The 115,343-nt window shown below is 41.4% G+C and carries 121 protein-coding genes (2 of these 121 cut by a window edge); 102 read left to right on the forward strand and 19 right to left on the reverse strand.

Annotation, left to right across the window (positions count from 1 at the left end; genetic code table 11):
• Positions 1-135, forward strand: partial view of a GNAT family N-acetyltransferase gene (locus tag PODO_RS13190; RefSeq protein ID WP_038570621.1) — the 3' end only. It extends 804 nt beyond the left edge of the window; only the last 135 of its 939 coding nucleotides appear in the window; its start codon lies off the left edge, out of view; the stop codon is at positions 133-135.
• 36 nt (positions 136-171) lie between these two features.
• On the opposite strand, the gene PODO_RS13195 is transcribed toward PODO_RS13190, so the two are convergent.
• Complete coding sequence (locus tag PODO_RS13195) at positions 172-1,062, reverse strand: GNAT family N-acetyltransferase (RefSeq protein ID WP_036686664.1); 891 nt, start codon at positions 1,060-1,062, stop codon at positions 172-174.
• A 158-nt stretch (positions 1,063-1,220) separates the two neighbouring features.
• Between PODO_RS13195 and PODO_RS13200 the strand changes: the two genes are divergently transcribed.
• The 11 genes from PODO_RS13200 to PODO_RS13250 all read left to right on the forward strand — a co-directional run bounded on the left by PODO_RS13200 (position 1,221) and on the right by PODO_RS13250 (position 10,848).
• Positions 1,221-1,790: a GNAT family N-acetyltransferase gene (locus PODO_RS13200; protein WP_036686665.1), complete on the forward strand. Its 570-nt coding sequence runs from the start codon at positions 1,221-1,223 to the stop codon at positions 1,788-1,790.
• A 1,000-nt stretch (positions 1,791-2,790) separates the two neighbouring features.
• Entirely contained in the window at positions 2,791-3,150 is a 360-nt protein-coding gene (locus PODO_RS13205; RefSeq protein ID WP_036686667.1) for a replication termination protein, read from the forward strand.
• 93 nt (positions 3,151-3,243) lie between these two features.
• Positions 3,244-3,627, forward strand: a complete 384-nt coding sequence (locus PODO_RS13210) for a DivIVA domain-containing protein (RefSeq protein WP_036686669.1) — start codon at positions 3,244-3,246, stop codon at positions 3,625-3,627.
• 213 nt (positions 3,628-3,840) lie between these two features.
• The gene (locus PODO_RS13215; RefSeq protein ID WP_036686671.1) at positions 3,841-4,713 is read left to right on the forward strand and encodes a PRD domain-containing protein; all 873 of its coding nucleotides are present in this window, start codon (positions 3,841-3,843) and stop codon (positions 4,711-4,713) included.
• 22 nt (positions 4,714-4,735) lie between these two features.
• Positions 4,736-5,242 carry a PTS sugar transporter subunit IIA gene (locus PODO_RS13220; RefSeq protein WP_036686673.1) on the forward strand — a complete coding sequence of 169 codons (507 nt, stop codon included), beginning with the start codon at positions 4,736-4,738 and terminating at the stop codon, positions 5,240-5,242.
• A 47-nt stretch (positions 5,243-5,289) separates the two neighbouring features.
• A complete protein-coding gene (nagE, locus tag PODO_RS13225; RefSeq protein ID WP_036686675.1) occupies positions 5,290-6,744 on the forward strand; it encodes an N-acetylglucosamine-specific PTS transporter subunit IIBC in 1,455 nt (484 codons plus the stop codon).
• 143 nt (positions 6,745-6,887) lie between these two features.
• Positions 6,888-7,205: a hypothetical protein gene (locus tag PODO_RS13230; RefSeq protein WP_036686678.1), complete on the forward strand. Its 318-nt coding sequence runs from the start codon at positions 6,888-6,890 to the stop codon at positions 7,203-7,205.
• Between the two features lie 119 nt (positions 7,206-7,324).
• Complete coding sequence (locus PODO_RS13235) at positions 7,325-7,843, forward strand: sigma-70 family RNA polymerase sigma factor (protein ID WP_038570626.1); 519 nt, start codon at positions 7,325-7,327, stop codon at positions 7,841-7,843.
• Positions 7,844-7,889: 46 nt separating this feature from the next.
• The gene (locus PODO_RS13240) at positions 7,890-8,975 is read left to right on the forward strand and encodes a hypothetical protein (RefSeq protein ID WP_038570629.1); all 1,086 of its coding nucleotides are present in this window, start codon (positions 7,890-7,892) and stop codon (positions 8,973-8,975) included.
• Positions 8,975-9,967: an ABC transporter ATP-binding protein gene (locus tag PODO_RS13245; RefSeq protein ID WP_038570632.1), complete on the forward strand. Its 993-nt coding sequence runs from the start codon at positions 8,975-8,977 to the stop codon at positions 9,965-9,967. Before PODO_RS13240 ends, PODO_RS13245 begins: the two co-directional genes overlap by 1 nt.
• Positions 9,964-10,848 (forward strand): ABC transporter permease subunit, encoded by an 885-nt coding sequence (locus PODO_RS13250; protein ID WP_038570635.1) that lies wholly within the window; start codon positions 9,964-9,966, stop codon positions 10,846-10,848. The genes PODO_RS13245 and PODO_RS13250 overlap by 4 nt, the downstream gene beginning before the upstream one ends.
• Positions 10,849-10,925: 77 nt before the next feature.
• Here PODO_RS13250 and PODO_RS13255 read toward each other — a convergent pair whose 3' ends face one another.
• Positions 10,926-11,252, reverse strand: coding sequence for a catDE operon transcriptional regulator CatR (locus tag PODO_RS13255; protein WP_036686688.1), 327 nt, complete (start codon positions 11,250-11,252; stop codon positions 10,926-10,928).
• A gap of 194 nt (positions 11,253-11,446) precedes the next feature.
• On the opposite strand from PODO_RS13255, the gene PODO_RS13260 reads away from it, so the two are divergent.
• From PODO_RS13260 to PODO_RS31890, 6 genes are all read left to right on the forward strand, one after another.
• On the forward strand, positions 11,447-12,229 hold the full coding sequence (locus tag PODO_RS13260) for a GTP cyclohydrolase II (protein ID WP_036686690.1): 783 nt from the start codon (positions 11,447-11,449) through the stop codon (positions 12,227-12,229).
• 78 nt (positions 12,230-12,307) lie between these two features.
• Positions 12,308-13,363, forward strand: coding sequence for an ABC transporter ATP-binding protein (locus PODO_RS13265; protein ID WP_038570639.1), 1,056 nt, complete (start codon positions 12,308-12,310; stop codon positions 13,361-13,363).
• Positions 13,364-13,490: 127 nt separating this feature from the next.
• Positions 13,491-14,240 (forward strand): ABC transporter permease, encoded by a 750-nt coding sequence (locus PODO_RS13270; RefSeq protein WP_051491475.1) that lies wholly within the window; start codon positions 13,491-13,493, stop codon positions 14,238-14,240.
• 6 nt (positions 14,241-14,246) lie between these two features.
• Positions 14,247-15,032: an ABC transporter permease gene (locus PODO_RS13275; protein ID WP_036686696.1), complete on the forward strand. Its 786-nt coding sequence runs from the start codon at positions 14,247-14,249 to the stop codon at positions 15,030-15,032.
• A gap of 113 nt (positions 15,033-15,145) precedes the next feature.
• Positions 15,146-15,775 carry a hypothetical protein gene (locus tag PODO_RS13280; protein WP_038570641.1) on the forward strand — a complete coding sequence of 210 codons (630 nt, stop codon included), beginning with the start codon at positions 15,146-15,148 and terminating at the stop codon, positions 15,773-15,775.
• Positions 15,776-15,811: 36 nt separating this feature from the next.
• Positions 15,812-16,942 (forward strand): GNAT family N-acetyltransferase, encoded by a 1,131-nt coding sequence (locus tag PODO_RS31890; protein WP_080742484.1) that lies wholly within the window; start codon positions 15,812-15,814, stop codon positions 16,940-16,942.
• A gap of 101 nt (positions 16,943-17,043) precedes the next feature.
• On the opposite strand, the gene PODO_RS13295 is transcribed toward PODO_RS31890, so the two are convergent.
• Together PODO_RS13295 and PODO_RS13300 are read right to left on the reverse strand one after the other, a co-directional pair.
• Complete coding sequence (locus tag PODO_RS13295) at positions 17,044-19,347, reverse strand: MMPL family transporter (RefSeq protein ID WP_038570643.1); 2,304 nt, start codon at positions 19,345-19,347, stop codon at positions 17,044-17,046.
• 47 nt (positions 19,348-19,394) lie between these two features.
• Entirely contained in the window at positions 19,395-20,015 is a 621-nt protein-coding gene (locus PODO_RS13300) for a TetR/AcrR family transcriptional regulator (protein WP_036686703.1), read from the reverse strand.
• A 296-nt stretch (positions 20,016-20,311) separates the two neighbouring features.
• Between PODO_RS13300 and mraY the strand changes: the two genes are divergently transcribed.
• The 14 genes from mraY (at position 20,312) to PODO_RS13370 (ending at position 31,494) form a co-directional block, all read left to right on the forward strand.
• Positions 20,312-21,265: a phospho-N-acetylmuramoyl-pentapeptide-transferase gene (gene mraY, locus PODO_RS13305; protein WP_038570646.1), complete on the forward strand. Its 954-nt coding sequence runs from the start codon at positions 20,312-20,314 to the stop codon at positions 21,263-21,265.
• A 106-nt stretch (positions 21,266-21,371) separates the two neighbouring features.
• Complete coding sequence (locus PODO_RS13310) at positions 21,372-21,683, forward strand: ArsR/SmtB family transcription factor (protein ID WP_051491476.1); 312 nt, start codon at positions 21,372-21,374, stop codon at positions 21,681-21,683.
• Between the two features lie 81 nt (positions 21,684-21,764).
• Positions 21,765-22,934, forward strand: a complete 1,170-nt coding sequence (locus PODO_RS13315; protein ID WP_036686708.1) for an MFS transporter — start codon at positions 21,765-21,767, stop codon at positions 22,932-22,934.
• Positions 22,935-23,086: 152 nt separating this feature from the next.
• Positions 23,087-23,707: a thermonuclease family protein gene (locus PODO_RS13320; protein ID WP_052097003.1), complete on the forward strand. Its 621-nt coding sequence runs from the start codon at positions 23,087-23,089 to the stop codon at positions 23,705-23,707.
• 67 nt (positions 23,708-23,774) lie between these two features.
• Entirely contained in the window at positions 23,775-24,218 is a 444-nt protein-coding gene (locus PODO_RS13325) for an NUDIX hydrolase (RefSeq protein ID WP_038574424.1), read from the forward strand.
• A 103-nt stretch (positions 24,219-24,321) separates the two neighbouring features.
• A complete protein-coding gene (locus PODO_RS13330; protein WP_036686710.1) occupies positions 24,322-25,425 on the forward strand; it encodes a PRK06851 family protein in 1,104 nt (367 codons plus the stop codon).
• A gap of 148 nt (positions 25,426-25,573) precedes the next feature.
• Entirely contained in the window at positions 25,574-26,290 is a 717-nt protein-coding gene (locus tag PODO_RS13335; RefSeq protein ID WP_038570649.1) for an AzlC family ABC transporter permease, read from the forward strand.
• The gene (locus PODO_RS13340; protein ID WP_038570653.1) at positions 26,287-26,598 is read left to right on the forward strand and encodes an AzlD domain-containing protein; all 312 of its coding nucleotides are present in this window, start codon (positions 26,287-26,289) and stop codon (positions 26,596-26,598) included. Before PODO_RS13335 ends, PODO_RS13340 begins: the two co-directional genes overlap by 4 nt.
• A 31-nt stretch (positions 26,599-26,629) precedes the next feature.
• Positions 26,630-28,129, forward strand: a complete 1,500-nt coding sequence (gene pdxR, locus PODO_RS13345; RefSeq protein WP_038570656.1) for a MocR-like pyridoxine biosynthesis transcription factor PdxR — start codon at positions 26,630-26,632, stop codon at positions 28,127-28,129.
• A gap of 36 nt (positions 28,130-28,165) precedes the next feature.
• Complete coding sequence (locus PODO_RS13350; RefSeq protein ID WP_038570659.1) at positions 28,166-29,155, forward strand: ROK family protein; 990 nt, start codon at positions 28,166-28,168, stop codon at positions 29,153-29,155.
• An 82-nt stretch (positions 29,156-29,237) separates the two neighbouring features.
• Entirely contained in the window at positions 29,238-29,507 is a 270-nt protein-coding gene (locus PODO_RS13355) for a PQ-loop domain-containing transporter (RefSeq protein ID WP_036686720.1), read from the forward strand.
• 46 nt (positions 29,508-29,553) lie between these two features.
• On the forward strand, positions 29,554-30,429 hold the full coding sequence (locus tag PODO_RS13360; protein WP_038570662.1) for a serine/threonine protein kinase: 876 nt from the start codon (positions 29,554-29,556) through the stop codon (positions 30,427-30,429).
• A gap of 26 nt (positions 30,430-30,455) precedes the next feature.
• The gene (locus PODO_RS13365; RefSeq protein ID WP_038570665.1) at positions 30,456-30,896 is read left to right on the forward strand and encodes an NUDIX hydrolase; all 441 of its coding nucleotides are present in this window, start codon (positions 30,456-30,458) and stop codon (positions 30,894-30,896) included.
• Between the two features lie 64 nt (positions 30,897-30,960).
• Positions 30,961-31,494, forward strand: coding sequence for a hypothetical protein (locus tag PODO_RS13370; RefSeq protein ID WP_038570668.1), 534 nt, complete (start codon positions 30,961-30,963; stop codon positions 31,492-31,494).
• Positions 31,495-31,506: 12 nt separating this feature from the next.
• Here the strand turns inward: PODO_RS13370 and PODO_RS13375 are convergent, their stop codons facing one another.
• Positions 31,507-31,941: a DUF4395 domain-containing protein gene (locus tag PODO_RS13375; protein WP_038570671.1), complete on the reverse strand. Its 435-nt coding sequence runs from the start codon at positions 31,939-31,941 to the stop codon at positions 31,507-31,509.
• A 46-nt stretch (positions 31,942-31,987) separates the two neighbouring features.
• Between PODO_RS13375 and PODO_RS31500 the strand changes: the two genes are divergently transcribed.
• The 3 genes from PODO_RS31500 to PODO_RS13385 all read left to right on the forward strand — a co-directional run bounded on the left by PODO_RS31500 (position 31,988) and on the right by PODO_RS13385 (position 35,212).
• Positions 31,988-32,194, forward strand: coding sequence for a hypothetical protein (locus PODO_RS31500; RefSeq protein ID WP_169744769.1), 207 nt, complete (start codon positions 31,988-31,990; stop codon positions 32,192-32,194).
• 943 nt (positions 32,195-33,137) lie between these two features.
• Positions 33,138-33,707: a TetR/AcrR family transcriptional regulator gene (locus PODO_RS13380; RefSeq protein WP_036684998.1), complete on the forward strand. Its 570-nt coding sequence runs from the start codon at positions 33,138-33,140 to the stop codon at positions 33,705-33,707.
• 50 nt (positions 33,708-33,757) lie between these two features.
• Complete coding sequence (locus PODO_RS13385; protein WP_036685000.1) at positions 33,758-35,212, forward strand: DHA2 family efflux MFS transporter permease subunit; 1,455 nt, start codon at positions 33,758-33,760, stop codon at positions 35,210-35,212.
• A gap of 119 nt (positions 35,213-35,331) precedes the next feature.
• Here the strand turns inward: PODO_RS13385 and PODO_RS13390 are convergent, their stop codons facing one another.
• The gene (locus PODO_RS13390; protein ID WP_141240383.1) at positions 35,332-35,691 is read right to left on the reverse strand and encodes a hypothetical protein; all 360 of its coding nucleotides are present in this window, start codon (positions 35,689-35,691) and stop codon (positions 35,332-35,334) included.
• Positions 35,692-35,899: 208 nt separating this feature from the next.
• The gene (locus PODO_RS13395; RefSeq protein WP_218918673.1) at positions 35,900-36,403 is read right to left on the reverse strand and encodes a hypothetical protein; all 504 of its coding nucleotides are present in this window, start codon (positions 36,401-36,403) and stop codon (positions 35,900-35,902) included.
• 157 nt (positions 36,404-36,560) lie between these two features.
• Between PODO_RS13395 and PODO_RS13400 the strand changes: the two genes are divergently transcribed.
• From PODO_RS13400 to PODO_RS13425, 6 genes are all read left to right on the forward strand, one after another.
• A complete protein-coding gene (locus tag PODO_RS13400) occupies positions 36,561-36,893 on the forward strand; it encodes a PadR family transcriptional regulator (RefSeq protein ID WP_036678319.1) in 333 nt (110 codons plus the stop codon).
• Positions 36,890-38,215, forward strand: a complete 1,326-nt coding sequence (locus PODO_RS13405) for an FtsW/RodA/SpoVE family cell cycle protein (RefSeq protein ID WP_036678316.1) — start codon at positions 36,890-36,892, stop codon at positions 38,213-38,215. The genes PODO_RS13400 and PODO_RS13405 overlap by 4 nt, the downstream gene beginning before the upstream one ends.
• 59 nt (positions 38,216-38,274) lie before the next feature.
• Positions 38,275-39,186, forward strand: a complete 912-nt coding sequence (locus PODO_RS30035; RefSeq protein WP_052097010.1) for a hypothetical protein — start codon at positions 38,275-38,277, stop codon at positions 39,184-39,186.
• On the forward strand, positions 39,183-39,965 hold the full coding sequence (locus PODO_RS13415; RefSeq protein WP_218918674.1) for a M15 family metallopeptidase: 783 nt from the start codon (positions 39,183-39,185) through the stop codon (positions 39,963-39,965). Before PODO_RS30035 ends, PODO_RS13415 begins: the two co-directional genes overlap by 4 nt.
• Before the next feature lie 132 nt (positions 39,966-40,097).
• Positions 40,098-40,838, forward strand: coding sequence for a stalk domain-containing protein (locus tag PODO_RS13420; protein WP_038570677.1), 741 nt, complete (start codon positions 40,098-40,100; stop codon positions 40,836-40,838).
• 268 nt (positions 40,839-41,106) lie between these two features.
• Positions 41,107-42,585, forward strand: coding sequence for an MDR family MFS transporter (locus PODO_RS13425; protein WP_094901399.1), 1,479 nt, complete (start codon positions 41,107-41,109; stop codon positions 42,583-42,585).
• A gap of 62 nt (positions 42,586-42,647) precedes the next feature.
• On the opposite strand, the gene PODO_RS13430 is transcribed toward PODO_RS13425, so the two are convergent.
• On the reverse strand, positions 42,648-43,541 hold the full coding sequence (locus PODO_RS13430) for a DMT family transporter (RefSeq protein WP_038570680.1): 894 nt from the start codon (positions 43,539-43,541) through the stop codon (positions 42,648-42,650).
• Positions 43,542-43,669: 128 nt separating this feature from the next.
• On the opposite strand from PODO_RS13430, the gene PODO_RS13435 reads away from it, so the two are divergent.
• From PODO_RS13435 to PODO_RS13465, 7 genes are all read left to right on the forward strand, one after another.
• On the forward strand, positions 43,670-44,545 hold the full coding sequence (locus PODO_RS13435; RefSeq protein ID WP_038570683.1) for a LysR family transcriptional regulator: 876 nt from the start codon (positions 43,670-43,672) through the stop codon (positions 44,543-44,545).
• A 355-nt stretch (positions 44,546-44,900) separates the two neighbouring features.
• On the forward strand, positions 44,901-45,650 hold the full coding sequence (locus PODO_RS13440; protein ID WP_038570686.1) for a sulfite exporter TauE/SafE family protein: 750 nt from the start codon (positions 44,901-44,903) through the stop codon (positions 45,648-45,650).
• 188 nt (positions 45,651-45,838) lie between these two features.
• Positions 45,839-46,882 carry a LacI family DNA-binding transcriptional regulator gene (locus tag PODO_RS13445; protein ID WP_038570689.1) on the forward strand — a complete coding sequence of 348 codons (1,044 nt, stop codon included), beginning with the start codon at positions 45,839-45,841 and terminating at the stop codon, positions 46,880-46,882.
• Between the two features lie 10 nt (positions 46,883-46,892).
• Positions 46,893-48,053, forward strand: a complete 1,161-nt coding sequence (locus PODO_RS13450) for a Gfo/Idh/MocA family protein (RefSeq protein ID WP_038570692.1) — start codon at positions 46,893-46,895, stop codon at positions 48,051-48,053.
• 25 nt (positions 48,054-48,078) lie between these two features.
• Positions 48,079-48,801, forward strand: coding sequence for a ThuA domain-containing protein (locus tag PODO_RS13455; protein ID WP_038570694.1), 723 nt, complete (start codon positions 48,079-48,081; stop codon positions 48,799-48,801).
• A gap of 20 nt (positions 48,802-48,821) precedes the next feature.
• Positions 48,822-49,925, forward strand: a complete 1,104-nt coding sequence (locus tag PODO_RS13460) for a Gfo/Idh/MocA family protein (protein ID WP_038570697.1) — start codon at positions 48,822-48,824, stop codon at positions 49,923-49,925.
• 75 nt (positions 49,926-50,000) lie between these two features.
• Positions 50,001-50,795: a hypothetical protein gene (locus PODO_RS13465; RefSeq protein WP_038570700.1), complete on the forward strand. Its 795-nt coding sequence runs from the start codon at positions 50,001-50,003 to the stop codon at positions 50,793-50,795.
• Positions 50,796-50,885: 90 nt separating this feature from the next.
• Here PODO_RS13465 and PODO_RS13470 read toward each other — a convergent pair whose 3' ends face one another.
• Positions 50,886-51,707 (reverse strand): DUF2785 domain-containing protein, encoded by an 822-nt coding sequence (locus PODO_RS13470; RefSeq protein ID WP_038570703.1) that lies wholly within the window; start codon positions 51,705-51,707, stop codon positions 50,886-50,888.
• Positions 51,708-51,735: 28 nt separating this feature from the next.
• Positions 51,736-52,620 carry a helix-turn-helix domain-containing protein gene (locus PODO_RS13475; protein WP_038570706.1) on the reverse strand — a complete coding sequence of 295 codons (885 nt, stop codon included), beginning with the start codon at positions 52,618-52,620 and terminating at the stop codon, positions 51,736-51,738.
• Between the two features lie 124 nt (positions 52,621-52,744).
• Here PODO_RS13475 and PODO_RS13480 point away from each other — a divergent pair, with 124 nt between their 5' ends.
• Genes PODO_RS13480 through PODO_RS13490 form a run of 3 tightly spaced genes read left to right on the forward strand, consistent with a single transcriptional unit; the run spans position 52,745 to position 55,197 of the window.
• A complete protein-coding gene (locus PODO_RS13480) occupies positions 52,745-53,632 on the forward strand; it encodes a sugar phosphate isomerase/epimerase family protein (RefSeq protein ID WP_038570709.1) in 888 nt (295 codons plus the stop codon).
• An 18-nt stretch (positions 53,633-53,650) separates the two neighbouring features.
• Positions 53,651-54,682 carry a Gfo/Idh/MocA family protein gene (locus PODO_RS13485; protein WP_036678288.1) on the forward strand — a complete coding sequence of 344 codons (1,032 nt, stop codon included), beginning with the start codon at positions 53,651-53,653 and terminating at the stop codon, positions 54,680-54,682.
• Between the two features lie 41 nt (positions 54,683-54,723).
• Positions 54,724-55,197, forward strand: coding sequence for a GNAT family N-acetyltransferase (locus PODO_RS13490; protein ID WP_036678422.1), 474 nt, complete (start codon positions 54,724-54,726; stop codon positions 55,195-55,197).
• Positions 55,198-55,259: 62 nt separating this feature from the next.
• Here the strand turns inward: PODO_RS13490 and PODO_RS13495 are convergent, their stop codons facing one another.
• Complete coding sequence (locus tag PODO_RS13495; protein ID WP_038570713.1) at positions 55,260-55,754, reverse strand: hypothetical protein; 495 nt, start codon at positions 55,752-55,754, stop codon at positions 55,260-55,262.
• Positions 55,755-55,924: 170 nt separating this feature from the next.
• On the opposite strand from PODO_RS13495, the gene PODO_RS13500 reads away from it, so the two are divergent.
• From PODO_RS13500 to PODO_RS13550, 11 genes are all read left to right on the forward strand, one after another.
• Complete coding sequence (locus tag PODO_RS13500; RefSeq protein ID WP_036678419.1) at positions 55,925-56,791, forward strand: S66 family peptidase; 867 nt, start codon at positions 55,925-55,927, stop codon at positions 56,789-56,791.
• 17 nt (positions 56,792-56,808) lie between these two features.
• Positions 56,809-57,381, forward strand: coding sequence for a DJ-1/PfpI family protein (locus PODO_RS13505; protein WP_036678282.1), 573 nt, complete (start codon positions 56,809-56,811; stop codon positions 57,379-57,381).
• Between the two features lie 31 nt (positions 57,382-57,412).
• The gene (locus tag PODO_RS13510; protein WP_036678279.1) at positions 57,413-57,919 is read left to right on the forward strand and encodes a DUF2569 domain-containing protein; all 507 of its coding nucleotides are present in this window, start codon (positions 57,413-57,415) and stop codon (positions 57,917-57,919) included.
• A 27-nt stretch (positions 57,920-57,946) separates the two neighbouring features.
• Positions 57,947-58,474 carry a ClbS/DfsB family four-helix bundle protein gene (locus PODO_RS13515; RefSeq protein WP_038570717.1) on the forward strand — a complete coding sequence of 176 codons (528 nt, stop codon included), beginning with the start codon at positions 57,947-57,949 and terminating at the stop codon, positions 58,472-58,474.
• Between the two features lie 136 nt (positions 58,475-58,610).
• Positions 58,611-59,126 carry a TlpA family protein disulfide reductase gene (locus tag PODO_RS30040; protein ID WP_052097012.1) on the forward strand — a complete coding sequence of 172 codons (516 nt, stop codon included), beginning with the start codon at positions 58,611-58,613 and terminating at the stop codon, positions 59,124-59,126.
• A 10-nt stretch (positions 59,127-59,136) separates the two neighbouring features.
• Positions 59,137-59,640: a GNAT family N-acetyltransferase gene (locus PODO_RS13525; protein ID WP_036678275.1), complete on the forward strand. Its 504-nt coding sequence runs from the start codon at positions 59,137-59,139 to the stop codon at positions 59,638-59,640.
• A gap of 148 nt (positions 59,641-59,788) precedes the next feature.
• Complete coding sequence (locus tag PODO_RS13530; protein WP_038570720.1) at positions 59,789-60,379, forward strand: hypothetical protein; 591 nt, start codon at positions 59,789-59,791, stop codon at positions 60,377-60,379.
• Positions 60,380-60,388: 9 nt separating this feature from the next.
• Positions 60,389-60,826, forward strand: coding sequence for a hypothetical protein (locus tag PODO_RS31600; protein ID WP_174890037.1), 438 nt, complete (start codon positions 60,389-60,391; stop codon positions 60,824-60,826).
• A gap of 3 nt (positions 60,827-60,829) precedes the next feature.
• Positions 60,830-61,873 (forward strand): serine hydrolase domain-containing protein, encoded by a 1,044-nt coding sequence (locus tag PODO_RS13540; RefSeq protein ID WP_036678270.1) that lies wholly within the window; start codon positions 60,830-60,832, stop codon positions 61,871-61,873.
• A gap of 94 nt (positions 61,874-61,967) precedes the next feature.
• Entirely contained in the window at positions 61,968-62,780 is an 813-nt protein-coding gene (locus tag PODO_RS13545) for a PhzF family phenazine biosynthesis protein (protein WP_038570722.1), read from the forward strand.
• A 134-nt stretch (positions 62,781-62,914) separates the two neighbouring features.
• Positions 62,915-63,130, forward strand: coding sequence for a sulfurtransferase TusA family protein (locus PODO_RS13550; RefSeq protein ID WP_036678264.1), 216 nt, complete (start codon positions 62,915-62,917; stop codon positions 63,128-63,130).
• A gap of 2 nt (positions 63,131-63,132) precedes the next feature.
• On the opposite strand, the gene PODO_RS13555 is transcribed toward PODO_RS13550, so the two are convergent.
• Entirely contained in the window at positions 63,133-64,017 is an 885-nt protein-coding gene (locus PODO_RS13555) for a LysR family transcriptional regulator (RefSeq protein ID WP_038570725.1), read from the reverse strand.
• Positions 64,018-64,190: 173 nt separating this feature from the next.
• Between PODO_RS13555 and PODO_RS13560 the strand changes: the two genes are divergently transcribed.
• The 9 genes from PODO_RS13560 (at position 64,191) to PODO_RS13600 (ending at position 74,521) form a co-directional block, all read left to right on the forward strand.
• Complete coding sequence (locus tag PODO_RS13560; RefSeq protein WP_036678259.1) at positions 64,191-64,880, forward strand: YeeE/YedE thiosulfate transporter family protein; 690 nt, start codon at positions 64,191-64,193, stop codon at positions 64,878-64,880.
• 65 nt (positions 64,881-64,945) lie between these two features.
• A complete protein-coding gene (locus PODO_RS13565; RefSeq protein WP_036678256.1) occupies positions 64,946-65,173 on the forward strand; it encodes a sulfurtransferase TusA family protein in 228 nt (75 codons plus the stop codon).
• A gap of 34 nt (positions 65,174-65,207) precedes the next feature.
• Positions 65,208-65,756 carry a YeeE/YedE thiosulfate transporter family protein gene (locus PODO_RS13570; protein WP_170914249.1) on the forward strand — a complete coding sequence of 183 codons (549 nt, stop codon included), beginning with the start codon at positions 65,208-65,210 and terminating at the stop codon, positions 65,754-65,756.
• Positions 65,757-65,840: 84 nt separating this feature from the next.
• Entirely contained in the window at positions 65,841-67,061 is a 1,221-nt protein-coding gene (locus PODO_RS13575) for an FAD-dependent oxidoreductase (RefSeq protein WP_038570727.1), read from the forward strand.
• A gap of 244 nt (positions 67,062-67,305) precedes the next feature.
• Positions 67,306-68,274, forward strand: coding sequence for an ABC transporter permease (locus tag PODO_RS13580; protein WP_036678250.1), 969 nt, complete (start codon positions 67,306-67,308; stop codon positions 68,272-68,274).
• A gap of 29 nt (positions 68,275-68,303) precedes the next feature.
• Positions 68,304-69,200 (forward strand): carbohydrate ABC transporter permease, encoded by an 897-nt coding sequence (locus PODO_RS13585; RefSeq protein ID WP_036678249.1) that lies wholly within the window; start codon positions 68,304-68,306, stop codon positions 69,198-69,200.
• Between the two features lie 72 nt (positions 69,201-69,272).
• Complete coding sequence (locus PODO_RS13590; protein ID WP_170914248.1) at positions 69,273-70,958, forward strand: extracellular solute-binding protein; 1,686 nt, start codon at positions 69,273-69,275, stop codon at positions 70,956-70,958.
• 172 nt (positions 70,959-71,130) lie between these two features.
• Entirely contained in the window at positions 71,131-72,711 is a 1,581-nt protein-coding gene (locus PODO_RS13595; RefSeq protein WP_036678246.1) for a response regulator, read from the forward strand.
• Between the two features lie 16 nt (positions 72,712-72,727).
• Positions 72,728-74,521: a sensor histidine kinase gene (locus tag PODO_RS13600; protein WP_038570732.1), complete on the forward strand. Its 1,794-nt coding sequence runs from the start codon at positions 72,728-72,730 to the stop codon at positions 74,519-74,521.
• Positions 74,522-74,558: 37 nt separating this feature from the next.
• On the opposite strand, the gene PODO_RS13605 is transcribed toward PODO_RS13600, so the two are convergent.
• On the reverse strand, positions 74,559-74,765 hold the full coding sequence (locus PODO_RS13605; RefSeq protein ID WP_036678243.1) for a DUF1657 domain-containing protein: 207 nt from the start codon (positions 74,763-74,765) through the stop codon (positions 74,559-74,561).
• Positions 74,766-74,973: 208 nt separating this feature from the next.
• Between PODO_RS13605 and PODO_RS13610 the strand changes: the two genes are divergently transcribed.
• The 12 genes from PODO_RS13610 (at position 74,974) to PODO_RS13665 (ending at position 91,302) form a co-directional block, all read left to right on the forward strand.
• Positions 74,974-75,834, forward strand: a complete 861-nt coding sequence (locus tag PODO_RS13610; RefSeq protein ID WP_036678238.1) for a DUF421 domain-containing protein — start codon at positions 74,974-74,976, stop codon at positions 75,832-75,834.
• 872 nt (positions 75,835-76,706) lie between these two features.
• Entirely contained in the window at positions 76,707-77,942 is a 1,236-nt protein-coding gene (locus PODO_RS13615) for a right-handed parallel beta-helix repeat-containing protein (RefSeq protein WP_038574432.1), read from the forward strand.
• A 142-nt stretch (positions 77,943-78,084) separates the two neighbouring features.
• Entirely contained in the window at positions 78,085-79,527 is a 1,443-nt protein-coding gene (locus PODO_RS13620; RefSeq protein ID WP_411830555.1) for a spore germination protein, read from the forward strand.
• Entirely contained in the window at positions 79,524-80,675 is a 1,152-nt protein-coding gene (locus PODO_RS13625) for a Ger(x)C family spore germination protein (RefSeq protein ID WP_038570735.1), read from the forward strand. Before PODO_RS13620 ends, PODO_RS13625 begins: the two co-directional genes overlap by 4 nt.
• A 21-nt stretch (positions 80,676-80,696) precedes the next feature.
• Positions 80,697-81,785, forward strand: coding sequence for a GerAB/ArcD/ProY family transporter (locus tag PODO_RS13630; protein ID WP_038570738.1), 1,089 nt, complete (start codon positions 80,697-80,699; stop codon positions 81,783-81,785).
• A gap of 133 nt (positions 81,786-81,918) precedes the next feature.
• Positions 81,919-82,896: an AAA family ATPase gene (locus PODO_RS13635; protein ID WP_038570741.1), complete on the forward strand. Its 978-nt coding sequence runs from the start codon at positions 81,919-81,921 to the stop codon at positions 82,894-82,896.
• 3 nt (positions 82,897-82,899) lie between these two features.
• Positions 82,900-83,988 (forward strand): DUF58 domain-containing protein, encoded by a 1,089-nt coding sequence (locus PODO_RS13640; protein ID WP_036678226.1) that lies wholly within the window; start codon positions 82,900-82,902, stop codon positions 83,986-83,988.
• Positions 83,985-85,316, forward strand: coding sequence for an FUSC family protein (locus PODO_RS13645; protein ID WP_038570744.1), 1,332 nt, complete (start codon positions 83,985-83,987; stop codon positions 85,314-85,316). The genes PODO_RS13640 and PODO_RS13645 overlap by 4 nt, the downstream gene beginning before the upstream one ends.
• Before the next feature lie 132 nt (positions 85,317-85,448).
• On the forward strand, positions 85,449-88,046 hold the full coding sequence (locus PODO_RS13650; RefSeq protein ID WP_051491010.1) for a hypothetical protein: 2,598 nt from the start codon (positions 85,449-85,451) through the stop codon (positions 88,044-88,046).
• Positions 88,047-88,085: 39 nt separating this feature from the next.
• A complete protein-coding gene (locus tag PODO_RS13655; RefSeq protein WP_038570747.1) occupies positions 88,086-88,805 on the forward strand; it encodes an ABC transporter ATP-binding protein in 720 nt (239 codons plus the stop codon).
• Positions 88,795-90,183 carry an ABC transporter permease gene (locus PODO_RS13660; RefSeq protein ID WP_170914247.1) on the forward strand — a complete coding sequence of 463 codons (1,389 nt, stop codon included), beginning with the start codon at positions 88,795-88,797 and terminating at the stop codon, positions 90,181-90,183. Before PODO_RS13655 ends, PODO_RS13660 begins: the two co-directional genes overlap by 11 nt.
• A gap of 30 nt (positions 90,184-90,213) precedes the next feature.
• A complete protein-coding gene (locus tag PODO_RS13665) occupies positions 90,214-91,302 on the forward strand; it encodes an efflux RND transporter periplasmic adaptor subunit (RefSeq protein ID WP_038570750.1) in 1,089 nt (362 codons plus the stop codon).
• A gap of 18 nt (positions 91,303-91,320) precedes the next feature.
• On the opposite strand, the gene nagZ is transcribed toward PODO_RS13665, so the two are convergent.
• A complete protein-coding gene (gene nagZ / locus PODO_RS13670; protein ID WP_052097014.1) occupies positions 91,321-92,619 on the reverse strand; it encodes a beta-N-acetylhexosaminidase in 1,299 nt (432 codons plus the stop codon).
• A gap of 127 nt (positions 92,620-92,746) precedes the next feature.
• Between nagZ and PODO_RS13675 the strand changes: the two genes are divergently transcribed.
• Positions 92,747-93,250, forward strand: coding sequence for a ferritin (locus tag PODO_RS13675; protein WP_036678216.1), 504 nt, complete (start codon positions 92,747-92,749; stop codon positions 93,248-93,250).
• A gap of 37 nt (positions 93,251-93,287) precedes the next feature.
• Here PODO_RS13675 and PODO_RS13680 read toward each other — a convergent pair whose 3' ends face one another.
• On the reverse strand, positions 93,288-94,673 hold the full coding sequence (locus PODO_RS13680) for a PQQ-binding-like beta-propeller repeat protein (protein WP_244886479.1): 1,386 nt from the start codon (positions 94,671-94,673) through the stop codon (positions 93,288-93,290).
• A gap of 222 nt (positions 94,674-94,895) precedes the next feature.
• On the opposite strand from PODO_RS13680, the gene PODO_RS13685 reads away from it, so the two are divergent.
• From PODO_RS13685 to PODO_RS13725, 9 genes are all read left to right on the forward strand, one after another.
• On the forward strand, positions 94,896-95,765 hold the full coding sequence (locus PODO_RS13685) for a cation diffusion facilitator family transporter (RefSeq protein ID WP_036678210.1): 870 nt from the start codon (positions 94,896-94,898) through the stop codon (positions 95,763-95,765).
• Between the two features lie 150 nt (positions 95,766-95,915).
• On the forward strand, positions 95,916-96,326 hold the full coding sequence (locus PODO_RS13690; protein WP_051491008.1) for a bacteriohemerythrin: 411 nt from the start codon (positions 95,916-95,918) through the stop codon (positions 96,324-96,326).
• A gap of 152 nt (positions 96,327-96,478) precedes the next feature.
• A complete protein-coding gene (locus PODO_RS13695; protein WP_038570755.1) occupies positions 96,479-97,672 on the forward strand; it encodes a metallophosphoesterase in 1,194 nt (397 codons plus the stop codon).
• A 143-nt stretch (positions 97,673-97,815) separates the two neighbouring features.
• Positions 97,816-98,265 carry a MarR family winged helix-turn-helix transcriptional regulator gene (locus PODO_RS13700; RefSeq protein ID WP_425311682.1) on the forward strand — a complete coding sequence of 150 codons (450 nt, stop codon included), beginning with the start codon at positions 97,816-97,818 and terminating at the stop codon, positions 98,263-98,265.
• A gap of 17 nt (positions 98,266-98,282) precedes the next feature.
• Positions 98,283-99,089, forward strand: a complete 807-nt coding sequence (locus PODO_RS13705; protein WP_038570761.1) for an NmrA family NAD(P)-binding protein — start codon at positions 98,283-98,285, stop codon at positions 99,087-99,089.
• 71 nt (positions 99,090-99,160) lie between these two features.
• A complete protein-coding gene (locus PODO_RS13710) occupies positions 99,161-99,838 on the forward strand; it encodes a response regulator transcription factor (RefSeq protein ID WP_036678199.1) in 678 nt (225 codons plus the stop codon).
• On the forward strand, positions 99,835-101,211 hold the full coding sequence (locus PODO_RS13715) for a sensor histidine kinase (protein WP_036678196.1): 1,377 nt from the start codon (positions 99,835-99,837) through the stop codon (positions 101,209-101,211). The genes PODO_RS13710 and PODO_RS13715 overlap by 4 nt, the downstream gene beginning before the upstream one ends.
• A 90-nt stretch (positions 101,212-101,301) precedes the next feature.
• Entirely contained in the window at positions 101,302-102,399 is a 1,098-nt protein-coding gene (locus tag PODO_RS13720) for an ABC transporter permease (RefSeq protein ID WP_244886480.1), read from the forward strand.
• Positions 102,396-103,079, forward strand: coding sequence for an ABC transporter ATP-binding protein (locus PODO_RS13725; protein ID WP_036678191.1), 684 nt, complete (start codon positions 102,396-102,398; stop codon positions 103,077-103,079). Before PODO_RS13720 ends, PODO_RS13725 begins: the two co-directional genes overlap by 4 nt.
• A 24-nt stretch (positions 103,080-103,103) precedes the next feature.
• On the opposite strand, the gene PODO_RS13730 is transcribed toward PODO_RS13725, so the two are convergent.
• From PODO_RS13730 to PODO_RS13740, 4 genes are read right to left on the reverse strand one after another with little or no spacing between them, the layout of a single operon-like run.
• On the reverse strand, positions 103,104-103,994 hold the full coding sequence (locus tag PODO_RS13730) for a LysR family transcriptional regulator (RefSeq protein WP_036678189.1): 891 nt from the start codon (positions 103,992-103,994) through the stop codon (positions 103,104-103,106).
• A gap of 22 nt (positions 103,995-104,016) precedes the next feature.
• Positions 104,017-104,871, reverse strand: a complete 855-nt coding sequence (locus PODO_RS13735) for an SDR family oxidoreductase (RefSeq protein ID WP_036678188.1) — start codon at positions 104,869-104,871, stop codon at positions 104,017-104,019.
• Between the two features lie 15 nt (positions 104,872-104,886).
• Positions 104,887-105,222 carry a GNAT family N-acetyltransferase gene (locus PODO_RS30555; RefSeq protein WP_080742489.1) on the reverse strand — a complete coding sequence of 112 codons (336 nt, stop codon included), beginning with the start codon at positions 105,220-105,222 and terminating at the stop codon, positions 104,887-104,889.
• Positions 105,197-106,033, reverse strand: a complete 837-nt coding sequence (locus PODO_RS13740; protein WP_305953517.1) for an AraC family transcriptional regulator — start codon at positions 106,031-106,033, stop codon at positions 105,197-105,199. The genes PODO_RS30555 and PODO_RS13740 overlap by 26 nt, the downstream gene beginning before the upstream one ends.
• 154 nt (positions 106,034-106,187) lie before the next feature.
• On the opposite strand from PODO_RS13740, the gene PODO_RS13745 reads away from it, so the two are divergent.
• From PODO_RS13745 to PODO_RS13785, 9 genes are all read left to right on the forward strand, one after another.
• Positions 106,188-107,351 (forward strand): Gfo/Idh/MocA family protein, encoded by a 1,164-nt coding sequence (locus PODO_RS13745; protein WP_036678183.1) that lies wholly within the window; start codon positions 106,188-106,190, stop codon positions 107,349-107,351.
• Between the two features lie 25 nt (positions 107,352-107,376).
• Positions 107,377-108,138 carry a sugar phosphate isomerase/epimerase family protein gene (locus PODO_RS13750; RefSeq protein ID WP_038570765.1) on the forward strand — a complete coding sequence of 254 codons (762 nt, stop codon included), beginning with the start codon at positions 107,377-107,379 and terminating at the stop codon, positions 108,136-108,138.
• 30 nt (positions 108,139-108,168) lie between these two features.
• Positions 108,169-109,257, forward strand: a complete 1,089-nt coding sequence (locus PODO_RS13755; protein ID WP_036678180.1) for a Gfo/Idh/MocA family protein — start codon at positions 108,169-108,171, stop codon at positions 109,255-109,257.
• 30 nt (positions 109,258-109,287) lie between these two features.
• On the forward strand, positions 109,288-110,289 hold the full coding sequence (locus PODO_RS13760; RefSeq protein ID WP_038570769.1) for a Gfo/Idh/MocA family protein: 1,002 nt from the start codon (positions 109,288-109,290) through the stop codon (positions 110,287-110,289).
• A 233-nt stretch (positions 110,290-110,522) separates the two neighbouring features.
• Positions 110,523-111,563: a hypothetical protein gene (locus PODO_RS13765; protein WP_038570772.1), complete on the forward strand. Its 1,041-nt coding sequence runs from the start codon at positions 110,523-110,525 to the stop codon at positions 111,561-111,563.
• Between the two features lie 215 nt (positions 111,564-111,778).
• Complete coding sequence (gene mqo / locus PODO_RS13770) at positions 111,779-113,287, forward strand: malate dehydrogenase (quinone) (RefSeq protein WP_038570775.1); 1,509 nt, start codon at positions 111,779-111,781, stop codon at positions 113,285-113,287.
• A gap of 139 nt (positions 113,288-113,426) precedes the next feature.
• The gene (locus PODO_RS13775; RefSeq protein WP_036678170.1) at positions 113,427-113,843 is read left to right on the forward strand and encodes a GntR family transcriptional regulator; all 417 of its coding nucleotides are present in this window, start codon (positions 113,427-113,429) and stop codon (positions 113,841-113,843) included.
• Positions 113,840-114,526 (forward strand): ATP-binding cassette domain-containing protein, encoded by a 687-nt coding sequence (locus tag PODO_RS13780; RefSeq protein WP_038570778.1) that lies wholly within the window; start codon positions 113,840-113,842, stop codon positions 114,524-114,526. The genes PODO_RS13775 and PODO_RS13780 overlap by 4 nt, the downstream gene beginning before the upstream one ends.
• Positions 114,523-115,343: the 5' portion of a hypothetical protein gene (locus PODO_RS13785; protein ID WP_038570781.1), read on the forward strand. Its footprint extends 25 nt past the window's final position; the window shows 821 of its 846 coding nt (coding positions 1-821); it begins with the start codon at positions 114,523-114,525; its stop codon lies beyond the right edge, outside the window. The genes PODO_RS13780 and PODO_RS13785 overlap by 4 nt, the downstream gene beginning before the upstream one ends.

Here is a 115,343-nt window from a genome sequence, read left to right on the forward strand (position 1 = left end):
CTCCTGAAAGATAAGTATCCGATCCTAAGGTTATATGTCATGGAAGGTAATGACGCGGAGTCTGTTTATTTAAATCTAGGATTTGTCCCTGGAGTACAAGAGATACAGAGTATGTATATTCCTATGCACGATTAAGAAAGGCTGCCATGTGGCAGCCTTTCTTTTCGTTAACTAGGCATGAGAGGTAATAGGAAACATGAAATGTTGAGGGAGTTCTTTTAATAGCGGACGTATAAATAAGGTATCTTCACTTTGGAAAATTAATTCTGCCTTAACTTGATCGATTGGATAATCTGGTGTGAAATAAAAATGTATAACCTCAGTTTCCGGAGAAATAATGCTTTTCAATACTGTGTTGATATCAAAACTTGTTGTACTGATAATATCAAAAATATGAAGCTGATGATCCTCATGTTTAAAGATCACAATAACGTCAGCCTCTTCAATATAATAAAAGGAATCATGAAAAGGAAGAATAAAATAAAACAGCAGCTGATGTTCATTATTTATCACACTTAGCGCGGAGGATACCGGTGTTCTTTTGACTGCGAAATTTTTGATCATGCTAAAATCAACGGGGTTACCTATAGATAAAGGCCGCACAGAGTAGGTTGTAGTTGGCTGATTGCTAAGATGAGCAACTTTAAGTGAAAAGCTGCTTTCTTGCATGCGTTCAAACCCGAATTTAGGATAAAAATCCAAAGCGCGCTCATTAGCAAATAAGTAGAGGAAGTCGTATTCATGTTCGTACTTAGCGATAATGTGGTCTATTAATTTTCTGGATAAACCTTGCATACGATAATCAGGATGTGTCATCACCGTCCCAATTTGGATGGCGTTGTATTCTTTTTTGTTGATGAGAATAGTCATTTTATTAATAGATGCATTCGCAATGACGTGATCTTCATCGATAAAGGAATAACAAATATATTTGTCATTCCAGCCCCCTTGTTCATACCAAGGTTTAAAATCAATACCAAAGATTGATTGGGCTAAAGAATTGAAGCTAAGCTTATATTTATCGATGTGTTTATAATCGCTAATCAATTGATATTCATTCATAGTATATACCTCTATTTCAGATGATTTCGGGAATCGCGTTTTATGAATATATAATACTATGCTTTTAAACCGTAAAGTTGATTTTAAAAATACTATACCAATATAATCCTGTAGATGTGTTATCATAATCTCTAAATTATTAAACTCGGAGGTACAAGATGAGAGAGGTAGATTACACTCATTATTTTTGGCAGGATGAGAAAATAAGACTAAGATCCGTTCAGGAAGAGGATTGGGAAGGTCATTACATCAACCGTTTCGATACACCAGCGCGGCGACTTTTAGAGTGTACTGTTGAACTACCACCTACCATAGCTGAATCCCAAAAATTTGTAGATACATTTGCAGAATTCTCATCACAGCGGCTGATGTTTACGATCGAGAATCTAAATGGCGAATATGTGGGTGGAGTAAATCTTAATAGCATAGACGAGAAAAATGGTACGTTCAGTATAGGCGTGCAAGTGGATAGAGATCATCGAGGTAAGGGGTATGGGACAAGAGCTATCAACATCCTGTTGAAGTATGCTTTTTTGGAGCTAAGACTCAACAAGTTTAACGAATGTGCGCTCGAAGGTAACGAACCCTCAGCAGCTATGCTCAGAAAAGTGGGCTGTGTCCAAGAAGGCGTGCGCCGGAAAGTAATTTATACAAATGGACAGTATTTAGACTTACTGTTGTTTGGATTGACGAAGGATGAATTTATGGAGAAAAACGCTATGAAATAGTGATTAGGAGAGGCTACTTGGAATGCGATTCTTCAATAACTGGAGGATCGCTTTTTTGCGTTTCGTTTTGTGGATCGATGTTCTATTGAAGCTTGCGGACTCAGAAGACGCTATTTGCAAATATTAAGCTTTTTCAGAGTAGTATCGGACACCAGTGCAGCTATTCCTCTAGTTTAGCTGTATATATGTTACTTTTTATGCCAATAGTGCCCATGGGGTCCGATAGGACAGCAAAAGTGGGTAAAAGCAGCGAATAGAGTCAATGGAGTCCGATAGTAGCTCGAACGAGCAAAACTGACCAAATCAAACATTGAATGGGAGGGGAGCGTGCTGAAGCATGTGGATTCAGATAGAGTTTGTTTCGTGCAGAAGTATGTGGGCTCAGATGGAGTTTATTTTGTGCTGAAGTTTGTGGTTCCAGATAGAGTTTGGTTTGCGCAGAAACATTCGGACTCAGAAGACGCTATTTGCAAATATTAAGCTTTTACAGAGTAGTTTCGGACTCCAGTGCAGCTATTCCCCAAGAATAGCTGTATTAATGTTACTTTTTATGCCAATAGCGCCCATGGGGTCCGATAGCACAGCAAAAGTGGGGAAAAGCAGCAAATAGGGTCAACTGGGTCCGAAAGTAGCTCCAACAAGCAAAAACAGTAGCTCGAACGAGCAAAACTGATCAAACCAAACAAAGAATGGGAGGGGGGGCGTGCTGAAGTATGCGGACCTACTTCTTCGAGGAATCATTCAACGCAATCAACGATGTACAGCCATTTATTCCGTACTTTCATCATATGAAAAATGCACAATAGAAGACCAGAAAAAACTACACTCTCCCTGTTCACATCCACATAAATCATCCTACATACCACCAAATCTCTATAAACAACGGAATAAGTGAACCCTCTATCAAATTTCAGGTTGTGAAAGTTGGAAAATAGTGCTTATACTAGAGTAATAGAAGGAAAGATTAGCCAACAACATTTACAACATGAGGAGGGTTTATATGGCGTTTATGATTGCTCAACGAGCGTTTATCAAGGTGTATCTTATAACAATGGTAGAACAACACCGCGGTTACGGATATCAAATGCTGGAGGATTTACGTCGGGATTTCAAAGCCCATGGTTATTCCCCTCCACAGAGTGAAATCTATCGCGCCCTGCATGAGCTGGTGCAGCAAGGGATTTTATATCGTACCAAGCAGCTGAAAGGCAATGACCCTAAAGTGGATTTTCAAGAAATCGTACTTTACCATTTCACTTCAGATGGAGAAGAGAAGGCAAAGTTATATAAAAAGCAGGTAAAGACAGATCTTGACCGCTGCTTAGGCATTTTGAATAAAGCTGTTGTGGACAACTATTAGAACTGCAACTATAGTAATATTTTCAGGATGCTCTCACCCTGTTATAATGGTTACTGCCGGATGATTGCAGTATATACTTGGAGGTAGCAAAAGATGGATGAACATATGAAACGTCGGTTAGACAAACAGCGGAAGCTGTTCAGTCAACTCGGCATCACATTAGACGCTCTAACCATACATGAAAAAGAATTCAGCATGAAGCTGCGTGGCTACGATGCGGAGGAAGTAGATACATTTCTGGACAGCGTAATCAAGGATTACGAACGTTTCTATGCGACGATCGCTGATCTGATGGATAAATGGCAAGAGCAGCAGCTGGAAATGCGGGAATTAAAGGCAGAAACCAAAACAGAGGTAATCCAGGTACCTGTTTCCCGAGGCATTGATCCAAAAGAATTGGAAGAGGTTATTCTGAGGCTTGAGACTAACGTCCGCCAGCTTAAAGATAAGCTTCCTCGCGTGGAAGAGTTTTTATAAGGAGTTGTTTGGTGTAAAGGGAGCTCCGCTTGACATTTCTAAATTTACCATTGACGAGTTAGCAGTTCATGAATTATGATATGTTCATAAATGATCATTTATATTTTAGTGGCGTGTTACCGTTAAGGGCATGAGCCAAGAATTGTCTTTATTTCCATTAGACAATTCTTGGCTTTTTTTGTTCCAATTTGACGATAATTAGGGAGAGGAGTGATGAGCTTGTCGCGAGAGATCGAGCAATTTCAAGTACAGCGTGTAATAGGGAATAACGTTGTAATGGTTCAGGGAAGCAAAAACGGGAAGGAATATGTCATCATTGGCAAAGGTATTGGATTTGCAGTGAAGGGTTCTGGTGTGATCGAAGGAAATGATGCTCGGATTGAGAAATTGTTTCGTCTAGAAGATCGCGAAGCCTGGAGCCAATATCAAGTTTTGCTGGAAGACATAGATCCCAAGGTTATGAAAATAACTGATGAGATAATTGCAGATATCCAAAGTCAATTTCCTGACAAGTTAAACGACAAGATTTATCTGGCACTCCCGAGCCACATACAGTTCACCATCTACCGTCTGCGCAACGGGATGGATATTATTAATCCGTTTTTGCAAGAAACCAAAATGTCATTTCCGAAGGAATTTGAGATCGCTTACAAGGCATCGGAGAAAATCAATGCTGAATTTCAAGTACAAATCCCCGAAGATGAGATTGGATTTCTTACTTATCATGTGTATTCGGCAGTTAATAATGTATCGGTTGGTCAGTTAGTCAAGGCCTCTAATATTGTCAATGAGCTTCTAGACATGATTCAGCAAGAACGAAAGATAACTTTTGAGCATGGCAGTATGAATCATATCCGATTAATGATCCACTTGCGTTTTTCGCTGGAACGTATTTTAAAAGGATCACTAATAGATAATCCCTTTGTGAAACATATTAAGAAAGAATACAAAGAGGAATACAAGCTGGCTCAAAAGCTCGGTAAAGTAATGCAAAGGTCGCTTGAAGTCGAAATCCCGGAAGAAGAACTATGTTTTCTAGCCATGCATTTGCACCGGTTATTTCAGACCTTAGTGAAATCAAATTAACATCTTAAGAGGAGTGGAGCATATGTTTTCCAAATGGAAATCAAAAAAAGAAGAGAAACATACTGAACATACCATCGAAATCATGGCACCAATCAGCGGGGAGTCAGTTCCACTAGCACAGGTTCCGGATGAAACCTTTGCTGGCGGTCATATGGGTAACGGAATTGCAATAAAACCATCTGAGGGAATTTTGAAAGCGCCTTTTGACGGTAAGGTTGCTCATATCGTGAAATCGAGTCATGCAGTCATTCTGGAACATTCCTCCGGTATGCAATTGCTATTACATATCGGAATCGATACTGTCAGCCTCAAGGGCAACGGTTTTGTCAGTCATATAACCTCTGGAGATCAAGTAAAAGCAGGTCAAACCCTAATCGAATTTGATCTGGACGTAATTCGCGCGGCAGGTTGTGACACAATTTCGCCTGTAATCGTGACCAGCACAGAGGAGAATCCACCTCAAGTAAGCGGACATTATGGTCAGGTTACAGCAGGACAGGATCTGATTCTTACCGTGGCTTCAAAGTAATTGGTTTATAGAGCACTACTACTATTGAACCGAAAGGATGATTTTAAATGTTGGCTTTTCTACAAAAACTAGGTAAGTCGTTAATGCTTCCTGTTGCAACCATGCCGGCGGCAGCTATTCTTCAAGGGTTTGGTTTGCTTAACTACGAAAAAGATATTCCGCTAGGAGCGACCATTGGTGGATTCCTGAATCAATACTTTGCGCCATTTCTAAACGCCGGAGCGAATGCGATCTTCGGTAACCTTGCCTTAATCTTCGCGGTAGGGGTTGCCATTGGATTTGCCGGTGACGCCGTAGCAGCTTTGTCAGCAGTAATTTCTTACATGGTACTGACCAAGATTCTGCTTATCGTACCGCTTCAGTTCTCTTTCATCAATGATGATGTTGTATTGAACATGGGTGTGCTTGGTGGTATTTTTGCCGGTGCTTGGGCAGCATTCTTATACAAGAGATATCACAATATAAAAATGCCTGATTGGCTCGGATTTTTTGCAGGTAAACGTTTTGTCCCAATCATTACGGCAGCTTCTATGATGGTTCTTGCTGTATTTGTGGGTATGATCTGGAGTCCGATACAAGATGTTATTAGTGACTTCGGGAACTGGGTTGTGTCACTGGGGGCTGTTGGAGCATTCATCTTCGGTACAGCTAACCGCTTGCTGATTCCGTTCGGTCTTCACCACGTGCTTAATACGATTGCTTGGTTCCAAATTGGTGATTTTACGAATGCAGCTGGTGAACTGGTGCATGGTGACTTGTACCGCTTCTTCGCTGGAGATAAAACTGCTGGGATGTTTATGACTGGATTCTTCCCAATTATGATGTTTGCGCTTCCAGGGGCAGCACTTGCATTTATTCATACAGCTAAACCGGAAAAACGTAAAATGGTTGCTTCCATCTTCATCGGTTCTGCCATTGCTTCTTTCTTAACAGGGATCACTGAACCACTTGAGTTCTCCTTTATGTTCGTAGCACCACTCTTGTACGGAGTTCATGCTTTATTAACAGGATTCTCCATGGCCTTGATGTACATTTTAGATGTTAAGCTTGGTTTTGGTTTCTCCGCAGGTTTGATCGATTATCTTGTAAACCTGAAACTGTCTACTAATGCATGGATACTTATTCCTGTGGGTCTTGGATTCTTCGTCTTGTATTATGTACTATTCCGCTTTATTATCTCATTGTTCAAGCTAAAAACACCTGGACGTGAAGATGATGATGAAGAAAGTCTGTTAGCACCACCTGGAGGTAATGGAACGCCTTCATCGTCTTCTAAAGCTGCTCAAATTCTTGAGAACATCGGCGGTCCATCGAACATCCGCAATATCGATGCATGTATCACACGCCTTCGTCTGATTGTTAATGACGAAAAAGCCGTTAAAGATTCCGCATTGAAACAGCTCGGAGCTTCTGGTGTTATGAGACTGGGTCAAGGGGCTGTGCAGATCGTATTTGGTCCAAAATCAGAGCAAATTAAAGATGATATTCAAAAGCTGTTATAACTAAATTGATCATGTTAAATTCATTAAACAGGGCTGGTTCTTATACCAGTCCTGTTTTTTTGCTGTGTCCAGAGATAAAGGGTTGCTTTATAGATAATGCCTAGTATAATACTTGGTATAAGTAGGCAAAGGAGTCGGTACACATGTCAGTCGATGATTATTTGGATCTTTTAAATTACGCCAAGGCGATTAAAGATGGACAGTGGCAGGCTGACATCATTGAGCGCTTAAAGAATCTTAGTGCAGCAGCGGAAAGTCCTCAGATTCAAGAAGAAAGTGTAATAGAATTATGGTCAAGATTTGATGCCATTAACATAATGATCATGAAGCTGTTTGAGAAGCTACGTGAGAATGAACATTCAGAGCAACAGTTTCAGTGGAAAGAGCAGCTCTGGGAGCTTAGGCTGGAACGAAGTATTTTATCAAAAAAGATTCTTAATCGTTACATTCGAATTAGGTAAACACTAAAAGACAGTTTCCTTATTAATTTAGGGGCTGTCTTTTTTTACGTAATCTTGATACAAAAATGCATTGATAGTCGTCTTACTTATAGCTGCAGCTGATAAGGAGGATTTACAAGATGGAAATTCCGGAATCTGAAATTTTTAAAGCAATATTCTATGAACATTATCCTATTGTCAGACGTAAGCTGACCGCTTTGGTTCGTGATGAGTCGGCAGCAGATGATTTGGCACAAGAAGTTTTTCTGAGATTGTATCGTAACCCCCCAGATGATCCAGCAGCGCTGGGTGCCTGGCTTCATAGAGTCCTTACTCGTATTGGATATGATTATCTAGACAAAAAAGCAAGGGAACGGCGGCTGCAAAATAAACAAGAACAGTTATACGAAGTGGGGGAATCACCTCCTTCAGGAGAGGAAGTCTTAATCAGTAAGCTGGATCAGGAGGATGTTCATGAATGGTTGAACGAACTGCCTGACAGAGATAGACAAGCGCTTCTGCTTAGATACTCTGGTTACAGTTATGCGGAAATAGCAGGCGAGCTTGGTCTAAGACCACCCGTAGTAGGGACATTACTGCACCGTGCGACCCAGAGGTTAAGACAAAATGCAGCAAAATCACTATCTCAGTCAGATTAACAAACCGAGATAAACGAAGCTCCAAATTATTTAGGAGGGTTTACTAATGACTAAACAACCGCTAAATCAAGATCATAATAAGCAATATACAGATGAAGCCTGGGCCAAATTGCAAAACAAGTTAGCGTCTGAGCCTGCAAGTCCTAAATGGGCTGTGTGGAGTCAGCAGTTGGCAGTGGATGTTATGAAAGATGATGATATACCACACCCAGAAATGGGCCAGCCTCAATCTACAGATGACAATCCGATAACTAATCGCCGATCCAAGCGACCTCGCATGAATCGTCGGCGTAAGTGGGGAGTAGCAGTGGCAGGTGCCGCGATCGTTGCGGTTATACTTGGAACTCCAGTAGGAAATACGGCTATGGCATCGCTGCTGAATCAGTTTCGGATGGAAGAAGTTACAGTTGTGAATGAAAATGATATTCGGGATATTTTTTATCAGGTAAATGAAAGTCAATCCATGAATGAAGCTATGAACAAATTTGGTGTGTTTACAAGTACTTTTGGTTCAAATAAAGGGATTATTCCGCTAAATCAGGTGGAAGAGACTCTAGGTTTTACACTTCCAAGCGGAACTTTGCTCAAGAATGTGAAGAGCGCATATATAACCAATTCACAAGAAATAACCTTGAAGCTTAATATTGAAGCGGTTAATAAAGCAATGAAAAGATTGGGTGCAAAACAGCTTCTTCCAGAGGCCATAGATGGGAAAGAAATTAAATTAGATCTTTCGGAGATCGTGAATTATGATCTTTCGATGGATAATGATAAATGGGCTAATCTTACACAGACGAAGACTCCTTTAATTACTGTAGATCCAACTATAAAGGTTGATGAAGCTTTGGAAGCTATAATCGATTTTCCATTGCTGCCAGATTATCTGAAATCCAGCTTAAAGCAGAGCCGCATTTTATCAGGTGAAATTCCTCTGCCACTGGTAAAAGGCCTGAATACCGATCAAATAAAGATTAAAGATACTACGGTTCTACTGAATCAGAATGAATATAGTCAAGGGATTGTATACTCGGCCATTTGGGTACAGAACGGGCAATTGTTCGATTTCAACGGGGGAAGCGTGTATACAGATAAAGCTGTATTCTTAGAGAAGCTAGAGGAGTTGATTGAATAATGACGGTTGCTGCAATAGAAGCGAAGTCTTTGACCAAAGAATATGATAACGGACGTGGTTGCCGTGATGTAACGATTACTGTTGGGAAAGGGGAAGCCTTTGGCTTCCTCGGCCCTAATGGTGCGGGGAAAAGTACCTTTGTCAAAATGTTGGTAGGTCTCATTCGTCCATCGAGTGGTAGTGCTACTCTATTAGGCCATAAGATCGGTTCACTTGAAGCCAAGTCTCAAATCGGATATTTACCGGAATTATATCGCTATCAAGAATGGCTTACCGGGGAAGAAGTAGTAAGACTGCATGCCAAGCTGTGCCGTGTAGAGCGATCTGTAGCCGATAAAAGAGTTCCAGAGCTTCTAGCGGAAGTTGGAATTGGAAACCGTGGACGGGATCGTGTGAAACATTATTCCAAAGGGATGCAGCAGAGATTAGGGCTTGCTTGTGCTCTTGTAAACAATCCGGCCATCGTTTTTCTGGATGAGCCCTCATCGGCGCTAGACCCGATTGGACGTCAGGAAGTTCGGAATATTTTGCAGAGGCTAAAAGAGAAGGGAGTTACGATATTTCTTAACTCTCATCTACTGGAGGATGTTGAACTCATCTGCGACCGTATGGCACTGCTGAATAACGGAGTTATACTGCGGCATGGGAAAGTATCTGAGATCTTAAATAAGCGAACAAGCTGGCATTTTAAAGTGGGCGGTTTTACGCCTATTTTGTTGTCTTGGCTACAGGATAGTACTGATCTTAAGATCAAAGTTTCAGCGGATATTGGATCTCAATCTGAAAAAGGAGCTTCAATCCCAGCTACATTGGAAAGTAGCACAGTTTGGCTGGAAGCGGAACTGGAGAATGAGGAGCAAGTAGGCTGGCTGAACACGTTAATTATTGAACAAGGAATGACCTTATATGAAGTCTCACGAAAGCAAGAACGTCTGGAAGACTGGTTTATGAGTGCTGTATCCGGCCTAAGTCACAGAGGTGAACACGAATGAGAATAATCATGGGAATGACCTGGAAGGAATTGCTGCGAAAACGAGTGATGATATTAACACTGCTTATGACCATTGTCTTTCTTATAGGATTTTGGTTTGTGGCAAATACGATTGGACAAAGTGGAATACCGAATAGAACAGATATTAGCAGTGGCGAGCATCTCTTAGCTAATTTTACAAATGGTGCTTTTATATTATCACTTGGATTCTTTTTTGGCGCTTTTGTAATCGCCTTTTTGGCGATCTTCAGTTCCTTCTCAGCTATTGCAGGTGAAGCGGAACAAGGGGTTATGCAGGCTTTACTGCCAAGACCGCTGCCGCGGTGGAAATGGTACATAGGTCGCTGGCTTGGATATGTGACGCTTGGGATTGGTTATGCCCTGATTTTATTTATTTCTATTTTATGGATTACTGAGATCCATGCAACCGTTCCTAGAGATGCCGTAGTCCTATTGAAATCATTTTTGTTATTCTCCTCTATAGTGCCTTTGCTAATTACGATTTCTATGCTGGGTTCTGGATTCTTCTCAGCAGTGGGGAATGGCGTCTTTATGACAATGTTATATGGAGCGGGCTGGTTAGGTGGGATGATTGATAAGATCGGAGGATCGCTTAGATTAGAACCCGATGTTCTTGACACATTAAATAATCTGTCAGGAATGATGGCACTGCTTATGCCAGTGGATGGTTTACAGCGGAAAATGACCGCCGTCCTGTTCAGCGCTAATGAAATGAGTGGAATGATGGGATTGTTCGGCAGCATGAATGGATTGCTGGATTTTAATACGGTTCCGTCAAATATGTTTATTTTTTATGCGCTAGGATATACCCTGTTAGCTTTTGTTATAGGTCTCCTTCGCTTCGAGCGAAAAGACTTATAAAGGGGATGTTAATCCAAAAAGAGCCCTCTTGTCTTATGATCGGGACAATTAGGGCTCTTTGTGTTGTGTAGCGGGAATCATTTCTTAATACCAAGCTCAATCCATTCGGTAGACCAGTTTCCAATTTCACCAAGTATAGGAGCAAGCGCTGTGCCTTTTGGAGTCAGAGAGTACTCAATACGTACTGGCATTTCAGGATATACAGTTCGCTCTATAATGCCTTCGGTTTCCATTTCCTTCAATCGGTCAGATAACACCTTGCCACTGAGATTGGACAGACAGCTCTCAATTTCACCAAAACGGCGTGGCCCTGGCATAAGCACGAAAACGATCAGCGCGACCCAACGTTTACTTAGCAAGTCTACCGCTTTTTCAAAGCGAGGACACATGTTGAAATCATTCATAATATCACCTCGACATTCATTATATCATAAACTTACATAAAGTAATTATAAATATTTAAATATATATTATAACTTGACGAAGTTATATTACAATGATAAACTTACTTACAAATAGTTACTTATAATTTAACTAATATTTTATCCTTATGCTTAGCTCTATCTAAGCATTGATGAACAATGAGGAAGGTGTAATTATGATTAAACCAGAAATCACTTCTATTTTACAGAATAAAATCACGCGAATTCCTTTAGCAAATTCCACAAATATATTGGTTGGACCCATCACGTTACCCGTGAATTTAGACGGCGAGACCGTTGTTTTTAAATGGTACAACTGGCTGAATACAACTGATGCAGAGCTTCTTCAAGAGGATAGCAGTAAAGCAACGGCAGCTTTAATTTCACGTTTGCCATCCATGAACTTAGCAGAAGGACAACAATCCAGTGTGTTGGTATATGGCGATTTCGAAGGGTCTGAGGATGCATTGATCCGGATGCATAGCATCTGCCATACTGGCGATATTTTTGGCAGTAAACGTTGCGATTGCGGATTCCAGCTGCATCAATCCATGAAAATGATTGTTGAGCATGGCTCTGGGGCATTATTTTATCTCGCGAATCATGAAGGAAGAGGCATTGGCCTGTTCAGCAAATCTTTAGCGTATCTTTTACAGGAAGAAGGATACGATACAGTTGAGGCTAATTTAGAGTTGGGATTTGCTGATGATTCAAGAAACTACGAAGAAGCAATCAGTGTTCTGCAAACTTTACGTCACAAACCAGTGACGCTGATCACGAATAATCCGAAGAAATTGGATGCGCTCAAGGCTGCAGGGATGAATGCCGTGAAAAGAGTAGCGTTATGGGGAGATGTATCTTCTTTTAACGAGAAATATTTGCGGACTAAAGTCGCTCGCTCAGGGCATTTAGAAGCTGTGAAGGACACCCATTCGCTAAATGAAAGACTGGCTAAGTAAAGATTGAAGTAGTGCTTTTGCGCTTCTTCTATTATAATGGGGTACTGGGAACCAACTCTAAGCTTAGTGAGGTACAATATGACTGCTATTCAAGTACAAGACTTACGCAAAACATTTAAAGTACAAAAAAACCGCGAGGGTCTCAAAGGGGCCTTCGCTGATTTGTTTAAAAGGGAATATACGGAAGTGACTGCAGTGAAGGACATTTCCTTTTCCATTCCTGAAGGGGAGATCTGTGGTTATATCGGCGAGAACGGTGCTGGGAAATCGACCACGATCAAAATGCTCACAGGTATTCTCGTGCCGACTTCCGGAAATCTGACAGTAGGTGGTTATGTTCCGTATTTGGAGCGCGAGAAATTCGTGAAAAATATCGGCGTGGTATTCGGGCAACGCAGTCAGCTATGGTGGGACATTGGGGTGATTGAGTCGTTCCAGCTCCTGCGCAAGGTTTACCGGGTGTCTGAACAAGATTTCAAGAAACGGCTGGATGAATTGGTCGAACGGCTGCAGCTGCAAGAACTGCTGAATCGTCCGGTTCGTAAGCTTAGTCTAGGTCAGCGGATGCGTTGTGAATTAGTAGCAGCATTGCTTCATAATCCGTCGATTGTATTTCTGGATGAACCGACCATTGGCTTAGATATTGTGGTGAAGTCAGAGATCCGTGAATTCCTAAAAGATATGAACCGCGAGCATGGGACAACCATACTGCTGACTACACATGACCTGCAAGATATTGAGGCGCTTTGCTCCCGAGTGATAATGCTTGATGATGGCCGTATCATTTATGACGGAGGACTGGAAGACCTGAAGCAGCGTTGGGGAACCGGACGTGAGGTTCAATTTCAATTTGGAAATGCAACGAAACGTCAGCAACTTGAGTTATGGACTGAGGGGTTGCCTGTTACTTGGTCTGCGGAGAACGATCTAGGGGCATCTGTCTGGATACCGCTAGATATAAATGTATCGGATGTATTAAGCAGAGTAGTGGGAAAAGCAGACATTACTGATATCAAAATCATAGAGACCAATACGGACGATATTGTTCGCAGTATTTATCAATCCGGGTCTGCAGACAAGCCTGATGAAATGGCTGCCGCTCTGAAGGATGAAAGAGAGGCTTTACATGTCTGATAAGCTTAATCCTGCAACGGCTATGTCCTCCTCCTCAGGAGGCGCGTCTTCTGGTGGTCCTCAGGAGAATAGCCGTAAATTACTATTCGGGGCTTACTTAGATTTTATACGCATCCGTTTCCTTACCATGCTTGCTTATCGAATTAACTACTACTCAGGTATTCTTATCTATTCACTGAATATTGGGGTTAACTATTTCACTTGGATGGCCATCTATGGTAATGGGGATTCATTGGGTGGATTTACTGCAACGCAAATGACATCATATGTTGCTGTGTCGTGGATGGCTAGAGCCTTTTATTTTAATAACCTAGACCGCGAGATCTCTACGGATATCCGTGATGGAAGTATCGCTATCCAGTTTATAAGGCCCTATAACTATGTCTTAGTCAAAATGATGCAAGGTCTTGGAGAGGGAATGTTCCGCTTCCTCTTATTTATGATTCCCGGCATGGCCATAGCGATGCTGCTGTTCCCAGTACAATTGCCAACAGCGCCATCTGCTTGGGCGGGGTTCCTGGTGATGCTCTTTTTCAGCTTTTTAATTAATTCACAGATCAATATCATTACAGGGCTCTCGGCTTTTTTCGTGGAAAATAATGAAGGCATGATGCGAATGAAGCGGGTAATTGTAGACTTATTCTCCGGCTTAATCGTACCGATCAGTCTGTTTCCTAACTGGTTATCTTCCGTACTTGAGGTGCTGCCGTTTCAGGCGATTACCTACTTGCCAGGTTCAGTGTTTACGGGACGGGTGCAAGGGGTTGGAATATGGAATGTATTAGGGATACAAATTATTTGGTTCCTGGTATTGCTGATTCCAATTGTCTGGTTATATCATGCGGCGCGGCAGCGTCTCTTCGTGCAGGGAGGTTGAGGAAACATGTATTACCTGGGATTATTAATTGAATATATCAAAAACTATATGAAGAGCCGGCTCACCTATCGCGCTGACTTTTGGGTAGAGGTCATTTCAGACTTGCTTTTTCAAGCTACCAACTTTATCTTTATTCTCGTAATTTTTATGCATACAGATAGCCTGGGCGGTTGGAATCAGAATGAAGTAGTGTTCGTTTATGGATTCTTTATGGTGCCTTTTGGGGTGTTTAGTTGTTTTGTGAATCTATGGGGATTTAGTGAACGTTACATCGTTAAAGGTGAGATGGACCGTATTTTGACACGCCCAGCTCATAATTTGTTCCAGATCTTTTTGGAAAATGTTGATCCACCAGCACTTATGGGCTCATTCATAGGTATTATTATTATGGCCATCAGTGGCAGCAATCTGGGTCTTCCCTTTGAATGGTGGACGATACCGGCTCTGATCATTCTGACGTTAAGTGCGGTCGCCATCTATACGGGGATTTATACAACGTTGACTTCATTGTCTTTCTATTCGGATGCTCCTACTGGGATTCTTCCGTTAATGTACAACATTCAGACTTATGGCCGTTACCCGGTAACGATTTACAATCGTGCTATACAGGTATTGCTTACTTGGATCATTCCATTTGCATTCGTCGGAGTGTATCCAGCCGCGCTTTTTCTGCAGCGGGAGGAGATGACCAGCCTTGCTCTGATGACACCTGTAGTAGGCGCTATATTCCTGGGGATTGGTTTGTTAGCCTGGAGTTATGGCGTACGAAGATATAAGGGTGCGGGGTCTTAAGTTAGGCTAGTGTTTTGTTAAGTTGGAAAGGCTACCTTCGGGTAGTCTTTTTTTTACCCGGAATTCATGAATATGCTAAAATCATTAATATCTACATTGGGGAGGAATCATAGATGAATGTGTTAGATATTTTACCAGCACCCGAAAACTTAAAAAAACTTATGAAAATACTTGCTTCTCTAAATATTGTCTTATGTCCAGAGGACTGGCTTCGCTATCATAGTTTTGATTCTATATTTGATAAGAATGTTTCTCTAGCATCGATCGATAATGGCTCAGGTGATAATTTGTTTATTATTTTTACACCTCAAGGAACGATAATTAAAGGTTTTGATCATGAGTCCGAAGTAAGTCCATATGCGCGTGACGAACATGAAGTTTGGCCAGGAATCTATGAAGAGGTCCCAACCTCGCTATTGTCTTTACTGGAAGATGAGGCGATAGCTAAGGATGATGTTACTTTTTGTTTTTGGCGTGAAAATAACGACATGGCGTGGCAGAAGGGAGAGGTAGAGATTCCAGCGGGGGCAGAAGATGGTTCGGACTTTTTGCTAGGGACTATTTTCCGCACAGCTGAGGATTTTGTGGAATTTGCCGAAGGTTATTTTGAACTCACACTCCCTTTAGAGGTCGTTGCACAAGTTTATGAGGGTGCAGTCATTACCAAAGAGATGATCAAAGCGTTAAATCCTGATGGTGATGTAGAGACAATTCTTCAGGAGTTAGCAAAGCTAGACTCTTAGGGACTTATCGATTTTGAAAACAAAGGGGGATGCGAAATGGAACTTTACGTGGAAAAGCTGAATGCTGATGCTGCTAGGGATATTTTAAGCTGGCAATATGATCCACCCTATGATTTTTACAATAATGAAACAACTCCTGAAGCTATAAGTGAAATGCTAGAGGAAGCATTTTTTTCTGTACTTGATGCAAATAAACAATTGATCGGATTCTTCTGTGTAGGAAGTCCGGCACAGGTTCCAAATGATAAATATACATATTCTCAGGATTTTATAGATGTGGGTTTAGGAATGAAGCCAGAGTTAACCGGACAGGGGAATGGGACTCTATTTTTCACAACAGTCCTTAACTATATTAATGAGAGATTCGAGGAAAAACCAAAGCGGCTGACAGTGGCGAAGTTCAACGATAGAGCGATACGCTTGTATGAAAAACTAGGATTTAGCCGGGAAGCTGAAATCGTTAAAGGAACTACAGAATTTATTATTATGATTTGTAATGAAAATGATAATCTTACTCCCATGTATGAGCGGGCAAAACCCGGCGAAATAATTACTTTTGGCTCTTATCCGCAAATGGCGGACGGAGCAGAAAAAATGCCGATAAAGTGGCGGGTGCTGCAAAATTCAGGTAGAGAGCTGTTCATTTTAAGCGAGTACATTTTGGACTGCAGGCGGTATCACAGTGAATATGTTGATGTTACATGGCATGACTCCGATTTGCGAAAGTGGTTGAACGATGATTTTTATAATGCCGCTTTTAATGACTCCGAGCACAGGCTCATCAAGACTACACAATGCACAGATAACGGAGAGGGAAGTATAAACACGGAAGATAAGATTTTTCTGCTCAGTGTTTCGGAGGCGAATGAATTGACCTTTAAACTTGGTGAAGATACTTTACGTGCGAAGCGTAGGGCGATAGGAACGGGATTCTCCAAAGTGAAAAAGAACGATGGATGTAAATTGTATGTGTATGATAAAAAAGTCAAAGCTGATTATATCCTTGAGAAGGATGAAGAGTTTGGCTGCTCATGGTGGTGGCTGAGAACTCAACCTGCGATTTCTTCACGTGCGTATTTTGTAGGTACCCGTAGCAGTATTCGCAGTTACGGACATGTAAACTTAGCTTGTTACGGTGTGCGCCCCGCTATAATCCTTAATTATTAAGCTCTTTCTCCAACATCGTTTCATGGGAAGCGAATCTTACCACAGAAACAAAACAGCCTGAACCCCTAGGAATACATGGCTCAGGCTGTTTATTATTGTTTCTATTTCATGGAATTAGATTTGTCTTTAGCATTGAGTGTAGCAATCAGTTTCTCGCCTTCGACATCCAGGTTTGGCAGAATACGGTCGAGCCATTTTGGAAGTGCCCAAGCTTTGTTGCCGAAAATAGACATTACAGCAGGAACTAATCCCATTCGAATAATGAAAGCATCGATTAAGATCCCTACGGCCAGTGTAAAGCCGATTTGTTTAATCATGACATCATCCGTAAAAATAAACCCTGCAAAAACGGAGATCATAATTATAGCAGCGCCTACTACGACACGACTCACCTGGTTGTATCCATGAACAACGGACTCTGATCCCTCATGACCATGAACGTACGATTCACGCATGGAACTGACAAGGAAAACCTGATAGTCCATCGCGAGCCCATATAGGATACCCGTAACGATGATTGGCATAAAGCTTAGCAATGGGCCACCGGTGTCGAAACCGAAGAGAGTATGGAGCCAGCCCCATTGGAACACGGCTGTGGTGATCCCGAAGGTAGCGAGAATGCTAAGCAGAAAACCGATCGTAGCTTTGATAGGAACGATAATCGAACGAAATACCAACAGAAGAATAATGAGCGATAGGAGAATGATGATTCCTACATAAATGGGAAATACATCTGCCAGTTTGGCCGACATATCGATGTTAACAGCGGTAAAGCCGGTAACCCCGAGTTTAACATCATTACTTTGAGCGATACTAGATTCCGTAGCCCGTAAATCATTCACCAGATTTTTGGTTGTTATATCGCTAGGACCCGTTTCTGGAATCAGACTGAAGATAGCTAAATCCTTAGTCATGCCCAGAGGAGTGACCTGCGCGACATTCTTTTGAGCTTGGAGCTCTTTTACAAGATTTCCTAGGAGTTCCGGGGTGACTGGAGTGGAAGAATTCTTTGGTTCTGCAACCAGAATAAGCGGTCCGTTAAATCCCTCTCCAAAACCCTCGGATATAGCATCATAACTTTGTCTTGCTACCGTGTCCAAATTCGCTGAGGCAGCTCCGGGAATGCCCATTTCCATTTTCGCTATGGGGGTTGCTGCTACGCCAAGTACCAGGACGATGGCAACAATAGTGACCCAACGATACTTGATGATAAATTTAACCCATCTATCAGCTATACCGCGGTTACCCGTTTTATGATGATCCTTGTTTTTCTTGCGAGCTTTAGGCGAACAGATGCGTTCACCCACCAATCCGAGCAATGCCGGCAATAGGGTTAAGGCAACAAATACGTTGATGAGGACGGTAGCTGCTGCTACTAACGCCATCGTAGATAAGAAAGTAAGCCCGATTACAAGCATACCGCAGAGAGCGATAATAACCGTCAAACCGGCGAAAAATACGGCGCTGCCGGATGTGCCAATTGCTCTAGCCGCAGCTTCTTGTGCGCTTAATCCTTGATCAATAATCATCCGGCGTTGGCGATTTACAATGAAAAGAGCATAATCGATTCCGACGGCTAATCCAATCATAAGCGCCAAGACGGAAGTGACACTAGGCATTTCAATGAATTTGGAAATAGAAAATGCTCCACCCACACCGATGCCGACTCCAAGCAGTGCAGTTATAAGGGGCAGCCCTGCTGCAACGACAGAGCCAAGCGTCACCAGCAAAACAATTGCAGCAATGACAAGTCCGACAATCTCAGCTGATCCTACACCGATAGATACTGATTTGAGTGTCTCACCCGGCAGTACAGTAATGTTGGTATCTTTCTCGACATTCATGACGGTATCAATTACAGAATCAAAAATATCTTGAGAGATAGCTGATTGCTCAATGGTAAACTGGAATTGGAACAATGCAATTCTACCGTCTGCGGAAAGAATAACACCAGGCACCGGAACACCATCTGCCATCAGAGGACCATAGGAAGGGGGTGCTGTGGCTGTTGCAGACTGATCCATACTGGCAGCCTGAGTTGCTTCAGTAGTTGAACTACTTGCTTCCGCTGCATAATCCGCAGGATTAATCACTTCGTTTATACCGTAAACCTCATTAATACCCTTAGTGATCGCTGCCAAACGTTCTGGCGTATCCAATCGCTCGCTTTGAGGTGCTTTGAACACGACACTTCCTTGTCCACCAGATGCAGCCGGAAGTTCTGTTGCTAATTGATCCAAAATCTTTTGCGATTCCGTGCCTTCAATCTTCATTTCCGAACTGATATGAATACCATTCATGCTGATCATAGAGATGACAATTCCTAAAATTAAAATCCAACCTAAAATGAAGTACCCAGGTTTACGATAAGCGGTTTTTCCCACTCTGTATAATAATGTTGACATGTATCTATTTTACACTCCCTCGATGATGAAAACTGATTGTTAGCCTATTAGAATCCGTTGCGTAAATATCCGTAAATAGTTTCCAAAAATTGATCGAACGTAAGAGTTTCAGGACTTGGATCGTCGCTCGTCGTTTGTCCCGGAAGCAGCACATTAAGTTTTCCGTCAATTAAGGGAAGTACAGTTCCGTAAACCGAATTTATAAGCAGATAAGTATAAACCTCGTCATACTTACCATTTGACAAGTGCAACAATGTTTTTTGTGCTCCAGTTTGCGTAAGGTGTATTGCTCTTAAATAATGGGGCTCGAGGGCTGGGAATTTTCGGGAAAGTAATGAAAGCTCACGCAACCTCCCTATAAGCTCAGCTGTAAGTTGCATCTTAATTAGTTGATATAAGGTATCCAGCAGGGAGGCATTTTCAGGGATTTTGGTGAGCAATTCTTCATACTCATTCGTGTTCCGTACGGTAACTGCTCCCATCGCAACTGCCTCTTCCTTGCATGTGAAATAGTTTGCGAAAGTTCTTCTGGAGTAGCCGGCTTTTTGCACGATATCTTCAACAACAAAACCGTCCAACCCATGTTCAAGTGCAAGTTCGAATGCCGCTTCAGCTAGCGCTTTTTCAGTGGCTTCTTTTTTGAAATCTCTCAAAGTTTGTTTAATCATAACTTTATGTATACACCTCCCATACGGCTGTTTTTGTGGTGAAGATTAGGATTACTGACTATATACTAATGTAAACTTGCCCAAAGTGCAAACTTTCTCATTGGGCAAGTTTATGCTTTGGGATCTGCTTATAGAAAACTCTCAGCTGTTACACAGCAGAAAACAGGAAATAAAAATAGAATAATTTCTCTTTATCAACAGATGAAAAGAGTACATAATTACAGACGACCTCATTAACTCTAGAAATATTTTGTGAGTATTATAAATGATCTTTTCCAAAGAGGGGAGTTCGTTGTATGTATGGAATTCTGGCTGTTTCCGGCCTGTCTTTTCTTCTGGTGGCGGTATTTACACCTCTATTAATCTGGACGCTGCATAGACTGAGGTTAACGCAGCCGATTCGTGCCGAGCTTCCAGCAGATCATCAGGCCAAACGGGGTACACCACTAATGGCAGGGTTGATCCTGCTTATCGGGATAGCGATTTCGCTGCAGTTTCAACCCGGGCCTCTAATGTTACTCTTATGCGTTACGTTTTTGTTGTTTAGTTCAGTCGGATTTTTGGATGATTTCAAAAAGGCTTTTTGGCAAAATCCTTCCGGCATCAGCGGCCGCTCAAAACTAGTGCTTCAATTTCTTTTTACTGGAATTATATTATATGTGTTGTTCCATTCGTTCGGCCTGACGAGTGATATCGAGTTATTTAAAGGGCAAAATCTGCAGTTGCCTGTGTACCTTTATGTGGCCATCATTTTGCTGTTTGTGGTCGGCTCCGCGAATGCCATCAATTTTACAGATGGTCTCGATGGGCTACTGATCAATGTTGCCATACCGTCGTATTTTTTCTTTTTTATGATTTCGGACAAACCTGAAGTGCAGACATTTTCACTTGTTATGATCGGTTGTCTGCTAGGGCTTTTGCTTTACAATATTTATCCTGCAAGAGCGTTTATGGGCGATACTGGATCACTGGCGATCGGGGGCTCCCTTTCCGTTCTGGCTGTCATTGAAAAGGTTGAGCTTTTGTTTCCAATTTTGTTTTTCGTTTATTTTGCGGAGCAGTTGTCGGTCATTTTACAAGTTTGGTACTACAAACGGACGAAGCTGCGGCTATTCCGGATGGCTCCGATCCATTACCACTTTAGCTTAAAATACGGATGGAGTGAGAACAAAATCGTGATGATTTTCGGTTTCATTTCGTGGGTATCCGTACTGCTTTGCTGGTTGATTTGGAAATATTTAATTCACTAAACGAACAATTCGATACGAAACATGAATCTACATAATGTTATTGCAACAACGAGACATCGGCATCTTTTGTATTTACAAATCTATAAAAATAGATATAATGGAACACATGGAACCTTTAATGATATTCAAAGCGTTGTCTAACGAGACTCGTAGTCAAATTATGATGTGGCTAAAAACTCCCGAGGAATTTTTTGATGAAAAGCCTTATTTACAACAAGGCCTAAATTTTCAAATCGGGATTTGCGTGGGCGATATTCAAGCTAAAGCGGGGCTTGCACAGTCGGTTATTTCGAGCTATCTATTGACCATGCAAAAAGCTGGTTTGCTGGAATCTGAGCGAATTGGGAAGTGGACGTATTATCGTCGAAACGAAAAGATAATTCAAGAATTTTCCGATTATATTAAAGAGAAACTATAGGAGAGAGGAGGAAGGGCTTTTTTTTGATAATACATATCTACAAATCTAAATATGTAAATATAAACGGAGGATTATTTTAAAATGAAAAAGGTTAACCCTTTACTTATTATTATTTTGGCTTTAGGCGTATTTGGCATTATTACAACGGAAATGGGGATTATAGGTGTTCTGCCACAGGTAACTCAAAAATTTAATATATCAACTTCTCAGTCTGGATGGCTTGTAAGTATATTTGCTTTAGTTGTTGCTATTTCAGGTCCATTTCTGACCTTATTGGCTTCTGGAATTAATCGTAAAGTAATTCTATTAACTGCTGTACTTATTTTTGCAATTTCAAATATTGTTTATGCGTATACGACCATGTTTGAAGTAATGCTGATTTTTCGTATTATCCCTGCTATTTTTCATCCCGTATTTTTTTCAGTTGCACTTGTTACCGCTGCCCAACTTGTCCCTCCGGAAAAGAGCACCAAAGCAGTTACAAAGGTTTTCGCCGGAATAACGGTCGGGTTTGCTTTTGGTGTGCCTTTGACTTCTTATCTCGCGGACAAAATTTCTTTAGAAGTCGCTTTTCTCTTTGGAGCTGTCGTAAGTATAATTGCCTTTTTAGGAATACTAGCTTGGCTTCCTTCCATGCCAGTTAAAGAAAAAATGTCTTATGGTAAACAACTTGGTATTTTACGCAAACCCCTATTGTGGTTAAATATTGTGGCAGTTATTTTTATCTTTGCAGCTATGTTTTCTGTGTACAGTTACTTTGCTGAATATCTTGGGCAGGTAACACATATGAACGGGTCATGGATTAGTATCATGTTGATGGCCTTTGGGATAATCATGATTTTTGGGAATTTTTTATTTGGAAGCCTTTTGCATAAAGGCATTACAAAGACCGTTATCATGTTTCCATTGTTATATGCGGTAACTTACTTATTCGTATATTATCTAGGTTCTTATTTCCTTCCGATGGTTGTTATCATAATCATTTGGGGGGCAGTGCATTCCGGCGGACTGATTGTCAGTCAAGCATGGTTAACGACCGAAGCGAAAGAAGCTCCCGAATTCGGTAACAGCTTGTTTATCTCATTTTCTAACCTTGGAATTACTATAGGGACTGCTATCGGTGGTTGGTTTATTTCTCATGCAGGAATACATCAACTCATCTGGATCGGAATTATGTTTTCCCTGCTTGCTTTCTTATCGATCATAATCAAAATAAAGATTTCCAAATTAAACGTGGTGGAAGTAGAGTAAAGGCGAAACAGCGATAGCCAAGTATCTTTTTTCTGGTACATGGCTGTCGCTGTTTTCTATGATTAGTATTACAGTCTTGTGTTTTTAAGTTTTTTAATTTATTTTTATTAGACCCCATGAAATTACATACGTGTATAAGAAAGAGGTTATCAATGAATAAGATTTATCTATTAAAAAGCTTTCTAGCTATCACACTCTTACTTGGAACAACAACTGCCTGCAACTTAGCCGAGCAGATTACTTTAGAACCAGTTCCAACGATTACGGCCGATTCCAGTTCTGGATTAGATTCTACGCCAGACAATACAACAGAGGACAACAAACGTTTAATAGATGCAAAGGTAACACGAGTAGTCGATGGTGACACCATGAAGCTGACTATAGGCGGCAAAAAGGAAACCATTCGTTTATTGCTGGTCGATACTCCAGAGTCAGTGAATCCGAATATCCCCGAACCACAGCCATTTTCGCTAGAAGCTTCTGATTTCGCCAAAAAGATGCTTACGGATAAAGATGTACAAATTGAACTAGATGTATCGGAGCGGGACAAATATGGCCGCCTACTTTGTTACCTCTATATAGATGGGAAAATGTTCAATGAGATTCTGCTAGAGCAGGGTTATGCACGTGTAGCCTATGTATTTGCACCTAACACAAAATATGTTGATCAATTTAGAGCGATTCAGGATAAGGCGCGAGAGCGGGAAATAGGTATTTGGAGCATTGAAAATTACGCGCAAGACAAAGGTTTTCATGTGCAGAAAAAGAAATGAACTTCTATTAACGTAGGGTATTTGAGCCTATTAGAAGACAGGGGATAGTTTATTGAGCGATTATATTATGGAGTTAAGAAAGCTGGTAGGTACCAGACCGCTTATAATGGCAGGAGCCTGTGTTTTATTGTGCAGCAATCATCAATTATTATTGCAACGTAGAACGGACAACGGGTGCTGGGGTTTGCCAGGTGGTTCAATGGAGCTTGGGGAGACTTTAGAAGAGGTCGCTAAGAGGGAGCTTTTTGAGGAAACAGGCTTAACAGCCAAAGTTCTTGATTTGTTCGACATGTTCTCTGGAAAAGATCTTTATTATAAATACCCGCACGGTGATGAAGTATATAATGTTGTAGCTGCGTATCTATGCACGGACTTTGATGGGGCGCTAAAAGTAGATGGAATTGAGGTGCAAGAATTGCGTTTTTTTAGTTATGAAGAATTGCCAAGCGAGCTGTCTCCTCCAGATGTTCCCGTCATTAAGAGGTTTATGGATCGTTTTGTTTGTAACTGAACCGGCTAACGAAACCACATCTCACTCAAAGCGTCACCTTTCCCTGGGTACATTAATAAGATGAACAATGAAACATGACATCAGCCCGGAAAGGTGTGCGATTATGGACGGAACAATCCTGAATTTCTTTGCTGGCGGCAACACAGCTCACGGCTTCTCTAACCTCTATGAGTCGTCATTGCAAGATTTAACGCGTTTGTTTGTTTTAAAAGGAGGCCCCGGTACGGGGAAAACTAGAATCATTCGAGAAATCGGAGATCTTCTGGCTCAACAAGGTTATGAGATCTGGTTAATTCACGCAGCGTCAGATAATGATTCACTCGACGGAGTGGTTATTCCTGAATTAAAAGTAGGAATTATAGATGGCACGGCTCCACGGGTCATTAAGCCAGAATTGCCTGAAGAGGCCATCGTACATGTGAATTTGGAGCAGGCCGTCGATACGCTCCAGTTAAGCCAGCGTTGTGTTGAGATCGACAGCTTAGTTGATCAGTACACGGAAGAGCATGAACTCGCTTATTCAGGCTTTGCTGAAGCACTCCGCATTCATGACGAGTGGGAAGCGATTTATATTGCGACAATGAATTTCCAAGCCGCTGATGAGCTGACTCAGGAGTATATTCAACTTCTGTATGGTGATCAGAACTTCGAAAAAGTAAGCCGGGTGGATCACCGTTTTTTAGGTGCAGCTACGCCTAAGGGTGCAGTGGATTTTGTACCTAATTTAACCGCAGGACTAAAAAGATATCTTGTAAAAGGTCGCGCGGGATCCGGTAAATCTACACTTTTAAAAAAATTGGCAGCTGAAGGAATAAAACGTGGTGTCAATGTTGAGATTTACCACTGTGGTTTCGATCCGAACAGTCTTGATATGATTATCGTACGCGAGCTTGGGTTTGCTATTTTTGACAGCACAGCTCCGCATGAGTATTTCCCTGACCGTGCCACCGACGAGATTGTTGATATGTATTCACGGTGCATACAGCCAGGTACGGATGAAGCTTTTGCCGAAGCCATCGCAGGTATTAAAGAGCGATATTCCAGCACCATGAAACAATCCATTCAACATCTGACAGATGCCAAATTATTTTTGGATGAGTTAAAGACAATCTATGCCGCAGCTACAGATTTTGACCATGTAGATCAGATTAAATCCCAAATTCAACAAGAAATCAGCGGGATTGTGGAAAGTCCTCAGGAGGTTTAACCTTCATTAAAGATCGCTCTCTTAGCGGGCGGTCTTTTTTCTATGTCAAGAAATTGGTATGGTACATACGCACCCATGCGGTTATTTCCACAAGAATTGTATCCAAGTATGCTCTCTCTAGGGACAACGATAAGGGAGAGAGAAACTTATGAGTGATCAGAAAGTGATGTTTAGAAAGGGTCTTAAGGATTCTGTAGCTATTGTTGCAGGATTTATTCCTGCTTGTTTTACGTTTGGATTGGTCGGTAAGGGATTAGGCCTAGGGAGTCTGGAAGTGTTCTTATTGTCAGCGCTCGTATTTGCGGGAGCCAGCCAATTTATTGGCGTGAAAATGCTTGCTGCTGGGGCCGCCGCTCCAATGATCCTGCTGCTTACGTTGATCATTAATTTAAGATATTTGTTTATCAGCCTATCTTTTGGGGGTCAGCTTGACCGTACAATCAATCCTCTGGCCAAAGTCTGGATTGGGTTTAGTTTAACAGAAGAAGTGTACGCTGTTAGTATGATCCCCCGCAATCATTCAAAAGAAAATATAACTCTTCCATATTTGCTGGGTCTACAAATTCCTCCGTATATAGCAAATTTACTGGCAACAGCTGCGGGAATATCGCTGGCATCCTACATTCCGGCTATATACTTACCTGCTTTGAACACCTCATTATATGCCTTACTGATAGCACTAATAGTGCCACAACTAAAGGGAAGCATTCGGAATTTGGCCATATGTTTAGCAGCGGCGGGTTCTTCATGGCTCCTACATCCCGTACTTGGAAACTCCTCGATACTTGCAGCTATGTTAATTGGTATGGCAGTAGGCTCCTTATTTCCAGAGCAAGCTGAAGTAGAAAAGGAGGTATCCGTATGACTATTTTGATCATTATCGGGATGGCAATCCTTACATTTTCATTTCGTTTTGTACCTTTGCTGCTGACAAAGCATACGAATGGCTCTTCCAAAGTCCAAGCTTTGTTGGAATATTTGCCTATCGCGGTTCTTAGTGCTCTAACGGTTCCTGGGATATTTCAGGTGGACGCAGATGACAATCTTGTAGGTATCGCTTCGGGTATAGTCGCTGTTATACTGGTATTAATTAGGAAAATCCCGCTGTTACTCGTGATCTTAGGTGCTGTTTCTGCAGCAATAATTGTAAAAATCCTTACTATGAACCATTAAGAAAACCCGGATTAGAAGGGTAGGAAATCTTATGAAGCATGAATTGCTGATTACTCTCGATAAACAAAGACCCATTCCATTAAGCCGTCAAATTTATGAGCAGGTTCGTAATGCTATCCATTCAGGAGCTTTAAGTGGGGGAGATTCGCTACCTCCATCAAGAACTTTGGCCAATCAACTGGAAGTATCCAGAAGTGTAATTCTTCAATCCTACGAGCTACTTCAAGCAGAGGGTTATCTGGAGATGAGAAAAGGGGCAGGTACCTATATAGCGGGGCTGCCGGTGGAGGAGAAAGACCCCCAGGATTCTGATAACCCTTACAATTTTATAACGAAGGGTCCTGATTTCCTTACACTCAATCCTTCTTCTATTATAGAAAACGACTTGAACACAGTATTATGTAATTTTCGGCACGGTGTACCTGCATGGGACGCTTTTCCAATGGATCAGTGGCAAAAAGCATTAATGAATGCCTGTCGTCGTGCATCTCCTGATACTTTGGGTTACGGTCCGGTCGAGGGCTCTTTGGGACTACGCCAAGAGATTGCACGTTTATTACGGTCCACACGTTCGATGCCCGTGGTTCCGGAGCAAATTGTGATTACATCCGGGGCAACGCAGGCATTGGATATATTATCGAGAATTTTTGTTTCAAAAGGTGATCATGTTGTTGTTGAAGATCCATCACATAACGTTGTGCGGGAGATTTTTTCGTTCGCTGGAGCGGTGGTTACACCCATCAGAGTTGACCTAGAGGGTATCTCTGTAGATGAGCTCCAAGCAAGCTGTGATCACATCAAAGAAGGTCCTCATAAAAAACCAAAACTAGCTTATGTCACTCCTTCGCATCAGTTTCCTTTCGGGGTGACCCTGTCGATGAAACGAAGAGTGCAGTTACTGGAATGGGCCAAAGCCAATCAAGCTTTTATTATTGAAGATGATTATGACAGTGAATACAGGTACGAGGGTCCGAAGCTATCATCGCTTGCTGGACTAGATGTTGACGGTAGAGTAATTTATGTAGGCAGTTTTAGTAAAGTGTTATTTCCTTCTCTGCGCATAGGTTATGTAGTATTGCCTCCGACTCTGATTCAACCTTTTTTGGCGGTCAAATGGATAACAGATCGTATGTCTTCTGCTCTGGATCAGGAAGCGTTGGCGGAATTTATTCAGAATGGACATTATGCAAGGCATGTTACGCAGATGGGGAAACTTTATGCTGCCCGCAGGGCTTGTCTAGTAAAAAGTTTGGATGCTGAATTTGGCAGTCGTGTCCGCTATTATGGGGAAGAGGCGGGTCTTCATTTATTAATTGAGCTGGAATCTGGTGCCGATGAGCATCGTATAGCTGAATTGGCGTTACGATATGGAGTTCGGGTCTATCCTGCGTCTTCTTATTTTGTGGGCAGTAAACCTCAAGGTCCTGTCTTTCTACTTGGTTATTCTAATCTCACCGAGAATCAGATTAAGATGGGTGTGAACCGCTTGATGTTAGCTGAAACGGAAGCGGCAGTTAGTACTAGAACTTAATCGAAAGCGATAGAATATCTAATTCTGGAGGTTTTTATGAAACGGTATATGATAGGGATTGATCTTGGCGGAACCAATATTAAAGCAGGGATTTACGATACTGATTTTATAGCTGTTAAAGAAAGATCTATACCAACAGAGGCTGCTAAGGGCCCAGCCCATGTGTTGGGACGGATTAGAGAAGCCGTACGTTTAATCACGGATGAAGCGAATATTCCATTAGATTTGGTAGAAGGAATGGGAATCGGAGTGCCAGGATTACTTGATCCGGTAGCGGGAATTTCTTTTTTTTCACCGAATTTTCCGGATTGGGAGCATGTGCATGTTGTAGATGAGATGAAAAAATTCTATGACTTTCCTACTTTTATTGATAATGATGTTAGGGTTAATCTTTATGGTGAATGGCAACAAGGTGCAGGAAGAGGGTATAACAATCTGGTTCTGATTACATTGGGAACGGGATTAGGGTCAGGTATCGTGAATGACGGAAAAGTGATCTACGGTACGTCTTATAGCGCTGGTGAAATTGGGCATATGAATATGTACAGGAACGGACGTCCCTGCAAATGTGGAAGCTCCGGTTGTTTAGGGCGATATGTGTCCGCGATTGGCATGGTGAATACTTTTAAAGAGAAGCTGAAAGAAGGACGAACAAGTATTATTCAGACTTGGACTAAGGAACAAGAAGAGCAAATTACCGCGTTAATGATATCTGAAGCTTACGAACTTGGAGACGCTCTCTCTATGGAAGTAATGCAGGAGACTGGAGCTATACTTGGATTTGGATTAGCGAATGTTGTGAATATCCTCAACCCGGATCTTATTATTGTAGGTGGGGGAATGGCAGCGGCGGGAGATAAATTGCTCCAACCCGTAAGAGAGACTGTGCATCAGCATGCGTTGAAGCTATCAAGCATTAAGTGTAAAATTGTTCAAGCAGAGCTTGGGAGTCGGGCAGGAACAATAGGTGCGGCCTCTTATGCGTATAATAAGCTGCAAGATGCAGGAAAATTAAACTTTGGTTAGTGTTATTTGTTTTTTTTACATGAAATGGAACCAGATTGAGCCGCCCGGAATACAACTGTATAAAATCCGTGGAGGTGCTCTTATGTTTGCAATCATGCAATTAATAGGTGGAGTGATTCTTTCTTTGGGATGGATCCCGCAGATTGTTCAAATCCTCAAATCAAAATCCGTAGCCGATTTAAATCTAAAATCGTATTTACTTATGCTGCTCGGGATTAGTCTAATGGAAGCTTATGCGATTAGTTTGGCGGTTACGGGGGTTGGATTAGCTTTTTTGATTACAAATACGATGTCTTTATGTGTTGTATTGCTGGTTATTATTCTAGTGATTAAATATCGAACAAGACAATGAATGAAGCTTATAAATTTAATCTAGATAGTGAATGCAGGAGGTTAATTTGCGCGAAAAAAATTATACATATGAAATCGATGCGGTAACTTTTCAATTGCAGGAAGCCTGTGATTTTGCTTGGTTAACTAAGCTGGGAAAAGTGTTTAAAGTGTTCGATCAGCAAGACTCCGGAAATTTTTCTTTTGGTGTGGAGCAGGATGGAAAGAAGTTTTTTGTGAAATTTGCTGGAGCGAGACCTTTGACTTATGCCGGCAATCCTCAGGATGCTGTTAACCGTTTAATTGAAGCTATTCCGTTATATAACGAACTTAGATCTGATGCACTGATCACGCTACTGTCGCATTATGAGGTTGAGTCAGGGTATGTAGCAGTCTTTGATTGGTTTGCAGGTGAATGTTTACATTCGCATTGGCTATTTGCGGGAGAAGCGAAGCTGAGTCATCCGGAGTCGCCTTTTTTTCGTTATAAGCAATTATCCGTTGAAAAACGTCTGTCTTCATTAAATGTAATCTTTTCGTTTCATGAACATGTTGAGTGTCGAGGGTATGCAGCTGTGGATTTTTATGACGGAAGTATTTTATATGATTTTGTAAACGATGAAACTAAAATTTGTGATATTGATTATTATAGACTAAAGCCTACTGTAAATGATCTGGGAGAGAACTTCTGGGGTTCATCCAGATTCAAGTCACCGGAAGAGTTTAGCTTGGATGCGCCGATTGATGAAGTTACGAATGTATTTAATATGGGCGCCACAGCATTTGTTTTATTAGGAGGAGCATCCGATCGATCGTTTGTAAAATGGGAAACCAGTCAAGCCCTCTACGAGGTAGCTTTACGGGCCGTCAGTGCGGTGAGGGAGCAGCGGTATCGGAATGTAGCAGAATTTAAATTGGCTTGGGATGCGGCAAAAAATGTTTGAGGCTGGTGGGAAGGCGAGGGATATAATTGCAGGTAAACTTTTTTGATTGGGTAAAGGAAAAAGAAGTTGAGCTGAAGTACGTTGTTATTATGGTTAAACACGGTGAAGAATGGATCTTAGCGAGGCACCAGGACCGTTCGACGTGGGAGTTTGCCGGAGGACATATAGAGGTTGGGGAAACCCCGGAGCAGGCTGCTGCCAGAGAATTATATGAAGAAACGGGTGCGGAACAATTCTCACTTTTTCCAATAGCTATTTATAGGGTCACTAGTATCGACGCTCCAGAAAATTATGGTAAGTTATATTTTGCAAATGTGGAACAGTTCGCAGAACTTCCTCCTTATGAGATGGCAGAAATCAGAGGATTTACTGAGATACCAAAAGAGCTGACGTATCCCTTGATATACCCAGCTTTGATTTCAAAAGTTCAGGATTTCATTAACCATTCATCTTCAGCTGTAAGATAAGAATGATAGCCCTGCTGTTGTCACATGATATGATTAATAAATAGAACAAGCAGGAGGGATTTCATTGAAAAGAGACATTCAGCATGTACCCTATGGCTATGAGCAACCAGTTGAGCAACGTAAAGGGACTTTAGTGTTTTACGATTCTTTTGAACATATAACAGATCAAGAGCTTGAAGTGGCGGCAAAAACTGCAGCAGACCGGCGTTTCACTAAACTGGTGTTATATCCACTTCATGAGGAAACGGTGCGACGGATGACCAAAGAGCCGGTGAGTGCTTATTATAAGCGAGAGGACCGGCTGCATGAATGGAAAAGAGAGCAAGGACGTAGCTTTATCACGGTAGAGAGTTTGGAAGGGAAGCGAAAAAAGTATACTCCGCTTGATTCTGCGCTGCGGCATCTTTTGGAGATCTATCCTTCGCCGATTTTTCTGTATTTAACGCCTGAGGTGGCGAATCAGTTTGCGTCTTATTCTTCTTTTGAAGAGTGGATTGTAAAGATTCGGTTATTGTTGCCAGCTGCACCTTCATCACTGCATCCACGGTTACTAAAATTTCGCCATCGCTGGGATGTTGTTGGAGAAGAGAAAGATTAAGAATTAACAAATTTAATTTGTGCTGCTTTGTTTACGTCTGTAATTGTACATTCTCCATTGATAATGGATAAAACATCCGATACAAAAACCAAAAATCGCCACAGTGGCAGCCACTGCAACGAGCGCTGTGAAAATGTAAGCTGCGATCGTCCAGCCAACGATGAAGCTGATCAGACCCCCTGCGAGGCAGAAGACAGCTATGCTTTGATTAAACTGTTGTTGTGACCAGTCTTCGAGTACATAGTGGGAACGCTCTTTTGTCAGAAACCTGGCAGCTAGCTTAATGATGGGATTATAACCGAACAAAAGACCGAGCAATCCGGCAAACAAGGGCAGCGCTAGTATCCAGTGTTGTCCTGTTAGCCATGTTAATATTACAGAAATGACGATAAACGCCTGATTAGTTTTTACTAATGGCCGGGCGATTCCTTTGGGCACATTTTGCATTTTATTCACACCTTTCTCATTGGAATAATTATAGTATACGCTGGGATTGGGGGAATGGGAAGTAGATAATTTCGTGCGAGAGTGGATTATCGAGGGATGGAGAAGGTATGGAGATGGCTGGAAGCGGATGGGGAAGATGGGGCGGATGGAGGTAGGTGGAGCAGATGGAGCGAATGGGGGCAGATGGAGCAGATGGAGCAGATGGAGTAAATGGAGTAAATGGGCTGGATGGAGGCAGGTGGTAATTTATTGAGAAAATACAGATGGACATTAATAGCATCCCACCCACCTAGCATGTTACGTCCTCATCTCCTCTCGACAGCACATTGGACCTTCTCTCCTTTACCGCATCTGGTTCACTCCATTTCCTTCAGTCCAACTGATCCACTCCATCTGATCCACTCCATCTGATCCACTCCATCTCCTTCACTCCATCGGACTCCAGAGTCCTTATTTGCTCGAAAAGTAACCTTTTGAATGATTAACGGACCCCAATGCAGCTATGAGCACAAAAAGGAATGAAAACAGCCCGGTTTGAGTGGAATAGCGACGGTGAGGTCCGAAAATGTGTCCAAAAGCCTGATTTAGCGCAAATAGCTGCATCTGAGTCCGATAGAAATGTTAGCTTGAGAGCAAAGTGTAGTACATGGAAAACAAAAGTGTGGGAGTAAGTGCGAAGCAAGGGAGTACACGGACAAATGCATGCGCGGAAATAGTGTGGGACAAGTGTAAGAACTAACGAAGCTAATAGCTCGATGAGAAGTAAATGTGATGTAGAAGGATGCTCGAAGTTAGGAGCCATCGGACCCCAGAGTCCTTATTTGCTCGAAAAGTAACCTTTTGAAAGATTAACGGACCCCAATGCAACTATGAGCACAAAAAGGGAGGAAATCAGCTCCCTATGAGCGGAATAGCGTCGCTCAGGTCCGAAAATGTGTCCAAAAGCCCGTTTTAGCACAAATAGCTGCATCTGAGTCCGATAGGGAGGATGGAGCTAAACCAACCCAACCCAACCCAACCCAACCCAACCCAACCCAACCCAACCCAACCCAACCCAACCCAACCCAACCCAACCCAACCTCCACGATCTTCCACCAAAATTACTTTGAATTTAAGTAATTTATGTGTTGACATATCTCTTTAAAATATGGTTTTATTATGTAGACCAATTGTTATAATGCAAAGGAAGTGTCAGCTTGTCGAACAAGCCGAATACGCGTGAGGCGATTTTGGACACAGCTTCGAAATTGTTTTTTTCTCAGGGATATCATGCAACAGGACTGAATCAGATTATTAAAGACAGCGACTCGCCGAAGGGATCTCTTTATTACTACTTTCCCCACGGCAAAGAAGAACTGGCTTTAACATGTATTAACCGGACTAGTGAAGTTGTCGCTCAGAAGCTTAGACATCATATGGAGAACAGCAAGAGTGCGTCTGAGGCAATGGAGGATTTCATTCTAGGAATGGCTAAAGATGCAGTGGAATCCTCATACGAGGGGATAGTTCCGTTTAGTTTTTGGTTGGCGGCGGAAACATCCTGTATTAGTGAAGAGCTGCGGACAGCATGTAAATCTGTGTTTATGGACTTGCAGGATGTGATCAAGAAACGTCTTTTGTATGAAGGCGTAGAGAACAAGCCCGCGGCCGATAAGGCTTCAGTGGTAATCTCTTTATTTGAAGGGGCGCTTCTCCAGACGCTGACTTTTCGGGATGAACAACCGCTTCTCGCGGCGGCAAAGATTATCCCAGCAATACTTGGTTAGATACAGACAAATAGACAAGATTATCAGGAGGATTAAGGGTGGAAGCAACTATGCAAGGGAATCAACAAAAAGAGGTCAAGAAGTTTAAGACTATTCCGATTCTTGTCTCTTTATTACTAGCAGGTTTTATCGGAATGTTCAGTGAAACGGCATTAAATGTTGCTTTAAGCGATCTAATGAATGTCCTACAAATTACCCCAGCAACAGCACAATGGTTGACAACAGCTTATCTGCTTACACTGGGTATATTAGTACCAATTTCGGGGATGCTGCTTCAATGGTTCTCGACGAGACAGCTGTTTATAGCGGCTTTATGTTTTTCAATCCTAGGAACATTCCTAGCAGCAGTCTCACCTAACTTTGAGTTCTTACTTACAGCAAGAGTGGTTCAAGCTATGGGAACAGCTCTTCTGTTGCCACTGATGTTTAATACAATCCTTATCATCATTGCTCCTGAAAAACGGGGGGCTGCAATGGGGATGATCGGACTGGTTATCATGGTTGCTCCGGCGATTGGACCTACCATTGCTGGACTTCTAATTGAAAGCCTCAGCTGGCACTGGATTTTCTGGTTGTCATTGCCATTCTTAGTGATTGCATTGATATTTGGGATTCTGTTCATGCAGAATGTAACAAAGGTGACGAAACCGAAAATTGATATCCTCTCCATTGTGTTATCTTCACTCGGGTTTGGCGGTATCGTGTTTGGTTTCAGCAGCGCGGGTGAAGAAGCGGGCTGGGGAAGTCCGAAAGTGATCATTGCGATCATCGTAGGTGTAGTAGCATTGTTATTGTTTGGACTTCGTCAAATGAAGATGAAGGAGCCAATGATTAATCTGCGTGCTTTTAAATATCCAATGTTCGCTATTGGTGTAGCTATGGTATTTATCTGTATGATGGTTATTCTGTCCTCCATGCTGATTCTTCCGATGTACCTTCAACAAGGACAAGGTTATACAGCTTTCAAAGCGGGTCTATTGCTGCTTCCAGGCGGAATTATAAACGGATTGATGTCCCCAATTATGGGTCGTATGTTTGATAAATACGGTCCGAAATGGCTCGTTATTCCAGGTCTGATTATTGCAGCGGTAGCCTTGTGGTTCTTCTCCAGTATTAGTGTAGCTTCTACGGTTGTGTTCGTAATCGTACTTCACAGTACGCTTATGATTGGTATTTCGATGGTATTTATGCCGGCACAAACAAATGGTATTAACCAGTTACCGCTAGAGCTATATCCAGATGGTACAGCTATCATGAATACACTGCAGCAGGTTGCTGGTGCAATTGGTACTGCATTAGCAGTCAGCATTATGTCCGCGGGTTCAAAAAGCTATATGAAAACTGTAGAGAACCCAGCAGATCCAGCTAATATGTTACCTGCGTTCACGAACGGTGTACAAAATGCTTTTATTTTCGGAATGAGTATGGCGATTGTAGGACTAATTCTTGCTTTCTTCATAAAAAGAGTAGTTGTTAATCATAAAATGAATACTCCAATGCATTAATAATTAGAGGAATTCGATTAAAAGGAGTGCTAACTGGCAACAGTTCTAGCACTCCTTTTTTGTCGTCAATCATTGTGTCCATTCCATCATATATACTCGTTTTAATTCCACGTTAAGGATCACGATACAGTAGCTATCATCATCTTTTTCTTATAGTAATACAATCCACTTTCTTCGAGTTCTATAAGGTTCGCCCAAAATAATTTTTCGTATTTTTCTTTTTCATTTGGATAAATGGCTATCACGGAATCTTTGAAACTTGATATTCTCTCTTTTAAGGGGTCAATGGATTCAACATTGAGGGGATGCCAAAATGCTGCGTTTTTGATTTCTTTGAATTGCTTATCGTTATAATCTAATACGTAATAGCTTTCGCCATCCCCATGGAAACTGGGTGGACTTTCAAATATCACTTTTGACTCTGTAGGTTTAGAGATCGCTATTCCCCAATTTATCTTCCACGCCTCATAATAGGTCAAAGAATTGTTATGGAGCATATATCCAACGAAAATAACTATGAAAAGAACGAAAAACTCCAGATGGCTATTGTTGTTTTTTGCATGGTAGATCTCCTCAAAATGTCGCTTGTATTACCATTATTATACATGTGAGAGTTGGGAATAGGGAGGGAGTAAGGGGGGGAATAAGAGGAACTTTACATACATAGATTTACGATGTATAGTTGTCCTAGGTATAAAAGGATAAATAATATTCATGTATACAGATATTAGTCATTGGACGAAGAAGCAAATCAACGGTATAAATCCCGTAGAATGAGCCGAATCCGGACGGAGGAAGCAAATCAACGGTATAAATCCCGTAGAATGAGCCCACGCCGGCCCGGGGGTGCAAATCAACGGTATAAATCCCGTAGAATGAGCCGAATCCGGACGGAGGAAGCAAATCAACGGTATAAATCCCGTAGAATGAGCCGAATCCGGACCGAGGAAGCAAATCAACGGTATAAATCCCGTAGATTAAGTCCACGCCGGCCCGGGGGTGCAAATCAACGGTATAAATCCCGTAGAATGAGCCGAATCCGGACCGAGGAAGCAAATCAACGGTATAAATCCCGTAGATTAAGCCCACGCCGGCCCGGGGGTGCAAATCAACGGTATAAATCCCGTAGATTAAGCCCACGCCGGCCCAGGGGTGCAAATCAACGGTATAAATCCCGTAGATTAAGCCCACGCCGGCCCGGGGGTGCAAATCAACGGTATAAATCCCGTAGAATGAGCCGAATCCGGTCCAAGGATGAAGATCAACTACTATGATGAGTGAAATTTGTTTAGTGGATCAGATACATCCACGCCAATTGTAAAGTTTAGAATTTAGGAGGTGTTAGCCGTTGAAAGTAAGTAAAGAGATGCTGAAGGGCAGTACGGGTACTTTGATTCTGACTCTTTTACTGGAGAAGCCATTATATGGTTATGAGTTAATCAAAGAGCTGGAGCTGAGATCTCAGGGTGTTTTTTCATTAAAAGAAGGAACCTTGTATCCGATTCTGCATGCGATGGAAAGTGAGCGCTGGGTGGAGGCTTACTGGATGGAGGTAGAAGGAAGGAAGCGTAAGTACTATAGAATCCTGGATGAAGGTAAAGAGAAACTCAAGGAGAAAAAAGCAGAATGGGTTATGTTCAAAGGTGCAGTTGACTCCGTTCTGGGAGAGGGTGGTGTATGATGAAAGAGAGGCAGCAGCAATTTTTGGATGTAGTGTGTGCAGAGATTAAAGCGAAAAAAACTCATCCAGAGATACGTCAAGAATTAGCTAGTCATCTAGAAGATTTAATTTGTGAAAAAGAAGCCGACGGTGTATCACGGGAAGAAGCCATAGCTTGGGCGATCGAACAAATGGGGAGCCCGCAAACGTTAGGGAAGGAACTTCATCTAATACATAAACCACATGTACCTTGGGGATTGTTTGGAGTTGTAGCTTTGTTATCCGCGATCAGTCTGATCGGAATGAGTTCTGTGGATGTAGGCTACAGTGATATCGTTAAGGGTTCTTTTTTGGATAATGCGTTTAGACGCCAAGCGATAAATATACTCATTGGAATTGTATTGATGTTTGGATTGTATTTTATCGATTTCAGAAAGCTGAAAAGTTTCTCGTGGGTATTATACGGAACATCAATAGCCGGAATTCTGTCGAGTATATTCTGGGGGATAACAATAAATGGAGTGAATTATGGTCCTAGGATTTTTTTGATCTTACCTGATATGACATCCTATCGTCCTTATGTATTGATAGTCGCGTTAGCAGGGATTTTAGTGAATCGTAAGGAATCGGCTAAAAAGAAAACTTGGCGGAGTGGTTTGTTCAACATAAGCATTCTCTTAGCACCTGCCTTGCTTCTTATCTCTTTAAACTCTCTTCCAGAGCTTGTGGTGTATCTAATTTCTTCATTAGTATTATATGTATGGATTACTCGCGATTGGATAAAGAGTGTAGTATTATTAGGGTTCTTTGTAATAGTTGGACTAATGTTCATCTTCAATAGCGACTACCTGATGGTCAGAATCATTAGTGCTATAAATCCCTCTTTAGATCCAGACGGTTATGGCTATATATACCAAGTAATGCGTGAAGTTATTAGTTCAGCGGGTTGGTGGGGGCACGGATTCGGAGCAGTAGAACAAAAGCTGCCGTATGTCTACTCAGATATGTTGCCTGTCTATCTTATTCATTGTTTTGGTTGGGCGGGGGCACTGCTTTTGCTGGCAGTTATCTCCTGGTTCTTCATCAAGCTTCTATCTACGATACGAGCGATTCGTGAGCCCTATGGACAAGCTCTAGTGTTGGGTTTGGCATTTTTGCTAGCGATAAGACTAACCTATGGTCTTGCTATTTTGAGCGGTGGAATGATGCTGACTTCTATCCCGTTCCCTTTCCTGAGCTATGGGAGTCATGTGTGGTTTGAATATGCGGCTATTGGACTTCTGATGGGTATTTATCGTAGGAAGGACATTGGAGGCGTCCAGAATAATACCGTACTAAGTTAGATTCAGGATCCTCTCGTATGTCTAATTATTAAGTATGAATACTTAAGGGAGGTCTTTTAATGGGATGGAAAAAAACAGGCTTGTTAAGTGTTGCCTTTGCCCTAGGCTCTATGGGAGGGTTTGGGAGTATACATACAACAGATACTGTAGCTGCCGCAACTGTGAAAGAATCTGCAAAAGTCTATAATCAATTCCAGCAATATGTACAGAAGCCGGCATCTCTGGCTAACGCCCGGAATTATTTGATTAACCATATCAAAGAAGTGGATACCTGGACAGCAACTCAGATGACACTCCAGCTCGAAAATGCACAGAAGGCATATTTACCTGTGTACTCTGAGAAGGTTTTTCCGGAGAATGTTCAGAAAGAGATAAATAATGCTTTTTCCAAAAGCAAAAATCTAACCTACAGCACACTCCTTAATGCGATCAAAGATGCTAATGTGCGCAATATGTTAATTGAAGGACGGGATAAGGGATATAAGCTGGAGACTAGTGAGGGCATGTACTATCCAGTGATGCATTATGAGGGCTTCAAAAGCTTTAAGCCGTATGTCACGAAGGACATCGCAGCTTACATTGACATCATGGCCACTGAATCGAATCAACCAAGTGTATTTGATGCAGCTATTGTGATTAGTTGGACAGAGTTAACGAACAGGGCGCTTGCACTGGAGGATTTTGTGACGAAATATCCAGCTTCCAATCGGTCAACCGTTCTTCAAAAAGAGCTGCTCAATGCAACTTCACGCTTATTATATGGATCAAGCAACACACCAGCTTATGACTATGATGAGCAAGTAATCAAACCTGAAGTGAAAAAGGCGTATGAGAATGCATTAAAAGGAAACAAAGGCGACACCAGAATCCTAATGATTTTAGAAAAACTACTACAGTTACTTGATTCCACGAATAATAAACTCACACCTGAAGTGGAAAAATTTCTGAATCAAACGGTTAATTCGAAATGAAGAGGCGGGATCCTTTTAGAACCGGATTTAGAGGAACAAAAATCATAGTTTTCGCATTTGTGCTGTTGTTATGGACAAACACTATTGTTATGGGCAGCGCAGATGCAGCTTACGTTGGCTCATCTACAGACAATGTACTGCAGCAAATGCAGCTGGAGAAGAAAAACAGCCTGCCGCAAGGATTTGTCTATTTGGATGAAGTAATTCCTACTGCTCAATTTGAGATTCGTTATTACGGAGACAATAATTTTGTAGGGAAGCGGATTGATGGATATAAAGCGCCTTTAGCGATCTTTTCACAGACTGCAGCTACAGCCTTGAAGGCAGTAAGTGAGGATTTAGCCAAAAAAGGATATATCCTAAAAATCTATGATGCTTATCGTCCGCAGACCGCGGTGAATCATTTTGTAAGATGGTCACAGAATTCCGCGGATACTAAGATGAAGCAGCAATATTACCCGCTACTGGATAAACGTAATTTATTCAAACTCGGATTTATAGCGAAAAAATCAGGACATTCCCGTGGCAGTACCATCGATTTAACGATCGTCAATAAAGAGACCGGTGTAGATGTAGATATGGGCAGCCCGTTTGATTTTTTCGGAGATATCTCTTTTTATGATACATCGTTAATCACCAAGACTCAGAAAGCAAATCGCGCAATTCTCAAAGAGGTTATGGTGAAGCAAGGCTTTAAACCTTATAGTAAGGAATGGTGGCATTTTACGCTGATAAAAGAACCTTTTCCTAAGCAGTATTTTGACTTCAAAGTGGAATAGTTATTTAAAAGAAGCGGCCCAACATAATGTTGAACGGCTTCTTTTTTTTGCTTGTCTTGATTATCATTAGGATTAGCACATGCTGGAAACGCACATAATACTTGTAATAGATAAAAGGGAGGTTTCGAACGGATGATCAAAATGGCAGCGGTTGTTGTGTTAGGTGTTCTATTTTTAACTAATGGATTTGGTGGATTTGCCGCTCCAACAGTATGGGCAGACTCCGGCCAGGTTAGCGTAATTTTGAATGGGAAAGTACTGGATACTGATCCCCATTCAGCCTTCAACAAGGGTTCCACAGTCATGATTCCGCTCAGAGAGGCTTCTAATGCATTGAAATATAAAACAACATATCAAAAAAGTTCGGAAACTATAACACTAACAAGGATAAATGAAATAATTAAATGGAAGCTTAACGAACATTTGGTTAGCATCAATGATGCACAAGAGTTGTTTTTTAAAGATGATATCGAATTCAGAGAGGATCATATCTACGTTCCAATCTCTTTTTTTAAGACTATTGGTTTAGTAACCATATATGATGGTGATTCCAATCAAGTTGAAGTGTATACCCCTGAAGTGACAGCGAGCGTTATAGCGGGGTTACTGGTCGGCGGTAAATATAATGAATTATCGGAGCGATATCATTATGATGTGGTCGTAAATAAGCCGAGCTTAAATGGATTACTGGAAGACTGGAAGCAAATTACGGTAAAAGCCGGGAATTATCATGGGATTAAATCTACAAAAAGTAGCTATAACGAGGATCAATTTTCTATTCGCTGTGTATTGGATTTTGCAGAGATAGAGATTCCACTTGAAATTATATTGAACACATCGGGCAAAATTATAGAATTAAGAGAGACGCTCTAATCGGAAAATGATTCCATGATGACTATGCACATTTCCCAAGCGAGAAGATTTAAGGGGATTATGCATAGTCTTTTTGCTGTTCTAATATACATTTCAAGATAATTTCTGAAGGGTATCGTAAACTCGATGTGTTTTTAATGGGAAAAATGGTTTTATTTGTTGACTTCGAGATTCATCGAATGTAAATTAAAATTTGAAATAATCAATAAAGCATTTAATTAAATTAGAGAAATGAGTGGAGTACTGGATGACAAAAACTATGACTGGAATGAGTACTGCAGAAGATCAACCCTTTTCGTTAAAAGCAATCATCCCCCCGCTTCTTGCTATTATTGTCGGTATGATTATGGTTATTCTGGATGGTACTGTTGTGAATGTGGCCGTTCCCAAGCTGGTTAATTATTTTGCTTCCGATCTCAAAACGATTCAGTGGGCGATTACGGGTTATACTTTAGCTTTAGCGGCTGTAATCCCACTCGCGGGCTGGATGACCGATCGTTTTGGATCGAAACAAGTTTTTCTGGCAACTCTTACGATGTTTATTCTTGGCTCTATGTTATGTTCGGTTGCACAAAGCTCATCTCAGCTCATTATTTTTCGAGTCATTCAAGGTCTTGGCGGGGGGATGGTTGCTCCCATTGGGATGGCGATGGTTTTTAAATTAGCTCCAGTAGAACGTCGAGGTTCTATTATGGGGATGCTTGGTATTCCAATGCTCTTAGCTCCGGCACTCGGTCCAGTCTTATCCGGTTGGCTGGTGGAGTACGTAAGCTGGCACTGGATCTTTCTGATTAATGTACCTATTGGAATCGTTGGCATTATTCTTGGTGTTAAATATTTGCCGAAGTCTGAAAAAAAGAGCAAAGGCAAACTCGATATCCTAGGCATTATCCTTGCCCCAATTGCCTTCTCTATGTTGGCTTATGGGGTGAATGAAGGCGGTGGAACAAGCTGGTCGTCTACTCCCGCTATCGTTGGCTTATCTGTTGGAGGGGTTGCATTGATCCTTCTTGTCATTGTGGAGCTGCTTCACAAAAATCCGCTTTTACAACTGCGAGTTTTCCGTTCGTCGGATTTCACTAGGGGTATTATTTTAACTTGGGTTATGCAAGCTGCTTTGTTTGGGTCCATGTTATTTGTGCCCCTTTACCTGCAGCAGATTCGAAGCTATACCCCGCTGGAAACCGGTCTGATTCTACTTCCGCAGGCTTTAGCTTCAGCAATCGGAATGCCGATTGGCGGTAGGTTGTTTGATAAGATCGGGGCTCGTCCGCTGGCGTTTGTTGGACTTAGTATCATTACGGTCACCTTGTTCCTGTTATCCGGAATTAGTGTTACAACAAATTTATCGTTAATTATGACATACCTGGGTTTCTTAGGTTTTGGTATGGGTCTAACGATGATGCCTTTGAATACTCATGTCTTGAATGCTGCTCCACGTGAATGGGTGGGAAGTGTAACTTCACTTACTGCTGCTGCTCAACAAGTCGTTGTTTCATTTGCTATAGCTGGAATGACAGGTTACCTGACTAGTCAGATCGCTGTTCATATGGGAGCACTGAAAGCGGGAAGTAATCCTTTGACAGCCGCAGTTAGTGGTTTTGATGATGTGTTCTTCCTGTCTGGCTGCATAGGTGTGGTAGGTGTATTAATGAGTATTATTTTGCGCAAGCCTAAGCTTTCCGCTGGCGATCCTTCCTCTGGAGAGGGACAGAAGGCAGATGCGGCGATGATGATGGGGCATTAATTGAACCAATAAACATAGAAAAGGCGTCGTTCAGCTTGTATAGTTGAACGACGCCTTTATTGTTATAAATGCTCTGGTTTCTTCTGAGCCCACGATGCGGGGAGTGTTGCTTTACCAAGCAATTCAGAAGCCACGATTCCGAGCAGAACAAGCGCTGCGCCAGCATAACCCTGCATCGATAACTTCTCAGCAGCGAACCAATAACCAAACATCGCAGCGAAGACCGGCTCAAGGGAGAAGATTAGTCCGGTGCGGGTCGGTGAAGTATATTTTTGAGCAATAGGTTGCAGGATGAAGCCACAGGCACTGCATAAGATACCAAGCGCAAGAATTGCAGTCCAACCTGGCAAAGTAGACGGTAGCGCAGGTGTCTCGAAGAGTGCGGACAACACTAAGGCCAACCCTCCGGCAAATCCTAACTGCAAGATTCCGATATTCAGGGAATCACATTCTTTTACCGCCTTGCCTGTAAATAAGATCTGTACCGCATAGAACACTGCCGAAAGGATACACAGGAAATCACCCGGCTGAATAGTTAAGGTTGCATTTAAGGTAAGGAGTCCAATCCCGGCTATGGCGAGGATGGAGCCGAACACTTGTGGAGGTGCAACTCTTTTTTTGAAAATAACTCGATCCAAGATCGGTACAAAAATAACCGTCAACGCAACTAGAAATCCTGCGTTTGAGGTGGTGGTTGTTTGAAGTCCGAAGGTTATACATGTGAATACGCCGAGCAGGAGGAATCCGAGTAGGGCGCCATATTTTAATGTTTTGATGTCTACTTGTCTTAATCGTTTGTGGAATATCATAACGGCTAATATAAAAGCAAGTCCGAAGCGCAGTGCAATCAGATTGAATTCGCCTAACGTACCTAACCCCATTTTCATAAATATGTAGGAGGAGCCCCAAAATAATGTTACAACTAACAGCAGCAGCTCAGCTTTGAGCGGTTTCATCTCTTCATCCATCCTTCTTCATTTTCAACTCAATATAGTATAATACGGCTCTATACATAAGGTAACTGAATGTTTATCATAGAATACATGAGTAAAACTTATGCAATTTATAAGGGTGGGAACAGAGGTTGAGCATTAATAAATATGAGATTTTTCTGAAAGTTGTGGAGCTAGGCAGCTTAACAAAAGCAGCAGATGTACTGGGTTTTACGCAATCCGGAATTAGTCACACCATTAGCAGCTTGGAGATGGAGTTTGGGTTCGCGTTATTAATTAGAAATAGATCCGGTGTGAAATTGACGGTAAACGGAGAACAAGTTCTGCAGCCTATCCGTGAAATCTTGAAGTGGAACGAGAAATTGAAGCAGGAGGTAGCGGACATCCACGGGCTAGAGATTGGCACGATTACCATCGGTACGTTCACCAGTGTGTCTGTGCATTGGCTGCCAGGGATGATTAAGCAATTTCGCAGTGAATACCCTTATATAGAAATCAAGCTGATGGAAGGCGGTTATTTGGAGGTTGAGCAATGGATAGAGGCTGGAGTCGTAGACTGCGGTTTTATTTCACTGCCTACACGTGAGAAGTTTGATGTAATTCCTTTAAAAAAAGACCGGATGTTAGGGATTGTATCTAAAGAGAATCCGCTAAGCACGGAGCCCTTTCTTTCCTTATCGCAAATTGCTAAGGAGGATTTCATTATCCCGAAAGCAGGTTCGGATTATGATGTTAGACGTGTGCTGGATAAGGCGGGGATTAAACCAAATGTTAAATTCTCTGCGGGTGATGACTATGCCATTATGTCTATGGTGGAGAAGGGGCTTGGGATTAGTATTTTGCCAGAGCTTGTCTTAACCCGGCAAAATTATAATGTAGCCATGTTAGAATTAGAGGAACGAAGTTTCAGATCGTTAGGAATTGCTGTCCACTCTATGAAATACGCTTCTCCCGTCACCAAAAAATTTCTAAAGCATGTGCAAGTGTGGCTGAAAGATAACGCCTAAATAAATACGTCAAAAAATAAGAAACTGATACCTCATCAACGTTAGGGGAATCAGTTTTTTTTTAGATACTTAGTTGTTTTTTAGAAAAAGGGAAATACACACTGGCCTCTGTAATCGATTTTAAAGGTTTTTCATTAAATATATGTATATCTCCATTATTGCGTAGTTATAACGGCAATGTGATGGATTCTAGGGATGTTAAAATGCGCGTTTGTTCTCTAGCGATATCTGTTTTTTAGCGAATGATATGTTATAATTAGAAGAGTGGGAAAAAGAAATGTATTCCAGATGATCTGTCTATGTGATGATTTTATACACAATTACGGATGGATGAAATTAGGAGGGGGATAAACGATTGTCCGTTACAATTATTACACTAGTCGTATTAGCAGTATTTATAGGTGCCTTGATGAGAACCATGTTTGGTTTTGGTGAAGCGATTGTGAGCATGCCACTGCTTGCACTGCTCCCGGTTCCTATACATACCTCAGTTTCTTTGATTGGATTGGCAGGCCTCACGGTTGCCTCACTTACAGTTGTGAGTGGGTGGCGGCATATAGAACGACCTATTCTGATTCGATTAGCACTCTCAACTGTGATAGGAATTCCTGTAGGACTAGTCATGCTTTATTTAGCACCTGCAAGTGTAATTATGACTGGACTTGGTATATTTTTGATTGTTTATGGAGTTTATTCAGTGATTAAGAAGAGAATAGTTAAGACGATCGATCATCCCTTGCTTAAGGCAAAAGGCTGGGTGTATCCCTTCGGATTCGCTTCGGGTGTACTTGGCGGTGCTTATAACTTTAATGGTGTCCCGGTCGTGATCTATGGTACTTTACGACAGTGGAATCCTGATCGCTTTCGGGGTACGTTGCAAGCTCATTTTCTTATTTCTGGTGTACTCGTTGTAACTGGTCATGCTATCGGGGGATTGTGGACTGCGGATGCTCTTGTTCTTTATGGATATTCTATTCCAGCAATTATCTTAGCTACAGTGCTTGGTGTATATGTGAATAAACGTATTCCTGCTAAGAAATTTGAGAGTTACTTATTTCTGATTATCATTTTACTTGGTGTCCTATTGCTAGTACCTCGCGGATAGTTGAAAAGAAATAGAAAGACGTTCTTCTCCTTAGTGTATATGAACGTCTTTTAAATTTATCCAATCTTAGGGTTGACGAAGAGCCTTGTTCATGAGAAAATGTACGCGCGTACATTAAATGAATGCGTTTTCGAATAGTGTATTGAACGAGGCTAAATGTCACTGTTCATAACCTATGAGAAGGAGGAATTTATATCGCCAGCCGTAAAGAGGTTGCCGAGCTTGCAGGTGTGTCAGAAGCCACAGTATCTCGCGTGTTAAATAACGTTGGTCCGATTAAGGAAGAAACGAAGGAACGTGTGTTGGCAGCTGCTCTGAAGCTAGGCTATACCCCTAGTTCACTCGCTCAGAGCTTTGCACGTAGACGGAGCGGGAACTTGGGTGTAGTGATGCCTTATTTGCCGAAAGCCCGCTTGTTCTCCACTTATTATTTTTCGGAAATATTAAGTGGAATAGGGAGCAAGGCGCGAGAAGAGGGTTATGATCTGTTAATGCTGTTTCGGAATGCCGAAGAGCCAATGGATTATAGCGGGTTGTTTAAGATGCGGAAGATCGATGCTTGCATTGTGCTTGGCGCTAAAGAAGAGCCAGGTGAGCTAGCCTCACTCCGCCGTTTGAAGGAAGAAAACCATCCTTTTTGTCTGATTAATCAGCATTTTGCAGGGGAAGCTTTTCACGAGGTGGATGCCGATCATGTCGAAGGAAGCTGGCAAGCGGCTAAACACTTACTGGAACAAGGTTTTACGAGGATTGCTTTTCTAAATGGGCCTGAATCTTATTCCAACAGCCGAGATCGTCTAACGGGGTATGCCCGCGCTTTGGCAGAGGTGAATCTTTCTGTAGATTCTTCACTTTTGTTCGAAGGTAACTTCAGCCGGAAAAGCGGGATTATAGCTGCCCAAGAAATGTTGCCTCTGCTGGATGAGATTGATGCGATTATGGTCGCCAATGATCGGATGGCCATTGGTTTGCAGCAAGGGCTGCAGGAGCTAGGAATACCAAGGGATCGCCTGCCAGCTATTGTGGGTTATGATGATTCGGAAGCTGCGGAGCTTACCACACCTGCATTAAGCAGTGTGCGGGTTCCCTTTTACGAACTAGGTGAACTTGCCGCAGCCCAAATCATTGAATTGCTGGGGAACAATCTGGCAGATATACCCGCACCAGCCGTACAGATCAAATTACCGACAGAACTAGTTATACGAGCTTCATCTAAATCTATCAACACTTAGGAGGAATAAGATGAAACAGCTTCGCATTGGAATGATCGGTTATAAATTTATGGGTAAAGCCCACAGTAATGCTTATCGCAGTTTGCCTATGTTTTTCCCGAAGGCGCTTAAACCGGAAATGTCTGTAATCTGTGGACGTAATAGTGAAGCGCTTGAAGAAGCTGCATCGCAGTTAGGCTGGGCGGATTGTGTTACGGATTGGAAGGATCTGATCGCTCGAGAGGATATTGATCTTATAGATATTAATGCTCCCAGCAACGCGCACAAGGAGATAGCTTTGGCAGCAGCCAAAGCAGGTAAACATATTTTTTGTGAAAAACCACTTGCGCTGACCTTGGCAGATTCCCGTGAAATGCTGCAAGCTGCTGAAGACGCGGGAGTTACACATATGGTTGGTTTTAATTATCGCTTTTCTCCGGCAGTTCGACTGGCTAAGAAGCTCATAGAGAGTGGGCGTCTGGGAAAGATTTATCATTTTCGGGCTTGGTTTCTACAAGATTGGATAATAGATCCGGATTTCCCTTTAGTATGGAGACTGCAGAAGGATATCGCCGGTTCAGGTTCGCATGGAGATTTGGGGGCGCATCTTATAGATTTGGCTCATTTCTTAGTAGGCGATATGAAGGAAGTAATCGGCATGAGCGAGACCTTCATAAAAGAGCGTCCGCTTGCCGCTGAAATGACTGGTTTAAGCGCTAAAGGAGATAAAGATGCACCCAAGGGTAAGGTTACCGTTGACGATGCCACCTTGTTTTTAGCCCGTTTTGATAATGGTGCTCTGGGCAGCTTTGAAGCTACAAGATTCGCAGCGGGTCATCGCTCTACCAATTCTTTTGAGATCAATGGGAGTCTTGGTAGTGTGAAATTCGACTTCGAACGTATGAATGAATTAGAAGTTTATTTGACCTCGGATGCCGAGGATGTACAAGGTTTTCGCCGTGTGCTGGCGACCGATCCTGCTCATGAGTATGCAGAGGCTTGGTGGCCGCCTGGTCATACGATTGGTTTTGAACATACGTTTATTCACGAAATGCTGGAGCTTTCTAACGCAATTGAAGAAGGTCGTCAGCCAGAACCAAACTTCAATGATGGAGTGAAATGCCAAGCGGTGTTAGAGGCTGTAGAACGCTCTATTGATGAACGCCGTTGGGTCGATTTATCCGAAATGTAATCTAACCTTAGAAGGAGTGCTGAAGATGAGAAAAGCATTGATTGTATGGGGCGGTTGGGATGGTCATGAGCCTGAGCAGGTAGCTGATATAATCGCTAAAATGTTGCAAGAGGAACAGTTTGAAGTTGAAGTATCGAATACACTGGAGGCTCTTGCTGATGCAGATAAGCTTCTTGGACTAGATTTGATCGTGCCGGTATGGACAATGGGCACAATCGAGCAGGAACTTGTGAATAATGTCTCCGCAGCTGTACAACATGGAACAGGTCTTGCCGGTTGCCATGGCGGGATGTGTGATTCTTTTCGTAATAATGTAGATTGGCAGTTTATGACGGGTGGACAATGGGTAGCTCATCCTGGTAATGACGGCGTTAACTATACCGTAGAGATTTGTCAAAGCTCAAGTCCTCTGGTAGAAGGATTAGAAGATTTCAGCATTTGCTCAGAGCAATATTATCTGCATGTAGATCCAGCTGTTGAAGTTCTTGCTACGACTCGTTTTCCAGTAGTTGAAGGGCCTCATTCGTATAATAAGGCTGTTGATATGCCAGTAGCTTGGACAAAACGTTGGGGCTTGGGCAGAGTTTATTATAATTCACTCGGGCATCATGCGGACATTGTAGATCAGCCGCAAGTGCGTGAAATGATGCGCAGAGGATTAATATGGGCAGCTGAAGGTAAAGCGCAAGCATTATCCAATGTTTCGGGGGTTAGTAATAGCTATAGTGGAATGGCAGACAGTCAATAAATTCTGGGAGCGATCAGCGAATGGATAAAGTCAAAGTTGGTATTATTGGATGCGGTAAAATCAGTAGTATCTATATGGAGAACTGTCAAAAGTTCGAGATCCTTGATCTAGTTGCATGTGCGGATTTAGATTTGGTGAGAGCACACGAACAAGCGGATAAATACAATATTCCAAACGTCTATACCACAGAACAATTACTGAATGATCCAGAGATAGAAATCGTAATCAACTTAACGATACCAGCTGTTCATGCGGAAGTATGCCTGAAAGCTATTGAAGCGGGTAAACATGTATACGTTGAGAAACCTCTAGCTGTGACGAGAGAAGAAGGACGCAAAGTTCTGACTGCGGCGCGGGAAAAGGGAGTACTTTTGGGCAGTGCACCGGAGACGTTCTTCGGAGCGGGAATTCAAACGGTTTTGAAGCTGATAGATGAAGGAGTAATTGGCGAACCTGTTGCAGCTACTTCGTTTATGCTGGGCCGTGGACATGAGCATTGGCATCCAGATCCGGAATTTTATTATGCCGCTGGTGGAGGTCCAATGTTCGATATGGGTCCTTACTATTTGACGGCTTTGGTGCAGCTGCTGGGTCCTATTCATACGGTTAGCGGAATGACTGGGAAAGCGCTGGAAGAACGTACGATTACAAGCGAGAAGAAATTTGGGAAAAAAATTCCTGTTCAAATTCCAACTCACGTAGCCGGAACCTTACGATTTGAAAATGGTGCCATTGCAACGTTGATTACAAGCTTTGATATCTTTGGCGGGAGCAACCTGCCGCATATAGAAATCTACGGAACGCTAGGAACGATTCAAGTTCCAGACCCGAATAACTTTGGGGGTCCCGTGAAACTCCGGCTTATGGGTGAGAATGAGTGGACGGAACAGCCGTTGTTGTCAGGGTATGATCAGAATACCCGCGGGATTGGACCAGCAGATATGGCTTACGCCATTCGAACGGGTAGAGGGCATCGTGCCAGTGGAGAACTGGCTTATCACGTATTAGAAGCAATGTGGGCTTTCCATGATTCTTCTGATGCTCATTCATTCTACGAAATGGAAAGCACCTGCACTCGTCCTGCGGCACTTCCAATCGGTCTTGCTCCTAACACTTTGGATTAGAGAATTCTTCCTGAATCTGCAACCTATCACTTCCGGTCTTCGTTTGAGAAGATGAAGAGTGGAGGTGTTAATAGGATGCGTAAGATAATTATTGGTTGGATATGGATTCCCGTTGTTATTTTGTTAATCAGTGGCTGTTCAGAGGCTCAACAAGCGAATAAGGAGCCGGTTCCTACTCCTGTAATTAGTTCAGAACCACAAATTCTAGCTTCTAAGAACCCTGCAATGGATGATCCAGGCGAGGTTAAGACTTTCTTATCTGCTCAGAAGATTCCTAACGGAGATATTTATCTGCAAGATAACAAGGTTCATATTAATATTGTAGGTTTGAACTCGGAGATTGAGCAGAGCTTTGCTCAGGCTTTCACTGCAGGTACTTATGAGCTTCATGATGTGAAATATACAATGCAAGAGTTATTAGCTGCTCAAGAATTGTTGCATGAACAAGAACTCTACCAGAAGCTGAATCTCTACGGCTCTGGTGTAGATACTATTGGCAATAAAGTAACTATTACCATTCCGTCTGATGATGCGGAAGCAGCCAAGCTTGAAATTGAAAAGTGGATCGATCCAGAGATGTTGACCTATGATATTTCAGAAATAGGTGATCCACATGTAGTGGGTACAATCGTTGAGATCGACACTAAACAGGCGAAGCGGATTCTAATCCTTGAACCTGGAAACGAAGATCCATCTTACTGGTTCACATTCAATGCGAAATCTGAAATGTTTAATGACGCTGGAGAGTCCATCAGCTTTAAGGATTTGCAGGTTGGACAGCAGGTTAAGTTATGGAATACAGGGATGGTGCTGGAATCTTTTCCCGCGCTTGCGAGTGTGCGGAGAATGGAGCTATCAGTTACTGAATAATCTAATAGACCCGTCAACAGGTAGCAAGTGCTCCACGCATTTGAACAGTAGATGGAAAGTGAGGGTGCTCTAACCCTCACTTTTTCTTAATTAGGAATAGTATACTTTTTCTACTTTGTATAATGTATGCTCGATTGTTGGACAGAGATTGGCATCTACTTTGTAATACTTAACTCGAAAATATAAACTTTTCAAGAAATTCTTTATATTATTTTTTTGTTTAAAAGCAGGAAGAAATTCTGGATTTTTCTCCACATCACCAAAACTTCGAATCCATTGCTCTACATAAGTCTGACTAAGCATTTTTCTATCTAAAACACTAATTATGGGTCTTACCATTCGCTCATCTTCCCCATCGGAGTATATTCGATCTGTTATGGTCATCTTTTCGTGAACCAAATCGAGGATAGTTATAAGGTCATTTTTATCCAGTTCGGAACATTGAGCCAATACATCTAAAGTATCTGCTGCATGGGCTATGGCATGAGCCCAGCCTTTTTCTTCGTCATACCCCCGGTAATCGCGCTCATTTTGCACACTGCAAAATACCTTCTCCTTTATCTGATGAATTTGCTCTCTTGAGAGAAATGGTGATTCTTTATGCCTCATGAAGAGGAGTGGGATGACTAGCATAGAGAAAGATCTGGTAAAGACAGAGTCTGCATTGGTTTCGCCAAGCTTAAAATGCAAATGGTTTTTATCCAAGATAACGGGTATAAGTTGCTCCAGTTCGTTTGTAGTTAGAGCATTACCTGGGATCCAATGTGATAAGGTTGTATAAATTAGCTCATCCCGTAGTTGGGCATCTAAAGAACCAATGTTATTTATCATTTCTTGTACCAACTGGATTGTATCGGGAGGTGCTTGGTAATCATTTTCTTTTATGCATATCAGCGTTTCTTTTAAATTCATTTTACATGCTCCTATTTTCCAGTGTGAATTATTTTCTAATACCGGATGGTGTAGTTCCTTTATATTGCTTAAACAGCTTGGTAAAATAATTAGGATTGTCGCAGCCCACTCGTCCAGCAATCTCCGTTACAGTAAAATCTGTCTCCAACAGCAGTCGTTCTGCTTCATTTACGCGGCAAAGATTAACATAATCGATGAAGGTTCGGCCGGTGAGCTTCTTAAAGGTTTTGCAGAAATGGTATGGATTTAGATTAACGGATCTCGCGGCGCTTTCAATAGTCATTTTCTCATCAAAGTGGTTCTCCATATACTCCAGCAGTGGCTTAAAACGCTCACGATTGAAGGAATGACGTTCATTTGTTCTGCCAGAAACCCGCTCAGGCAAAAAGGTACGGGAGAGCAATACAAAAAGCAGATGAAGTTGATTTTTGATGATTAGCTGAAATGCAGGACCTTTCTGATGCACTTCATCCACGATAGTGTCTAGAAGAGAGTAATAAGTAGAACAGGTTGGAACTAGTGCTGCTGGTTTAACTGGTAGCTGATATCGATTTTCCAAATAGGGAGCTACGAACTGCTCATGTTGAGGATCTTGCTTCCAATCTTTAAATAAAGAACTATGAAATACGACGGATATAAATCGGACATGATCATCCCGCAGACTATATCCAACGTGCAAACCTCCAGAAGGAACAAACAAAACCTCTCCGGGATGCAGTTCGTAGGGCTTGCTGTCAATGTGGAAAATGGCGCTGCCTGCTTGCATGATAATGATTTCGAAATGTTCATGCCAGTGTAGAAAAAGGATGTTCTGGCCGATTTTCGCATGTTTACATTCATTAAAAAACAATCGAAACGGATAGGTGTTTCCTTCTAATTGAGGGTATTCTTTAAGATCATTAGGATAGCTCAATATTTATTCAACTCCCACAATATACGACTATATAAACACAATATAATAAGAGTTTTAAGCTTAAATGCAGTATATACTCGGGTTATAGAACTTACTATAAACCAATATTGGAGTGGTACACAAGATGAAGGATACAATGCGTATAGGCACATTAGTTGGTGGCGGAGATGCTGTTAGAGTGATTCCGCAAATCGTAGGTCATGGCTTCGAATCTTTTAGCTTAACCTTCTGGCAGACTACAGGTGAAACAGATCTTGTGGAAACTGGTAAGCGTGTGCAAGAACTTGCGGCAAAACATGATTTTGTGATTTCATCGGTTGGCATCTTTGGCAATCCTTTGACGAATACTGGTGACAATTCCGATGCATTAGCGAGCTGGGAACGGCTTATTGATCATGCTCATGTATTTGGTACTGATATGGTATCAGGGTTCACGGGACGACTACCAGGAGTGTCCATTGATGAATCGATTCCGAAGTTTACCGAGGTATTTGGTGAGCTGACCAAAAGAGCAGCAGATCGCGGTGTACGAATTGCCTTCGAGAACTGTTCCATGGATGGCAATTGGACTTCAGGGGACTGGAATATCGCTCATCATCCAATAGCCTGGGAAAAGATGTTTAACGCTGTACCTGCTGACAATATGGGACTTGAATGGGAGCCCTGCCATCAGATGGTGCAGCTGATTGATCCGATTCCACAGCTGCGCAAATGGACAGATAAGATCTTCCATGTACACGGCAAGGATGCCACCATCGCTTGGGATATTGTAAAAGAATATGGAATCCACGGCCCAAAACCTTATGTATGGCACCGTACTCCGGGTTTTGGTGATACGAACTGGACGGATGTTATTTCCATTTTGCGTCAGGCTGGTTATAAAGGTACCATTGATATTGAAGGTTGGCATGATCCTGTCTATCGGGATGAGCTGGAAATGATGGGTCAAGTACATGCCTTGAATTATTTAAAACAATGCCGCGGGGGCAGCTTTGTGCCTAATCCGCTTTAATAAGTCAGGGGGAGAAATATGACAGCACAGTACCGTGTAGCGGTTGCAGGTTGCGGAGGAATGGCTAACGCATGGATTGAATACGCTTTATTGCGTCCAGATACTAAGATCGTTGCTCTAGTAGATATAAGGTTGGAGTCGGCTGAGGCGATGGCTGCGAAGCATGGGATTTCATGTCTGACGTTTACGGATATTAAGCAGGCAATTCAGGAGACCGCAGCAAATCTCGTCTTTGACGTTACCGTTCCCGGAAGTCATTTCAATATTTCTAGTACTGCATTGGAACTTGGGTGTAATGTGTTTAGTGAGAAACCGTTAGCTGAGACTATGGAGGAATGTAATAAGATTGTTGAGATCTCGGAACGGACTGGAAATGCTCATGCTGTGATGCAGAACCGCCGTTATGATCCTCGAATTCGTTCTTTAAGAAAAATCATAGAATCAGGAACCATCGGAAGAACAGGATTTATCGGTGCAAGCTTTTTCCTTGGGGCTCATTTCGGGGGATTCCGTGATGTTATGAAAAGTCCGCTGCTGTTGGATATGGCAATTCATACCTTCGACCAGGCCCGGTTTATTAGTGGCGCGAATCCTGTGTCCGTATACTGTCAGGAGTTTAATCCTCCCGGTTCATGGTATGAGGGGAATGCGTCGGCAGTGTGCATTTTCGAGATGTCCGACGGTTCAATATTTACCTATCAGGGATCTTGGTGTGCAGAAGGTGCATCCACGTCATGGGAAGCTTCTTGGCGGGTTAACGGGGAGAAAGGAACAGCAATCTGGGATGGTCATGAGCTGCCATATGCTGAGGTAGTTACTGCAGGAGATCAGAGCGATAAGTTCATTCGTGACGTAAAGCGTATAAATGGAGATAATGTTGAGATGAATAAAACATTCCATCACGGGTGTTTGGATGAGATGTTCTTGTCATTGGCAGAGCAACGTCCTGCAGAGACGAATTGTAGAGATAATCGGTATAGTATGGCAATGGTGTTCGGAGCGCTGGAAAGTGCTGAATCTGGCCGGAAAATCGATCTAGTGGAGTTCTGAGATTGACTTCTGTTACTACAATCGCCAGCAAGGAGATCAAAATGGATATTAGAGCTTACCGAGAATCGGATATTAGTCAAATTGTCTCATTGTTCTACGAAACAGTTCATTCCGTAAACAAACAAGACTATTCACAGGAACAGCTAGATGCTTGGGCACCTAAAGAGGAAGAGGTACTTAAGCATAATACTTGGAGAGCTTCTTTGCGTCAAAATATCACTTATGTAGCCGAAATTGATAATATTATTGTGGGCTTTTCTGATATGACAGCAGAGGGACATTTGGATCGATTATATGTTCACAAAGATTACCAAGGACTAGGTATAGCCTCTGCATTGGTGAGTAAGCTTGAATTGAAAGCGAAAGAACTGGGTCTTTATGAAATGGATGCCGAAGCAAGCATCACTGCTAAACCTTTTTTTGAACGACGGGGATACCAGCTTATTGCGAAACAAAGTGTAGAACGAAAAGGTGTTCTGTTGGTCAATTATAGGATGAGTAAAAAAATAATGTAATTCAAAAAAGCAGGTTGCTCATTAGAGCAGTCTGCTTTTTGTGATAAGAAGGATATTCAAATTCACCCATCAATCCAGTTCATTAATGCTACAGTATCAAATCGATCCCCTTGCACTAACCATTTACCGTCCACATCAAAGAGAGTCAATATACCTTCCAAAGGCACACGTTTACTTTCTTTGTCATCCTTATCCAATAAGACAAGATCCACCGTATATTTTAACTCGATAATATCTTTTTTTTGTTCGGAAAGGTTAAATTTTAGGTTTTCCGGTTTTAAAGAAAGCTTTTGTTTATCAGCGATTTTAATTGGGATAGTTGTAATTCGGCTCGCTATAGCCTTTTCAGTAAAGTATTCTGTAAAATACGGTTTCATCTCTTCATTTCGCGCAAGAATGGATTCATCAGACATTAAATCCTCAGAAGCCTTGACGGTATATTCTACATTTTTATATTTCTCTGCGGCTTTAGTGGCATCATCTACCTCTGAACTACATCCGATAATTAACGCAAGAGATAATAATATCATACTCAATATCAACGGTGATTTACGCATTAGTACACCCCCAATGTATTTGATCTTGCATTATTATACTTATATTACCATGTTGTGGTTTCATAATTTCAAGAAGAAAATGATTCAACTCCCTAAATATGGTATGGTGTAAATATGATCGTAAATTTGCGGTGATTAAACTAAAAAGTAGAATCGAAAGGATTATTAAAATGAACACATCCTTAAAATTCACACACGGGAATAAAGTCGGACTGATTGCTTGTTCAGATGGTGTGAGAGTAGAGAACCTACCTAAAGTAGAGGAATTAAAAAAAGTTTTGCATTCATTTGGACTCCATGTAGTGGTGGCTAATACTTTGTTTAGAAAAGATGGTTATTTCAGTGGAAATCCAAAGGAAAGGGCAGCGGAGCTGAATCAACTATTTAAAAATACTGAAATTAGCGCGATATTCGATATTTCAGGTGGGGATTCTGCCAACCAAATCTTAGAGTACATAGACTACGAAAGTATCCGTATGAACCCCAAACCCTTTTTTGGAATGAGTGATTTGTCAGTTATTTTGAACGCTTTATTTACGCAAAATAATTCGAAATCCTATCATTATCAGTTGATCAATTTAGTGTCTTCTGATGGGGCAGAGCAGCAGAGGGCTTTTTATCGAACATTCTTCGAGGGTCAAAACGATCTTTACGATTTCCGGTATCATTGGGTCCGTGGTAACCAGATGAGCGGGATAGTAATCGGAGGGAATATTCGCTGCTTTTTGAAGCTGGCAGGGACAAGCTATTTTCCGGATCCTTCGGACAAAATATTATTGTTGGAGAGTTTAAGTGGCAGAGCTAACAAAATAGTCTCCTTTTTTGCTCAGCTCCAGCAATTGAAATATTTTGATGCTTGTGCTGGATTGATTCTAGGGTCATTTTCAGAACTAGAGAACTTTAATGAATTTCCGATAGTAGAAGAGTATGTGAAGGAAATTAGCCATTCCACCTCCATTCCTATCATAAAGACAGCTGAGATTGGGCATGGCAGTAACAGTAAGTGTATTGTTGTGGGTGATAAAATCACTTTGTAAAAAAGGTGGAGTGTGCGATGGGCAAAATTCTTTGCTTCATATCTGATGATTTTGCGGATTTTGAGATTACCTTGGCACTACATAAGATTAGAAATGTTGGAAAAAAAGAAGTGTTATCCGTAGGATACAGTTATGAATCTGTAGTTAGCGAATCTGGTCTGACTTATCAACCTGATTTGGTCCTCAAAGAAGCAGTTAAGCTTAATGATATTGAAGGGCTAATTATTCCCGGAGGTCCGATTGTAAATCAAAAACAGGATTTAACTGATCTGATAAACCATCTTGATCGAGAAGAGAAGATGCTGGCAGCCATATGTCATGGACCACAGTATTTAGGACGAGCGGGCATTTTAGATCATTGTAAATTCACTACTTCGTGTTCAGTAGAAAGAATCAGTAAACTTAATGTAGAGGATCCATTTCCAAGAGACAATTATGTTGATAAGAGAGTAGTTAGAGATGAACATATCATTACTGCTAAAGGCCGTGCTTTTGTTGATTTTTCATTTGAAATCTTTGATTATTTAGGGATTTATCAGGATCTAGATGAAGAAAAAGAACAATTGTTTAGGGATATTATGGATAAATAGCAGTGATAGATGATAAACAGGGAGAGTTGACGTGGAAACTAATTTAAACGAAAAGAAAAATGATTATAAACCATTAGGGATATCAGGACTTGGGGGATGGTTGATTCTTGTACAAATCGGTCTTTATGGGACGATTATCATTCAGTTGATGCAGCTTTTTCAGGATTCTTTTACAGCATTTGATGCCGATATCTGGACTGCTTTTACTTCTAAAGGTTCGGATTTCTATCATCCCTTGTGGGGATTTATAATTGTTTTTGAAACCACTTTCAATATAGCTATATTAGCGTTTAGTGTATATATTCTAATTAATTTCTACAGAAAAAAAGCATTTTTACCACGGTTATTGATTATTTTCTATATTGCAATCCCTGTAGTAGGAATCATTGATGTTGTACTTCTTTATCAAATTCCTCTTGCCAGAGAACTTGGAAATGGAGATTCACTCAAAAGGATCATTAGGTCAGCGTTTACTTGTGCAATTTGGACTGCATATTTATTGAAATCAGAGCGAGTACATAATACATTTGTAAAGTAATTTAATAAAGTGATTTAAAGGAGGGGTATGATGTCAACCGATTATCTATCAAAAGAAGAATTGAAAGATGCGATTCATATTGCCTATCAGTCTCTTTATCAAGAATTTGATGGCATTGAGAACTCCCAAAGAGACAATCGTATGGAAGGGGTTGATCGAACCCCAGCAGAAATCATTGCTTATCAATTGGGCTGGTTGAATCTTGTTATGAAATGGGATAAGGATGAAAAAGCAGGGTTAACCGTTATTACACCTTCCCCGGATTATAAATGGAATCAACTTGGCGGATTATATCAATCGTTTTATCATACATATGCTGCCTACTCATTAGACGAGTTAAGATCTTTATTTCAAGAGACAGAACATCAGTGGCAGAACTGGATTGATTCTTTAAGTGATGAAGAACTTTTTACGCAAGGCGTGCGGAAATGGACAGGAAACAATCCAAGATGGCCTATGGTCAAATGGATTCATATTAATTCAGTAGCACCGTTTAAGACTTTTCGTTCTAAGATTCGCAAATGGAAAAAGCTTAATGTAACTAAGGAATTATAAATCAAGCCCCCGCCTAAGAGAAATCTCTGAAGCAGGGGCTGTTTTAGGCTGATCAATGATCAGTATGAAGGATATAAGATTAGTGGAAGAGAATGTATAGCGGTAGGTGAATAGATTAGTAAAGGACGGATTATTTTTGAAGAAAATATCTATTATTGTAAGTACATTTATATTTTTGATTGCATTAAGCTCGATTATATTTGTCGTGGTAAACAACTCTGCAAAACCCATTAAAAGTCCTGAGAACATTGAACTAAAAGAGTTGGCGAATGGAAACAAACTACTAGTGGACTTCTCGAAGAAACCCACTGTATTCGTATTTTTCACCTCATGGTGTCCATATTGTAATGACGACGCTCCTAAGATTGTCTCATTGTATGAGAAATATAAAAATAGAGTGAACATATACGGAATCAATTTGCTTTATCAAGATGATCTTTCTGATGTAAAACAATACGTGGCGAATTACAACATTAAGTATCCCGTTCTCCTAGATGAAACAGGTGATCTCCATAAACAATTTGGTGAACAAGCTTTTCCTGCGTTGTTTTTTATAAACTCTGATGGCAAGGTTATGGATCAAATTATTGGCTCGACTGATTTTGACGCAATTGAGAGCTCGTTTAAGATTTTCATTAAAAACTATGATTAAGGAGGTTGAAATGAATACGACCCATTTAGAGATTTTTGTAGCAAAAAATCAATCGGATGTGGATATATTTTGGGGACTCTTTAATAGTTACATAAATGAATTATCTCTCCATGTATCTATGGGCGATGATTTTGACCTGGGTTACTTTTATTCAGACGAGTATAGAGAGATCATTGAAGAGCTAAGAACAAGAGAAATAAATCCTTTAAATTTGTTTCTTATACATAAGGACGGTACTATGCTTGGATTTTTAATGTATGTTACTTATTTTAATGAGGGTGGAAAGTGTTTTTTAATGGAGTATTATATTGAACCTATGTATCGGAATTTAGGGTATGGTGAATTTACCTATTCAATGGTCGAAAAACATGTTTATGCAGACGGTGCAAAGTATATCGAGTTAACCCCGACTAATGATGCAAATGAAAGGTTTTGGCGCAGTGTGGGATATATGAAATCATCGGATATGGATGAGGATCATAAATATATTTATCGGAAATCTCTTTGTATCTAAACCGTAAGGAGTTAATCCCTATGATCAAAAGAAGAAAGAAACTCATAATCATCTCCGCATTTCTCTTTCATTTTTACTTCTGATGCTGATTGTAGTCTATATGATAAATCCTCAACCTGTTAATGCAATGATGGTAGACTTTTCTAGTATGGAGAAGCAAGGTGAGCATATTTATGTAGAACCAGATATTTCAGAGGTCACAACAACGATACTTTTGAACGATTTCGAACAATCGAGGGAGAGAGTTTCTGGGTTCTTCGAAGATTTACAAGACAATCCAACCCTTCTTTTTGTTCAATCTCCACACGCTCTTGAGAAGTATGCTCAGAAGAATCGAACGGGCCAGACTTATTATACTTATTGGGGAAATTACATTGTTATTGGTCCAGACGGATTTAACGCGGATGTAATCGCCCATGAATTGATGCATAGTGAGTTAAGAAAGAGGTTGAAGAATAAGGATGAGGTTCCGGTGTGGTTTGATGAAGGTTTGGCTACCTTAGTTGACTATAGATATAACAGCGATAAGTTTATAAGTTTTGACAAGATAAATGAGCTAAGTAGTAGAGATGTCTTTTATGAACCCTCACATGTAAAAGAAAATTATGAGATCGCCCATTCAGAAATTAATAGATGGTTTGGAATCGTTGGAAAGTCAGGTTTAGTAGAGCTTATTGATGGATTAAATAATGGAAAAGAGTTCAAAACAATCTATAAATCAATCGAATCCCAAAGCTAGGAGGTTGAGATGAAGAAATTCATTATTGTAATTCTAGCCATAATTGCTTTATCACCATTACATGCAGTCTCCGCGGATTGGGCCGGTTCGTTTGTTGTTTATTCAGGTGACATCTACGAAATATCAGACGATGAACTCATCCCCTCGGAAGAAATCAATAAGAAGATAGGGCATGTAACTAAATATTCCGATGAGGAAGGAACGTACAGGGGGAATTTCTCGAATATTTATCCTAAAGGTACGCCTTACTATTCGATTATCAATACCGATCCAAAAGATTTCATTGCTATTAAGACCCAAGAGGGTATCTTTGTAAAAGCTTATAACAAAGGCCATTATCCCAATGATGAATTGGTTAAAAAAACGATTTGGATGTATTTCTTATTGGGGACATCGATTATCGTCTTATTAATAATAATTTGGATAATAAAGCGGAGGAAAGGATGATCTATGACAACTAATACATCACAAAAGATAGAACAAGCCTTCAAAAAAACGATAAGCTCACGTCACATTCACGAAGGCGTCCTATACATTGAGAATACAGATGGCGACTACTCCTATAATATTGGATATGGGGAGAAGAATATAGACTCACCTTTGCTAATGGCCAGCATCACCAAGCTGTTTACCACCACCTGTATTTTGGCCCTACAAGAGCGAGGTAAACTGTCGTTGGATGACAAGGTTACACAGTATTTTGATAACGCTGTGTTAAGTGGTCTTCATGTCTTTGGTGGTAATGATTATTCGTTTGACCTGACAATATCCGATTTATTGTTTCAGGTTAGTGGCTTGCCAGATGTATTTGAAGAAGGAAAAGAGAATGACAAGCGTCGTGCGATTAAGGAGGATTATTATATTACCTTCGAGGAACAGATTGCATTAATTAAAAAATTGAAGCCTCATTTTATGCCTCGTACCAAACGAAAAGCATATTATGCGGATATAAATTTTGATTTACTAGGTGAAATCATTGAGAAGGTAGAGCAGTCAACATTAGCAGAAGTCTATAAGCGGTTCATATTTGATCCCCTGTCACTCGTAAGTACATATCTCCCTGAAGGTGACAACGATTTTGTACCGAATATCTTTTATCAAAATAAATCAATTAACCGTTCCAAATTTATTAGGAGTTGTCGTGCGAGTGGAGGATGTATCACCACAGCTCGTGAATTAATGATATTTATCAAAGCTTTCTTTGGTGGGATGCTATTTAAAAATGAGTTGTTTAAGATGCTATCGGCTTCTAATAAACTTCAATTATCGATGGGACCTATTTACTATAGCAGCGGCTATATGAGAATTCCTTTGGATGGCTTGTCCACGCTTTACATGGGGAAAGGTGAGTTACTAGGGCACTCCGGTTCAACAGGTTCGTTTGCCTTTTTTTATCCTATTAAAAATTTATTCATTGTGGGGGATCTAAACCAGATGGGTAATCCTGCACTCCCCATTAGGCTATCAATGAAACTTGCTATGATGATGAAATAAAAAATAGTGAACGCCAAGAGTTAGGATATTCACTGCTGAATTATTATACTCAGTCATCCAACCTTCATAAATCTTTAATAAAGGAGACGTACCAGTGAACAACATCAAAGTGCTTCATTATGATGCGTTTTCTCCTTATCCGAACAAAGGAAATCCAGCTGGTGTAGTATTAGATGCGGCTCATTTGAGCGAAAGTGACATGCAATCGATAGCTCATAAGGTCGGTTTTAATGAAACAGTTTTTGTAGTCTCATTGGATGTAGCTGATTTAAGGCTTAAGTATTTTACGCCAGGCCATGAGATCAATCTTTGTGGGCATGCAACTATGGCTTCTTTATTTGCTTTAAAAACAAAGGGTATCCTTGGAGAGGCAAGCTCGGTAAAGATCGAAACAAACGTGGGTGTGCTCCCCATTCAATTCAGTATGGACAACAATAATCACTTACTAATAAAAATGAAGCAAGATCATCCCGAGTTTATTGAATTTGACGGTGATAGAGCTAAGCTTGCCCATGCTTTAGGCTTAACAGTTGACGAATTTGATGAGGATATGCCGATTGTTTATGGCTGTACTGGCGCATGGACTCTATTAGTTCCAATTAAGAGTATAGATAGCTTTAATAAAATGAAACCGATAAACGAGTTGTTTCCGGAGAATTTCTCATCGCCTTTTTCGGGAACCGTTGAAGATCCAGTAACAGGTACAGCATCGGGAGTTATGGGGGCTTATTATTTAAAATATATTAATCCGCACATGGACTCAATCCAATTTGATGTAGAACAAGGACAAGAAATCGGTAGAGATGGGAAAGTAAATGTAGAAGTGTACCGACTAGATTCTGATAGAATGGATGTGTTTATTTCTGGAACTGCGGTGTTTGTGGGGGAGGTAGATTTAGGGAAATGATAAAATATACTCACTTGGAGTGTACGGAGTCTTAGTGATACCCAGTTAGAAGAGTTACATCAACTCCTTTTGTGAAGAAAATAATGCTGGGTCATTATTAGAACTTTAATGATCTATGGAATGGAGGTAACCTCATGATTGAAATTGATTGTCTGGGAGAAATCTGCCCAGTACCAGTAATGATGTTAAAAAAACATCAAAAAGCCATTCAAAATGGCGAAAAGGTGATGCTGGTTACTGATCATAGCTGTGCAAAAGTTTCCATCACGGATTACTGTCGTGGTTCAAATTTGAAATGCTCCATTCAAGAAGTCATTAATGGGGTATGGGAGATTACGATTGAGCTATAAGTTCAACATAATGTATCAATCAATGTCTTTTCTATATAACGAATTAATTGTTTCGTATCATTGTCACAACGCTGATTGTGTTTTTTTACCATGTAGACATCGTTATTTACCTGGAACTGATCAATATGAATAATCTTGAGTTGTTTACTATACAACTCTTTTTTTATGGACATATAAGGCAGAAAGGCGACACCATGTCCTCTAATTGCTGCAAGCTTTACCGCCTCAAGGGAGTCCAAATTAAACAGTATATTTAGTTTAAGCTCCCCTGCAGATATGTTGTTCAAAGCCCTTTGCACACAATGAAGCTGTGAGGACCAGATTAACGGATATTTAGGGAGCTCATTCAGTGTGATTTTATCAGGACATACGGTCGTACTGCTTGCCACTAACATAACTTGATCAGAAAACACCATATTGGAGCATAATTCAGATTTCGGGGAAGGCCCGGAAATAAAGCCAACATCACCTTCTTCAAGAAGCAAACGTTCCTCTACTAGTGACGATGCCCCTTCGTTTAGAGTGATATGGCAATTGGGAAAATGTTTTTTTACCTCATATAAGGTACAGGGCAGGGCATAATTACAGACTTCTGGAATCGCATAAATAGACAGCTCATGTTGTGTTGGCTGTAAATGATTGATTTCTGTGACCATATCATCATATAATTTACAGATTTGCTCCGCATACTTCTCCGCTATAATCCCTGCTTCTGTAAGGCTGGCCCCTTTATTACTTCTCACAAAAAGCTCAGAACCCAGGGTATTCTCCCAGGATTTCAACTGCTGACTAAGTGCGGATTGGGTGATATGAGATTTCTGAGCGGCTTTAGATATACTTTTTAACGAAGCAATATCTAAAAATAATTTAAGCGTTTCCATATTCATACTTATTCCTCCTGTTGCCCGCTGTTAGTGCACACTATAGCATACTTGATTACGCTCCATCTGTGCCATTAGTAACACTTATACAGCATAAAGAAAGCAGATAACCACAGCTCAAATAAGTATGTTACTATTTTCACATAGTCAATTACATAAAACGATGGAGGTGTTAGACTATGGGGCAAACCGTAAGTCCCGAAACGAAATCAACCCGAACCAGAGCTCCTAGAAAACCTAAAAAGAGTCAGTTGCCCATCGCGTTGCTGGTTACAGTTCTCATTATTGGGTTTGGTTTTTTCCTAGACCATTCCCACGATAAAATGGTTGTCTACCTGCTTTTCGGTATTTCGTTTGGCGTTATTTTGCAAAGATCACGATTCTGCTTTACTGCATCACTTAGAGATCCATGTATTACAGGCAGCACATCGGTAACAAGAGCTGTACTGATAGCATTTTCTCTCGCTACGATCGGATTTACAGCCATTAAGTATCCAGCGTTCCTGGAAGGTAAACCGATTCCTGGGATGGACAATGTGGGTCAAATCAGTTTTGCTTTGATAATTGGCGCTGTATTATTTGGAATTGGCATGGTTATTGCAGGTGGTTGCGCTTCGGGTACATTGATGCGTGTAGGTGAAGGGTTCACAATGCAGATGCTGTCGCTTGTATTTTTTATCATTGGTTCACTTTGGGGATCACATGATATGGGTTGGTGGAGAGCTAACGTTATAAAGGATGCACCAACAGTATTTTTACCAGACGTCTTTGGTTGGCTTGGAGCACTAGTTGTTCAGTTCCTGATCATTCTTCTGTTGTACATCGCTGCAGTTAAATGGCAAGAGAAAAAGATGGGAAGCGCAGATTAGTATAAGTTATTACGTGAATATTTTCACTATTGGTATTTCAAAAAAATATAAAGGTGGTTTTTAAGATGGCTGAATTTACACTTGATTGCATGGGAGAAGCTTGTCCGGTACCGTTAATGAGAACAGAAAAGAAGATGACTGAACTAAATGTTGGAGACGTTTTAGTTGTTGCTATTGATCATAGTTGCGCAATGAAAAACGTACCAGAATGGGCGAGAAAACAGGGACATAATGTGGAAATCGAAGAGGTCGATGATGGCGAGTGGGAAGTTGTTATTGAGAAGGTAAAATAGGATCGCTGAGTAGGAAAGGACGGTGAATGAAACGGTGAACGAATTCTGGTTGAAGATATCGTCTAACCGCTTTTACAAGCAATTGCTCAAAGAACCGTTTACTTATGTAACTGGAGCTGTACTTCTGGCTGTGTTCGCTACAGCACATCTGGCTGTTTTCTCAAAAGGATGGGGAGTAACCAGCGCCTTCGCGGACTGGGGAGCTTGGGCGTATCGACTGGTAGGAGGAAATGTAGATAACTGGGCTTACTTTAGTACGGAGAAAGCTCAAAAAACATTATCTTCCGGATTTTTAAATGATGGTGGGTCCATTCGAAATGTAGGGATTATCTTAGGTGCATTAGCAGCGACATTGTTTGCTTCCGAGTTCAAGCTTAAGAAAATTAAGTCCAAAAAGCAGGTAGTGGCGGCTGTACTTGGTGGGTTGCTCATGGGGTACGGAGCTAGACTGGCTAATGGATGTAATATAGGTGCATTATTTACGGCTATAGCTTCTTTATCGCTTTCAGGCTGGATTTTTGGATTGTTCCTGCTGGTTGGTGCATTTATAGGCAGTAAATTATTAGCCAAATTCTTTATGTAAAAGTGAAATAGGCTGAGCTTATAGTGCTGACGAGAGTCAGCCTATTTTATTGAAATCAAAATCTACACAGGAGGGACAATTGAAATGGAAAAGAAGACAGAACAGTATGATGTCGTCATTATCGGTGGCGGGGCTGCTGGATTAACAGCAGGGATCTATTGTGGACGAGCAAAATTGAAGACACTCCTTTTGGAAAAATCGCTGGTAGGCGGTCTTGCGACTTATACTAATGAAATAGAAAATTATCCTGGTTTTCCTGAAGGAACGACCGGAACAGACCTTATGGGATTATTTCATAAACAAGCCAAAAAATTTGGTGTTGATTTCAAAATGACAGATGTCAAATCTGTCTCGGTAGTAGAAGACATTAAAGTAGTGGAGACCTTTCGGGTACGATATGAGTGTAAAGTCATTATCATAGCCAGTGGAGGAAAACCAAGAATTACAGGTGCAGCTAATGAAGATATGTTCTTATATGATAAAGGGATTTCCTTCTGTGCAACCTGTGACGCTGCGGCAAATACGGGGAAGACAGTTATGGTCGTTGGCAGTGGTGATGCAGCTATTGAGGAAGGGATGTTTCTAACTAAGTTTGCTGATAAAGTGATCGTATCTGTCATGCATGATCATGGGAAAATGGATTGTAATGAAATTGCCAAAACGCAGGCACTAGAAAACCCTAAAATGGAATTCATGTGGAATACGGTGGTAAGTTCTTTCGAAGGTGAGGAACGTTTGAATTCCGTCGTCCTGAAAAATTTAAAATCTAATGAACTGCAAAACGTAAAGGTCGATTCATGTTTCTTATTTATTGGATACACCCCGAACACAGAAATCTTATCAGGTGTAGTAGATTTGAATCGAAATGGTTATGTATTTATTAATGAGAAAATGGAAACGAATATCCCTGGTGTTTTTGCAGCGGGAGATGTGTGCGATAAGTTTCTTAAACAAGTTGCTACTGCTGTTGGCGATGGTGCCATTGCAGGGTACGGTGCAGAGAAGTATATATCTGAATGTGAGGTTTATGAGCATCAAATTCTAAATCAAGGTAAATCATCCGTTGTTTATTTATGGAATGCCACAGATCCTTCCTGTCGGGAGTTATTGCCTCTAATTGAAGGATTTGAGCAATCCCATTCGGATGTCAGGGTCACAAAGGTAGATGTATATAAGTCACCCGGACTTGCTGCCAAGCTAAGAATAGATTCAGTTCCTTCTATTGTTTATCTGGATAATGGGAAGGTCCAAAAAGTAATTACTGAAAAGATAAATGAAGAAATACTGAGTACTCTTGCTAATTAAGGAGAAAGTCAAAGACACATGCAGATGTTATCTCTGTATGTGTCTTTTTTTATTCAAGCTTAAGGAATATGAGACGAGCTAATGCAAGAGAGTGTCAAAGTATCAATAATAGTTGTTTTGTCATATATTTTTGAAAGCGCTTAAACCTTATGATTATTTTATAAATGTTGCAACTATAGCGGAGGGAGAAAGGACATTAATTATCTGTACATATCTTCAAAATCATCACAAGGAGGATTCACCTATGGCGAACGCAAGCGTCGCACCAGACAAGAGATCCGGACCGAATCTCAACAAGCAACGAACTAGCGGGATCAGACGCTTTTTTAAGCAAATAGATCTACAGCTTATGGTATTACCAGCACTTGTTCTAGTTTTTATTTTTGCCTATATCCCCATGTATGGGATTCTAATTGCATTCCAGGATTACAAGTTAGGGAATAGTTTTATTAGCAGTGACTGGGTTGGCTTTAAGCACTTTATTTACTTTTTTAATGCACCTGAATTTGAAGTGGTTATGAAAAATACAATCATCATCAGCTTACTGAAATTTTGTTTTGGATTTCCTGCACCGATTATTTTGGCGTTAATGCTGAACGAAGTTCGTAAGATGTTCTTTAAACGGGTTATTCAGACCGTTACATATTTGCCTCACTTCTTATCTTGGGTAGTTATCGGCTCAATGGTTACCTCGATGTTATCTGTAGATAACGGCAGTATAAATATGCTGCTTGAGAAATTGAAATTTATTGATGAACCGATCAACTTCCTTTCCATGACTGAATATTTCTGGGGCATTTTAGTTACAACCAATGTATGGAAAGAAATTGGATTTGCTTCAATCGTCTATTTAGCTGCCATTGCTGGTATTGACCCGCATTTATATGAAGCGGCTTCGATGGATGGTGCAAGTCGGTTTAAACAGATATATTTGATTACGTTGCCTTCAATTATGCCAGTTGTAATCATCTTTATGATTTTGGCAATCGGTAATCTGGTGAATGCAGGATTCGAAGATATTTTGATCCTAGCTTCTAATCCAGCACTACGAGAAGTGTCAGATTCAGTTGATGTATATGTTGTACGTGTCGGTATAGACAATTTCAGGTACTCCTATGCGACTGCTATCGGATTGTTCAAGGCCGTGATCAGCGTGACATTACTTACCTTTGCCAACTTCATTGCCAGAAGAGCAGGGAACAGCTTGTGGTAATGAATTACTCAATATAGGGGGACCAAACTATGAAACGTATTAATATAGGAGATCGAATATTTATAGGATTCATATATGTATTCTTGACTTTACTGGCATTTTCTGCTTTTTATCCATTTTGGAATTCACTTGTTATTTCCTTTAATGAGGGGATGGATACTTCGAAAGGCGGAGTTACTTTCTGGGTCCGTGAGTTCACGCTTGAGAATTATAAGATCGTTTTTGAAGATTCCCGTCTAATGGGTGGATTCGTCATTGCTACATTGCGGACGGTAATCGGTACAGTAACAGCGATACTGGCCACTTCGATATTCGCTTATGGAATGTCGAAGCGTGAACTGATGGGTCGCAAATACTACATGATTATGTGTATCATTACTATGTATTTCGGTGGGGGACTCATTCCGTCATACATGCTTATCAGAAGTTTAGGTCTCTTCAACTCATTTTGGGTGTTTATTATTCCTGCACTGGTCAGCGTATGGAATATGATCATATTCCGGACCTTCTTTCAAGGTCTTCCACAAGGTTTAGAGGAGTCAGCAAAGATTGACGGTTGCGGGTATTGGGGGACTTTTGTCCGCATTGTACTTCCTTTGTCGGGGCCAGTTATAGCAACATTATCTTTGTTCACAGCAGTAAATCACTGGAATGAGTGGTTCGTAGCGAGTATTTACATTACGAAAGAGGAGTTAATGCCGATTCAGACCATCTTAAGACAGATACTGTTCTCTAATATTGCTTCAGAACAGCTGTCTAATGTAGATGCAAGCTCCATTGCTCATATTAACTCGGCTAAGAAAATAACCTCGAAGTCATTAACGATGGCTACGATCATGGTTGCAACCATTCCGATTGTATGTGTGTATCCATTCCTACAAAGATTCTTCGTTAAAGGGGTCTTGGTCGGATCATTAAAAGAGTAGGATGATAGAATGAGATTGGGTTTAGAGCGTATTGCTTTGAACATAGATTACAAATTGAAAGGGGAAAATACATTGAAGACTAAGAGAAAGATGCTTCTCGGTATGATGTCTACCTTGCTATTAACGACTTTGGTGGCGGGTTGTAGTGGCAACAATTCAAGCGCTCCAGCGGCAACTGCTGAACCAGAGAAAGAAGGAGGAACAGCGGTCAACACAGCAACTGAAGCTCCCGCGGCTGATTTGTATGAATTAGGGAAAGAACCGCTTGAAGTCTCATTCTACGGAAATTACGGCTGGTATCAAATGCCGAAATGGGGCAAAGATGCTGCTTCTAAATGGATTTTAGATAATCTGAAGATTAATGTCACAGGAATTAGCTCTGGTGGTAATAACGCTCAAAAGCTACAAACGATGATCGTTGGTAACGAGCTGCCGGATATTGTGTGGACCGAGAAAGGTGCTGACGTAGAACGTCTTCGCCAAGCGGATATGCTAGTTCCTTTAGATGAATATATTGATAAATATCCAAACTTTAAGAAATACCTAACATCTGGACATTTGGAATTACTTCGTTCCCCTGATGGGAAGATTTATCAGCTGCCGAATTATTATACAACTCAACCAAACGGAAATGCCGGTTATGCTATTAATAAGAAGATTTACAAAGAGCTTGGTTCTCCTAAGCTAGAAACGACAGATGATTTGTATGCATATTTAAATGCTGTTAAGGCGAAGTTCCCTGACGTTATTCCGTTCGAGACAGGCTTAGCGAGAGATGGTAACGGAATTGACCAGTTATTTTCCTCTTTTAAAGAGAATAATCTGTCGTATACTAGAATATACGCCGTACCTGATGGCGACAAAATGGGTTCGATATACAAGGATGAAGGATTCCGTGAGTCTGTTGTATTTGCTGCTAAATTAATGCGTGAGAAGCTAATGACGCAGGATGCGAATACACAAACAGAAGATCAAATTAGAGAGAAAGCGATGAATGGCAAGTTTGCTGTTATTGCGACTTTTGATCCAATGAAATTGCTCGCCACTGCTGATGAAGAGATGAAGAAGACGGATCCAGAAGCTGGTTATATGTTTATTAAACCGATTTACAAAGCTGGTTTGGATCAAAGTAAGATTACTCCAGGAACGTACAATCAGTTAGGTTGGAACGTTGCTACAATCACTAAAAACGCTAAAAATCCAGAGGCTGTATTCGCTATGCTTGACTGGATGACAGGACCAGAAGGTTCTATGGTTCTTAACTGGGGTCCTCCAGGACCAGATGGTTATTGGGATGGATTTGAAGCAGATGGACTTACTCCTAAATTTAATAAAGATAAGTATCTGAATGAGCCAGAAGCTCTGTCCGAAATTAGCGGAAAAGCCGGTGACTTGGTATGGGTAGGTAATACAGTTTTCTTGGATAATACAAAGAAAATGATGTTGCAAACCCTTCCAGCTGACAAGATTGACTTTAGTAACCGTTGGCAGATGGAAGTTACTTGGGCTTCACAAGGTGACTTTACGGAGTTCCTGAATTGGGATCCGGCTCCAGACAGTGAAGAAGGTATTATTAGACAAAGTGTCAGAGATATCTGGTTAACAGCAAGAGCAAAATCTATGTATGCGAAGACTGATGCAGAAGCATTAGCAATTCTTGATAAAGCACATGAAGATTCTATCAAGGTTGGCTATGAGAAATTCCTCGATTATGTAACAAAAGTATGGACAGAAAATAAGAAAGCTTTAGGTAAATAATAATTTGTAATACGAAGGTTTGCTATTTAGCGAGCCTTCGTTTTTACGTCCCATTTCTAGTGCTCATTGCTTTATAAGCTGTTAGGTAAGAGAATGAATGGTATACTGAAAAAGATTGGTTAGTAGAATTCAGCAGGTTGGTTTAAAAACATTTCAAAGGAGGATTGTGTTGATGTACAACGTATTATTAGTAGACGATGAGATGCTTGATCTTGAAGGCATGAGACAATTCATTCCTTGGAATGAACTGGGGATGCAGGTCGTGGAGGCAGCGAATAACGCGTTTACCGCATGCGATATTTTAGAACAGCATGTTATTGATATTATTGTTAGTGATGTGAATATGCCGAATATGTCGGGTCTAGAGCTGGCTCGGATTGCCATAGAGAAAAAAAACGATATACGTGTGATTTTTGTAAGCGGTTACCAGGATTTCAGTTATGTGAAACAGGCGCTTTCGCTAAAAGCGTATAGCTATGTCCTTAAACCAATGGATGACAAGGAACTTATTGCTGCACTTCAGAAAGTTAAGCAGGATTTAGATGATGAAAGTAAACGGCGTGACGTTGAAGAAGCTTATCAGCATATGATTCCTATGGCCAAAAATGATTTGTTGATCCGCTTGTTTGAAGGGGAATGGGAGGGGGATACTCAAGCTGGAATGTTGAAGCTTATGAAATCTTACGGTCTGGATAAGCTGGAATGGCCTATACGTGTGGCGGTCTTGGAGCTGGACTATTTCAACTGGTTTCAAGAACAAGATAATCTAACTAAACATCTAATGTCCAAGGACTTTCTATATGAAGTGAATACAATTGCTCAGAAGCACGGGATGCCTCATTGCTATAAGGTATCGTCTTATCGAATCGCGTTGTTGATTAACGAACAGGAGATGGAGAGGTTTATTGAAGAAATTTATGACTCGATTCGTACAAAATTTCCTGTCACTATGACCGTAGGTGTAGGGAAGCCTACATTTGCTATGGAACAGGTCCACACCTCCTATCGGCAAGCTATGGAAGCCGTTGACGGAAAGATGTTTCTTGGCAAAGGCAAACTTATTATGTATGAAACGGTTAGCAGCGAACCTGGAATGATTGATGCCCGTACGTTGGATACCCGTATGGATACGCTTTTTAAAGCGATGAAAGAATATGAGTTAGTCCTTATTTATGATGAGATCGATAAGCTGTTCAGATCCGTGAGTAGTCTAAGATCTAAATTTACGATTCATAATCTAGCCATGTATATTATATGGAAGCTGGATCAGCAGTTGAAGGAGGTTAGCGAGGATTTATTTGAAATCTTAGGTATGGAGTTACATAGTTTAGATATTTTGCTTCAATTCGATACGATCAGTGATATACGCTCTTGGCTTGTACTCAAAACGTTTGAAATATCCGAGTACCTACGAAGCAAAACAGAGTCAGTGAACAATAAACTGATTAGAGAAATTATGCAAATGATGAAGGATAAGATGAGCGAGAATTTTACGTTAAAGGATATTGCACAGCAGTTCTCTTTCTCACCCAACTATTTGGGATATCTATTTAAAGAGGAAACTGGGAAAACGTTCAGCGAAGTACTCATTCAGCTGCGAATGGAACAAGCAGGCAAGCTTTTGAAAGATCCGAAGTGTAAAATCTATGAAATCGCGAGCCAGGTAGGTTACCGTTATCTTCCTTACTTCAGCAGACAGTTCAAAGAAGCCTATGGTATGACACCTATGGAGTATCGTAAGCGGGAGAAGTGATGGGGGATGATGTTGCATGAAACAACCAAGAAGAAAACATAAGTATGTGCCGATAGGGTATAAATTAATGCTGACCTATATTTTTTTCATTATTATCCCTGTATCCGTGATCGGTTTTGTCTCTCACTCTATGTACAATGATTCATTACGCGAGCATACAAGTTCGAATATTAAAGGTACGTTGTTGCAGATTCGCGATAATATTGATTATAAAATGGGGGAAGTTATTCGGATATCAACGCAATTATATAGTGATTATGATTTCTATCGGAATTTGCGAAGTTATGAAGAAGGCTGGGAAAATTATGATAGGATGTCTATGAAGGTACTTCCAAAGCTGGACGTAGCTATTCAATCAACGGGTATGAGGATTGGGATGTCGCTATTTTTAAAGAATGAATCCATTCCTGAGATCTATTCGAATTCACTTGAGGGCTATCTGGATAATAGTAGCTTCTATCATCTTTACCATATGAAACGGATTGAAGGGAAATCCTGGTATTATGATTTTCCAACCGAGAAATACGCGGAGACTATGAAATGGTGGCAGATCGAGCGCGATGTAGAAAATAATCGGATCTCGTTGCTCCGTAGATTAATAGATACATACGACCCTCTCGTGCCTAAGGAGATTGGCTTCTTGCGGATTAATGTAGGCATTCCAGATCTGTTTAATAGTGTGAATTATACGAAGATAGGAAAAGGAAGTATTCTAATTTTAAAAAACGAGTTCGGAAGAACGATGTACCAATCGGGAGAACTACCAGAGCACTATACCAATGAAGCCGAACTTAATAAGGATTACCTGACGATTAGTGAAACAGTTACGGTTTCTAACCAAGCTTGGCAATTAAACGCGCTAGTTCCAATTACAATACTTGAACAGGATGCAGTGAAGGTACGACTGTTTATTATTTCAATGTGTCTCATCTGTTGTATTGTCTTTAGTTTTGTCGGCATATTTATATCCCGATATTTTTCAATTCGGATTAATAAGTTCGTGTACGTGCTGAATGCCTATCGGGAAGGTGATCTTCACAAGCGTATTTCCTATCGAGGTAAGGATGAATTCTCTCAGATTGCAACCGCGTTAAATGATATGGGCGAGAATATCGATATGTTGATTAAAGAAGTATATTTGACGCAGCTTCAGAAGAAGGAAGCAGAGCTTGAAATTCTACAATCACAAATCAATCCTCATTTCCTATATAATACGTTATCTTCTATTATTCAATTAGCCAAGTTTGGTCAAAATGAGAAGCTGCAGCAGATGGTGCTGGAATTAGCGAAGTTTTATCGCCTGACGCTTAATGAAGGACGTACCATGATTCCGGTCCCCACTGAAATTGAACAGGCTAACGCTTATTTAGAAATTCAGAAAATTAAATACGGTGATCGTCTGGAAGTTATGTTTGATTTTGATACAGAAATCTGGCCTTATGAGACCATAAAACTGATTTTACAACCATTTATCGAGAACGTGCTGAAGCACGCCTGGTGTGGTGACCACATTCATTTACGCATTGTTGGGCGTAAAGAGGGCAATGATATTCTGTTCCGCATCATTGATGATGGAATCGGCATGAGACAGGAACGTATTGATCAAATTTTTGATCCAAAGGGCCATACGAATACAGGTTATGGGGTCCGTAATGTGGATCAGCGGATTAAACTGCAATATGGATCTGAGTATGGCGTAACCATTTTTAGTCGTGTCGGAATTGGCACTTCTGTTCAGATACTTATTCCGGCTAATAAGGGCAAGCGTGGCATTCGTTCAAATATTGTACATGATGAAAAGGGGTCTTAAAGCTAGTTTTTCTAGCCTAAGACCCCTTTAGCTTTAATTAGAACCCTTTATATTGAGGCTCTTCGGACTCTAATTCGGTTACCCGGTTCTCTACTTGAGTTACGATTTGTTGTGTTTGCTCAGCTGCGTTTGTGAACAAGGTTTTTGCACTCTCGTTTTGTGTTTCTAGTGCAAATTGTTCAAGACTGGCTTGAGCACCTTTTAAAGAAGATAAACATGTTTTTACTTGTGAGGCTACTGTCATTGAGTTTCTCTCCTCTGTGTTGGATTATTAGCAAGACGATTGCTATTGTCCTCAAATGCATCTATCGTTATGCAGGAAAGAAATTCATGTTTGTAGTAATAGAGGATTTTCCATAAATAAGTAGTGGAATTCCGGAGTGAATGCGGCTTTATTGACAAATAATGAGTGTTAGTAAACAAGCTTTGATTCAAAAAGGAGGGTATTTGTAATGCCGGAGTGGTTGGAGGTTATAGTTCGAACGCTCTTTGCTGTGGTTGTACTTTTCTTTTTAACAAAATTACTGGGAAAGAGACAAGTATCGCAGCTCTCGTTCTTCGAGTATATTACGGGGATAACTGTCGGCAGCTTAGCCGCTTATATTTCTTTGGATACGGATAAGTTATGGCATTTAGGGCTCATTGCACTGATTGTATGGGTAGCTTGTTCTTTAGGGATCGAATACCTTCAGATGAAGAGTAAAAAAGCAAGAGACTTTATTGATTTCAAGTCTACCGTACTAATTAAGGACGGAAAAATTCTCGAAGATCACATGAAAAAAGAACGTTTAACCACAGATGAACTGCTGGAGGAGTTACGCAAAAAAGACGTTTTCAATATATCGGAAGTGGAATTTGCGATTATGGAATCTGATGGAGCCATAAATGTTTTACTTAAGAGTGAAAATCAGCCGCTAACCCCTAAGCAATTGGGTATAAAGGTTGCTCCAGAGAAAGAGTCACAAGTTGTCATTATGGATGGTAAAGTGCTCGACAAACCATTAGATACTCTAAATCTAACGCGAAGCTGGCTTGATGGTGCCCTTGAAAAAATGGGTCTGACTGTTGAAAATGTGTTTCTTGGACAAGTTGATTCTTATGGTGAGCTGACAGTCGATTTGTATGCCGATAACTTTAAAGTCCCACAGCCGCAGGATAAGCCACAATTATATGCTTTGCTGAAAAAGTGTGAAGCTGATTTAGAGATGTTCAGTTTATCAACAGATAACGAAAAAGCTAAAAAAATGTATGAACAATGTTCGGAGCAATTGCAAGCTTCACTGAAGGTTTTGAAACCGTTAATTCAAAACTAAGGGTATAGATAAGGCACTCTCGAGTGAGATCGAGGGTGTTTTTTTATATTAATTTAAATAAATGTAATAATATGGGTACAAAGTAGCTGTACAACTTCAAAATATTAATTATAGTTGAGATTAGGCTGGAGTTATAGATGACACAGGATTGGAGGAATGTCCTCGCTTTTTATTTAAATCACAAAAACAAGGAGGAAGATGTTCACGTGAAACTAAAAGGAAAATTTTCATTCGGAATTATGGTTACGCTTACAACTTCGCTGGTTCTAGGTAATTTGGTATGGAGTAACCCTACCGCACAGGCAGCAAATATTTTTAGCAATGATTTTGAGAATGGAAATGCCGACAATTGGACGAGTACAACAGGAACTTGGTCTGTAGTTGAAGAGAGTGGCAATCATATGTATTATCAATCCAGTCAAAACGAAGGACGTTCGTTCTCCGGTAGCAACACGTGGACAGATTACAGTGTTCAAGCCGATGTGAAGATTGATAATTTCAATGGAACTAATCGAACTTATGTGTGCGGGCGCTATGTTGACGGAAATAACTATTATGCTGCATCTCTGTCTAACAGTAATGGTGGGACGCTTGAAATACGAAAAAAGGTGAATGGTTCAAGTTCAACACTGGCTAGTAAAACTGATGTTCCTATAACCACTGGAACTGCCTATACAGTTAGGCTGGAGCTTAGTGGAGATTCGCTTAAAATGTATGTAAATGATGTTTTGCAGTTAAATGCACACGATAACAATTTGACGGCAGGAGGTATTGGACTTGTAGCTTATAAGACAGCAGCGAAGTTCGACAATATCAATGTCTCCGATATCACAACGGGCACTCCGACATCTACGCCTACCGTAGCACCAACAATTGCACCAACGGTAGCTCCTACGGCTACTCCAACAGCAAGCGCAACCCCCACTGCAACACCAATTGCAGGCTCGATTTATGTAGCCCCTAATGGTCTGGACAGCAACGCAGGAACAATTGGTAGTCCAACCACACTGGCCTCAGCGATTACGAAGGTAGCCCCCGGGGAAACCATCTATATGCGTGGAGGGGTTTACACGTATTCTTCAACAATAATTGTTGGACAAGATAATAACGGAAGCTCTAACTCACGAAAGAACATCGCTGCATATGGGACTGAGAAGCCTATACTGGATTTTTACGCCCAGCAATTTGACCCAGCTCAACGTGGTTTGCAGATATACGGTAACTACTGGAAGGTAAAAGGATTAGAAATAAGAGGCTCAGGAGACAATGGGCTCTTTATTGGCGGGAACTATAACATTATTGAGAATGTTGAAACCCATCATAACCGGGATTCGGGACTGCAAATCAGCCGTTATGCTTCATCTCTGACCAGCATGAGTCAATGGCCGAGCTATAATCAAATCATTGGAGTATACTCTCATGATAATTATGATCCAGATAATGGAGAAGACGCTGATGGTTTTGCTGCTAAGCTGACTATAGGTCCTGGTAACGTATTTGATAAATGTATAGCTGCATGGAATACAGATGACGGCTGGGATCTTTACAGTAAATCAGAAACAGGCCCCATCGGAGTGGTGACGATCAAGAATAGTATCTCCTATAAGAACGGACAGACCTCAGATGGAAATTCAACGGCAAACAGCGATGGGAATGGATTCAAACTAGGTGGTGAAAAGATTGCAGTAAACCACATTGTACTGAATAGCATCGCATTTCAAAATAAAAAACACGGATTCACTTACAACAGTAATCCAGGTTCCATCCAGTTAACAAATAATACTTCTTGGAGTAACGGACAGAGTAACTTTGCTTTTGATACCGGTACTCACCAATTTACGAACAACTTGTCTTTTGCAGGAGGATCGAGCGATAAAACAAGTGGCACCGATATTCTAAGTACTAATGTGTGGTGGAAGAGTAATGCAAGTACCAATGCCAAGGGTTTGGTAGCCAGTGCCGCTGATTTTGTAAGTCTTACGCCTTCAGTGGTGCGAAATGCTGATGGATCTTTTAGTCTGGGCAGTTTCCTCAAATTAACTGGGGGTAGCGACCTAATCGGATCTGGAACACCTAGCGGAACTAATATTGGTGCTACATTTCCTTGATTTGAAATCTAGGGGTTTGATGGGCATGAGTTCGGTACTATACCGGACTCATGCCTTTTTGCTCTGATATAAGAATAAACCTTCCATTTCATTGGCAAACTAAGCCAGATTAACAAGTCACAATCTTGGAGGTATGCCGCAGATGTCTGGAATTATTGAAACAATTAAAGAACAACTAGAGGGATCTAGTGATGCAGTTTTTCAATCCATTCGCCTTCACGGGCATTCCTGCCACTTGATCTATATCCCATTCATTGTGAATTCCCTGAGTCTTCATAAGGATATTGCATTGCCGCTAAGAAATGAAGCAAATTCAGAGCACAAATGGTCTGATTTTTTAGAACGACTGGATCGAGGAGCTGTTTTTCCAATCCCGTATCTTAAGGAGTTTGACTTAAACAAGGCTGTAGATCTGATCGTCGCTGGAAAAGTAGTGCTTTGTTTTGAAGAGCTTCCTTATGTTTATTATTTTGAGATCACGCAATATCAGAAAAGATCGGTCACGGAATCACAAAATGAACTTGTGGTGATTGGACCTCAAGAGGCATTTATTGAAGATATTGAAACGAATCTGTCCCTGCTCCGACACAAAATTAAACATCCGGATCTAAAGACTATTCATTATACGATTGGTAAATATACAAAAACCGATGTGTATGTTGTATACATTGAAGGTCTTTATAAAAAAGAAGTTCTTGCTGAAATTGAAAAGCAAATAAATGAAATAGAAATTGACGGAATATTGGGCATTAGTTATATATCGGAACAATTGCGGAAGGGGAACTTGACACCATTTCCGGTATTTCAATATACAGAACGCCCCGACTCGGTGGCAGCTTCTTTAATGGAAGGCCGGATTGGAATATTACAGGATGGCACACCCACTGCAATGATTGCACCTACATCTTTTTTTACAATGCTACAATCCTCTGAGGATTATTATCAAAGCTTCTATGCAGCAAGCTGGATTCGAATCGTTCGATTTGTGTTCTCCATCATATCCATGATTCTTCCATCGCTTTATGTTGCGATTACAACCTTTCATCCTCAGATCATTCCCTCAAACCTGTTAATTACGATAGCATCTGCCAGAGAGAATATTCCTTTCTCAGCCTTGACTGAGGCTTTAATCATGGAGCTTACCTTCGAGGCCCTTAGAGAAGCTGGAACCCGAATACCAAAGCCTGTGGGCCAGACCGTTTCTATTATTGGGGGTATAGTCATCGGTCAAGCTGCGGTACAAGCAGGAATTGTATCTGCTCCAATGGTCATTGTTGTTTCTATTACCGGAATTGCCACCTACATCATTCCCCATTATGAGCTGGGTTTGACTTTTCGTTTACTTCGTTTCCCTTTATTGATTATGGGGGGGACGATGGGATTACTCGGGGTATATATTACAGCCTTTTTGATTTACGGGCATCTGGCTAATCTTAGGCCGTTAGGTTCACCGTATTTACAACCCGTTGCTCCTTTGGTGTTACAAGACTGGAAGGACACATTATCTCGTTTTCCCTCTAACTATATGAAGAAACGAAGCAACATTTATAGCAACAGGAATCTAAGGAGACAGAAACAAAAATGAGAACTCTAAAAATTGGAGTTGTTATACTTCTACTCCTAAATGTAACAGGCTGCTGGTCGTCCAAGGTGGAACTGGACGAATTAACCTTTGTATACGGCTTGTTTATAGATGTAGGCAAAGAAGCAGGCACCGTTGAAATTACGATTAACTCTCCTTTGCCCAATCGTCTTAACTCATCAAGCCAACCCGCTAGTGGTGGCGGCGATGGAAATAGTTATTCTACAGTTTCCAAGACCGCAGATACGATAGCAGATGCCATGTTACTAGTCCAAAAAGACCTAACACGTCAGCTTAGTCTTTCCCAATTAAAAATAATCGTCTTAGGGAAAGCTTATGCAGAACAAGGAATCGGTGAACTTCTGTTATGGATTAGACGAGAGCCAGCCCTTCCCCTTGGAACCTATGTCATGGCGAGTCCCGGCAGTGCCAAAGAGATGAATACATTAACACCTATCTACGAACAATTGCCTTCTGATGTACTAATGAGCTTTGGAACAGAAAAATATATGTTTTCAACTACAATCAAGGACTGCTTGTTCGCCGAGGCATCTGGAGTTGGGTTTGCTATAAATAATCTTTCATTTGGTAAAAAAGAGGAAACTACAAAAGAAGGTAAACCACAATATTGGGCAGGCATTCAAGGGGCCATGTTGTTTCAGAATGAGAAAATGAAGGGAATACTAAAGCTTAAAGAAGGTAGGGCATTGGCATGGGCCGCAGGCAAGCTTAAGCTGTCGGTTTATTCTGTTACCTGGGATGGAGGAGAAAGTGCGGCAAGTGTTGTATTTGTTAGCACCAAAGCTTCAAAGAAAGTAAAACTAACGGATAAAGGCCCAGTGTTCACAGTGAAATTAAAAGGAAAAGCTAGTGTGATTTATTTAAGGGACCCTAAGAAAAGAAATCTAGAAGAGATCAGTAATATCATTACAGAGAAACTAAGCGATAAAATTACTGCTAATCTGACCGAAGCTATACGTTTATCCCAAGAAGCAGGTGCGGATGTTCTACAATTCGGCATGTTACTGGAATGGAATGATCCGAAACTTTGGAAGGAAGTAAGAGAACGTTGGGATAATTACTACACTCACGAGGCAGATATTAAGGTGGCAACGGACTTTCGCATTGTAGATTTTGGAACAGCAAAATAAAGAACTGAGGAAGGAAAAGTTATGCGTACAACAAAGTGGCAGCTGTTCCGGTTTATCACTATTTTTTTCAGCTCACAAACCACCATTTTTTTGATTCCAACTATTATTGCTAGTTCCTCCTATCAAGGCTGGATTGCATTAATAGTTGGCTCTTTATTAGGCTTGATTTTATTATGGTTTACAATCTATGTTGGTAAGCTGCGACCTAATCAAGCTTGGGTTCACTTTGGAAAAGAGATCATTGGCAAATGGCCACATAAATTTATGCTACTGGTCCTACTATGCTGGTGTGTTTATTATGTTTCTTACGATATAGAGAACTTTGTACTATTCTTTGGTTCAAATTATTTAAGAGGAACTCCGCCGCTGTTTATTCAGCTTGTAATTGGTTTGGTGATTATGTACACAGCAAGTCTAGGTTTTGTAACGATTACATATATGGCCGACGGATTATTTATTATTTTTCTAATAACCACGATCATTTTATTTAATTTGTTCCTTTCGAACGCGGATTTTAATATGTTACCAGCTTTTATTCATTATCATGATCCTGGAATCGCCATGAAAGACTCTATTGTGGTCATGTCATGGTTTGGAGAATGGATTGTTCTCTTGTTCGTTGCACCTGATTTAAAAATTGAAGCAAAGATGTTAAAAAGATTGGTATTTGCACAGCTCTATGTATCAATCACTGTCTTAATTGGATGGATATTGACGATGCTGAGTTTTGGTCCACATCTTGGTCAGCAGCTCCAATATCCTTTTCTTGAGATGGTGCGTAGTTCGAAAGAAGAGAATTTATTAGGGAATACTGACCCGCTTTTGATTGGAATATGGTCGTCATCTATGTTTATTCACAGCTCTTTCCTTATCTACATAGCTTCAAAATGTCTATCGAGTTTGTTCAATACTAATGGTAAAAAAATTTACGTTCCTCTTTTAACACTGGCTTCAGTGACAATAGCATACTTATATTCACGAAACGTCGGCAGATATTACGAACACTATAAAAGCTTTGCAATTGTGATCATTTGGCTAATCGTAGAAAGCATACCTATCTTTTATGGGATTGTAGCTTTCATTCGATATCGGCATAAGACTGTGAAATGAAAATCGAAAGGATGACGGGGGCTGTCTAATTATGGACAGTGCCTTTTTTGTGTGAATTATAAATTGGGTACGCTTTCTGTTATGATTAAAGCACTTATTACATAATTATCCTCAGATTGGATGGTGCATTCACATGAATCTTCAAGAAGTTACTGAACTTATCAAATCTATTAGGGCCAATCTTGCCAAAGTCATTGTAGGAAAAGAGGATGGAGTAGACCTGCTGCTGACCGCATTACTTGCGAATGGACATGTTCTGCTGGAAGATGTACCAGGAACGGGTAAAACCTTGCTCGCAAAGGTTCTTGCCAAATCATTAGATTGTTCATTTAAGCGCATTCAATTTACACCGGATTTATTGCCTTCTGATTTAAGCGGGATCAACTATTACAATCAGAAGACGGGAGAGTTTCAGTTCAGACCGGGTCCGGTATTTGCTAATATACTGCTGGCTGACGAAATTAATCGTGCAACACCTAGAACTCAATCCAGCCTATTAGAGTGTATGGAGGAACGGCAAATTACTATCGATGGCGTAACGCACAGATTAGAAGCACCATTTCTTGTCATTGCTACTCAGAATCCGATAGACAACCAAGGGACCTTCCCACTGCCTGAGGCTCAGTTAGATCGATTTTTGATGCGGATTACTACGGGTTATCCTACCTTCGATGAAGGGATACATATTTTACAGCGTTTTCGTGAGAATAATCCGCTCGAAGAGTCTTTTCCTGTAGCAACGGCACAAGATATTCAAGCCGCACAGCGTTTAGCCGCATCGGTAAGTATCAGTGATGATTTATTAGGTTATATCGTACGGATAACGGAAGCTACCCGCAAATCTACGGCAGTAAAACTGGGGGCGAGTCCACGTGCTAGTGGCGCGTTGCTTAGATCTGCTCAGGGATATGCACTTATTCAAGGCAGGTCCTATGTAACACCGGATGATATCAAAGCCGTGGCTGTTTCCGTGCTTGCACATCGTCTGCTGCTTCATCGGGGATTAGGCTCAAGAGAGGGACAAGCCGCGGATATTGTATTGCAAGTGCTTCGTGAAGTTGAGGTGCCTGCTGAACCCGTGACGTCCTTAAGAGGCGGAAAGGTGGAATGACCTATGGCTTTGCCTTGGTTCATTTTCATTACAGTGGCGTTGGTGTTACTTCTTGCTGACATTTATAAACGGAATGGCCTGAAAGCGCTTAGTTATTCTCGCTATTTTTCGCGCAAGACTGCATATGAAGGAGAACGTATTGAGATGATCGAGGAGATCGTTAATGCGAAACTTCTTCCTTTGCCGTGGCTCCGATTGGAGTCTAGTATTGCGAGAGGTCTGGAATTTGGAAGTCAGGATAATCTTGGGATTAGTACAGGAGAAATCTCTCAGAATCATATTAGTTTATTCTATTTAAAATCTTATCGTCATATTAAAAGACGGCATCAAGTAACATGTGAGCGTCGTGGTTTATATCGTTTGGAATCCGTGACTATGACAACGGGAGATCCATTTGGTTTGACTCGAAAAAACAAAACGTATCCACTCGAGTTAGAGTTATTGATCTATCCCGTTCTGCTGAATCTAGACGAGCTTCCATTACCCATTCATAGCTGGCTGGGTGAGCTTCCTGTGAAAAGATGGATCGTTGAAGACCCTTTTCTGACTGCTGGCATTCGTGAGTATAGCTCAGGAGATTCTATGGGATTGGTAAACTGGAAGGCTACAGCACGTACTGGTGTTATGCAGGTTCATAAAAAAGATTATACTGCTGACTCCCGGCTCGTCATCTGTCTGAATATAGAGGACAGTGATTCCATGTGGAGAACGGTGACTGATGTGGAACGAATCGAGCAAGGAATAAGATATGCAGCGACTATAGCTGAATACGCAATGCAGCATGGAATTGAGACCGGATTAATCTGTAATGGCAGATTGGACGATGCTGGCGAAAGAGATCCAATTGAAGCAGAGCCGATGGCTCAGCTCGAAGATATGTTAGAGCTGCTGGCAAGGCTGAAGCTGGATAGAACACTTCCTATGAGTCGACTATTGGAATTGCAGGTTGAGAGTGGAATTAGTGACACAGACTTTCTAATCATAAGCTGCCATAGAGGAGCAGAATTGCAAAAGGCGACGGATCTCCTAATGCAGCAAGGCAATGGTGTGGAATGGCTGGATATTCCGGAACAAGGGAGAGAGAGCGCATGAAGCTTACGTTGTCTGGCTATGTAAGGGAAACAGTCAAACTCTGGTTGTGGTCTGTTATTGAATTGTTGCTATTTCTACCGGTTTGGGTTCTATTTCAGATTTATTTGTTGCCCCAACAAGATGAACAAATATGGTTGATTGCGCTGCCTATACTAGCTTTAGCGGGCATTCTTTTGCGCAATTTTTGCAATGTAAGATGGAAGCAATTGCTTGCCGCCTTAATCCTCGGGGTATTATTAGGTGCGGTTTCAGGGAGTTTATCCATCGAAAGCCTTCCCTTAGGTGTGGCTGGATTTATATGTACATTTTTAGGGATGACGGTAGACTCTAGAAATAATAGATTCAGAATGTTTTGGATAGGTATAATAATCTATTTTGTAGCTACTATAGCGTTTCATAGAGTTCCTGAATTGGAGCCAAGTGTGCCGTTATTGACCTGGTGTGGCAGTCTGTATTTAATACTGACTTTACTTATTTCTAATAGCAGCTATATACGATACAGCGCACTTACTGTAGAGAATGAAACGCTGCCCAAAGGGATACAACGGAATAATCGTATATATGTCATTGTGATTGGAGTTATTGCAGCTGTACTAGCAGCAGGTGTCGGCAAAGCTATAGGAACACTGGTATGGAGACTCTTACGCTCATTTTTCAATTTTATTAATCAGTTATTTTCTGGCACAAAAGAACCAGAGCCTCCGCCAGCAGAATTGCCGCCAGCAACTCCGATGTTACCGCCTGTCGGCGAGCAAAAGCGGGGCTGGCTAGCTATTATACTAGAGTATGGATTCTATATTTTGGCAGCGGTATTATTGGGGTTTGTAGCCTATTATGCACTTCGCTGGTTGTACAGAAATGCTGGAGAAAAGTGGCGGAGAGCCATAGATGCATTGTTATCGATGTTACGTAGGGAACATGCCCCTAAGAATAATACAGCATATCTTGACGAAGAGAAAAGCGTCTTTACTTGGGAACAAACCGTTCGAGGGTTGAAGGATTTCTGGAGCTCACGTCTTCCTTCAAAACATCGAAAGGATCGCTGGGAACAGATGAATGGCGAGCAGGAACGTGTACGTTGGCTTTATCGGCGGTGGCTAAATATAAAGCGCGATAACGGTTATGAAATGAAAAGTTATCTTACGCCGCAGGAAACAAAAAGGGATGTTTTGCTATGGGGAGATCGTAACAAGCATAAACGTAAGGGAGATGAAGATTCTATAGCTGCGTCAGAACAATTGATTGAAATATATGAAAAAGTTAGATACGGAGAAGACCAGCCTGCGGCTTCTGATATTGCAGCCTTGAAAAATCAACTGAAATTATAGAATCGTTTTCAGAATATATGCAAATTGGAACAAATAGGTTACAAAAGGCCTGTAAGTGTTACAACATGGATACAATTGGATCTGCTCTAACCACTATAATAATTCTAGTAAAATACTCGTGGAGGGAAGTCAATGAGAAAGCATAGCAGTACATATGTTGTTTTACTCTTAAGCACCTTTGTCATAAGCCAGTTGACAGGGCATACCGCTTCGGCTGCATCAGTTAGTTCTGTTCAGCCAAAATCTGCGGTAGCTGCTGCAACTGTAGCAGCTCCTAGTAATCTGGGTTCCGTTTCTTTAGGAGCTAATATCAAAGCTACACTGGAAGATGTGAATATTTGGTCACAACCTGGAGGCAATATTTTAACTTATACAATTAACTATTCGAATGGCAGCAACAAAAGTGCTAGCCTATTGTATTATTTTTCGAGAGTTATGACCTCTGGCGGCTCTGTCATTCCAGGGAATCCACTAAGTGCTGACTCTACTAAGAAAAAAGTGGGTTCTAATGAAAGCTTGCGCGTTACATATTATGTTAATGTCGGCCAGGTAAATTCGTTAAAAGGTATCAAGATTCCAATGTACGTTTGGGATTCCAAAACCAAGGGGTATCTCAAGCAAGTAGGAACTTTTAATATACCCGCCAACTATTCGCCAACCGCTGTAAACGGTAAAACTGTAAGCACTACAATGAATGACATTCCGGTTGTTGCTAAAAGCGAATCCTTGGAGCTCTACAAATACAGCGGAAAGGTTTATGCCAAGGTGGGCATAAGCTTGACCAATAAAGGCAGCAAAGTATTAAGTGATCCTGGTTACGCAGCATATTTGGTCTCGGCAGGGGGAAGCTCGTATGAATTAGCCCTTGACCGTTCTCAGCTTAGTTATAAAATTCAGCCACAAGAGAAAAAGACCATTTATTATCTTACAGAAATTCCTTCGTATATGAAGACGGATAATATGAAACTGCAATTCACCCAAAAGGATGAGGCGCTGAAGCTGGAGATTGCCAAATCTTCGTACAAGCTGCCTGCGGCTACAACACCAAATTTGGTAGTTGGCAAAGGTGTAATCAAGAAAATTACCATCAATAACAATACGATTGAAACACAATTAAATAACGCAACCGTATACGCAGAGAACAATAAGGGATTCTGGACTTTTCAGCTGCGAGTGAAGAATACAGGGAAGACAGCCGTTACGTTACCTTCTTATGAGCTTGCCGTCAAATCCTCAACTGGGACAACCTTTCCGATCAATTCTAAGGGCTTGAGCGGATTAACCATAAAACCTCTGGAGGAAAAAATCATCCCGCTTACCGCACAAGTCCCCCTTGAAGTAGAACAGAATTCACTGCAATTGCAGATGATTGAGGCTGTTTCTGCTCCAGATAATAGTGAGACGGGAACTACCGGAGACGGAGCAGGAACTGGAAGCACTGGTGGAACCAATGTCGTTACGGGCAACACTGCTAAACTAACTGTTCCGGTTGCTTACTTTACAATCTCCTATACCTTGCGTCCAGAGATACAGAAAGGGCTCGAATATAGAGCTACAAATGAATATGGGACGTTTACTTACAGTTTAGTTTCCTTACAGCGTTTTCCATGGAAAGACGACGATATCGTAGTTGCCAGATTAAATATTACGAATACCCAATCGGTTGCCTTGTCTCTGCCGGAATTAAAGGGAGCTGTTCAGGTAGACAATGAGGACATGTCATCTTCAACGGAACTGTTTATGGATAAGGAAACTTCAACGATTGGACCAGGTAAAAACGCTGAAATCTATGTGTTTGCCAAAATTCCTTATACACAAGAGTTCGATAAACTAAAATTAAATCTTTATTCTATGGTAAAAGAAGAGAAGAGCTCGTTCTTATCAGTTACTACTAACAGCATGATGAACGCTGTAGCTTCTATTGAAACTGGAGGAAGTTATGTTATCTCTGGTAAAGGTAAGAACGCTAAAGTGCAAGAGAACAAAACCATTATTTATGAAGGACTTAACTCCAATCTCGTATACACAGAGCTCCTTTTGAGCAGTGAAGAGAAAAGACAAAGCAAAATGGCTCGCCTCCAAGCTTATTACAAAACGGGAGACGGTCAGCTATTCGAAGCTACAGCCAATCAACCAGATACTTCTGCTACTCCGGGCGGTAAGCAATTAATCACCTTCTGGGCGAAGGTTCCGAAGGCCGTTAATACTTCTGATGTTAGCCTGTTCCTAGGGCCAGGGATTACTGGGAATAAGCTGACGGAACCGGGTCAGGAATCCACTGGATTTATTAATATGGCTTCACTGTCATTAAATCCGGTTACCACTCCACCAGAGAAAAACTTGACGAAGGTGGCAATTTATCCGTATACCATGTCCGTTCTAAGTTCAGAAGGGCGCTCATTGCAAGGCAGTGACTCTATAAATATAGTTATGAATTACAATCTTCTTCGTGATAGCAGCTATGATATGGGTACCTTCACGCATAAACTGGTCCTGAAAATGACGGACCCATATGGTCTTTCTCAGGAACGAAGCTTGAACATCGGTACTGATATTCTTGAAGGGACCAACAACTCGTATACAGCAAGCTTTAGCAATAATATGTATAAGAATTTGTCAGGAGGTACCTACCGGATCACGCTGTACGATGAATTCCAAGGCGAACGGATCGAGCTGGCTAGTCAAGCTTATAACATCAAGATTGATAGAGCAGTTGTAACTGAGAAATAGCATTTCATATCTATTATTGTACGAAGAGGAGCAGCTCCAATGTTGCGAGTGGAAAATGTAACGCATTCTTATAAAAACGGTAATGATACTACAGCAGTGCTTCATCAAATTGACTTTTCTGTGAAAGAGGGGGAGATGGTAGCACTGCTAGGGAGCTCGGGTTCCGGTAAGTCAACGATGCTGAATCTGATGGCAGGACTAATGAAACCTACTGAAGGCCATATTTATATTGCCGATCAAGATATCGTGAAGATGAGTGAGAATAAGCTATCGGAATTTCGCAGAAAAAATATCGGGTTTATCTTTCAAGCGTATGAGCTGATTACTAGCATGACAGTCCGTGAAAATGTAGAGCTGCCGCTGGTTTTTCAATCCGTTGCACCCTCTATACGTAAACAAAAAGCTTTAGAATTGTTGGAAGGGGTCGGCATTCCTGATAAAGCCGACTTGTTCCCTTCCCAGCTGTCTGGCGGACAGCAGCAGCGTGTCAGTATTGCGCGCTCCTTAATTACGGAACCGTCTGTTATTTTTGCAGATGAACCAACCGGAAACCTAGATTCGAAGACAGAAGAAGAAATTATCAATATCCTGCTTAACCTGAACAAGAAGATGAAGACCACCTTCATAGTTGTAACTCACGAGCTAAAAGTCGCGGAGCAAATGCAGCGGATATTCACGCTTCGTGACGGATATATGATTACTGAAAACCAAACTTCTTCGGATACTGAACTCGAAGGGGGTATACTCATTGAGGATTAGTGATATTTCCCGCTTGGCTTGGGAACAGGTCAAACGGCGGAAAGTTGTCACAGGTCTTTGTATGGCTGGCATATCCATTGGATGTGCTGCAATCATAGTTGCATTAAGTATAGGAGACTCCGCACAGAGCTACACGGAGCGGGAAATCAACCGCAATTTCAAAATGGATGAAATTACGGTGTCGCCCAACGGAGGTATACCCTCCCAAGGAGGAGGCAGCGGTGGCAGCGGATCGTCTGCGGCCAATGAAAAGCTTGATCCCGGCAGGCTGACGGCGCAAAAGCTGGAGATTATTAAAGGCTTGCGGCATGTAACTGCAGCAGCTCCCTTTCAAGAGCTAGGGTACATACAGATGTTGACTATCGATAATAAAATAACAGATGTACAGCTTATTGGAACCGATCTACGCCTGTTAACGAAATATGATAAGAAATTCAAACAAGGCGGGGCTTCTGATTTAGTGGGAATGGCTGTACTGAACTATGGTGCAACCGTTGGACTGATTGATAACGAAACTCGGCAGCGGCTTTTTGAACAACTGAGTACAGATCCATATAACAATAAGTTGATGGAACAGTACAACAGCTTAAGTATGCTTCCAACAGATATGTACAAGCAACAGGTTCAATTACAATCTTTTGATCCCGCCTCTCAAACCGGAGGGATGTTAGTTAGCTCACCGATTCAAGTGGTGGGGATCCTCGACAACCCGAGTGGAACGAACGAGAATATGGCTATGTACGACAAGAAGATCTATGTGTCACTAGAGACTGGCGAGCGGCTTGTAGAACAAATGAAGCTATCGAGTGGAACCGCTGGGCAAAAGGGTGTCTATAACTCAGCGATTGTAAAGGTAGACAGCACTGAGAATATCGTGGAACTAGAGAAGCTTATTCAGAAACTTACACTAACGACAAGCACGAATTTGTATCAAAAAGAGGCACTCGCTGATACCTTCAGCATGGTCAAGAAAGCGGCTCTCGGTGTAGGTGTATTTATTCTAATTATTGCTTCGATCTCCATTATCGTTGCGATGACTATGTCCACTCATCAACGACGGCGGCAGATCGGTATCATGAAAGTGCTGGGCGCCAATATGGGCCAGATCCGCAATATGTTCATTACAGAAGCGGCATTGCTCGGGATGTTGGGCGGATTGCTTGGTATAGTCTTTTCATACTTGATTGTATTAGGAATTAATAAGCTCATCGGTACCTCTTCAGGAATGGGTGGAGGCGAGCCTTTGGTGATTTATATTCCTCTGATGACTCTCCCGGTAGGGATCGCATTTGCGGTAATGACAGGGGTATTATCAGGTATTTATCCGGCGATCAGTGCATCCAGAACGAATGCACTCACGGCGATTAAACGGGATTAGCTATTTTTAAGTTGAAAGGAAGCCAAAGTGATGAAGAGGAGAATCAAGTGGATAGTATTGGTACTGATTATAATTGCAGCAGGTTATTTTCTATACAATAAGATGTATAAGCCTGAAGCGCAGTTAGAGCCTGTTGAACCCCCACAAGCAATAACTTTTGAGGTCACACAGGAGACCATTACCAATTCCATACAGGTTAAAGGTAATTCTAATTATGAGAAAGAAACGCTTGTTTATGCTCCATATGCTTCAAAGGTGACAAAGTGGAAGGTTGAGAACGGTGGACAAGTCAAAAAAGGCGATTTACTGTTTACTCTCGATCAGGAAGCCTTAAAGAATGAGATTGCTACACAAGAGGCGACTATCCGAAAAGCAAAGCTGGAAGCAGAGCTGAATGAATTTGTGAGCCAGCAAGATGAGGAGAATGCAGCCCTTGGTGCGACTGAAGCAGAACGGATTAAAGCACTCACAGCCCAAGAAGCAACACGGCTAGGGGACGAGCTTAATCAGGTCAATGCCGAAATACAGGCACGCGAATTAACAGAGAAAAAAGCCAAACTCAAAACAGCACTTTATTATGCTCCGGCAACCGGCATTTTCTTATTTGACAGTGCAAGCGAAATTCCGCAAACAGTGACAGATAATCAATATATCGGAAAAATAGTAGATATGAACAAGCTTGAATTCATTGCTCTTGTAGGTGAACAAGACGTCTTCCGTATAAAGACAGGCATGAAGGTCGACGTAAAAATGACAGCTATAAAAGATTTGAAGTTATCTGGAGAAGTTACGAAGGTAGCGAAATTTGCAAAGACTGCTTCAGGTCAGAATGCCACTACCAGTTCAGTTCCTCAATTCGAAGTGGTGATCACGCTGCAGCCTGACGAGCATTTGATCGGTGGCTTAAGCTTAAACGGAGAAATTGAAACAGTTCGCAAAGAAAATGCCACCGTTGTATCCAGCATAGCTGTAATGCATGAAGGAGACCTCTCCTACGTTATGCTGGATAAAGGGGACGGGCAATATGAACGAAAAGATATCGAAGTGGGTCTGGAAACAACGGACAAAACAGAGGTTCTCTCTGGGTTGAAGGTTGGAGATGTTGTTGTTCTTCAGTAAAAATGACTAACGCTTGATTTACTTCTCAATCGTTTGACGCCAAACGTTAATATCTTTATTAAGATCGGTAAGATCAGGAACCGGGATTTGCTCATCGGAAAGGTTATATTTGGCTTTTAAGGCTAAGATCCGATAGACGCTTTCATCAATCCGTGTTTCTTGAATCTTACCGTTTTTTACGTTTTGCAGGAGGGAGTCCATGACCCGTTTTTCATTATCATAGCCATGAGCGACAAGGAGAATATCACTACCTGCATTCACAGTATCTACAGCTGCAGCAGCCAGATCGTAGTTCTTCATGATGGCTCCCATGGTTAGATCATCTGTAATTACGATTCCTTGGTAGCCCATTTCATCTCGAAGCTGTTCACCAATAATGGTACGCGATAAGGATGCAGGTTTGTCTGGATCTAATTTTGGAAACAAAATATGAGCGACCATTACGGCGTCCGTCCCCTCTTTAATGGCTGCTTGGAAGGGGAGCCATTCTAATTCGGCTAGCTGACCGGCTGTTTTATTCACAATCGGCAGAGCCAGATGGGAGTCGACAGAGGTATCTCCGTGTCCTGGGAAATGTTTGACAACAGGAACGACGCCTTCACTCTCAATTCCCTTCATTTCGGCAATCCCTAGTTGAATGACTTGGCCAGCAGCATTACCGAACGAACGATCTCCGATGACTGGATTATCTGGATTGCTATTGATATCGAGAACGGGAGCAAAGTTCATATTAAATCCGGCTGAACGTACTTCTCTTGCGAGCAGCTTTCCCATTTTCTCGGCAGCAGCAGCGTCATTACTTGCACCCACTGTTCCGTTAGAAGGGAATGTAGCATATTCTTTAGGCATCCGGCTGACTTTTCCACCCTCTTGATCCACACTCATGAATAGTGGGGCAGGGTTGCCAGTGTTACTCTTTTTCATAGAATTGATAAGACTGATCATCCCTTTCAGGCTTTTAATATTGTCCTTATAGAGGATGATTCCACCGATTTTGTCTTCGGTAATCATCTTTTTAGCTTGCTCATCAAGGACAGTTCCATCAATTCCAACTAGGAGCATTTGTCCGATTTTTTCTTCCAAAGTCATCCCAGCAACCTGAAGAGCAATTGGATCGCTGATTGCTGAGGGGGTGGGAGCCAAGCTAGCGGTTGGTGAAGGTGTGGATTGGGAGGTCGGTGTAGCGGTAGCTTCAGATTGTGAATTATTGCTGCTATTGGAACAGCCAGCTATGAGGAACAGTGACACCATAGCTGCAATAATGAAGAGTGTACCGGAAATCTTAGGCTTTAGGCTGTGACGGGTCAATCTAATCATCTGAATAGTCGTCCTTTCGTTAGCTAAATTAGATATTGGGAGAGGAATCCTTGCTGACTTAGAAGCACGGTGATAAGATAAACTTAAATATTTACATATTAAATTTGAATAATGAGGTGACGGTCCAATGAAAGATGGATTAGTACAAGCACTTAATGAACAGATGAATTTCGAGTTTTATTCCGCTCATGTTTATCTAGCGATGGCTGCTTATTGTTCCGGCGAAAGTCTGGATGGATTTGCAAACTTTTTTCTAATTCAAGCCGAAGAAGAACGGTTCCATGCCATGAAGATTTATAAGTTCCTTAACGATCGGGATAACCGTGCTACGCTAGAAGCACTACCAGAGCCGAAGAACGAATATAACTCGATGTTAGATGCTTTTGAACATGCCTTCGCGCATGAACAACAGAACACTAAACGGTTCTATCATTTGGCTGATCTTGCTCTGGATGAGCGTGAACATGCGACGATTTATTTCTTGAAATGGTTTATAGACGAGCAAGTAGAAGAAGAAGCACTCTTTAGCAACATCATCAGTAAACTGAAACGAATTGATAAAGATAGCAACGCCTTCTACATGCTGGATGCCGAGTTTGCTGCACGTACTTTTACAGCTCCGGCTGAATAAGTTATTGAAGCCCAAAAGCCTGAGAAATCAGGCTTTTTTATTTTATAGATGCAGGAAGTTTAATGGCGAGCAGCTTATTATCCGTTCGAATCATCAGCATCCCTCCAGTTTTAAGGGAAGGGGCAAAGTTACGAGAGCCTGTGTTCACAGTGAAAATAGGCTTCAGAGTTAACATGTCATAAGCGTGAAATAGGCCATCAGATTGTCCACTATAAACCACGTTTCCGAACAGATCCGTCTGTACCACTGGATTCTCTCCAATATTGAGGTCGACAAGCTGTCCAGTTCCTAGCTTAAGTGCGGATAAAGTACCTTTATCTTGATTTTGAAATAACATTCTTTGTTGATAAACTTGGTTCAGTGGAGAGTCTTTTTCTTTAACCATCGAGGTCCAGGTTTGCACCGGTTTACCCTCTGCAGAATAATTCCAGAAATCATATTTCACAAACTTACTACCCTGAAAGATATAAAAGTCTTTTCCATCCAAAAACGCGTTTCCATTCATCCCATTATAAGTGTACACACCATCCTTATTCTCGGTATCTGTCCATTTATATAAACGTTCTCCTTTTAATTCTCCCGTCTTTATGTTGAACACGGATACTTTGACTTTACGATTTACCGGGTCATCATCCATCATAAATGTATTCGTAATGGAGTAGAGAAGTCCATCCTTCACTGCTAACGGCATCCATTGCCGGGTCTGGTCCCATAGTTTTTTTCCTGTCAGACTGTCATAGGCGGCTAGTCCAGCAGTTGTTAAGGCCCCTTGAGACAGATAGCTGCGAATAACGACCCCATCTGTTTCCATGAGATCTGATAAGCCTGTAAAGTTATTACTTTTTTCTACAGCCTTCCATTTGATCTTTCCGGTTACGGCGTCAACTGCTGCTAATTGTTCCTCTTGTGTAACATAAATAGTAGATCCTAAACGCTGTATATTTGTAGCTTTGGGGAGTGTTATGGAAGCCGACCATGCTTTTTTACCTGCCTCACTAACGGCATATAGGGAGCCGCTTTGGGTCAGACCGTAGATAAATCCATTATTGTATGTGAATAGCGGCGCTAATCCACTTCCGAACTCCCATAATTTTTTGCCTGTTGCCGCATTCATTGCGGTTAATTTTTCATTGCGCTGCAACGCAAAGATCTTCCCGTTTTCCGCGAGTGCTGTAATGTCCTGTCCGGTGATTCTGTCTTTTTTTAAAATGGCGAGTTGTGCTGACCAAACAGGTTTTAGGATCGGGGCTGTGACTTCACTGTAATAAGTGTTACTTAGGCTTACAACTGCTTTTTCTGCGGAAATGACTGACGTTGATCCACTGTTTGTTACTGGAATTAAAATACTCCCTATAGCTAAACACGTAACAATTTTCTTCGGCAAAGACTGAATCATCACTCCACGCTCCTTTAAATTTGTCATTACTATAATTAGACAATAAAAATAGCAAAAAGTTACTATTCCAGAAGAATGGAAGCAAAGTTGAACGGGGGCAAACTATGTTACGTTCTGCAAAACAGTTACGACCTTGCAACTCTATTTGACAGAGGGAACTATTACGCCCCGTAGCAACACTGTTTCTCTAGACCCACCCGAATCTCAAAGTGTAGTATAGAACAATACTATTCTTTGGGGGTTCTTTTTTTGGAAACTTATAACGACATTAAACAAGGCGAAAAAGGAGCTTGGCTAAGCATCGTTGCTTATATCTTTTTATCAGCTATCAAGCTGTTCATAGGTACAGTCTCAGGATCTCAAGCGTTGCTTGCAGATGGATTGAATAACAGTACCGATATTATTGCTTCTATCGCGGTACTAATTGGCCTGAAGATTTCCAGAAGACCGCCGGATTCGAACCACAGCTACGGGCATTTTAGAGCGGAGACCGTGGCTTCATTAATTGCTTCATTCATTATGATTGCGGTAGGGCTTCAAGTTTTGTATCAAGCTGTGAACAAGTTTATTCAACCAGCACTGGAAAGTCCTGATCTTATAGCGGCGTGGACGGCAGTGGGGTGTGCTGTAGTTATGATGGCTGTCTATATGTATAATATTAGGCTGGCCCGCGCCATTAACAGTAACGCAATGCGGGCAGTAGCACTGGATAATCGATCAGATGCTATAGTTAGCGTGGGCGCTTTTATCGGAATTGTGGCTTCCTCCTTAGGCGTTCCTTGGCTTGACCCGCTTACAGCTATCATTGTCGGACTAATCATCTGTAAGACGGCATGGGATATCTTTAGCAAGGCTACGCATGATCTAACGGACGGATTTGATGCGGAAGAGCTTGAACAGATGAAAGAAACTGTGGCAGAAATTGATGGCGTACAATCCATAAAAGATATCAAAGCCCGTATCCATGGGAATAACGTATTAGTAGACACAACTGTACTAGTGGATTCTCAGCTAAGTGTGGTGCAGAGCCATGATATTACGGAAGAAATTGAAGAACAGTTAAAAGACCGGCACCAAGTTTCCAATGTACTTGTACATATCGAACCCGTGATGAAGTAGAGATTATTAAATAGGTACCAAATCAGTAGGTGCTATATGTACAGCTAAAGGTTGAATATAGACGCCTGTGATGTTGTTAATAGTTCTTTTGTGGAGAAAGGTGGAAAATAAAATTGAAATGTAATTTTCAAGAAACGGAATGGTGATTTCATGATCGCTTGGAAAGATTCATATGATATCGGTGTAGAAAAAATTGACTGCCAGCACAGACAGTTGTTAGCGAAATTGAACGAGTTCTTTGAAGCATGCAGTAATCAGCAAGGGAAAGAAAAGATCGAGGAAACGCTGAAATTCTTAAAAGAATACACGATTGAACATTTCAGTAATGAAGAGCAGCTGATGGAGGAGATCAACTTCCCTGAACTAGCTGAACATCGTCAGACACATGCTGATTTCGTGAAGGCTGTTCTCGAATTGGAAGAAACGGTCAAAACAAAGGGAGTATCCGTACTCTCAACCATCAAGCTTAATCGAACGTTAACAGACTGGCTGATAAATCACATCAATAAATGCGATAAGCTGATTGGTCAATGTATGGCCACACGTGATAAAGCGATATAAGATAAACCTCCAAAGGAGATGCCGAAGGGCATTTTCTTTTTTTAGTTCCGATGTTTTCCGAACACCGCATTACAGTTTATACTGGGTTAACGGTTTGTGTTATGATTTGAGATAAGAAGTAGAGAAGTAGTAAGGTAAAGGGGAGAGAAACGATGAAAACATTACGAATGTTAGCTTCAGGATTTGCTATGCTGCTCATTCTGGGTCTTGTTAATTTCTACATTGGCTATCACGGCTGGTTACTTATTCATGAATGGTTTTCAGGTGTTTCGTCAGCAGTATTCTGGACATTATTTATACTCATCGCTTTTGCGTATGTCATTGGAATGATTCCATGGCCAAAATCGGTTAAACCGATCGCCAGATTCTTTAAAGTGATTGGATCGTATTATCTAGCCTGTATGGAATTTGCTATCATTACGTTACCTTTGGCAGACCTATTATATGTGATACTGGGATGGTCGGGAATCGATCGTACCTATTACATCGCAGAAGCGGGCGGGACAATTCTGATATTACTGGCAGTTTTTCTGGTCTGGGGTTCAATCAACGCCTGGAGTACCGTGATCCGCACACATTCCATTCCTATTGATAAATCTATTGGCACCAGCACGCCATTAACGATCGCGGTTGCTTCAGACCTGCACTTAGGGAATATCGTGGGCAATCGTCATCTCAAAAAAATGGTTTCACAAATGAACGCTATGCAACCCGATGTGATTTTGCTGGCTGGAGATGTCTTGGATGACAGCATTGAACCTTTTATCCGCAATAGTATGAGTGAACAGATTAAACAGTTAAAAGCTCGTTATGGTGTCTACGCAGTACTGGGCAATCACGAATATTATGGTGGATCAATTAAGGAATATACCGATTTGATGAGTAGTATTGGGATCAAGGTCCTGCAAGATGAGGTTGAAGAAGTCGCAGGAACCTATATTGTAGGCCGAAAAGATAAGACAGCCGAGGCGATGGAAGCCGGTGGCAGACAAAGTGTAAGCTCCTTGCTCGAAGGACTTGATCTTACACGTCCTGTGATTATGATGGATCATCAGCCTACAGGCTTCGACGTAGCCGCTCAAGCTGGGGTAGACGTTCTACTCTCTGGTCATACACACCGAGGACAGATTGCTCCAAATCACTGGATCACTAAACGTTTGTTCGAGCTGGACTGGGGATATCTTCGTAAGGACAATTTGCATGTAGTCGTGTCGTCAGGTTATGGAACATGGGGACCCCCAATTCGTTTAGCAAGCCGGTCGGAGATCATTAAGCTAGAGGTTATGCTGGAGGGTTCTAAAAAATACAGTGAAGAGCCTGTTTCCACAAAAACGGTGTTAATCTAAGGTGAGTTTATATTTAGAGGCTGTTTCATCAGCAGATTTATTCTGCTAGGTGAGGCAGCTTCTTTTTTTTGACAACGCATGGGGATTGTAGTATGTTTGAAAAAAGTTAAGGACTTAACTATATTGGAGCTGAATTATAGATTATGGATCATTTACAACAGTTTGTGCTGAATCAGCCATTGCATACCAAAGCATTTTTTACATTAGTTGAAGCTACTGCAAATTTAGTTTCTGTTTCTGAGAAATATTGGCAGTCGAAAGGATTGAACGGAGCAAGAATTCGTATCTTGGTGGAGATATCTAAACAAGGAGGTGCGATTTTACCTTCTACATTGGCTCAAATTATTGGAGTTACCAAAGCTAATATAAGCATGCTGTTAACACCATTGGAACGAGATGGATTAATAACCCGTTCGAATGATACCAAGGATGGCAGAAAAAGCGTCATTTCGATTACAAGTGAAGGCAAGCAATTACTTTTAGAGCATCTTCCAGAGAATCGTCAGGCTGTCGCAGAGAGAATGCAGAATCTGAATGATCAGGAGCTGCACCAACTTATCTTTTTATTACAAAAACTGAGTACATTCGAATAACAGAAAGGGTGTTATGTATGTCGATTATGGTTACAGGAGCCACAGGCCAATTAGGCAGCTTAATTATGGAGAACCTTGAGAAGTATGTTCCGGCTAGTCAAGTTATTGCGTGTGTTCGTCAGCGAGAGAAAGCTGCTAATTATTTAGAAAAAGGGTTCGAAGTCCGTTTTGGCGATTATGACCAGTTGGATTCGCTGATTGAAGCTTTTACAGGGGTCACAACATTACTTCTAATCTCCAGCTCTCATACCGATGATAAGATCAGATTAAATCAGCATGCTCAGGTCATTCATGCAGCAAAAAAAGCCGATGTGAAACATCTGCTTTATACTGGATTTGCATTTCCCCCCAAAGGTCCGATTCCTTCTTATCATGTTCATTTACTAACTGAGCAGATGATTCTTGAATCAGGGATAGATTATACGTTTCTGCGTAACGCTTTGTATATAGATTTTGTGGGTGTGCTTGGGTTGAAGGAAGCCATGGAAAGCGGCGAGCTAACCACTTATCCAGGGAACTGGCAGTTTAACTCAGTCACTCGTGAGGATCTCGCTTTAGCTACGGCAAAGGTTCTTACAACGAGTGGACATGAGAACCAAACCTACGAACTAGCCGCACCTAGCGTTTGGGACTTTAACGAATTAGTTGATGTATTATCAGAGTTATCAGGGAAAAGAATTACGTTTCGCGAGGATTCAAGCGTTCAACATTGGATATATTCGTTTCTTGCGAAGATAGACACTGCTTCTACATCAAAAGATCTGGAGAGACTGATGGAGCGGCCGGTTACCACACTTAGAGAGAGTATCAAGCCTTTTGTTTGATCTGACTTTAGTTGTTCTATCGTTATAAAGTTGTTACTATGAGTTCATCCATTATTCAGGGAGTGTAAATGATGAAGAAGATTTTAGTAGCAGATGACGATGTGAATATTCGAACATTATTAAAACATGTACTAACAAGGGAAGGATATCAGGTGATGGAGGCCAGTGATGGCCGAGATGCGATACATAAATTGCAGGACAGTATTGCGGATTTAGCGGTCGTAGATGTAATGATGCCACATGTAGATGGGTTAGAGCTATGTCAGCATATTAGAGAAACGTATGATATTCCGATCATTTTATTGACAGCACGCCAGCAGCTGAGTGATAAAGAGCAAGGTTATTTGCGGGGGACGGATGATTATGTAACGAAGCCTTTTGAGCCTGAAGAGTTGCTATTTCGGATCAAAGCTTTATTCCGCCGCTATTCCATTGCTTCAGATGATCGGATTCGATTAAATTCTCTAGTTATTGATCGCAAAAATTATGAAATAACCGATGGTGATGAGGTTCTGCTGCTGCCGGTAAAAGAGTTTGAGCTTCTGGCTCAATTGGCGCAATATCCAGGCAGGTTATATACACGTAGTGAGTTAATTGAACTGGTATGGGGCATGGATTATGAAGGTGATGAGCGAACAGTCGATGTACATATCAAACGTTTGCGTCAGCGCTTCGTAGATTATCAGGAAGATTTTGTGATCCGAACAGTTCGAGGTATTGGCTATAAATTGGAGATGGTTAACGTATGAGATCCTTGTATGTCCGGATGTGTATTGTCTTCTGTTCAGTAATTGTGGTGAGTAGCCTTCTTGGATTTTTGGTGTCTAATATTTACTATCAAGCCCAGATTAAATCTCAGAACGATGCCAAACTTACCGGAATGGCTATCGAGGTTCAACAATTCGCAGAATCACATCCGGAAACGATGGAGGATTATTTGCGGAGTATAGCCAAGCTGGGTTATAAAATCTATTTAACTGATGCTGAAGGGGAATCAAGATTCTACGGTAAGCCCTTTAGAAAAGAAGATTTGGATGAGCAGCAACTAGAGAAGGTTCTGAATGGGCAAATTTATCATGGGGTCGCGGATTTCCCGGACAGTGCATTTATTACCGGATTTTTTGATAATCAACTGCGTAATTCAATTGGCGTTCCTGTAAAAGTAAACAATGAGACGTATGCTTTGTTTATGCGGCCGGATGCTGAAGTACAGTTCGGGGAGCTGCGCGTCTTTTTTGCTGTGATCATTGGGTTCACCGTGTTGTTTAGCTTAGGCTTTGTAATGATTAGCGTACTGCATGTGGTAAGACCTATTACACGTTTGACGACGGCCACTAAACGGATCTCAAAAGGCAGATACGATATCAAATTGAATACGTGGCGGCGTGATGAGATTGGTCAGCTAGCTTCCCATTTTATGATTATGAGCCGGGAGCTGGAACGAACAAATCGGGCACGACAGGAATTTGTGGCCAATGTATCGCATGAAATTGAGTCGCCATTAACATCTATTCAGGGATTTGCCCAAGCTTTAAAAGATTCTACCTTACCTGAGGATGAACGGTTACAGTATCTCAATATTATTGACCAAGAAAGCCATCGTCTTTCATTGCTTAGCAAACAGCTGCTTACCTTGTCTTCACTTGATTATGATCCTAATTCCATACAGAAAAAGTCGACAGACTTGCGTGCACAACTAAGACAGGTCGTACAAATCATGGAATGGAGATTAACGGAGAAACAACTGGCCGTGCGTTTGAATCTTGCTGACATCAGCGTTCTAGGTGATTCAAATCTATTGTTCCAGGTATGGATGAACCTGCTCTCCAACGCCATAAAATACACACCTGCTGAAGGTTCCATTATGATTTCCGCGAAGCTAGTGGAACAGAACTGTATTGTTTCTGTGTCGGATACTGGTGAAGGCATTTCAGCCGAGGAGTTACCATTAATCTTTGATCGTTTCTATAAAGTAGATCGAGCACGAACGCATGAAACACATAGCAGCGGACTTGGACTTGCGATTTCTCAAAAAATCGTAGAAGCGCATAACGGAACCATTGAAGTAACCAGTACTTTGGGTGAAGGGACTACCTTTACAGTTACACTTCCGCTTTTGTAATTCATTATTCATACTCCGTTCATTTTCATCTTCTAAACTGTGACTATACAGATTAGAAGGAGTGGTAATATGTTTTTAGCCTTAAGGGAAATGCGACATTCTAAAGCCAGATACCTATTAATTATGGTTATCATGTTATTGGTTTCCTTTCTTGTACTTTTCGTCACGGGACTAGCCAGAGGATTAGCGTATGCAAATATCTCTGCAGTAGAGAACATGCCGGCGAATTATTTTGTAGTACAAGGTGATGCGGATCAGACCTTTAGACGTTCTCAGTTAACAGATACGGAGCTCCAGAATGTACGTTCAGTAGTTGGAGACAATAATGCGTCTTCACTTGCAATGCAGATGAGCACTGTCACTGCTAATGATGCAGACGTTAAAGCAGATATTACTTTTTTTGCAGTAGATATGAATGGGTTATTAGCCCCTAAAGTAGCTGAAGGTGACAAGATTACTAATGAGACAAACGGTAAAGTCCTTGTTGATCGTGACCTCGAACAGTCAGGAATCAAACTTGGCAGTATTATTCGTGATCAGGCAACCGGGATGGAATTTACTGTTGCAGGTTTTGTTGAGGATAGCTCATACAGCCATACCCCAGTAGTTTATATCAACAATCAGGATTGGCAAGCTATGAAGCAGGGGGTTAACCAAGGAGAAGAAACCTCTTCGTCTGTACCGTTTAATGTGATTGCCCTGAATGCGAATGCTGATCAAGTAGATAAGATTTCAACGAATGTAAAAGATGTAGAGGTCATTACGCAAAAAGTAGCTATATCCAATATTCCGGGCTACTCGGCAGAGCAGGGTTCACTGCTAATGATGATTGTTTTCCTGTTTGTGATCGCAGCGTTTGTTCTGGCGGTATTCTTCTATGTCATTACGATTCAGAAAACAAGTCAGTTTGGTATTCTGAAGGCGATGGGTACTAAAATGTCTTACTTGGCTTGGAGCGTGGTAGGGCAGGTCATGATTTTAGCTATATCAAGTCTTTGCATTAGCTTACTGCTTACCTTTGGGATGAATAAGGTCCTGCCAGATTCGATGCCATTCCAACTGGAGCCTTCCACCATTCTTTTAACCAGCTGTTTATTCGTTGGGATGTCTCTTTTAGGATCACTAATTTCTGTCGCTAAAGTGGCAAAAGTAGATGCATTAGAAGCTATTGGGAGGGCTGGAGCATGAGTGCAAAACTAATTATGAAGCAAGTAACCAAAAACTACGGTGATGGCGACACAACGGTGTCTGTGCTGAACAATTTGAATCTGATCGTTAATGAAGGGGAATTCGTTGCTGTCCTTGGACCTTCGGGAACAGGGAAAAGTACATTCCTTTCAGCGGCTGGTGCGCTTCTAACACCTACTAGCGGTGAGATTTTTATAGATGGAGAATCACTTACAGATAAAAGTAAAAGTGAGCTGACAGAGCTCCGTTTAGAGAAGATAGGCTTTATGTTCCAAAGCGCTCAACTATTGCCTTATTTGAAGGTAGAGGAGCAACTCCTTTTTGTAGCTAAGCAGGGGAAAATGAGTGCTAAGGAAGCGAAGGAACGGGCTGCCGATTTGATGAAACGATTGGATATCTGGAAACGGCGTAATCACTATCCGGAGCAGCTATCCGGTGGGGAGAAGCAGCGTGTAGCTATCGCTAGAGCATGGATGAATAAACCAGCGATTCTCTTTGCAGATGAGCCGACAGCCAGTCTGGACTTCAAACGCGGAAGAGAAGTTGTACGCATGATCGCTGATGAGGTGAAGAGTGAGGGGAAAGCAGCGGTAATGGTCACTCATGATGAACGGATGCTCGAATGGTGTGACCGCGTTCTGCATCTGGAAGACGGGCATTTGGTTGAACATCAAGTATAATTTCATAGTGTGGAAGAAAAAAAGCTATTTGTCTTTTCTAAAGACAAGTAGCTTTTTTATAAAGACATCGGTAGCTAAGGAAGAAGAACATTCTTGATGTCGGATGATCGAGAATTGCCTTTCCAGATGATGTTGCCTGATTGGCAGCTCCTTGATCTCACCACTTTCCAGTTCCTTCCGTACAATCCATCTGGAGAGCATGGCGATTCCGAGACCGGAGGCCACAGCTTCTTTAACACCTTGAGAGCTGTTGAAGACATAGGATCTTTTAACAGAAATATCTTCCTCCTGTAGGAAATGATCGCTGAAAGCTCGTGTGCCCGAGCCATGCTCGCGAAGCACCCAAACCTGATCCTGCAACATGCTCTGCTCCACAGAAATCGCTTTTGACAGAGGGTGGGTAGCAGGGGCGACCATAATCATCTCGTCTTTCATATAAGGAGTGACGTTGAGATCATTCTCATGGACCTCGCCTTCAATAAACCCTATGTCCAGTTCGTTGGATTTAACGCCTCCAATAATCTCCTCAGTATTGCCTATCGTCACTTGCAGCTTGACCTGCGGATATTGATTGGCAAAATCAGCAAGTCTTGCCGGCAAAATATATTCACCAATAGTAAAACTAGCGCCGATATGTATACTCCCAGTGACTTCGTCCTGAAGCATATGGATTTCCTGACTTGCTTCATCGAAATGAGCCAATATTTGTTTGGCGTGTTTATAAAGAATACTACCGGCTTCTGTTAATCTAACCTGTTTAGAAGAACGATGCAGGAGTTTAGCACCGAGCTCATTCTCAAGATTCCGGATATGCAGACTGACACCGGGTTGAGATAAATTCAGCGCTTCTCCTGCTTTGGAAAAATGACTCAGTTCAGCTACAGTAACGAATACGCGTAATGGATCTACAATCATTTTAATCCCTCATTAGATTAGTCTATACTCCCGAATAAGCCAAGAATCCACCGTCAACGGGGACGGTAACTCCGGTCACAAAGCTGGACATTGCTTCATCTGCTAACCAGAGTAGTGTGCCAAGCAGATCCTCCGGCTGTCCAAAGCGGCGCATTGGAGTATGAGAGATGATTTTTTGGGAACGGTCTGTAAGCTCGCCATCTTCACGAACCAACAGCTTCTCATTTTGTTTAGTAAGGAAAAAGCCAGGGGCAATGGCATTCACACGTATACCAGACTCAGCGAAATGAACGGAGAGCCACTGGGTGAGATTATTAATTCCTGCTTTGGCAGCGCTGTAGGCAGGTACTTTGGTCATTGGAGAAGGTGCGCTCATGGATGAAATATTAATTATAGATGTGCCCGTTCTGCCGAGCATCTGCTTGGCAAAAACTTGGGTTGGGATCAATGTTCCAATCAGATTAAGGTCCATCACGTTGCGAAATCCATCTACACTAAGGTCAAAAAAAGTGAATATGTCCGGGTTCTCCAGGTCATCATTTTTGAAAATCTCTTGGGTCGTATTTGCTGAGGAATCATTTCCGCCAGCACCGTTAATTAATAGATCGCAAGGACCCCAGTGATTCTTAACAGCTTCTGCGGCTTTCATAACACTCTGTTGATCTGTAACATCACAGGAGAGTGAAATTGCTTGACCGCCTGCGGCAGTAATTTCAGCGGCAACCAAATCTCCCTTAGCTGCGGTACGATTTAGAATCGCGACTTTAGCTCCTTGTCGACCTAACTCTAGCGCCATAACCCGGCATAATACACCGGCTCCTCCGGTAATCACAGCGATTTTTCCTTCTAATGTTGGATGCAAAGTTAATTCTAGCATAACCATTGAGCCTCCCTAAAAGTCCTGAGTGTGATTAAAGTTCCTTATCAAGTACGAACTAATCCCTGTTTGGATTGCCCATCGTTCACAGGTTTCTACAAGCTGTCTGCCAATTCCTTCTCCGCGGCAAGTCTGATCAACAACAAGACCTCCGATTTCAACAAATGAAGGAGACTCAAGCAAAATTCGAACGGTCGCATGTATCCATCCTACCAATCGGTGATCTGATTCAGCTACATATACAGCATGATCTTTATGGGTTCCGATTTCTTGTAGTCGTTCCCTAATTGTTCCAACACATAGATCCGGACATTCCCTAATAAATTTACTTAGTGCTGTTACGATAGGCAGAAGGGGAGATTCCTATTGTCTTTTTGAAATATTTAGAGAAATGGGCTAATTCCATACTTACTTGCTCCGCGATATCTGAAATGCTGAAATTGCTATAAGAAAGCTGTCTTTTAGCATGCTCCATTCTTTTCAATTGTACATAATGCATGGGGGGAACCCCTATAAATTTCTTGAAGTAGGGGATGAAATAGTTCGGATGTAAGTGGACAATTTCTGCTAACTCTTCTATTTCTATGGGTTTATCCAGCCGCTCATCAATATATTGAAGAACATAGGCGAGCTTTCCTTGATCCCCCGTATGTATAAATTCTTGCATAAAGTCTGTTTTGATATTCTCGTTCGATTCAAGGCAAGTAGCAATTAGATTGAGGACGTTCGCCTGAGTACGCAGAATGGACAATACATCATCTTTTTGAAACTGTTCGATCATTTCTGTGAAAATAACCCGTACGGAATCTGGGTCGGGCGCATCACAGATAAACAGTTTGTTTGCCGAATGGAATAAGGGCCACTCCCCAATATCAGCATCAAAATGGCAGAAATAGCGTGTATAGGGATCATTCATTGACGTTTCTGTAGTTTGAGTGCTTCCTGCGGGCATGATCATTAGCTGACCTGCTCTCGGATAATAAGTAACACCGTTAATGATAACTTTTCCCTCACCGCGGTCAATAAAATACAGTCGATTAAATGTTGGGGTTTCCAGCGTACGATTCCACCCGCTATATCCGCTTCTAAGTTGGGCATGGGTCACTTTTACGGTAAGATTCTGGAGGAATCTGCCGGTAAGGTTACCTGGATTATTCATCATCTAGCTCCTCTATGACTTGATTATCCTTATTATAACGAATTTATTTAACTAAATCATCTTATTATTATGCAAATAATGCTTAATTTCGATCATGTTCATGTCTATTAATTAAGTATATTCTCATAACATAACCTCAAATAGGGAAGTGATCTGATTGAATAAAGTACGGTATGGCATTATTGGAATTGGGAATATGGGGAGTGCACATGCACAAAGTCTGTTGAATCATATTAAAGATGCTGAGCTTGCAGCTGTATGTGATGTAAGGGAAGAACGTTTGAAATGGGCAGAAGAGCATTTACCGGAAAGTGTACAGAAATTTGCAACACCCCAAGAGTTATATGAGTCTCATCTCATAGATGCAGTATTAATCTGTACTCCACATTATGATCATCCAACTTTAGCTATCGAGGCTTTTCAATATGGTTATCATGTATTGGTAGAGAAACCGGCTGGGGTCTATACCAAAGCTGTTAAGCAGATGAACGAAGCTGCAGCAAAGTCTGATCGCAAATTCGGAATCATGTATAACCAGCGGACGAATCCTTTATATCAAAAGCTTAGGGATCTCATAAAGTCTGGTGAACTAGGCGAAATCCGCCGCACAAATTGGATCATCACCAACTGGTACAGATCACAAAGTTACTATAATTCCGGTGGTTGGCGGGCTACATGGGCAGGCGAAGGTGGTGGGGTGCTGCTGAATCAAGATCCTCATCAACTAGATTTATGGCAGTGGACGACAGGTATGATGCCTAAGCGGATCAGAGCATTTTGTCATTTTGGTAAATACCGCAATATTGAGGTTGAAGATGATGTAACCGCTTATGTGGAATATGAAAATGGTGCGACAGGGCTTTTTATCACCACAACAGGTGAAGCACCGGGAACTAACCGTTTCGAAATTACTGGCGATCAAGGAAAAATCGTAGTGGAAGACGGGAAGCTAACCTTTTGGCGTCTACGCACGCCGGAGCCGCAATTCAATGCAGAGTTTACGGGAGGATTCGGCAGCCCAGAGTGTTGGAAATGTGAGATTCCTGTAGAAGAAGGTGGCGGTGAACAGCATAAAGGAATTTTGCGGAACTTTACGAATGCCATTCTACACGATGAGAAATTGTTAGCTCCGGGTGAGGAAGGTATTCACGGTCTAACGTTATCTAATGGAATGTATTTATCGGCTTGGACCGACGATTGGGTGGAGTTACCGATTGATGAAGATTTATTTTATGAGAAGCTCATGGAAAAGGTAGAGAATTCTAACTTCAACAAAGAAACCACAGTCGCCCAAACCTTTGATGTTAAGGGAACTCATTAAATTCTAATCAGAGAGGAAAGATCCTATGAATCGTTCAACCATTGCTGCTCAAATGTACACATTACGTGATTTTACTAAAACTGCGGAGGATTTAAGATCCACTTTTCAAAAGGTATCTGCTATGGGTTATGAAGCTATTCAGATTTCAGCCATCGGGCCGATCGATCCGAAACTCGTAAAAGAGTATGCGGATGAATCAGGTCTGGCAATATGTGCAACCCATGTGTCATGGGATCGCCTAACGAACGATTTGGATGCTTTAGCCGCTGAACATAAGCTGTGGAACTGCAAAAATATTGGACTAGGAAGTTTACCGGAAATATTCCGTACGGGACAAGAAGGTTACCGTGAATTCGCAAAGCTGATGTCGGACATTGCAGTTACTTTAAAAGATCAACATGATCTGCAATTTGTTTATCATAATCACGATTTTGAATTTGAACGCTTTGATGGAATGACTGGCATGGAAATTCTGCTCACCGAGTCTGATCCTGCCGTTGGTTTTGAGCTGGATTTATATTGGGTTCAAGCAGGCGGAGGGAGTCCGGCTGAATGGATACGCAAAGTTGCAGGCAGAATGCAGGTAGTTCATTTAAAAGATATGGCGATCGTTAATAGAAAACAGATCTTTGCTGAAATCGGTGAAGGGAATATGAACTATAAAGAAATTATCAATGTTTGTCGCGAAACAGGTGTTGAATGGTTCGTAGTGGAGCAGGATGTTTGCCGTCGTGATCCTTTTGAAAGCTTGGAGATCAGTCTGCGTTATCTTCTTAATACGTTATAGAATGGAGTAATACTGATTAGGAGGGGTTTTATGAATCGGAAAAATGGGATGACCTATGCACCAACATATGAATCCAAACCAGTAGTGAAGCCGGGTGAATTCATCATTGCCGCTATTGCCCTAGATCACGGTCATATTTACGGGATGTGTAACGGACTGGTTGAAGCAGGGGCAGAGCTGAAATGGGTATATGATCCGGATGAGGAAAAGGTCAGAAATTTTATTAGTAAATATCCCGGTGTCAAAGCTGCTGGATCTGTGGAAGAAGTTCTGGAAGATCCCGAAGTGCGATTAATAGCAGCGGCAGCAATTCCATCTGAACGCGGACCTTTAGGCAATCGAGTAATGGCTCACGGGAAGGACTATTTTACGGATAAAGCACCCTTTACAACCCTGGAACAGCTTGAATCCGCTAGAGCAGTGGCAGCAGCAACTAATAAGAAATATATGGTCTACTACAGTGAACGCCTTCACGTTGAAAGCGCTATCTATGCTGGGCGGCTGATTCAGCAAGGAGCTATCGGCCGTGTCCTGCAAGTCATTGGATTAGGGCCACATCGTCTAAATGCTCCTAACCGGCCGGAATGGTTTTTCCAAAGGGAGAAATATGGTGGGATTTTGTGTGACATAGGCAGTCATCAAATAGAACAATTTTTGTATTATGCAGATTGTCAGGATGCTTCGGTTATTCATAGTAAAGTGGCCAATTACAACCATCCGACTTATCCCGAATTAGAGGATTTTGGTGATGCTACTCTTGTAGGTGACAATGGGGCAACACAATATTTTCGCGTGGATTGGTTTACGCCTGATGGGCTGGGCACATGGGGAGACGGGCGCACGATGATTATGGGTACTGAAGGATATATTGAACTGCGTAAATATACTGATATGGGTCGTTCAAATACACCGGATCATGTGTACTGGGTCAATGGGGAAGGGGAACATTATGAGCATGTAGCTGGGAAGGTTGGTTTTCCTTTCTTTGGTGAGCTAATCCTTGACTGTCTGAATCGGACAGAGCTGGCGATGACACAGAGCCATGTGTTCAAAGCTGCCGAGCTATGTCTGAAGGCTCAAGAACAAGCGATCAATCTAACCCCTGCAATACTCAGATAACGATTGAATGATGAACGGAGGGTAATATAGATGAAAGAACTTGGAGCAGCCATTATTGGATGCGGAGCCATTTTCCCTCTACATGCAAAAACATTAACAGGCATCGATGGTGTGAGCCTACTTGCAGTTGCAGATATTGATGCTGACAAAGCATTACATGCGGCTAAAGAATATGACTGCCAAGCTACTAATGATTATAGAGAAATTTTAAAGGATGACCGTATTCATGTTGTACATCTCTGTACGCCTCATTATTTACATGCAGAAATGGCTACGGAGTTGTTACAAGCAGGAAAACATGTCCTTACCGAAAAGCCTATGGCGGCAGATCTTCCTTCAGCCAGACGAATACTTGAAGCCGCACAGCAAAGCACAGGTCAGCTTGGTGTGGTGTTTCAGAACCGTTATAATGATGCCTCCATATATATTAAGCAGGTCATTGATTCAGGAATATATGGGAAGCTGCTCTGCATGAAAGGAATCGTGACCTGGCACCGCAGCGAAAGTTATTATAGCGATAGTGACTGGAGAGGACGCTGGTCTACGGAAGGTGGAGGTCTGCTAATTAACCAAACCATTCATACACTGGATTTACTTCAGTGGTTTGGTGGAGAGGTGGCATCGGTGAAAGGCAGTATTACCACGGATGTGCTAAATGGGGTCATAGAGGTAGAAGATACCGCCCATGCCTGCATCGATTTCACTAGTAATGTCAGAGGGCTCTTTTATGGTACAAATACCTATCTGGAGAATTCTCCAGTGGAGCTGGAGCTAGTTTTTGAAGAAGGTACTATCAACCTCCGCAGAGATCATTTATATCTTTGGAAGGATGGAAAGGAAACCTTGCTGTGTGAGCCTAGATTTAGTGCTACGGAAGGTAAATCCTATTGGGGTACCGGGCATAAGAGACTGATTGAGGACTTCTATGAGCATGTCGCCAGGGGTCAAAAGTTTTGGTTGGATGGTGCTGAAGGGATAAAAGCGTTGGAGTTGGTGGCGGGGATTTATAGTTCATCGCAAAAGGCTGAATAAATAATAAATAAGCTGTATCAAAAGTAGATTACTCTACGAATGATACAGCTTATTGTATTTTTAATGTGAATCACTTATTCTCAATCCTCATCAACGGAACTCTAAATAATCTATAACCTACCTTTTTAGCTTGTCCATGGGGGTGATTTATGTAATTATGTTCATGGGTAAGTAATTCGTAGATTTACAATAAATATAAAATGATGATTAACGGCAGGTAGGAGGGGTTAGGAATGAGTGTTACATGGAAAAGAAGGATTCTGATCAATGATCCTATTTCACTAGATCCAGTTCAGATTCAGCAAGACTTGTACAGCGGCAACCAAGTGATTGTTCAGTTCTCTGATCCATCGACCTATGGCTCGATTCTGGATGAAGTAAATGAGCTTTGCGCGCGTTTTGATGAAAATTTTGGAGTGCGTTTTTATGGCCATTATTCTGTATCCTTTGATTGTGAGACACTCCTGCAGATTCCAAATGTTAAAATGCTGCTGCTGAATTGTCTTCGCCAGGCACATAACACGAACGTATTGGCTAAGCTGAATAACCTGTATAGTCTGAGCGTGGGTATTTATGAGCTTGAGAATTCGGAGATTCTGAGTATAGATACGTTGCGGTCTTTAAGCATTTTAAATATTAGTTCGGAGAAAAAGACGCTTAATCTGGAATACCTAAAAGAATTCTCTCGTCTAGAACAGTTGCATGTAATAGGAAAGGTTAAAAACCTTGATGCTATTGGAGATCTGGAGGATCTTACCTATCTCGCGCTGCACTCCATCAGCAACAAACCCTTACATTTTATTAATCGACTAAAGAAATTGAAAGAACTTCGCATTTTACTTGGAGGCAGAGAACATATTCAGGACATCGAAGAGAATGAGATCGAGAGCCTGGAAATTTGTAGAGTCCGTGGCTTTCATGATCTGAGTAATATTTCGGTTTTTCGTGCGTTAAAAAAGCTTGTGATTGAAGATCAAATCCAGCTACGTGAGATTAACTTTGATCAGCAGATGAAGGCATTGGAAGAGCTAACGATTATGAATTGTAAAACATTGGCTCATTTGACGGGAATGGAGCAATTACCTTTTCTGCACAAGCTTCGTATTTTCAAAACTGCGATCGATTTTGATTCATTTATAGAACAAGAGCTTCCAATTGGCTTAACTACATTAGAGTTTGCAACTTTTAAAAGAAAAGTAGATCAGGAAATTCAAAAAACAATAGTAGGGTTGGGATATCAAAACGGAATTGTCTACAATGAGAACAGGGGATGATACAGCTTTTTTTATTCCATAAATCTTGAGGACTTATTTCTATCTTTTTTACAAGCTTTTAAATATTTTATTTTTTTCATATAATAGTAGATATTAAATTTATAAATAATTGTAATACACCATGATAAGGTTATAATTGATACAGAAAAGGTGTGACGCCTAAGAAGGAGCGCCCACATCCTTTCTGCAAAATTCAGGGGATAAGGATGGTAATAATGGGCAAAAGTGCAACTGATACAGACGTCATTTTAATTGGTGCCGGAATCATGAGTGCGACTTTAGGAACACTTTTGAAGGAATTAGTACCGGAATGGAAAATTAAAGTATTTGAAAAGCTTGAAAAAGCAGGGGAAGAAAGCTCTAATGAATGGAATAATGCAGGAACCGGGCATGCGGCGCTCTGTGAGCTTAATTATACTGTTGAAAAGCCAGACGGATCTATAGATATTAGCAAAGCTATTCAGATTAATGAACAGTTTCAGCTTTCGATGCAGTTTTGGTCTTATCTTGTAAATCGTAAGCTGATACATAATCCCCAGGACTTTATTATGCCGTTACCTCATATGAGTTTGGTGCAAGGGGAGAAGGATATAGCTTTTTTAAAGAAAAGATTTGAAGCGCTCTCAAAAAATCCATTATTCCAAGGTATGGAATTTTCTGCTGACTCTAAAAAACTGATGGAATGGATTCCGCTTATTATACAAAATCGTCCAGCGAACGAATCCATTGCGGCTACAAAAATTGACTCTGGAACTGATGTTAACTTTGGTGCTTTAACGCGTATCTTATTTGAGCATTTAAAAAGTAAAAACGTCGATCTCCACTACAAACATAGTGTCAATAGTATGAAGCGCAACAGTGCTGGCTTATGGGATCTGAAAATCAGAAATGCCAGCGGTAACATTGAACAACATACAGCGAAATTTGTGTTTATTGGTGGCGGGGGAGGAAGCCTGCACTTACTGCAGAAATCAGGTATTCCTGAAGGAAAACATATAGGTGGATTCCCAGTAAGTGGTATTTTTATGGTGTGTAATAATCCGGAAGTTATTGCGCAGCATCATGCCAAAGTATACGGCAAAGCTAAAGTTGGAGCCCCTCCAATGTCCGTACCGCACTTAGACACAAGATTTATCGACAATAAAAAATCACTGTTATTTGGGCCATTTGCCGGCTTCTCACCTAAATTCTTAAAAACGGGCTCAATGTTTGATTTAATAACTTCTGTGAAACCGGATAACCTCATAACAATGCTGTCGGCAGGTGCTAAAAACATGTCATTAACAAAATACCTGATCGAACAAGTGCTGTTATCGAAAGAAAAACGTCTGGAAGAACTGAAAGAGTTTATCCCCAATGCCAAAATTGAAGATTGGGATCTTGTTGTAGCTGGTCAGCGTGTGCAAGTTATCAAAGATACAGAAGCTGGCAAAGGCACACTTCAATTTGGTACCGAGGTTATTAGTGCCGCTGATGGTTCGGTCGCAGCACTGTTAGGGGCTTCCCCTGGAGCTTCTACGGCTGTTCACGTGATGCTTGAAGTGCTTAACAAATGTTTCCCTCAATATATAAAAGAATGGGAACCCAAAATAAAAGAAATGATTCCTTCTTATGCCTTGTCACTAATGGATAATCCCGTGCTTCTGCAGAAAATTCACACTACAACAGCAGCTGCACTGGGTTTAGGTGGAAAAGAACATGTTTTTAATCAAAAGGTGTTTTAGTAATAAGAGGGCTGCCGAAAGGCAGCTTTTTTTTCTGCTCAAACCTGAACTATTGACACAAAAGTGTATTACACGTATAGTACATAAATAAGATGTATGAACCACTTAGTACACACACTTAGTATATGGAGTTGGTTGTATGACAGAAGAACAGAAATCAGGCGTCAGCTTTAATATTCGTGAGCCGGTATATATTCAAGTTGTGCGTCATTTCAAGGAACAGATCGCCACAGGGCAAATCGGAGCGGGAGACAAAATTCCTTCACGGCGTGAACTTGCATCAGTAATGAAGATTAATGCGAACACGGCGCAGAAGGCATATAAGGAAATGGAGGAACAGGGTTTGATCGTAACAGAAGGGAATTCCCCGAGCCGAATTACACAGGATCAGCAAATACTTAACTCGATTCGAGCTGAATTAATCGAAAGTGCAGTGGATATATTCATCAGCTCCATTCAGAATATTCAAATTCCAGTTGAAGAACTGGTAGATATCATAAAGACAAAATATACATCCGAGCGAAAGTTATCTCCAGAGGATGGTGACACAAGATGATCCAAGTGAATCAGATGGTGAAGAATTATGGATTCAAGAAGGTACTTAATGGCGTTAGCTTCACTGCTGCCAAAGGAGAGATTACCTGCCTGATCGGAATCAATGGTGCCGGGAAGTCAACGGTGCTGAAGTCCATCATGGGACTGACACCATTCAAAGGGGAAGTCTTAATCGATAATGTATCACTAACACCTGTGATGTATGAGAAAATCACTTTTATTCCAGATTCGTTAACGATGCTCTCCAATATGCGAATTGCTGATTGCTTGATCTTTATGGCTGACTTTTATCGGAATTGGAACGCTGAACGTGCAAAGGAATTGCTTAAGTTCTTCCAACTGAGCTCTTCGGATCGCGTATCCTCATTGTCGAAGGGGATGGCTGCGAAGGTAAATTTGTTGCTGGGACTAGCCTTGGATTGTGATTACATCCTAATGGACGAACCGTTCTCGGGGATTGATATGTTCAGCCGCGAGCAAATTACTGATGTGTTCACGAGTGAATTGATCGAGGACCGTGGTGTGATTATTACAACTCATGAAATTAACGATATTGAGCATTTAATTGATAAAGCGGTCTTGCTACAGCACGGGAAGGTAGAGCGTGAATTCTACTGTGAAGAAGTTCGCGAGCAGGAAGGTAAGTCCATTACGGACGTAATGAGAGAGGTGTACATGAAATGAGAGCTTTTGTGAAGCTATTGAATTTTGAAATGAACCGATTTGCCAAAATATATATTGGACTCATGGTGCTGACAGTTGCCTTGCAGCTTGCAGCAGTCACCATCGGTGCTAATCATTGGCTGGATTCTGCGAATGAGGCAATGAGAGTGAATCAATGGACGCTTGAGCAATATCACAATGTGACTGGATATATTCAGCTAAACAGTATGATGTATGCTCGCTATAATGGACTTCTATATTTCGGACCCATATTCTTGAGCATAACAGTGTTACTAATATATAGCTGCTTCATCTGGTACCGTGACTGGAGAGGTAAAAATACGATAGTATATCGCCTGCTCACCTTGCCATCCAATCGGGCGAATTTGTATTTTGCCAAGCTGGTTACGATCTTGCTATTCGCATTTGGACTTGTTGCCCTGCAAATTGTGCTTGTGCCACTGGAGCGTTTGATAGCACAGTCGATTCTTCCTGCTGAACTATATCGGAACATCTCGGTATTTGATTATTTGAAGTATCCTACTGTGCTTAGAGTACTGGTTCCGCCCTACTTTTCTGAGTTTGTTCTATATTATGGACTGGGCATTACGGGCTTGATCGTCTTGTTCACAGCGATTCTAATGGAGCGGAGCTACAGACTGAAAGGGATCGGCTTTATCGTATTATACTTAGCGGTTCTAGCTGGATTAGCCTCAATACCCTATCTTATGGGTTATAGCAGATACGATAGCTACTTCTATCCCGGAGAAATCTTAGGTGCTTGTCTCGGATTAATAGTGATTATTGCTGGAGGTTCGCTTTGGTACAGCTTGTATCT

The sequence above is a fragment of the Paenibacillus odorifer genome (assembly GCF_000758725.1).
GTDB lineage: Bacteria > Bacillota > Bacilli > Paenibacillales > Paenibacillaceae > Paenibacillus_AQ > Paenibacillus_AQ odorifer.

Excerpts from the sequence above, each read along its gene's own strand:
- PODO_RS13195 (WP_036686664.1), bottom strand. The coding sequence starts at position 1,062 with ATGAATGAATATCAATTGATTAGCGATTATAAACACATCGATAAATAT.
- PODO_RS13200 (WP_036686665.1), top strand. The coding sequence starts at position 1,221 with ATGAGAGAGGTAGATTACACTCATTATTTTTGGCAGGATGAGAAAATA.
- PODO_RS13205 (WP_036686667.1), top strand. The coding sequence starts at position 2,791 with ATGGCGTTTATGATTGCTCAACGAGCGTTTATCAAGGTGTATCTTATA.
- PODO_RS13210 (WP_036686669.1), top strand. The coding sequence starts at position 3,244 with ATGGATGAACATATGAAACGTCGGTTAGACAAACAGCGGAAGCTGTTC.
- PODO_RS13215 (WP_036686671.1), top strand. The coding sequence starts at position 3,841 with ATGAGCTTGTCGCGAGAGATCGAGCAATTTCAAGTACAGCGTGTAATA.
- PODO_RS13220 (WP_036686673.1), top strand. The coding sequence starts at position 4,736 with ATGTTTTCCAAATGGAAATCAAAAAAAGAAGAGAAACATACTGAACAT.
- nagE (WP_036686675.1), top strand. The coding sequence starts at position 5,290 with ATGTTGGCTTTTCTACAAAAACTAGGTAAGTCGTTAATGCTTCCTGTT.
- PODO_RS13230 (WP_036686678.1), top strand. The coding sequence starts at position 6,888 with ATGTCAGTCGATGATTATTTGGATCTTTTAAATTACGCCAAGGCGATT.
- PODO_RS13235 (WP_038570626.1), top strand. The coding sequence starts at position 7,325 with ATGGAAATTCCGGAATCTGAAATTTTTAAAGCAATATTCTATGAACAT.
- PODO_RS13240 (WP_038570629.1), top strand. The coding sequence starts at position 7,890 with ATGACTAAACAACCGCTAAATCAAGATCATAATAAGCAATATACAGAT.
- PODO_RS13245 (WP_038570632.1), top strand. The coding sequence starts at position 8,975 with ATGACGGTTGCTGCAATAGAAGCGAAGTCTTTGACCAAAGAATATGAT.
- PODO_RS13250 (WP_038570635.1), top strand. The coding sequence starts at position 9,964 with ATGAGAATAATCATGGGAATGACCTGGAAGGAATTGCTGCGAAAACGA.
- PODO_RS13255 (WP_036686688.1), bottom strand. The coding sequence starts at position 11,252 with ATGAATGATTTCAACATGTGTCCTCGCTTTGAAAAAGCGGTAGACTTG.
- PODO_RS13260 (WP_036686690.1), top strand. The coding sequence starts at position 11,447 with ATGATTAAACCAGAAATCACTTCTATTTTACAGAATAAAATCACGCGA.
- PODO_RS13265 (WP_038570639.1), top strand. The coding sequence starts at position 12,308 with ATGACTGCTATTCAAGTACAAGACTTACGCAAAACATTTAAAGTACAA.
- PODO_RS13270 (WP_051491475.1), top strand. The coding sequence starts at position 13,491 with ATGCTTGCTTATCGAATTAACTACTACTCAGGTATTCTTATCTATTCA.
- PODO_RS13275 (WP_036686696.1), top strand. The coding sequence starts at position 14,247 with ATGTATTACCTGGGATTATTAATTGAATATATCAAAAACTATATGAAG.
- PODO_RS13280 (WP_038570641.1), top strand. The coding sequence starts at position 15,146 with ATGAATGTGTTAGATATTTTACCAGCACCCGAAAACTTAAAAAAACTT.
- PODO_RS31890 (WP_080742484.1), top strand. The coding sequence starts at position 15,812 with ATGGAACTTTACGTGGAAAAGCTGAATGCTGATGCTGCTAGGGATATT.
- PODO_RS13295 (WP_038570643.1), bottom strand. The coding sequence starts at position 19,347 with ATGTCAACATTATTATACAGAGTGGGAAAAACCGCTTATCGTAAACCT.
- PODO_RS13300 (WP_036686703.1), bottom strand. The coding sequence starts at position 20,015 with ATGATTAAACAAACTTTGAGAGATTTCAAAAAAGAAGCCACTGAAAAA.
- mraY (WP_038570646.1), top strand. The coding sequence starts at position 20,312 with ATGTATGGAATTCTGGCTGTTTCCGGCCTGTCTTTTCTTCTGGTGGCG.
- PODO_RS13310 (WP_051491476.1), top strand. The coding sequence starts at position 21,372 with ATGGAACCTTTAATGATATTCAAAGCGTTGTCTAACGAGACTCGTAGT.
- PODO_RS13315 (WP_036686708.1), top strand. The coding sequence starts at position 21,765 with ATGAAAAAGGTTAACCCTTTACTTATTATTATTTTGGCTTTAGGCGTA.
- PODO_RS13320 (WP_052097003.1), top strand. The coding sequence starts at position 23,087 with ATGAATAAGATTTATCTATTAAAAAGCTTTCTAGCTATCACACTCTTA.
- PODO_RS13325 (WP_038574424.1), top strand. The coding sequence starts at position 23,775 with ATGGAGTTAAGAAAGCTGGTAGGTACCAGACCGCTTATAATGGCAGGA.
- PODO_RS13330 (WP_036686710.1), top strand. The coding sequence starts at position 24,322 with ATGGACGGAACAATCCTGAATTTCTTTGCTGGCGGCAACACAGCTCAC.
- PODO_RS13335 (WP_038570649.1), top strand. The coding sequence starts at position 25,574 with ATGAGTGATCAGAAAGTGATGTTTAGAAAGGGTCTTAAGGATTCTGTA.
- PODO_RS13340 (WP_038570653.1), top strand. The coding sequence starts at position 26,287 with ATGACTATTTTGATCATTATCGGGATGGCAATCCTTACATTTTCATTT.
- pdxR (WP_038570656.1), top strand. The coding sequence starts at position 26,630 with ATGAAGCATGAATTGCTGATTACTCTCGATAAACAAAGACCCATTCCA.
- PODO_RS13350 (WP_038570659.1), top strand. The coding sequence starts at position 28,166 with ATGAAACGGTATATGATAGGGATTGATCTTGGCGGAACCAATATTAAA.
- PODO_RS13355 (WP_036686720.1), top strand. The coding sequence starts at position 29,238 with ATGTTTGCAATCATGCAATTAATAGGTGGAGTGATTCTTTCTTTGGGA.
- PODO_RS13375 (WP_038570671.1), bottom strand. The coding sequence starts at position 31,941 with ATGCAAAATGTGCCCAAAGGAATCGCCCGGCCATTAGTAAAAACTAAT.
- PODO_RS13385 (WP_036685000.1), top strand. The coding sequence starts at position 33,758 with ATGCAAGGGAATCAACAAAAAGAGGTCAAGAAGTTTAAGACTATTCCG.
- PODO_RS13405 (WP_036678316.1), top strand. The coding sequence starts at position 36,890 with ATGATGAAAGAGAGGCAGCAGCAATTTTTGGATGTAGTGTGTGCAGAG.
- PODO_RS30035 (WP_052097010.1), top strand. The coding sequence starts at position 38,275 with ATGGGATGGAAAAAAACAGGCTTGTTAAGTGTTGCCTTTGCCCTAGGC.
- PODO_RS13415 (WP_218918674.1), top strand. The coding sequence starts at position 39,183 with ATGAAGAGGCGGGATCCTTTTAGAACCGGATTTAGAGGAACAAAAATC.
- PODO_RS13420 (WP_038570677.1), top strand. The coding sequence starts at position 40,098 with ATGATCAAAATGGCAGCGGTTGTTGTGTTAGGTGTTCTATTTTTAACT.
- PODO_RS13425 (WP_094901399.1), top strand. The coding sequence starts at position 41,107 with ATGAGTACTGCAGAAGATCAACCCTTTTCGTTAAAAGCAATCATCCCC.
- PODO_RS13430 (WP_038570680.1), bottom strand. The coding sequence starts at position 43,541 with ATGAAACCGCTCAAAGCTGAGCTGCTGCTGTTAGTTGTAACATTATTT.
- PODO_RS13450 (WP_038570692.1), top strand. The coding sequence starts at position 46,893 with ATGAAACAGCTTCGCATTGGAATGATCGGTTATAAATTTATGGGTAAA.
- PODO_RS13455 (WP_038570694.1), top strand. The coding sequence starts at position 48,079 with ATGAGAAAAGCATTGATTGTATGGGGCGGTTGGGATGGTCATGAGCCT.
- PODO_RS13460 (WP_038570697.1), top strand. The coding sequence starts at position 48,822 with ATGGATAAAGTCAAAGTTGGTATTATTGGATGCGGTAAAATCAGTAGT.
- PODO_RS13465 (WP_038570700.1), top strand. The coding sequence starts at position 50,001 with ATGCGTAAGATAATTATTGGTTGGATATGGATTCCCGTTGTTATTTTG.
- PODO_RS13470 (WP_038570703.1), bottom strand. The coding sequence starts at position 51,707 with ATGAATTTAAAAGAAACGCTGATATGCATAAAAGAAAATGATTACCAA.
- PODO_RS13480 (WP_038570709.1), top strand. The coding sequence starts at position 52,745 with ATGAAGGATACAATGCGTATAGGCACATTAGTTGGTGGCGGAGATGCT.
- PODO_RS13485 (WP_036678288.1), top strand. The coding sequence starts at position 53,651 with ATGACAGCACAGTACCGTGTAGCGGTTGCAGGTTGCGGAGGAATGGCT.
- PODO_RS13490 (WP_036678422.1), top strand. The coding sequence starts at position 54,724 with ATGGATATTAGAGCTTACCGAGAATCGGATATTAGTCAAATTGTCTCA.
- PODO_RS13495 (WP_038570713.1), bottom strand. The coding sequence starts at position 55,754 with ATGCGTAAATCACCGTTGATATTGAGTATGATATTATTATCTCTTGCG.
- PODO_RS13500 (WP_036678419.1), top strand. The coding sequence starts at position 55,925 with ATGAACACATCCTTAAAATTCACACACGGGAATAAAGTCGGACTGATT.
- PODO_RS13505 (WP_036678282.1), top strand. The coding sequence starts at position 56,809 with ATGGGCAAAATTCTTTGCTTCATATCTGATGATTTTGCGGATTTTGAG.
- PODO_RS13515 (WP_038570717.1), top strand. The coding sequence starts at position 57,947 with ATGATGTCAACCGATTATCTATCAAAAGAAGAATTGAAAGATGCGATT.
- PODO_RS13525 (WP_036678275.1), top strand. The coding sequence starts at position 59,137 with ATGAATACGACCCATTTAGAGATTTTTGTAGCAAAAAATCAATCGGAT.
- PODO_RS13530 (WP_038570720.1), top strand. The coding sequence starts at position 59,789 with ATGGAGAAGCAAGGTGAGCATATTTATGTAGAACCAGATATTTCAGAG.
- PODO_RS31600 (WP_174890037.1), top strand. The coding sequence starts at position 60,389 with ATGAAGAAATTCATTATTGTAATTCTAGCCATAATTGCTTTATCACCA.
- PODO_RS13540 (WP_036678270.1), top strand. The coding sequence starts at position 60,830 with ATGACAACTAATACATCACAAAAGATAGAACAAGCCTTCAAAAAAACG.
- PODO_RS13550 (WP_036678264.1), top strand. The coding sequence starts at position 62,915 with ATGATTGAAATTGATTGTCTGGGAGAAATCTGCCCAGTACCAGTAATG.
- PODO_RS13555 (WP_038570725.1), bottom strand. The coding sequence starts at position 64,017 with ATGAATATGGAAACGCTTAAATTATTTTTAGATATTGCTTCGTTAAAA.
- PODO_RS13560 (WP_036678259.1), top strand. The coding sequence starts at position 64,191 with ATGGGGCAAACCGTAAGTCCCGAAACGAAATCAACCCGAACCAGAGCT.
- PODO_RS13565 (WP_036678256.1), top strand. The coding sequence starts at position 64,946 with ATGGCTGAATTTACACTTGATTGCATGGGAGAAGCTTGTCCGGTACCG.
- PODO_RS13575 (WP_038570727.1), top strand. The coding sequence starts at position 65,841 with ATGGAAAAGAAGACAGAACAGTATGATGTCGTCATTATCGGTGGCGGG.
- PODO_RS13580 (WP_036678250.1), top strand. The coding sequence starts at position 67,306 with ATGGCGAACGCAAGCGTCGCACCAGACAAGAGATCCGGACCGAATCTC.
- PODO_RS13585 (WP_036678249.1), top strand. The coding sequence starts at position 68,304 with ATGAAACGTATTAATATAGGAGATCGAATATTTATAGGATTCATATAT.
- PODO_RS13595 (WP_036678246.1), top strand. The coding sequence starts at position 71,131 with ATGTACAACGTATTATTAGTAGACGATGAGATGCTTGATCTTGAAGGC.
- PODO_RS13600 (WP_038570732.1), top strand. The coding sequence starts at position 72,728 with ATGAAACAACCAAGAAGAAAACATAAGTATGTGCCGATAGGGTATAAA.
- PODO_RS13605 (WP_036678243.1), bottom strand. The coding sequence starts at position 74,765 with ATGACAGTAGCCTCACAAGTAAAAACATGTTTATCTTCTTTAAAAGGT.
- PODO_RS13610 (WP_036678238.1), top strand. The coding sequence starts at position 74,974 with ATGCCGGAGTGGTTGGAGGTTATAGTTCGAACGCTCTTTGCTGTGGTT.
- PODO_RS13620 (WP_411830555.1), top strand. The coding sequence starts at position 78,085 with ATGTCTGGAATTATTGAAACAATTAAAGAACAACTAGAGGGATCTAGT.
- PODO_RS13625 (WP_038570735.1), top strand. The coding sequence starts at position 79,524 with ATGAGAACTCTAAAAATTGGAGTTGTTATACTTCTACTCCTAAATGTA.
- PODO_RS13630 (WP_038570738.1), top strand. The coding sequence starts at position 80,697 with ATGCGTACAACAAAGTGGCAGCTGTTCCGGTTTATCACTATTTTTTTC.
- PODO_RS13635 (WP_038570741.1), top strand. The coding sequence starts at position 81,919 with ATGAATCTTCAAGAAGTTACTGAACTTATCAAATCTATTAGGGCCAAT.
- PODO_RS13640 (WP_036678226.1), top strand. The coding sequence starts at position 82,900 with ATGGCTTTGCCTTGGTTCATTTTCATTACAGTGGCGTTGGTGTTACTT.
- PODO_RS13645 (WP_038570744.1), top strand. The coding sequence starts at position 83,985 with ATGAAGCTTACGTTGTCTGGCTATGTAAGGGAAACAGTCAAACTCTGG.
- PODO_RS13650 (WP_051491010.1), top strand. The coding sequence starts at position 85,449 with ATGAGAAAGCATAGCAGTACATATGTTGTTTTACTCTTAAGCACCTTT.
- PODO_RS13655 (WP_038570747.1), top strand. The coding sequence starts at position 88,086 with ATGTTGCGAGTGGAAAATGTAACGCATTCTTATAAAAACGGTAATGAT.
- PODO_RS13665 (WP_038570750.1), top strand. The coding sequence starts at position 90,214 with ATGAAGAGGAGAATCAAGTGGATAGTATTGGTACTGATTATAATTGCA.
- nagZ (WP_052097014.1), bottom strand. The coding sequence starts at position 92,619 with ATGATTAGATTGACCCGTCACAGCCTAAAGCCTAAGATTTCCGGTACA.
- PODO_RS13675 (WP_036678216.1), top strand. The coding sequence starts at position 92,747 with ATGAAAGATGGATTAGTACAAGCACTTAATGAACAGATGAATTTCGAG.
- PODO_RS13680 (WP_244886479.1), bottom strand. The coding sequence starts at position 94,673 with ATGACAAATTTAAAGGAGCGTGGAGTGATGATTCAGTCTTTGCCGAAG.
- PODO_RS13690 (WP_051491008.1), top strand. The coding sequence starts at position 95,916 with ATGATCGCTTGGAAAGATTCATATGATATCGGTGTAGAAAAAATTGAC.
- PODO_RS13695 (WP_038570755.1), top strand. The coding sequence starts at position 96,479 with ATGAAAACATTACGAATGTTAGCTTCAGGATTTGCTATGCTGCTCATT.
- PODO_RS13700 (WP_425311682.1), top strand. The coding sequence starts at position 97,816 with ATGGATCATTTACAACAGTTTGTGCTGAATCAGCCATTGCATACCAAA.
- PODO_RS13705 (WP_038570761.1), top strand. The coding sequence starts at position 98,283 with ATGTCGATTATGGTTACAGGAGCCACAGGCCAATTAGGCAGCTTAATT.
- PODO_RS13710 (WP_036678199.1), top strand. The coding sequence starts at position 99,161 with ATGAAGAAGATTTTAGTAGCAGATGACGATGTGAATATTCGAACATTA.
- PODO_RS13715 (WP_036678196.1), top strand. The coding sequence starts at position 99,835 with ATGAGATCCTTGTATGTCCGGATGTGTATTGTCTTCTGTTCAGTAATT.
- PODO_RS13720 (WP_244886480.1), top strand. The coding sequence starts at position 101,302 with ATGCGACATTCTAAAGCCAGATACCTATTAATTATGGTTATCATGTTA.
- PODO_RS13725 (WP_036678191.1), top strand. The coding sequence starts at position 102,396 with ATGAGTGCAAAACTAATTATGAAGCAAGTAACCAAAAACTACGGTGAT.
- PODO_RS13730 (WP_036678189.1), bottom strand. The coding sequence starts at position 103,994 with ATGATTGTAGATCCATTACGCGTATTCGTTACTGTAGCTGAACTGAGT.
- PODO_RS13735 (WP_036678188.1), bottom strand. The coding sequence starts at position 104,871 with ATGCTAGAATTAACTTTGCATCCAACATTAGAAGGAAAAATCGCTGTG.
- PODO_RS13740 (WP_305953517.1), bottom strand. The coding sequence starts at position 106,033 with ATGATGAATAATCCAGGTAACCTTACCGGCAGATTCCTCCAGAATCTT.
- PODO_RS13750 (WP_038570765.1), top strand. The coding sequence starts at position 107,377 with ATGAATCGTTCAACCATTGCTGCTCAAATGTACACATTACGTGATTTT.
- PODO_RS13755 (WP_036678180.1), top strand. The coding sequence starts at position 108,169 with ATGAATCGGAAAAATGGGATGACCTATGCACCAACATATGAATCCAAA.
- PODO_RS13760 (WP_038570769.1), top strand. The coding sequence starts at position 109,288 with ATGAAAGAACTTGGAGCAGCCATTATTGGATGCGGAGCCATTTTCCCT.
- PODO_RS13765 (WP_038570772.1), top strand. The coding sequence starts at position 110,523 with ATGAGTGTTACATGGAAAAGAAGGATTCTGATCAATGATCCTATTTCA.
- mqo (WP_038570775.1), top strand. The coding sequence starts at position 111,779 with ATGGGCAAAAGTGCAACTGATACAGACGTCATTTTAATTGGTGCCGGA.
- PODO_RS13775 (WP_036678170.1), top strand. The coding sequence starts at position 113,427 with ATGACAGAAGAACAGAAATCAGGCGTCAGCTTTAATATTCGTGAGCCG.
- PODO_RS13780 (WP_038570778.1), top strand. The coding sequence starts at position 113,840 with ATGATCCAAGTGAATCAGATGGTGAAGAATTATGGATTCAAGAAGGTA.